This window comes from Candidatus Palauibacter sp. (genome assembly GCF_965213655.1).
In the GTDB taxonomy this organism is placed as follows: Bacteria; Gemmatimonadota; Gemmatimonadetes; order Palauibacterales; family Palauibacteraceae; genus Palauibacter.
Window position 1 is genome coordinate 574,243 of sequence record NZ_CBDBZT010000003.1, and the last position, 114,539, is coordinate 688,781.

Sequence of the window (114,539 nt, forward strand, 5' to 3'; positions counted from 1 at the left end):
AAGGGATAGGATCGCATCATGCGCTCGATCTCAAGTCGGCAGCGGTCCCGGATCCTGCAACTGGAGGAGGCTGCGCGGCCGCTCGAACCCGATGCGGGTGAGCGCGACCGCCTCATGGCCGAGGTACACGCCTACGCCCAGGGGTTCCTCGACGGGCTTCCCGAACGGCTGGCCTACCAGCACGACAAGTCGTCCGTCGCGAGGATCCGGGAACTCGAGATCGGGAGCGGAACGCGGTCGATCGATCAACTCGTCGACCGGATCGACGAGTCCGTTGTCGGGGCGGGACTCGTGCCGTCGCACGGCGGACACCTCGGGTACATCCCCGGCGGCGGGATCTACGCCTCTTCGCTCGCGGACTATCTCGCGGCGGTCACGAACGAATACGCCGGTGTGCGCTTCGCGGGCCCCGGCGCCGTCGAGATGGAGGATGCGGTCCTCGACTGGATGGCGGCACTCGTCGGCTTTCCGGAAGGCTCCGACGGCAATCTCGCCTCGGGCGGCTCGGTCGCCAGCCTGATCGCGGTGGTTACGGCTCGGGAGGCCACGGGACTTCGCGCCCGGGACTACGAGCGAGCCGTCGTCTACTCCACCGCCCATGTCCACCAGTGCCTGCACAAGGCGCTTCGCGTCGCCGGTCTGGGCGAGACCGTACGGCGGGATGTCCCGCTGGACGATGGCTTCCGGATGTGTCCGGACTCGCTCGCGGCACTCATCGCCACGGATCGGGCGCAGGGCCTCCGGCCCTGGCTCGTCCTCGCCTCGGCAGGCACCGCGGACACCGGCGCGGTCGATCCGCTCTCCCGCATCGCCGACGTGTGCGAACGTGAGGACCTGTGGTACCACGTCGACGGCGCGTACGGGGGCTTCTTCGCCCTCGTCGAGGGGTGTCAACCGGTGCTCGCCGGCATGGAACGCGCCGATTCTCTGGTCCTCGATCCCCACAAGGGTCTGTTCCTTCCGTACGGGACGGGCGCCGTTCTCGTCCGGCACGGCGAAGCGCTGCAGGATTCCCACACCTACTACGCCAGCTACCTGCAGGACACGGTCGTATCGGAGTGGGGAGGCCGCTCACCCGCCGCCGTCTCACCGGAGTTGACCAAACACTTCCGCGGGCTTCGCGTCTGGCTGCCGCTACTCTTGCACGGTGAAGAGCCTTTCCGGGCCTGCCTCGAAGAGAAGCTCGAACTCGCGCGGTATTTCCGCCGTGAAGTCGAGGCGCTGGGGTTCGAGACCGGGCCGGAGCCGGACCTCTCCGTCGTGACGTACCGATGGGTGCCGGAGACAGGCGACGCGAACGCGTTCAACCGCGCGCTTGTGGAGGAAACACACCGGGACGGCCGCGTCTTCCTCTCCTCGACGACCGTCGACGGGACGTTCCTGCTGCGGATGGCGGCGCTCGCCTTCCGGACGCACCTGCACACGATCGATCTGGCGCTGGACGTGCTCCGGGAGGCTGTGGAGAGGCTCGAAGCTGACCCCGCACGCTGGCGCGCCGCGGCACGCGGCGAAGCGCTCACCGCGGGACTTCCCGGGGGAAGCGGCGACTGATGGCGGGTTCCAGCCCCGCGCTCGCCCGCCAGGACGTTCGCTTCGAGCCGGACGAGCGTCCGCCGCTCCCGATCGCCGCCGGACTCGGCGTCCAGTACGCGCTCATCTGCCTCGCTCCCATCGTACTCACGCCGACCGTCATGATCACCATTGCCGGCGGGAGCGACGCCTACCTGTCGTGGGCAGTATTCGCGGCGCTCGTGATCAGCGGGCTCACGACGGCGATTCAGGCGCGCAGTGTGGGCCGGATCGGTGCGGGCTACATCCTCGTCATGGGGAGCACCAGCGCTTTCCTCGCCGTGAGCGTTTCCGCGCTCGAGCAGGGCGGGCCGGGGATGCTCGCGGTCCTGATCATCGCTTCCTCGCTGATCCAGTTCCTTCTCGCCTCCAGGATGGCGCTTCTGCGTCGCATCTTCACGCCCACCGTGGCGGGCACCGTGCTCATGCTGATCCCGGTGACGCTCGCTCCGATGATCCTGCGGAAGCTCGCCGAGGTGCCTGCCGGTGCACACGGGGCGGCGGCTCCGGTCGTCGCGGGCGTGACGTTGGCGGCCATGGTGCTGGTCCCGCTTCGGTTCTCCGGCGCGCTTCGGCTCTGGGCGCCGGCCCTCGGGATCGTCGCGGGGTGCCTGGTCGCCGGCCTCGGCTTCGGCATCTACGACATGTCCACGGTCGCGGCCGCTTCCTGGATCGGCCTGCCGGACCTGGCGTACCCCGGTCTGGATCTGAGCTTCCGACCGGAGTTCTGGGCCCTCCTGCCGTCCTTCGTCATGGTGACGCTGGTGGGCGCCATGGACACGCTCGGGGACGCCATCGCGATTCAGAGGGTCTCCTGGCGCAGGCCGCGCGCGATCGACTTTCGCTCCATTCAGGGTGCGATCTCCGCCGACGGTGTGGGCAATCTCCTCTCCGGCCTGGCGGGGACCGTTCCCAATACGACCTACGGCATGAGCATCGCCGTCGCCGAACTCACCGGCGTCGCCTCCCGCGCCATCGGGATCTGCGTCGGTTTCGTCTTCCTGGCGTTCGCCTTCCTTCCGAAATTCCTCGCTCTCATCATCGCGATCCCCGGCCCCGTCGTGGCGGCCTATTTCGTTGTTATCGTGGCGCTCATCTTCGTCTTCGGGATGAAGATCCTGCTCCAGGAGGGGCTGGACTACCGCAACGGTCTCATCGTCGGAGTCGCCTTCTGGATGGGCGTCGCCTTCCAGCTCGACTGGGTCTACCCGGAGGCCTTCCAGGGTGCCTGGGCGGAACTCCTCGGCAACGGTATGACCGTCGGCGGCTTCACCGTGATCCTGCTCACGATCTTCGGGGAGGTGACCGGAGGTGGTCGGGCGCGACTGAAGACCCGGTTGACGGACGAGACGTGGTCGGAGATCGACGCCTTCCTGGTGAAATTCGCCGCGCGCAAGGGTTGGGACGAGGATATGGAAACGCGTCTGCGCGCGGTGGGCGAGGAGACGTTGCAGATCCTCATGCGCGAGGCCGCGGAAGATGCGCCCGATGTCGAGCGAAACCTGCTGCTGATCGCGCGCAGCGACGGCCGCGCCGCGGACCTCGAGTTCATTGCGACGACGGACGAGAAGAACATCGAGGATCAGCTGGCGATGCTCAGCGAGGCGGCGGCGGGCGTCCCCGTCGAGGCGGAGACCCCGCTGCGGCTGTTGAGGCACTACGCCTCCTCAATCCGCCATCAGCAGTACCACGACATCGACATCCTCACGATCCGCGTGGAATCCGCCACCCAGGTGGCCAGGGACTTCTAGGACGGGACGATGATCGCCTTGGTGACGGCGAGCCGCTCGACATCGGCGAGTGCGCGCCCGGTTTCATCGAGGCCGTATTCTCCCCCGATCACGCGGGCGAAGGGGAGTCGGTGTCGAGCGAGCAGGTGGAGCGCGCGTGAGACGTGAGGCAGTTCGGTTCCCCAGCGCCCCTTAACGGTCGCGTGCTTGCGGTTGATGTCGACGTGCGGGTTGACGGAGACGGGGCCGACGTCCGTGTAGTGGCCCGCCACGACGTAGGTGCCTCCGTCGCGGAGGAGGGCGAACCCCTCGGGGATCGCCGTCGGGTTCCCACTCGCCTCGATGACGATGTCGGCGCCCCGGCCCTCGGTGAGGTCGGCCACGCTCGCTGACCGGTCAGGGCCCGACGTTCGGCTCAGCGGGAGCGTGATGTCGGCGCCCATCGCGGTGGCGAGGGCGAGGCGTTCGTCGGGGTCGCCGATGACCACGAGGGGGCCGCAGCCGCGGACCCGGGCGAAGGCGGCGGCCGCGAGGCCGACTGGGCCGGAGCCCTGCACGACAACCGTGTCGCCAGGCCGCAGGTCCGAGCGCTCGACGGCGCCGAAACCGGTGAAGAGCCCGCAGCCGCCTCCGATGACGTCCGCTGTCGCGAGTCCCTCGGGCAGCTTGAAGATCGAAGTGTCCGCCGTGAGCCTCATGGAGGTTGCCCAGCCTCCGAGCAGTCCTTCGCGCGCGCTGAAGGTGATGCCGTAGACGCGGCGGTGCGGGCACAGGTTCGGCTGCCGGGCCGCGGAACAGTAGAAGCAGCTGTGGCACGTCCCGACCACGTCGAAGAAGGTGACGGCGTCGCCCTCCCCCAGCGGCCGCCCGGCAGCATCGACACCGGGCCCGCGGGTCTCCCTCACGCGTCCCACGCTCACGTGCCCCGGGATGATGGGCCAGGGCACGCCCGCGAGGCGCCCGTGAAAGAGGTGGACGTCGATCCCGCACACTTCGCTCGCCTCGATCTCCAGCCACGTTTCGCCGGGTCCGAGTTCGGGGTCATCGAAGGACCGGACCTCCAGCGGCTGTCCCGGCCCCGTCATCACCGACGCGCGTTGTGACACTTCGCCTCCCGTCCGCCGCGTTGCAGTTCTCATGTCAGCGTCAGGCGCGTATCATACGGCCTCGCCCCCGGGGAGAGAGAATGTCCGGAGTTCACATGCGAAACCTCAAGCGAGTCCGTCCCGGCCGGCCGGTCCGTTCCCTCGCCGTCGCCGCGCTCCTGTGCGGATGCTCCGGCGCAGCGGAACGGCAGGTGTCGCTGGAACCGGGAGATGTCGAGTTCCAGCGACCGTCTCCGAGCGGTGAACCATCGCTGGCCCCTGGGGCCGATGGGCGCGCGATCCTGACCTGGATCGAGCCGGAGGAAGACGTGCCCGCACTGCGTGTGGCGATTCGCGACGAAGGGGGCTGGTCCGCGCCGCGTACGGTGTGGGCGTCGGAAGCGATGTTCGTGAACTGGGCCGATTTTCCCTCATCGGTCGAGATGCCCGACGGCACGCTCGCCGTCCACTGGCTGGAGAAGGTCGCCGACGCGCCCTACGCCTACCATGTCATGCTGGCGCTCTCTTCCGATGGCGGGATGACGTGGACGGAGCCGTTCCGCGCCCACGACGACGAGTCGCCCACCGAGCACGGCTTCGTGTCGATGGTGCCGTGGGGGGACGGCGCGGGGTTGACTTGGCTCGACGCCCGGGCCATGGCGGGCCATGCCGGCGGTGGCGAACACGTTGCCGGAGGCGGCGCGGCAGAGCGCGGGGCGATGTCCGTCCGTTTCCGCACGCTCGCGGCGGATGGTCATCTGGGCCCCGAGGTGCTGCTCGACGATCGGACGTGCGAGTGCTGCCAGACCGCGCTGGCCCGCGTCGGCGACGGGCTGGTCGCCGCCTACCGCGACCGGAGCGAAGCCGAAGTCCGCGACATCGCCGTGGTGAGAGGGGCGGGGGAGCGCTGGACGGACCCCGCGCCGGTGTCGACCGATGGCTGGGTCATCGCCGGCTGTCCCGTGAACGGGCCGCAGCTGAGCGGCGCCGAAGGGGCGCTCGTCTCGGCCTGGTACACGGGGGTCGACGGCACGCCGCAGGTGTACGTCGCGTTCTCCAGCGACGGGGGTGCGACCTTCGGCCCGCGCATTCGAATCGATGAGGGGCTGCCGCTGGGCCGCGTGGACATCGAGCGGCTGGACGACGGTTCGGCTGTGGTCGTGTGGCTGGAGGCTTCGGACAGGACGCCGCGGGTTCTCGCCCGCCGTGTCCTGCCGGATGGATCGCTCGCCACGCCGCTCCTGATCTCGGAGACGGCCGGCGAACGATCGAGCGGCTTCCCGCGCATGCTGCGCACGGGTGACCAGCTTCTCGTCGCGTGGACGATCCCGGGCGAGGGAGGCGGCGTGCGCGTCCGCGCCGTGCAACTCTCCGACTGAAGCCGGCGAGGGTCAGGGGACGAGAAGCACCTTCGCCGCGCCCGGTTCCGCCGCCCGTCTGAAGGCCTCCGCGGCGGCGGTCAGCGGCAACCGATCGTCGATGAGGTCGTCTACCTCGATGTCTCGCCGCTCCAGCATCGCCAAGGCGTCCTCGACTGGTCCGCAACGAGAGCCGAGAAGTCGAATTTCATCTACGACAATGGATGAGATGTCTAATGCCAACCCATTGTTGTGTGTGCTCTTGAGGATAAGGGTGCCTCGCGGCCTGACGGCTCTGCGGGCGGCCGCGAAACCGGTCGGGGCGCCGGTGCAGTCGACGACGAGGTCGTAGGCGGCCTCCTCCACGACGGCGACGGGGCGGGCGGTCAGGCCGGCGTCGTGGGCCCGGGCCAGGCTCCGCTCCGATCGCCCTGCGACCTCGAGTCCCGGTAACCGCGGCGCCAGCACGCGCGCCACAAGCTGCCCCAGTCGTCCAGCACCCACGACGAGCGCCCGGGATACCCGGCTCGATCCAATCTCATCTTCGATCTGCTCCAGGACGCGGCAGGCGGCGGCAACCGGCTCGGTGAAGACCGCAACCTCGTCTGGAAGCCGCTCGGGCACCCGATGCAGGTTTGCCACCGGCACTCGCAACCAACCGGCGAACGCGCCGTTGCGCTGGCGGATGCCGATCACCTCGCGGTGAGAGCAGTGTGTGGTCCTGCCATTGGCGCAGTTGACGCAGTTGGACTCGGCGGGGTGCGAGCTGCAAGTGACGTTGATCTCCGCGACGACCCGCGCGCCGACCCAATCCGGGGGCCCTTCCTCGACACGCCCGACGAACTCGTGCCCCGGAATGCCCGTGAAACCGCGATATCCGCGCATCAACTCCAGGTCCGTCCCGCAGATCCCCGCCATCAGGACCCGAACGACGGCCTCCCCGGGCTCAAGGCCGGGCCGCGGGAGGTCGTCGCGCACACGGACCGCGCCGCGATCGATCCAGGCGGCGATCACCCGCTGCGCCCCTCCAGAATCGTGCGGAACGAGCGAGTCTCGAGTTCCGCCGCGGTCAGACCCGAGCGCGCCGCCTCCTCCGTTGTCAGGGCTCCGCTCGCGAGTCCCCGAAGGAAGAAGTTGAGGAGGCCCTGGCCCGAGGCTTCATCGTCGAACACGGATCCCGTGAGGACGGCCCGTCCCGCGGCGGAGACGAAGCGGTCGAGCCGGCTCGCTGCCTCGTCGAGTCCCTCGAGGAAGAAGGAGAAGACGGCCGCATAGCGGGAGACGAGCTGCGCCGGGTGGAGGTCCCAGCTCTGGTAGTACCCCTGGCTCAGAGATCGCCGCACATCGACGTAGTGCCGCCGCCATGCGCCGTGCACCGTGGCCATGTTCTCGGCCTCCTCGGCGGCCGAAATCACGGCCCTTCCGCGGTGCGGCTCGACGGGCAGCACGTTCGTCGCGCCATCGGAAAGCCGGACGCCGGTGTCGGCCAGCGAGAGCTGGAGGATCTGTCGCGCCACTTCGCAGAGCGGGTGCCCCAGCGTCTGTTCCTCCGCGGCGACCGCCGCCGCGCCCGTGAGGTCGTACGCTCCCAGGTGGACGGTGCCGCACCGGCCTCCGGCGGCCGCGACAAGCTCGGGCACGACGATTCGGCCGTCGCCCCCCACGATCGATTGCGGCGTCTCGATCATGATGTCGATCGCGACCCCACCCTCCGGCAGGCCGAGCGTCGCCTCCAGCCGATCCAGGGCGCCGGCCAGCACGTCCACCTGCCCGGCCGTGACGATCTTGGGCAGCAGCACCGTGAACCCGTCCGGCAGCCCCCCTCCGGCCCGCGCCAGCGTCGTCAGGAAGAGATCGAGCGTCCGTAGCGCCCGCTCGCCCGTGACGTCGGAGAGGGATTTGATGCGGATGCCCAGCGCGGGCGGGAGGCTGCCGGCAGCGACCCCCGCCGCGACCTCCGCCGCCGCCGTCACCGCCGCCTCGTCTTCCTCGGCATCGGAGCGCACGCCGAAACCGTCCTCGAAGTCGATCAGGAAGCTCTCGACGGGCTCGCGAGCGAGCTTGGCGCGTACGCGCTCGTGCACGGCCCCTGCGGTCCCGGCGGGCAGTCGGTTCCCGAACGCCTCCCGGAGAGCGGCAGGTTCCCCTGCGTACCGCTCGAGGCAACTCCCCGCGATCCGTCCGAGTTTGGCCGCCGTATCTCGCCTGAAGAGGTGGGCCCCGCCCGCAACCGTGTGCACCGGCTGCCGCCCTTCCGGGACTTCGGCGGACCCGGCCCGGAGTCCGGCGAGCGTCGCTTCAAGATCCTCCAGGAACCGGAAGAGGTCGTCTTCCGAGAGGGAGGCGACGGGTAGTCTATCCATTGGCTCAACTTCCACGGCCCCGGGCGGGACAGCAACGATCCGGCCGCAGTCACCGAAAAACTGGCGACAACCCGGCTCGTCCCCTACGATTGCGAGCGGTTGTTTCACCACGCGACTCACGGGCTGGGGAACGTAGCGCCTGTCGGGCGGGGTAAGCCCGAGGAGAAACGGTGGAGCCAACAAACGTCGAGCACCCCGACTACTACCACAAAGTCGTGGATTGCCAGTGGGCCTGCCCGGCCCACACCAACGTCCCGGGTTACATCCGCCTCATCGCGCAGGAACGGTACGACGACGCCTACATGCTCAACTGGGAGTCGAACGTCTTCCCGGGCATCCTCGGCCGAACCTGCGACCGCCCCTGCGAGCCCGCCTGCCGGCGCGTAAGGGTCGAGGAGAAGCCGGTCGCGATCTGCCGCCTCAAGCGCGTCGCCGCCGACCTCCGTGGCGACATCACGCCCCGCTTCCCGGACATCCCGAAGGCGAAGAACGGGAAGCGCATCGCCTGCGTGGGCTCGGGACCCGCCTCGCTGACCGTCGCCCGCGATCTCATGCCGCTCGGTTACGAGGTCACGATCTTCGAGAAGAACGACCGGCCCGGCGGCCTCATGTGGACGAACATCCCGCAGTTCCGCCTGCCCCCCGAGGTGCTGTGGGAGGAGATCGACTACATCCTCGACATGGGCGTGGACATCCGCTACAACGCGCCCGTCGAAAGCATGAAGTGGCTCCTGGAGCAGGGATTCGATGCCGTCTTCGTCGGCTCCGGCGCCCCGCGCGGGAAGGAACTGCGCCTTCCGGGCCGGTACGATACGGACCACATCTACATCGGTATCGACTGGCTCGAATCCGTCGCCTTCGGGCACACGAACTCCATCGAGGAGAATGTGCTCGTCATCGGGGTGGGGAACACGGCGATGGACTGCTGCCGCACCTCGAAGCGGATCGGCGGAACGAACGTCAAGGTCATGGCCCGCAAGTCGAAGCCGTACTTCAAGGCTTCCCCCTGGGAGCTGGAGGACGCCGAGGAAGAGCGGGTGGATATCGTCGAGAACCACTCGCCCACCGAGTTCGTCGTCGAGGACGGCGTCCTCAGGGGGATGAACTTCGACATCGTGGAGTGGCACGAGAACGACCAGGGACGGCTCGTCTCAACCAAGCTCGACGAAGCGTTCTTCCCCGCCGAAGCGGTCATCCTCGCCATCGGGCAGGAGACGGCCTTCCCCTGGATCGAGGACGACGCGGGGATCGAGTTCAACAAGTGGCGCGAGGCCGTCGTCGACCGCACGACGTTCATGTCGACGCGCGAGGGGGTCTTCTTCGGCGGCGACGCCGCGTGGGGCCCGGAGAACATCATCTGGGCGGCCGAGCACGGGCACCAGGCGGCAATCTCCATCCACGCCTACTGCCACGGCGAGGACCTCGAGAAGCGCCCGCCCGAGCACATGAACCTCGTGAGCGCCAAGATGGGCCTCCACGAGTGGAGCTACTCGAACGACTACGAGTACGCGGCCCGCCGGAAGATGCGGCACGTCCGCCTCGAGGAACGCCTGAAGAGCATCGAGACGGAGGTCGAGGAGGGGTTCGACCTCGAGCAGACGCTGACCGAGGTCGAGCGCTGCCTGAACTGCGACATTCAGACGCACTTCACGGGGAGCCTGTGCATCGAATGCGACGCCTGCATCGACATCTGTCCCCTCAGCTGCCTCACGATCACGCACAACGGGGAAGAGGCAGAACTCCGCACGCGACTGACCGCTCCCGCCGAGAACCCGGACCAGGACATTTACGTCTCGGAGTCGCTGCCGCAGACGGCGCGAGTCATGGTGAAGGACGAGGACCTCTGCATTCACTGCGGGTTGTGCGCGGAGCGCTGTCCGACGGCGGCCTGGGACATGAGGACCTTCGATCTGCTCAAGCCGTACGCGGGCCAGGACGCGGACCATCCCTACTCCGGGATGGGCATCGAGGAGATGTCGCCGGGCGGCTTCGTTTCGGTGGCTCCCTGACGGGATGGCCGACATGAAGGCGGACCGCGTGAACGACTTCGCGCTCAAGATCGGCACCGTGAACGGCACGGGCTCCGCCAGCGCGAACGGCCTCATCATGCAGTCGATCTTCCGGATGGGGGTCCCGGTGTCGGGGAAGAACGTCTTCCCCTCGAACATCCAGGGCCTTCCCACCTGGTACGAGATCCGCGTGAACCGGTCGGGTCACGTCGCGCGCACGCCGGACTTCGACCTCATCGTGGCGATGAACCCGGAGACGTACGCCCAGGACATCGAGGAGCTCGTGCCGGGCGGCTGGCTGCTGTACGACTCGAGCTGGCCCATGGCGGATACGCTGCGGCGGGAGGAGGTGACGTTCCTCGGCGTCCCGCTGGCCGAGATGTGCGTGAAGAACTTCGATGGCGGCCGCACGCGCATCCTGATGAAGAACATCGCCTACACGGGCGCCCTCGCCGCCCTCCTCGACATCGACATGGACGTGATCCGCGAACTGCTTGAGGAGACCTTCGGCGAGAGGAAGCGCCACCTGCTGGATGCGAATTTCAAGGCGATCCGGCTCGGCTACGACTACGCGGTCGAAAACTTCGAGTGCCCCCTGCCGATCCGGCTCGAGGGAATGGACGCCACGCGCGACTCGATTCTGATCGACGGCAACACGGCGGCGGCGCTCGGCTGCGTGTACGCGGGCGCGACGGTCGCGGCCTGGTATCCGATCACACCCTCGACCTCGCTCGTCGATGCCTTCACGGCCTATTGCCGGCGTCTCCGTGTCGACGAGGAGACCGGACGGAGCAGGGCGGCGATCCTGCAGGCAGAGGACGAACTCGCGGCGGCGGGCATCACGATCGGCGCCGGTTGGGCCGGAGCCCGCGCCTTCACGGCGACGAGCGGGGCCGGGATCTCTCTCATGACGGAGTTCATCGGACTCGCCTACTACGCCGAGGTCCCGTGCGTCTTCTTCGACGTCGAGCGCGTGGGTCCGTCGACGGGGATGCCGACGCGCACGCAGCAGGGCGACATCCTCCTCTGCGCCTACGCCTCGCACGGCGACACGAAGCACCTCTGCCTCTACCCGAAGGACCCGGCGGAGTGCTTCGAGTTCAGCGTACAGGCATTCGATCTCGCGGAACGCTTCCAGACGCCCGTGTTCGTGCTCTCCGATCTCGACATCGGGATGAACGACTGGGTCGTGCCCCGCTTCCGGTGGGACGACGACTATCGGCCGGATCGCGGGAAGGTGCTCGACGCGGAGGCGCTGCAGGAGATCGAGACCTTCTACCGCTACCTGGATGTCGATGGCGACGGGATCCCTTATCGCACGATCCCCGGCGAGCATCCGAAGGGCGCCTACTTCACGCGCGGCTCGGGCCACACGAAGTACGGCAAGTACACGGAGGATCCGGACGAATACCAGGAGGTCATCGACCGCATCGCCGTGAAGATCGACAACGCGGCCGAGGCGGTGCCGGCCCCGGAGATCCGCTCGCGGCCGGATGCGCGCTACGGACTCATCACGCTCGGCGCCTGTGACGGCGCGGTGCGCGAGGCCATTGAGCGCATGGAGGCGGAGGAGGGGCTCCGGCTCGATTACATGCGGATCCGGGCGTTCCCCTTCGCACCCGAAGTCGGGCGCTTCATCGAGGCGCACGACCTCAACATCGTCATCGAGCAGAACCGGGATGCGCAGTTGAAGTCGCTGCTTACGCTGGAGACACCGGCCTCGAAGGAACGGCTCGCCTCGTTCCTCCGCTACGGAGGGCTGCCGCTGAGCGCGCGCCACGTTATCGCGGGCGTGAAGGATCGACTCGGGCTCGCGGCGGAGACCGCCGAAGGAGTGGGTGCATGACGTATATCGCCAAGCCGCGGGTCTTCCACCCGAGTCTGGAGAAGAACGAACTGGGGCTCACGCGCCGCGACTACGAGGGCGTGATGTCCACGCTGTGCGCGGGGTGCGGCCACGATTCCGTCACGGCGGCGCTCATCGAGGCGGCGTGGGAACTCGCGATTCCGACGCACCGGGCCGCAAAGATGAGCGGGATCGGGTGCTCGTCGAAGACGACCGCCTACTTCATGTCCGAATCGCACGGTTTCAACAGCGTGCACGGGCGGATGCCGTCAGTGGCGAGCGGAGCGAACGCCGCGAACCGCGACCTCGTCTACGTGGGCGTCTCAGGGGACGGGGACTCGCTCTCGATCGGGCTCGGGCAACTGTGCCACGCGGTGCGGCGCAATCTGAACCTGCTCTACATCATCGAGAACAACGGCGTCTACGGGCTGACGAAGGGCCAGTTCTCGGCCTCGGCCGACATGGGCTCGAAGTCGAAGCGGGGCGTGCCGAACGAGCAGCCTCCCATCGATCCCGCCCTGCTCGGACTCTCGATCGGCGCGACCTTCGTGGCGCGCGGTTTCTCCGGAGACAAGGACCAGCTCGTCCCCATCATCAAGGCGGGGATCCGACACCCGGGTCTGGCCCTCGTCGATGTCATCTCGCCGTGCGTGACCTTCAACGACCATGTGGGCTCGACGAAGAGCTACGCCTACACGCGCGAGCACTTCCGCGAGGCGGTCGAGGCCGCGTTCGTAACCCCGAAGGACTTCGTCCCCCAGGCGGATGAGATCACGGCCGACATTGGGTCCGTCGACGTGCGCGACGTCCGCATGCACGACGGGAGCGTGATCCTCTTCCGGCAGGTGGAGGGCGACTACGACGCGACCGACAGGGACGCCGTGTACGGCTATCTGCGCGAGCGGCAGAACGCGGGCGAGGTCCCGACGGGACTCCTCTACGTGGACCCGGCATCGTGGGACCTGCACGACGTGCTGGGGACGGTCGACCGGCCGTTGTGGGACCTTCCCTTCGAAGAGTTGTGCCCGGGCGCCGAGGCGCTGGACGCGCTGATGGAGAACTACCGATAGCGGCCCAGCGGCGGGCGGCCCGCCTCGAGGCGGTGCAGCCCGTGCTTCCCTCGCGGGATGTCGCCGCCGCGATTGGGTTCTACGTCGGCCGCCTCGGATTCAGGCTCTCCTTCGCCGATTCCACCACGAACCCGGGATACGCCGGCGTGCGCCGGGATGGGATCGAGGTGCACCTGCAGTGGCACGACCCGGAGGAGTGGGGGCGCGTCGAACGCCCGATGCTGCGCTTCGTCGTGCCCGAGGTCGAGGCACTGTTCGACGAATACCGCGACCAGGGCGTCTTTCACGAGCGCACGGCGCTGCGGCGGACCCCGTGGGGCACGCGCGAATTCGCCTTCTACGACCTCGACATGAACGGCCTCACCTTCTATCGCGGTCTCGCCGAAGGGGAAGCTCCGGACCCGCCCGCGGACGAAGATCGCCCCGAGTGACCGCGAAATGATCGACGTCATCCTTCGGCGCTTCGAGGAGCCGGACGAGGTGCGCGAACTCGAACTCGGCCGCTTCGAGGTCGTCCGCGTGGCCGGCCTTACGATCGGGCGGGCGACGTACCAGCCGGGCTGGAAATGGTCCGAGCACGTGCCATCGGAGGAGCCACTGTGCCCGGTCGAGCATGTGGGTCTCGTGCTCCGGGGCACGGCCACCGCGGCCTTCCCGGACGGCCGGGTGGTCGAGCTTCGGGCCGGCGACCTGTTCCATATCCCGCCCGAGCCGCACGACTCGTGGGTCGTCGGGGACGAACCCTACGTCTCCCTGCACTTCATGGGTGCCGACCGCTACGCCACCGACGGCTAGTCGTCCCGGGGCGTCCGGTCCCCCGGGTCACACACATACCGGGACAGGTGCGCGCCGATCAGGGCGCCGACGACCGGTCCCCACACGTAGGCGAGCGAGAAGGATCCGATCCCGAGGGCGACCGCAGGATTGAGCACCCCGTTCGATCCGTGGGCTGCCCAGGAGATGGATACGATAAGGGCCGCGCCGATGACGGCGCCGGTCAGCCGGGCGGGGATCCGGCCCATGAAGACGGCCGCGATCGTGAAGGCGAGGAGCGCGGCGCCCAGCATCTCGGCGACGCCCGTGCCGGCGGAAGCGTCCACGGGGAGCGGGACCGGATCGGGGAACAGGAGGCCTCCGAGGGCGAGCGCCAGTCCGGCCCCGGCAAACTGCGCCACGATGAACGATCCGACATCCTTCGCATTGAGCTTGCCGACGGACCAGATGGCCACCGTCACCGCAGGGTTGAGCAGGCAGCCCGAAACCGGCCCGAGCAGGTGGACCAGAACCCCCAGAGTGAGCGCCGCCATCGCCGGCGTCGGGATCGGAAAACCGACGTGGTTGACGGAAATCAGGGTCGAAAACGCCAGCGCGAACGTACCCACGAATTCGGCGACAACAGCCCTCGGTCTCATGCCTTCTCCTCGAACAGGGCCCTCTCGATGCGACGCAGGGTTCCGCCACGGGCTGCCGGCGAGCCGTCGCCGGAGCGGGCGGCGGCGGCAGGGCGTAAGATCACCGGCGCCAGCATACGACGATTCCGCGGCCTCGGGCCACCGTCTCATCGAGGAATTCACATGACCTGGACCGCCCCCGAACACTGGCTCCGCATCGAGACGATCGACGCTCACACCGAGGGCGAGCCGCTGCGCGTCATCGTGGCGGGTTTCCCGGAGCTTGCCGGAGAGACCGTTCTCGCACGGCGCCGCGTGGCCCGCTCGGACCACGACGAACTCCGCCGCGCGCTGATGTGGGAACCGCGAGGGCACGCGGACATGTACGGCTGTCTCGCGATGCCCCCCGTGCGCCCCGGCTCCGATTTCTCCGTTTTGTTCATGCACAACGAGGGCTATTCGACGATGTGCGGCCACGGCATCATCGGCGTGGCGAAGATCGCGGTCGAGGCCGGCTGGATCGACGGGCGGGGGAGGGAACGGCCCGTGACGATCGACACGCCCGCCGGGCTGGTACGTGCCACCGCAATCCTGGACGGCGAAAGGGTCCGGGAGGTCCGGTTCCTCAACGTGCCTTCATTCGCCGCCACTCTCGACCGGGGCGTGGAGGTCGAAGGCCTGGGAACGGTCTCCTACGATCTGGCGTTCGGAGGCGCCTTCTACGCCTACGTCGACGCGGACGCGCTGGGGCTGCCGCTCACGCCCGGTGGCGCCCCCGATCTGATCGATGCGGGGCGCCGCATCACGCACGCCGTATCATCGGTGGCCGCGGATGACATCGAACACCCCGACGACTCCGATCTCGGGTTTCTCTATGGCACCGTGTTCACGAGTGAGGCGGCAGACGCCGCACACCACTCGCGGCACGTCTGCATCTTCGCGGAGGGGGAACTCGACCGCAGTCCGACGGGGACCGCCGTGAGCGGGCGCCTCGCCATCCTTCACGCACGCGGGGAGATCTCCAGGGACACCGGGATCGTCGTCGAGAGCATCATCGGTGGCCGGTTCAGCGGCCGGATCGTTGACACCACGACGGTCGGGGGGCATCCGGCCATCGTGCCCGAGGTTGGGGGTCGGGCCTGGGTCACGGGCCGGCACGAGTTCCTCATCGATCCGGAAGACCCGTGGCGGGACGGCTTTCTCGTACGCTGAGGGGCCGGTTCCGCTGCTGAGCTGATTCGCGCCCCGGATCCGTCGGCCACAAGGAGGCGAAATGCCGCATATCGAGACGGTAGCGCCCGACGAAGCGAGGGGGCTCCTCGCCCGCGAGTACGAGAAGGCCGTCCGCCGCGCGGGGCGTGTGTTCAACGTGATCGGGATCCAGAGTCTGAACCCGCCCGTCATGCGGGCCTCGATCCAACTCTACGAAGCGCTGATGCTGGCGCCGGGACCGCTGGAGCGCGACGTGCGGGAAATGCTCGCGACGGTCACCTCGCGCGAACTCGAGTGCTTCTACTGAACGGAGGCGCACGGAGAGGATCTCCGTCAGGCCACCGGAGACGCCGAGCTGGCCCGCGCGATCCGGACCGACTACCGGACGGCGGGACTCGACGCGAAGACGCGCCGGCTGTTGGACTATGCGGTGGCGATCACGCGCGACCCGACCTCCACCGCCCGGCGGGACGTCGACGCGTTGCGGGAGGTCGGCTGGACGGACGCGCAGATCCTGACCGCGACGGAGGTCGTCGGCTTCTTCAACTACTACGTGCGCATGGTCGAGGCGCTCGGCGTGGAACCAGAACCCGAGATGGAGCGGGATCCGGCCGTGTGGCCGGACCCCTGACTCCGACCGTAGCCCCCTAGCCGCGGGATCGGCCCCGCGCCCGCGCGGCGCCTGTCGACCGCGTACTGCCGCCGGATCGGCGGATCGCGCCCCCGGATCTGGATCCGCCGCCCGAACGTCTGACGCTGCCGCTCGACCTTGACGAGCTGGAGGGCCGCACGGCCGGCCGCGGTGAACGCGGGATGGACTGGCGGGCCACGGGTTGCCTCGAAGACGCTGGACGTCGAAGGACCGGCCGGGACGGCCACGCCGTCGTGGGCCTTACCGTCGGCCGCACCGGTGCCGACCGCACGGTCGGCCGAGTCGTCGCGCCCCCCGTCCGGCGAACGGCAGGCCACTCCCGGGCCGTGCGCGGACGGACGACCTGGCGACCGCCGTCGTCATTTGTCCGTGGCGGCGCGCGCTGCACGCCGGAACCCGACCGTGGAGTGGGCCGCATGACGGGAGGTCTCGCGGATCCCGTGTCGTCTCGCCTGACAGGCCGCCGGACCGCCGGGCGAGCGCCGGTCCCGGACGCGGGCCGCGCCGCCCGCTGTACGCCCGCTCGCTGCACCCCGGGCCCCTCTGGCCGCAGGGTGCGGCCCTCCGCCGACCGCGTCGTGACTCGGATGGGCGCCGTACGTGTCGCTTGCGAGGGGTCGCTCCGGGTTCCGGCGGTCGCGTCGCGCGGTCGGGCCGACCGGCCATCGCGGCTCCGCAGCGCGACGCGTTCGACTTCCCGCGGCAGGCTCGTGCCGCGATCGATGAAGCCGTTCGCATCGACTGTCGTTCGCCCGTCACGCGAGACCGCGCGCCGCAAGCTCGCCAGCGTTTGCGCCGGCCGCCGCTGCGCCGTGCGCCCGAGCAGGCGGGAGTCCGTCAGCAGCACGCCGCGTTCGACCGCCTTCCGCCCGCGACCGAAGTCCGAGCCGCCCACCGAGTAGAAGTGCTGTCGCCGGTGTCCAAGGCGGCCGTGCGGCAGGAACGTCCAGTGCCGATACCGTCCGAAGCCGCCCCCGACGTGTCCGTAGACCCCGAAGTGGAAGCCCCAGCGGCTGCCGTAGTAGTTCCTGTAGTGGCGCCAGTAGTACCCCGAGGGAATCCAGCCCGCGTAGCTCGGACCCCAGTACCAGTAGACGTGCGCCACGGCGAAACGCTGGCCAGGGAACCAGACCCACCCCCAGGCGGGATCGAGATCCCAGTACCCATAATGGTAGGGCACCCAGCCCCACGGTTCGTACGAGACCCAGAACATCCCGCCGGGTGTGTGCCGCCAGCGCCCGTGCCGGTACGGCGCCCAGTCTGTCGACACGCGTGGACGCCAAGCGACCCCCGCACCCACTTGCACCCACGAGCCGTGCCCGCTGAGCGACGAGGCCGCGTAGTGAAGCTCCGGATCCACATGAGCCGTGTACTCGCCGCGCGCGTAGTCGCCGATACCCTGGCCCCACGCCTCCAGCCGATCGAGACCCGGGGCCGCAGCGAACCGGAGCCGGCTACCCTGCGCTCCCTCGACCAGGAGGCTCTCGCCGCGGCGCACTTCGGCGAGTTCCGTCTGTGTCGTGACGTCGGCCACGCCCTCGCGCACGACGACCTCGCTGCGCCCCCCGTCCTCGACGACGATCAGGAAGGAGCCCGCTCCCCTCGGTCGAATCGTCGCGTTCGGCGTGATGACGGAAGGCCACTCCGTCCCCGCCTGATCCGCGGCGACGACGAACTGCAGCGACCCGCGCACAAGTTCGAGGACGGAGGCTGGGTCACTCGTATCCCCCGATTTGGCGAGCGCGCGGAAGAGGAGCTCCGCCCGGTCCCCGATCCGAACAAGGTTTCCATCGGCGAGTACGATTTCGACACGCGATTCATCGGACGCGAAGATCCGGTCGCCAACGAGGACGGGCTCGTTCACCGCGACCTGGACGCGCTCCCGGGTATCCCCCTGAATGAGCGTCGCGGATCCGTCCAGCGCCCGCAGGTACCCGTAGCTGCCCTCCATCCCGCTCTGCGCGATCGCAGCGTCATAGTCGATCGGAGTCTCGGTCTCCTGCGCGGAGACCGGAGGCGCTGCGAGGGTGACGCCGCACGCCGCGCCGACCCACCATGCCCGTCGCCAACCCCGCAACCGCCAAGGGCTTCCAGAGTCTTCTGTCGCCTTTGCGAACCGCATCCCAAGCTCCCGCGTTCTCCGGTTCCCGCCCCGGCACGGCTGGGTCGCCGCCGGGGCTGTCGTCACAGGCTAGACGGTCCGCGGGCGAAGTCGGTCACTGGCGGTTTTCCGCGGACTGCTAGGGCAGGTCGTCGATCCACTCGGCGATGAAGATGTTCGTGTTGCCCTCGTGCGACCCGTGCCGGTTCGATCCGAACACAAGAAAATTGCCGTCCGGGCTGAACATGGGGAAGCTCTCGAACTCCTCACTGAACGTGACCTGTTCCAGCCCCGTCCCGTCCAGGTTCACCAGGAAGAGATCGAAATTGCGACTGCTCGGGTCGTTCAGGTTCGAGGAAAAAATCACCTTCTCGCCACTGGGGTGGAAGAAGGGGGCGAAGTTCGCGGCGTCGTTGTTCGTGAGACGCACCCGGTTCGAGCCGTCCGCGTCCATCACGTAGATGTCGAGCACGCCGGGCCGGACGAGACCGTCCGCCAGGAGCGCCTGGTAGTCCCCGAGTTCTTCCTCGCTCTCGGGGTATCGTGCCCGGTAGACAATCTTCGATCCGTCCGGGGAGAAGAAGGGCCCGCCATCGTATCCGGGCTCGTTCGTGAGCTGCCGGACGTCGGAGCCATCGGGATTCATCGAGTAGATGTCCAGGTCTCCGTCGCGCGTGGAGGTGAAGACGATGCGCGAGCCATCCGGAGCGATCGTCGCCTCCGCGTCGTAGCCGGGGCTCGAGAAGATGGGCTGGACGTCGGAACCGTCGGGGTTCGCCGTGTAGATGTCGAAGTCGTAGAGCGCCCAGACGTAGCCGCGGCGCATGTCCGGTGGCGGAGGACACTCGGGCGCCACGTGATGCGTGGAGCTGTAGACGATCCGCGAATTGTCCGGGAAGAAGTACGCGCAGGTAGTCCGGCCGAGCCCCGTCGAGACGAGTTGCGAATCTCCGCCCTCGACGCCGATCGTGAAGATCTGGTCGCACTCATATTCGCCCTCGTGCCGACGCTGAAAGATCAGCCGCTGTCCGTCCGAGGAGTAGTAGGCCTCGGCGTTCTCCCCCTCGAAGGTGAGTTGGGACAGGCTCGCGAAGCGCCGCTCTTCGGGGAGCGGGTCGCGGCCCACGGCACCGTCCGCCGCACCGTTCTCGCTGGGAGCGGCCCCGTTCTCTTCTCCGGCGTCGCCGGTGCAAGCCGCGGCGGCGAAGGCGGTCACGAGGGCCAACGCGACGCGGGTCGGTGCGGATGCGGAATATGCTGAATTCAAGAGAGCCTCGGTCTGCTGGCTGGTTGTCCGGCGATGCGCGCCGCCGCTAAACGCTTCAAGCCTCCGGTGGGGGCTGCGGGCCCACACGGTACAGTTCACGCGCTCGCGAGTCCAGTTCCCGGAGCGTCCCGTTTCACGGGTTCGCAAGCGATACGTTTCATGGAGTGAGAACGAACAGGAAAGTGGATGGAGAGGCGGAGCCCGGGCGAGTGACCACGGCTGCGAAGTCGGAACGGAGAGTGAAGGACTGGTCGGAGCGTTACGGCTCCGAACTTCAGTGCCATGTGGCCGCGATGCTGGGAAACGAAGAGGAAGCGCGCGATATAGTGCAGGACCTGTGGTTGACCGCACTCCGGGCGCGGCCCGACGCTGGAGAGGCCGCGAACATCCGTGCTTGGCTGTATCGGGTCGCGACCCGCCGGGCACTCGACCATATCTCGATACGGCGACGGCGCTCGGAGTTGCTCGCGGCCCACGCCAGTGAGCTGGAATCCGGTCCCCTTCGAGCGGTCGATGCGGCGTTGAGCCGGCTCTCCGAAGCCGCTGCGGCCCGCGTCCGGAAGAGTGTCGCGGAACTCCCCCGGCGGCAGCGGAACGCCGTCTGGCTCCGCTGGATCGAACAGTTGGACTATGCGACCATCGCCCGCCGAATGGGTTCTTCGCCCGAAGCCGCGCGAGCCAACGTCTACCAGGGGTTGAAGAAGCTGCGCCGCGACCTCGTCGACGTGTGGCGGGAAGAGGGGCCGATATGACGCGAAGCTGCACGGTCTATCGCGAAGAGGACATCATCGCCTGGATCATGGGCGACTCGGAGCCGGGTGTCGTCCAGGCCCTGGCCGAGCATATGGCGGTGTGCCGCGCCTGCCGGGAGCAGGCGGCGGAATATCGCGTCCTGCATCGCTGCGAGAATGACCTCCGAAACGGCCCGGTCATCCGCTGGCGCCGCTTCGATTCGCCCTTCGGCCCCATGCGGGTCGCCGCGAGCGCAGCGGGCCTGGTCGGGCTCTCGTGGCAGGACGAGAGTGACGAGGCGTTCGTCGCTGGCCTCGAGCGCCGGTACCCGTCGACACCCGTGGTGTGCGATACCGATCGACTCGCCCCCACGGAAGAGCAACTGACGGAGTACTTCGGCCGCCGCCGTCCCCGCTTCGACCTCTTCGTCGACCTCACGGACCTGGGTGACTTCCAGCGCGCCGTGCTCGACGCCGCCTCCGGACTCGATTTCGGCGAGACGGTGACGTACACGGAGATCGCCCGGCGAATCGGCCGCCCGAGGGCATCGCGGGCGGTGGGCAACGCGCTCGGCCGGAACCCGATACCGATCATCGTGCCGTGCCACCGCGTGATCCGGACCGACCGGACGCTGGGCGGATACACGGGCGGGCTCCGTTACAAGCGCGCGCTGCTCGACATCGAAGGGCGGACCGATCTTCTGCCCTCCGGTGAAAGCCAGATGGAGATGCCCCTCCGCTGACCGGAACGTCCCCCGCTACAACGGGTACGGCCGGACATCGTGTTCCAGCTGCCTCTCGCCGTGAGCACGAGGGGAACTTTGTCACGGGGGTCGTAGCCATGTCCGCTTCTTCGAGAGCCGTTGCCGTCGCTGGGGGTCTGTGCATGCTCGTCGCTTCCCGCGGTGGTCCCCGGCCGGCGGGCGACGACGCGTCCGGCCACACCACGGCGCAGATCGGGACTGTGCCGACACCCGCAGCCACGTTCGTGCGAGCCGAACCCGGGCTGCTGGAGGTCCGACGCATTCAGGGGCATCTGCTAGATGTCGAGCGAGCGCTGAGGAGCAGGGGGACGGAAGGCCTGAATGCCGCTCAGCTGGAGAGACGGAACACGGCCCTGAACTGGCTGCGCGAGTACCGGGAACGGGGGGAGTTCCCACACAACCATACGCATGGCGACGGTCGGGTACCGGTCTTTGTCGACGGACACGGGACGCCGTGCGCGGTGGCCTACCTACTACAAAGGTCCGGCCGGGAGAGTCTCGTCAGCGAGGTCGCGAGTACGGACAACAATGTGTACGCATGGGAGCTTGCGGACGATCCGCGTTTCTCCGAATGGCTCGATGAGACGGGTCTGACGCTTGCGGAAGCGGCCAGGATCCAGCCCAGCTACGGCGACTTTTCTCCGTGCTGCACGCTCGTCGGTTCCCCGTCTCGCGCCTGGCAATACGTCGCTCCGTTGACAGTGGGGTCGGTCCTCGTCAGTCACCTGGCGAAACCCGAGGCGTGGGCGAGACCGCTGCTGGGCGTGGTCAACGGGGGCTTTGCTGTGGCGCATGCGGGTTTTGCGTGGAATGCATGGGGCGAGCGGGAAGGGTCGGACGTCGAGGCCGAGGTCTCCGCTGCCGCCAATACCGCGTTGGCGCTTGCGTCCGCCATCACGGCGTGGAGCCTCCTGCGGCCGCACCCGGATGAGCCTGCCACGTCCGGGTCTGAGCCGGGAATGCCGAGCGCCATGAAGTCGCAGCGCCTGCGGATTCTCGCGCCTTCAGCGGCGTGGGTCGGCGGGCGCCTCGGTCTGCAGGTGCGTATCGTACACTGAGTCACGCGGCAGCCCCGCCGAGGGCATCGGACCGGGGCGTCAGCGCTAGTCGGACTCCTCGACGAGCTGGATCAGACGACGCAGGCCGAGGCCTTCGGGACCGCCCACACGGACCCTGAGCGTCCGACGTCCGCATCGACCAAGAGCCTCGATATCCCCCAGCGCCTGGGCCCGGATCAGCTGGCGGAAGGTGAACTCCGTCTCGGGGACGTGGACGTGCTCGCCGGCGTCGTCCACGAGTTGCAGGAGGACACCGTTGCCGGCGCCTCCCTTGTGCAGTTGGCCGGTCGAATGCAGGAAGCGCGGTCCATAGCCGAGCGTCGTCGTCGCGCCCGTGGCTCCGGCGAGGGCTGCGAGCAGCGTCCCGAGTAGCCCTTCTTCTTCCTCGCCGCCCGCGAGATACGCCTGGACGGCGATGTAGTCGCTCGGGGCCACCGCGGCCAAGAACCCCTCGACCCGCGCGCGGATTCCGTCCACATCCGGGGGCACGGGCGTGCGGGGCGGGGCGTGCCCGAACTGCGGCAACTCCCAGACGAGATCGATCTCGTCCGCCTCGGACGCCGTCGCGTCCACCGCCCGTTCGTCATCGGCCGAGCCCCCGTCCGACGCGCCCTCGCCCGCCATCACCTGCCGCGCGAGCCGCTTCGCCAGTTCCACGTCCGGCTGGTTGAAGGGGTGGATTCCGAGAGCGGCTCCGGCCATCGCCACGCCCACCTCCCACACGAAGAAGAGGGCGCCCAGTTCTTCGGGCCGTTCGAGCCGAATGCGCAGCGTCGGGTGGCCCGCCGCCTCTAGCGCGTCGAGCAGGGCCGGCGTCCCGTCGGCTTCTCCCCATTGCTCGGCTTCCCGCGCTGCGTCGCCGGCCAGGATCAGGCCGACAAACACTCGATCCTCCCCGTATTCGTCCGGCTCCCGCGGGGGCTCGCTGGCGACCGGAACGATGCCCTGGCCGTCCTTGCCGGTACTCTCGGCGATGAGTTGCTCGGCCCAGTCGGGAAAGGCTTCCCAATCGGGTCCGGCGAGGAAGGTGACCTTGTCGCGCCCGGCGAGTGCGAACTCGCCCAGAGCAGCCCCGAGCAGGAAGCCCGGGTTGTGCTGGGCCTCGTCCTTGCACGTATCCGCAGCCTCGACTGCCTCCGCGAGGAGAGCCGGGACCTGGGCGCCTGCGAGTGCCGCCGGCACCAGCCCGAAGGGGCTCAGGGCGGAGAAGCGCCCGCCTACATCGGAAGGCGCTTCGAACACCGCCCGGAAGCCGCGTTCACGGCCGAGTTCGGCGAGGGGAGATCCGGGGTCGGTGATCGCGATGAAGTGCGCGCCGGGGTCCTCCACCACCTCCGCGGTCCGCGACCAGAAATGACGGAAGAGCGAGAGCGTCTCGATGGTGGTGCCCGACTTGCTGGCGACGACGAAGATCGTGTTCGCGGGACGGAGCCACTCGAGGTCGCGGAGCGCCCCCGGGTGCGTCGTGTCGACGAGCGTGAGCGGCAGCCCCTCTCCCGGCATCGTGCGCGCGATCACCTCGGGCGCGAGGCTGGAGCCGCCCATCCCGAGCAGCACGAGGTCGGTGAACCAGAAGGGCACGCCCGCCCGCAACGCCTCGACCGGGTCGAGGTTCGCCGGAGACGTCTCCGGCAGGTCGAGCCAACCGAGCCGGTCGGCCAGTTCCGGCGCCTCCGGGTCCGCGCTCCACAGCGTCGGGTCCCGCCGCCACAGCCGGGCCACCGCGTCCTCGGCGCCCCATTCCCGGAGCCGGCGCTCCACATCCTCCGCGTGGGGGCCGGCAGAAAGATCGATCTCGATCATGCCTTTGTCACCAGACTAGAAGAGCCCGACCACGCTCCCGTCCTCGACGATCCGGATCCCCTCCGCCGCGGGCACACGCGGGAGTCCGGGCATCGTCATGACGGTGCCGGCCCTGGCCACGACGAAGCCCGCCCCCGCCGAGGGGCGCACGTCCTGGACCGTGATGCGGAAGCCGGTCGGCCGGCCGAGGCGCGTCGGGTCGTCGCTCAGGCTGTTGGGCGTCTTGGCGATGCACACCGGCGTGTCCCCGAGCCCCGCCGCCTCGAGTTGCCGGATGTCCTTCGCCGCGCGCGCCGTGTAGTCGACCCCGTCCGCTCCGTACACCTTGCGGGCGATGGCCTCGATCTTGTCCCGGATCGCGGCCCCCGCGTCGTACTTCGGCTCGAACGCGGCGGATCCCTCGTCGAGCGCCGCCAGCACCGCGCGGGCCAGATCCTCGCAGCCGGCGCCGCCCAGCGCGTGACCGTCGGAGCGGGCCCAGGGTACGCCCAGTTCCTCGCAGGCCTCCGCCACCGCCGCGATCTCCTCATCCGAGTCCGTCCCGAACACGTTGATCGCCACCACCGGCTCGATGCCGAAGCCCCGGATGTTCTCGACGTGCGCGCCGAGGTTCACGAGCCCGCCGCGCACGGCCTCGGGATCGGGCGTCGCGAGGGCCGTGCGGTCGCCCCCGCCGTGCAGTTTGAGGGCGCGGATCGTCGCCACGAGCACGGTGGCCTCCGGGTTCAGCCCCCCGATGCGGCACTTGATGTCGAAGAACTTCTCCGCGCCGAGATCCGACCCGAACCCCGCCTCCGTGATCACGACATCGCCGAAGGCCAGCCCGGCCCGCGTCGCCATGAGCGAGTTGCAGCCGTGGGCGATGTTCGCGAAGGGCCCGCCGTGCACGAAGGCCGGTGTCCCCTCGAGCGTCTGGACGAGGTTCGGTCCGATAGCCTCCCGCAGCAGCAGCGTCATGGCGCCCGCCACATTGAGTTCGCGCGCCCGTACCGGCTCGCTTCCGTAGTCGTAGCCCACGATGATGCTGCTCAGCCGCTCCTCCAGATCCTCCAGGCTGGCGGCGAGGCAGAAGATCGCCATCACCTCCGAGGCGGCCGTGATCATGAAGCCGTCCTCGCGCGGCACCCCGTTGATCCGTCCCCCGAGCCCGACGACGATATTTCGCAGCGCCCGGTCGTTCATGTCCACGGCGCGTCGCCAAGTGATCTGGCGCGGGTCGATCTCGAGCCGGTTCCCCTGCTGCAGGTGGTTGTCGAGCGCGGCCGAAAGGAGCGCGTGCGCCGAGGTGATCGCGTGCAGGTCCCCCGTGAAGTGGAGGTTGATGTCCGCCATCGGGATCACCTGCGAGTATCCTCCGCCCGCGGCGCCCCCTTTGACGCCGAACACCGGGCCCAGGCTCGGCTCGCGAATGCAGAGGACCGAGTTCGCTCCTAGGCGGCGCAGGCCATCGGCGAGCCCCACGGAAACGGTCGTCTTGCCCTCGCCCGCGGCCGTCGGCGTGATGCCCGTAACGAGGACGAGCCGGCCCGATCCGGGCTCCCGCTCGAAGACCGACTCGGGGCTGACCTTTGCCTTGTAGTGGCCGTAGGGCACGAGTTCATCGAGCCCCAGTCCGATCTTCTCCCCGATCTCCTTTATGGGCCTCGGCGTCGCGGCCTCGGCAATCTGTACGTCCGTGAGCATCCGTATCATCCCGATGAGGTTGCTGGGAGCCGCCCCCCTTGAGGGATCCGGGGGATGTGTGCGGCGTTTTTCCGAGCGGAGACTCTACCGCCCGCGCCGGCGGAGTGCGAGGCCGACCACGAGAACGGCCATGGTCCCGACGACGTTGTACCACAGCCACGCGATCTCCGTGAAACGCGACACGGCGAGCACCGTGAGCATCGAGAAGATGAGCCCGTAGAAGGCGCCCGCGGCCGTCGCCCGCTTCACGAGGAAGGCGAGGAGGAAGACGCCCAGAAGCGCGCCGTAGAAGATCGAGCCCACTTCATTGACGGCCTCCACCAGGGAACCCAGTTGGCCGGCGTAGAGCGCGAAGAGGACCGCGAAGCCGCCCCAGGCCAGGGTGGCGAGTCGCGACACGAGCAGATAGTGGGCGTCCGTCCCCTCCGGTTTCACGTGTCTCCGGTAGAAGTCGATCACCGTCGCGCTGGAGAGGGCCGTGAGTTCGGAGTCGAGCGAGGACATCGCGGCCGCGAAGATGACGGCGATGAGAAGACCCAGGATGCCCGCCGGAACATATGAGATCAGATACGAGGGGAAGACATAGTTCACATCATTGGACGAAGCCCCGCGCACCTCGGACACGAGCGACTTCGACGCTTCTCGCAGCCGCTCCAGTTCGTCGTCGTACGCGGCGATTCGGCCCTGCAGCACCGCCGGATCGTCGCCGGCCCGGCGAGTCTCCAACACCGCCAGGGTGCTCTCGCGGCGCAACTCGTGCGCTCGTTCGTGCTCGGCCTCCAGCGCCGCGAAGTCGTCCGCGCGGGGACTCTCCCGGACCAGGGCGGCCTCGGCCGAATTGAAGACGAGCGGGGGGCGCTCGAAGTGATAGAAGACGTAGAGAAGAACACCGATGGCGAGGATGAAGATCTGCATCGGGACTTTGACGAAGGCGTTGAAGATGAGGGAGAGACGGCTCTGGCGCAGCGAACTCGCCGTCAGGTAGCGCTGGACCTGGCTCTGGTCGGTGCCGAAATAGCCAAGTGCCAGAAAGAGCCCGCCGATGAGCCCGGACCACAGCGTGTAGCGGTTTGTCGGATCCCACGAGAGGTCGATACTCCGCCACATCTCGTGGATCCCGCCGATATACGCCACGTCACCGACGCCCACCCCCTCCGGCAGCGTCCCGAACAGCACGGCGATTGCGATCCCGATGCCCGCGAACATGACGATCATCTGCAGCACGTCCGTCCAAATGACGGCCGTAATGCCCCCCATGATCGTATACGCCACCGTGATCAGTCCCATGACGAGAATTGTCACGCGCTCGTCCCAGCCCATGATGACGGAAAGCACGATGGCGGGAGCGTAGAGGACGATCCCCGCCGCGAGTCCGCGGGACACGAGAAAGAGGAAGCTCGTCAGCGTCCGCGTGCGGGCGTCGAAGCGACGTTCCAGGTACTCGTAGGCGGTGAAGACCTTCGAACGATAGAAGAAGGGGACGAAGACGACGCAGAGGATGACCATGGCGATCGGCTGGCCGAGGTAGAACTGGACGAACTCCATGCCGTCGTCGAACGCCTGGCCGGTCGTGCCGATATAGGTGATCGCGCTCGCCTGCGTGGCCATGACGGAAAGGCCGATCGCGCCCCAGCCCATCCGGCGGTTGGCAAGAAAGAAACCCTCGACGCCGCGGTTCCGCCGGCTCTGATGCCAGGCGAAAACGACGACGGCCCCGAAATAGACCGTAAAGACGAGCCAGTCGAGGGCGCTCACGGCACCCCGAAGTCGAGCAGGCGCGTGGCGAAATAGAGGAGCAGGATGAGCCCGGCCGTATAGACGATCACCGACACATAGAGGGCGCGCCAGCTACGGAAGGGGCCGATCCGGCCCTCCCTCCCGTCCCTCTCGTCCCTCTCGTCGGGGCCTTCAGTCACGGGGCGGTGATCTCCCGCCAGCGGCTCCCGTCGAGGGAGAGGAGGTTTGCCCACAGGCGAAAGGCGCCGGGGACGCCGGCGCGCAGCTGCCGGAAGAAGGAGAGCGAGGTGTGGATGTAGAGACCGCGACCCACCGGGGCGGCGAGCAGACTGCCCCGGCGCGGCGGCTCTCCCGTGTCGGCCATCTCGAGCGGCGCCTGGTACCGTTCGTCCCATTCGTCGGGGAAGTAGAGGCCGCGCTCCTGGACCCAGCCCTCGAAGTCGCCCGGGCCGAGACGGTTGGGCTCCACCAGAACGGGCGCCCGGGGGTCGACGAGGGTGACCGGTGCGTCCTCCTCTGTGACGCGGGGCGCGGGGCGGCCGATCGTGATCGGGTACGGCGCGTACTCGCCCTGGTTGAACTCGTAGCGGTTGTACTGGACGACGACGGTGCCGCCGCGCCGCGCCCACTGGAGCAGTTCCGCGTTGGCCGCGACGAGGTCTTCGCGCACCTCGTAGGCCCGGATCCCGACCACGATTGTGTCGAACCGCTCGAGTCGCTCGGCGTCCCAGTCTCCCGGTTCGATGAGTTCAACGTCGAGCCCGAGCTGCCGGATGGCTTCGGGCCCGTCGTCGCCGGTACCCATCACGTATCCGATGCGTCTGTCCGCGACTCGCACGGGGAAACGCACGATCCGTACCGCGGCGGCGTCGGCCATGAGGTGCGGCTCGATGTGTGGATAGTCGATGATCGTCGCCCGCGTGGCGGGTACATCGGCTCCGGCGACCCGGATCCGGGGCCGTACGAAGAACTCTCCTTCCGCTTCTCCGGCCGGAGGCTCGACCGTGAAGCTGACTGTCTGAACGGCTCCCTCGCCGGCGAGCTCGAATGGCGCCCCCTCCGGTGCCGCACGCCAGCCGGGCGGGAGATCGAGAGCGATATCACCGGTCACCGCGTCCCGGGCGAAACTGGAGACCCGGAAGGCAATGTCCCGGGAGTCCGGACGGCCGCTGGGCCAGATCATGGCCGGGGCCGCCGCGGCCACGGATATGCGCGGAGCTACCTGCAGGGGACGCCAGCTCTCTCCCGTTACACCGTCCACGCTGCGGTAGCGCACCGGATCCTCGACCTCGATCTCGATTCGCTCGCCCGCCGCCGACACGAGCGCGGTCACGCGTCCGTGCAGGGGTGGAGGACGGAACGGGAGCGCGCGAAGGCTGGGCGCATCATCGGACCACTGGTACACATCGCCGTCACGGGGAAGTTCGAGGAACCAGGGGGAAGTGGGCGGCGCGTCCGCCGGCACGGTGACGGCAAAGCGCCAAAGCGCGAGTTGACCGGGCTCGATGCGCGCCCGGGCCGACGGGTCGAAGACGGTGTCCTCCTGACGGAAAAAGCGGGCGAACGACCCGAAATCGTCGGGCTCCGTCTCGACGTCCGGCCCGATCCCCTCCACCGGCCACCCCGGGGGAACCTCGAGGCTCGGAGGGTCGAGTTCCAGGGTGGCGCCGGCGCCGTTCCAGACGCGCGCCTCGACGAGTACGGTCTGTCCCGGGACGAGGACATCGTCCCTCGCCCGCAGTTCAACTCGCACCCCGGCCACCGCGAGGATGGCCCGCGTCAGCAGGCGCGCGCGGCGGTCGAGTTCGCGTCGTACCTCGTCTTCCCGCTCGGCGGGCGCGGCGGCGCGGAGCCGCTCCAACCGCCGCCACGCCTCGGCCAGGAAGGGCAGGGCGGTCTCCGGTGTCGTCGCATTGAGCGAGGCGCCGGCCTGTCCGACCGCCTCCCGGTACGAACGAACGTCCGCCTGTGCGCTCTCGCCGAGGTCGGCGATCAGAGTCGCCAGCGTCGTGTCGATCCCGGCCAGCAGCGGCTCCGTCGATGAGCCGCCGACCCGCGAGGACACCAGCGAGAGCCGAGTGACCCGCGGACCGGGCGGCAGGGCCGTGCCGAAGTCCTGCGAACGGTGTTGGCTGCGGCTGTCCATCGCGACCTGGTGGTGGGTGAGGCCGAGCAGCGGGTCGAGCGTGCCCGTCGCGATTTCGATCGCAGTGGCGCCCAGTTCGAAGAGGGGGCGGCGGTACAGTTTCAGCGGCGCCCAGGGTTCCGCTCCCGCCGCCACCTGCTCCGGGAAGCGTGTCGGGTCTCCTGCGGCGTCGAAGGCCTCGTGTGTGAGCAGCCCGGATACCTGATGGTGCCCGTGGCCGTCCCGCTCCGTTCCACTCCACATCGTGATCAGCACATGGGGGCGGAAGCGCCGGATCGTCCACACAAGATCGGAGAGGACGCGATCGCGCGGCCACTTCGTGAAGGTCTCCTCCGCGGTCTTGGAATAGCCGAAGTCGAACGCGCGGCCGAAGAACTGCTGCGCCCCGTCGATCGAGCGGGCGGCCAGGAGTTCGCCCGAGCGGATGATGCCGAGTCCCTCGCCGAGTTCCGTGCCGATGAGATTCTGTCCGCCCTCGCCTCGCGTGAACGAGAAGTAGGCTGCCTCCACGCCCCAGCCGCGCGCGAGCGTGGTCAGCAGCGCGGTATCCTCGTCATCCGGATGCGCCGCGACCACGAGCACTCGTTTGACTCCGTCGAGGTGCCGGAGGATGAGTCCCGCTTCGATCGCGCCGGGGACGCGCGATCCCTGCGCGTACGCGAGCGCCGGAAGCAGGCACGCCGCCACGACGGCAATCAGGGTGGACGTCATTCGAGGTTTCATGGACGGGAAGCTATGCGCGCGCGGTGGCCCCAGAAAGCGAGGCGTCCCCACCATGTGGCTCGGTCGCGGATCGACGCTCCTCCTCCCCCTCCTTTCGGGACAGGATCCCCTCATCTATGCGTGCCTCACAGTTGACTCGCCGTGCGCGGGAGGTGATAGTGGTGTATTCCACATTGCGAATACGCGCTGGCGGTATCCATCGTCCGACGCATATGTCTGCATGAGCATACGTCTGCAAGAGGAGGCACAATGAGTGACAACGTGATGACATTCATAGAGATGGAGCTGAAGAAGGATCCCGGGGTCTCGAATGCGACGCTTCTTGAGGGGGCGAAGCTGATAGACAAGACCATCGGAAAGCTCAGCGCGAGACAGTTCCACGCGAAGTATCCCCTACAGGTCAAGCGGCGCCTGGGTGCGGGGAGTGCGGCTCCGGCGCGTCCAAAGGCGAAGGCGGCTCCGGCGCGCGCCAGGGCGAAGGCGGCGCGATCGCGTGCCTCGTCGGCGGATGCGGGGGCGGCGGTGCTGCAATATGTGACACGCATGCTCGGGGAGAATCCCGGCGTGACGAATGCGGAGTTGTTCAAGGGCGCCTGTGAGATCGACGCTTCAGTCGCCGACCTGGCTCCCCGGCAGTTCCATGCAAAGTACCCGCTTCAGGTGAAAAGGCGCCTGGCTGTGGCCGCCGCGGAAGCCGAGGCACCCGCCACGCCGGCTGCGCCCGCTCGGGAGCCGGCCCCCGCGCCCGCCCCGGCGCCGGCCCCGGAGCCCGAGGCCCCTTCGATGGGGGCCGGGGACGCGGCGGCCGTCCGCGGGATGCTTCTCAACCTGGCGAGAGAGCTGGCCAACGCCGGGACACAGGCCGAGACGATCGAGGTCATGGCGCGGCTGGATGGGTACGTGGACGACATCATGCAGGCGGCTCGAAGCTGAACCGCGGCGACCGGCCGGCACGGCGCCGGCGGTCCCCCTCGTTGCAGTCCCCGGGAGCCCGGCGTTTCCGCGTCGGGCTCTCGTGCGTTCTCTGCGGGGCGGTCGCCGTCACGGCCGCGATGCCGGCGGAGGCTCAACTCGCACGCGACGCGCTTGTGCAGCCGGTGGGGGCCGCCCGGTCCGGCGAGGCCCTGATCGGCGTCGGCGTCTCTCATACCGCGAATGCCGACTTTCCGCTGGCGGGGCTCGCGGGAGATCTGACCGCTTTCCCCGAGCTTCATGCCGCATGGGCGATCGGACCGCGCGTCGTGCTCGAAGTGAAGGGCGCGGCCCGGAAGGCGCTCTCCATCGAGACGCGCGATTCGATCCCCGCCGTCGATCTCGACCGTTCTCTCGATGATGGTATGTCGCGTGATGTGGGCGACTTCGAACTCGCCGTGTCGTTCGCGCCCATCGGCGGAAGCACGGGGTTCTCGGCGGGAGGCCATCTGGGCGTGAGGCTCCCGAACTCCGACGAAACCCGGGGGATGGGGCTCAACACCACCGACGTCACGATCGCGGGGCTCTTCTCCTGGAACTCGGCTCGCTGGCATGCGACCGGGTGGTTCGGCGTGAGTATCCTGGAGGCTCCCATCGAACCATTCGAGCAGAACGATGCGTTCGCCTGGGCGGTGGAAACACTCTGGTACGCGTCTCCGAACTGGCGACTATCGGCCGGAACCCGCGGGCGAGCCAGCACGAGAAGAGTGTCCCCGCTCGGCACCGGCGACCTCGGAGAGCTCCGCGCGAGCGTGACATGGCGGCACGGGCCGCTCGCCATCGACGCCGGGATCGGGCACGGAACCACGGTGATGGGCGGAGACTGGAGTGTGCGCGCGGGCGTCGCCTGGACGCTTGCCGGGAATCGGTAGGCGGTTCATCGTCCGTCCCCAATCGGATCCGGGATCCACCACGCAGAGAGGAAACGTCATGAGCGAAGCGAAGCCCCGGCACTTCCGCTGGGAGGAGTTGCCGTGGGAGCGCGTAACCGAGCAGTTGGGCCGGCGCATGGTGACCGGAGACCGGGCCATGATCGCCCAGGTGCTGCTCGAGGAAGGCGCGGTCGTTCCCACACACTCGCACGAGAATGAACAGTTCACATACATCCTCGAGGGCGCGCTGCACTTCTGGCTGGGAGAGGACGGGAGCGAGGAAGTCGTCGTACGTGCGGGCGAGATCCTTCACATTCCGTCTCACGTCCCCCACAAGGCCATAGCGCTCGAGAAGACGCTGGATCTCGATATCTTCTGTCCTCCCCGAACGGACTGGCTCGACGGGACGGACTCCTACTTCCACAATCCGGACGACTGATGGATCTGGGTATCGCGGGCCGCGTCGCCCTGGTCGCCGCCTCCTCGCAGGGCCTCGGCCGGGCCGTGGCGGAGGAACTGGCGGGGGAGGGGACTCACCTCGTGATGTGCGCGCGGGGCGAGGCGGCGCTCGCGGAAGCGGTGGCCTCGGCGGACGCGCGGGGGTCTGGCGAAGTTGTCGGTATCGCCGCCGATCTGTCGGATCCCGCGGACGTGGCCGGCCTGGTCGACGCGGCGATGAGCCGCTTCGGACGCGTGGATATCCTCGTGAACAACGCGGGCGGGCCGCCGGCCGGGAAGTTCGAGGATCACGACCGGGCGGCGTGGCAGGCGGCCGTGCGCCTCAACCTCGAGAGCGCCCTCGATCTGACCCGCGCGGTGCTGCCCGGCATGAAGGAGCGCGGGTGGGGACGGATCCTGAACATCACCTCGGTCGCCGTGAAGGAACCGGTGGATGGTCTGATCCTCTCCAACAGCGTGCGGGCCGCCGTGACCGGTTTCGCGAAGACGCTCTCGAACGAGGTCGCCTCGTTCGGCGTCACCGTGAACAACGTGCTTCCCGGCTTCACGCGCACGGCGAGGCTGGTGGAGCTGGCCGCCGTTCGCGCCGACACCGCGGGGATCTCGATGGAAGAAGTGGAAGCAGGGTGGAACGCCGCGATTCCCGCGGGTCGGCTCGGTGAGCCGCGCGAATTCGCGGCGGTCGTGGCATTCCTCGCCTCCGAACGGGCCGGCTATGTGACGGGCGTGTCCGTCGCCGTCGACGGAGGGCGCACCAGGGCCCTGCAGTGATCCCCGGGGCCCGACGCTTGGCCGGGAGGCGGGGGGGCATCCCGACCGCCGCTGCGCTGGGCGCCGTCGGGGCGCTGTGCGGGGGGCTCTGGCTGTGGGTGGGCGCGGCGCCCCCGGGGATGCCGCCCGGTCAGGAGGCCCCGCGATGCATGCCCGGCGCTGAGCAGGGGGCCGCGGCGAACCCCGACCTGTACTGCATGGCCCTGTTCCCGACGCCCCGCGTGCCCGGCGCGGCCGGGACGGTCGAACTGCGCCGCCCGCCGGGTCCGTTCTCGATGGGCGTGACGCCGGATGGGCGGCTCCTGTACGACGCGGTGATCTCGACGGATCTGCCGCCGCCCTCCACGCTCGGTCCGTACGACCGCTACGTCGCCTGGGCGTCGACCCAGGTGCTGTCGCCCATCGAACGCCTCGGGGAGGTCCCGGCGCGCGGACGGGTGCCGGCCGGGCAGGTCGCCTTCAACAAGTTCCTCATCCTGATCACGGCGGAGGCCGGCCCGGACCCCGGGGCCGAGCCCGGAGCGGCGGAGGGAGTCGGCGCGGAGCCGGCGGGCCCCTACGTGCTGCGGGCCCAGTCGCCGTCCAGCCGCATGCAGCCCGCCGACTTCCTCGAGTTCGCGCTCGGGGCCTCCCGGATCGGCCCCGGCGGGATGGCGATGGACGATGCGTGGAGCGGCGTGCCGATGCCCGAGGGGGTCATGATGCTCCCGTCGCTCATGGAGCTTCGGCCGGAGGTGCAGCCCTGGCTGCCGGGCGACGGCTGGGAAGGCGAGATCGTCGACGCCCGCCCGCGCGAGTTGATCGAACTTGCCGATGGCGACTCGCTCACCCTCGATGCGGTCTACGTCCGCCGTCGGATCGGGAGCCGCGAACTGCTCGGCTACGGCTTCAACGGCCAGATCCCCGGCCCCCTCCTCTGGGTCCCCGAGGACGCCACCGTCACCATCGACTTTACGAACCGCATCGACTGGCCGACGGCGATCCACTGGCACGGCCTCCGTCTCGACAACCGTTTCGATGGCGTGCCGGGCGTGACGCAGGATCCCGTCGCCCCCGGCGAGAGCTTCCGCTACACGGTGCATTTCCCCGACCCCGGCCTCTACTGGTACCACCCGCACCACCGGGAGGATGTCCAGCAGGATCTGGGCCTGGCCGGCAACCTCATGGTCCGGTCGGACGACCCGGACTATTTCGGCCCCGTCCACCGGGAGGAGGTCGTTATGCTCGACGACCTGCTCCTGGGCGAGCACGGGATCGTCCCCTTCGGGCTCGAACGCGCCACGCATGCGCTCATGGGCCGTTTCGGCAACACGATGCTCGTGAACGGGGAGCCCGACTATGCGCTCGACGTGGAGCGCGGGTCCGTCGTCCGCTTCTACTTCACCAACGCCTCGAACACGCGCACGTTCAACCTTTCCTTCGGCGGCGCGCCGATGAAGCTGGTCGGCGCCGACGTGGGCAACTTCGAGCGCGAGACGTGGGTCGAGAGCGTGATCATCGCACCTGCCGAACGCTACATCGTGCACGTTTCCTTCCCGGAAGCGGGAAGCTACGCGCTCCTGAACCGGGTCCAGGGGATCGACCACATCGGCGGCAGCTTCTTCCCGGAACAGGACACGCTGGGCGTCATCCGCGTCGGCCCGGGCGATGCGACGCCCAACCTGAACGCGGCCTTCGAGGCGCTGCGCGAGAACAAGCGCGCCCTCGAGGAGATCGAACCCTACCGCTCCCACTTCGACCGGCCGGTGGACCTCACGCTGGAACTCGACATGACGACGCGCGGCCTCCCGCTCGTCGTCGAACGCCTCATGCAGGTGGATTCGGCGTACTTCCACCCGATCGAATGGTCGGGAACGATGCCGATGATGAACCTCATATCGACGCCGGAGAACGTGGCGTGGACGCTGCGCGAACCCTCCACGGGGCTGGAGAACGAGGCGATCCGGTGGACCTTCCGCGTCGGCGATGTGGTCAAACTGAGGATCCGGAGCCGCCGGGAGACGCTGCACCAGATGCAGCACCCGATCCACATCCACGGCCAGCGCTTCCTCGTCCTCGCCACCAACGGCGTCGCGCACGACAACCTTGCCTGGAAGGACACGGCGGTCGTCCCCGTGGGCGGTTCGCTCGACGTCCTGCTCGAACTGTCGAACCCCGGCCGCTGGATGCTGCACTGCCACATCGCCGAGCATCTGGAGGCGGGCATGAAGATGGTGTTCACGGTGGAGCCGTGACGCGGTACGTTTTTCGGGCCCCGAACGGCCCAACGCACAGGAGTTTCCCATGAGGAAGTTCACCCCGGCCCCCGTCGCGCTCGCGATCCTTCTCGCCCCGGCGCACCTGTCCGCACAGTCGGCCGCCGAACTCGACCCCGAGACTTCCGAGTTCGTGGCCATCCCCGGACCGACGGTCGCTCTCACCGGTGTCAAGGTCATCGATGGGACGGGTACCGGCGCGCGAGCCAACCAGACGGTCGTGATCGAGGGGAACCGGATCGCCGCGGTCGGACCGGCGGGCTCGGTGGACGTTCCGCCGGGCGCCGAGGTCCGCGACCTGACGGGGCACACCGTGATCCCGGGGATGATCGGGCTCCACAACCACATGTTCTTCATGGGGGCCGGGGGCCGGATGGCCCAGGGCAACATCTCCTCCCCGCGTCTCTATCTCGCGGCGGGGGTCACGACGATCCGCACGACAGGCAGCGTCTCTCCCTACGCGGACCTCAACGTCAAGTCGAACATCGACCAGGGGCTCGCGCCGGGTCCCCGCATGCACGTAACCGCGCCATACGTCACCGGACCCAACCCGGCGCTCGGCGACATGGCGCAGGTCAATTCACCGGAGGAGGCGCGCCGTTTCGTGCGCTACTGGGCCGGGGAGGGCGTCTCGTGGATCAAGGCGTACACGACGATCCGCCGCGCGGAACTCGCCGCGGTCATCGAGGAGGCGCACGCGCAGGGCCTTCGGGTCACGGGGCACATCTGCTCGATCACCTTCCAGGAAGCCGTCGATCTGGGGATGGACAACATCGAGCACGGCTTCGGGACGGCGACGGATTTCGATCCCCGCAAGCGGCCCGACGAGTGTCCGCCCAATTCCATGGTCGTGGTGGGAGAGCAGGGGGATCCGTCCGGGGATACCGCCCGGGCGCTGATCCTCTCCATGGTCGAGAACGACGTGGGGATGACCTCCACGATGGCGGTCATCGAGCCCATGACGAAGGGGCGGTCCGTCCTCGACGAGCGCACGCTGGAGGCGATGGCGCCAGAGGTGCGTGAGGACTACCTCGAGACGGTGGACGCGATCGAGGCAAACCCCGACTGGCCCATGACGGAGGAACACCTGCAGAAGCACATGGCGTTCGAGCGCGGCTTCGTCGAGGCCGGGGGCGTGCTCGCGGCCGGCGTGGACCCGACGGGGATCGGAGGCGCGATCGCCGGCTTCGGCGACCAGCGCAACTACGAGCTTCTCGTCGAGGCCGGGTTCGACGCACCCACCGTGGTCCGGATCGTGAGTGCAAACGGCGCCCGGATCATGGGCGTGGACGCCGAACTGGGGACGATCGAGGCCGGCAAGCTGGCGGATCTGGTCGTCCTGGAGGGCGACCTTGAATCGGACTCCGCGATCATCAGGAACGTGACGGTCGTGTTCAAGGACGGTGTGGGCTACGACTCGGAGAAGCTCATCGACTCCGTGAAGGGGATGGTGGGGATCCGGTGACGGAGAGGGACGCGTCGACAAGGGACCAGCCGAGAGGGGAATGAAGATGTCCATCCAGTATCGCCACTCCGGAAAGAGGCGTTTCGCGGCCCGGGCCGCCACCGCCGTGCTCGCCGCCTGCGTGGCCATGGTCGCCGGGCTCGGCGGAGCGCTTGCGGCGCAGGATTACGACCGGCTGTCCGAGCAGACTCGCGACTACGTCGCCGTGCGGGGACCGATCGTGGCGCTCGAACGCGTGCGCGTCATCGACGGCACCGGCGGCCCGGTCCTCGAGGACCAGACGGTGCTGCTGCGCGACGGGCGGATCGCCGCCGTGGGTCCCGCCGCCACGGTCGCCGTGCCGGAAGGCGCGGAGCGTCACGACCTGAGCGGCCACACCGTGATCCCCGGCATGGTCGGCATGCACGACCATCTCTTCTACACCTCGGTGGGAGGACGGCGCGTGCAGCTCGGCTACAGCGCGCCGCGGCTCTACCTCGGTTCCGGCGTCACGACGATCCGCACCACCGGGAGCTTCACCCCCTTCGCGGACGTCCACCTGAAGGACGCGATCGACCGCGGCGATTCGCCGGGACCGCGCATCCACATCACCGCGCCGTACATCACGGGCTCGACCGGCTCGGTCCACCAGGCCCGCATGACGTCCCCCGAACAGGCCCGGCGCTTCGTCGAGTACTGGGCGGAGGAGGGGGCCACGTGGCTGAAGGCGTACACCTCGATCGGGAGCGCCGAATTGGGGGCCGCGATCGAGGCGGCGCACCGGCTGGGCCTCCGCGTGACCGGACACCTGTGCTCGGTCAGCTTCCAGGAGGCCGTCGCGCTCGGCATCGACAACCTCGAGCACGGGATGCTCACGGCGTCCGATTTCGTGCCGGAAAAGGAGCCTGACCGCTGTCCCGGCAACATCATGCAGCGTGCCGGCGGCTCGGACCCCACGGGCCCCATCGCGCAGGAGACGATCGCGGCGATGGTGGAGGCCGGCGTGGGACTCACGGCCACGCTCGCGGTCTACGAGGCCTTCTTCCCCGACCGGGACGTTGTGGATGAGCGGACGCTGGAGCTGATGGCGCCGGACCTTCGGGAAGCGTACCTGGACGAGCGCGGGCGCATTCAGGAGATGGGTCCGGATCCCGAGAATTTCCGGAACGAAATGCGCTTCGAGAAGGCGTTCGTCGACGCGGGCGGGCTGCTCGCCGCGGGCGTCGACCCGACCGGTAACGGGGGAGCGCTGCCGGGTTTCGGGAACCAGAGGAACTTCGAGCTTCTCCTCGAGGCGGGACTCTCGCCGGTGCAGGCCGTCCAGGTCGTGAGCGCCAACGGCGCGAAGATCCTCGGCGTAGACGACGAACTCGGCACCGTCGAGGTCGGGAAACTGGCCGATCTCATCGTGTTGAACGGTGACCCGGGGAGCGACCCGAGCGCCATTCGCGCCGTCCGCTGGGTGTTCAAGGACGGCGTCGGATACGACTCCCGCGAGCTGATTCAGGCGACGCGCGGCCTCGTCGGGGTCCGCTGAGTCCCGCGTCGCGCCCATGACTCCCGGGTCGGGCCGATGACGGACGGGGGTCCGTACCGTCCCGTGCCGCTCACGACGTTCACGCGGCGCGAGGAGGGCGAGATGGTGCGCCGTGCGCGGGCCTTCCGCGACGACTTGCGGTGCCGCCGGACGGTCCGCGAATACTCCGAGGAACCCGTCCCCCAGAAGGTCATCGATGCCTGCATAGAAGCGGCGGGAACAGCTCCCAACGGCGCGAACCGCCAACCGTGGCACTTCGTCGTCGTGCGCGACGCCGAGGTGAAGCGCCGGATCCGGGCCGAGGCCGAGAAGGAGGAGCGGGACTTCTACGAGCACCGGGCGCCGGACGCGTGGCTGGAAGCCCTCGCCCACCTCGGGACGGACGAGCACAAACCGTTCCTGGAGATGGCCCCCGTTCTGATCGCGATCTTCGCGGAGAGCTACGAAATGCGCGGAGAGGAGAAACTGAAGAACTACTACGTGACGGAATCCGTCGGCATCGCCACGGGGATCCTCATCACGGCACTGCACCACGCGGGGCTTGCCACGCTGACGCATACGCCGAGCCCCATGGGCTTCCTGAACAAGGTCCTCGACCGCCCCTCCAACGAGCGACCCTTCCTCCTCCTCGTCGTGGGCTACCCCGCGGACGACGCACTCGTACCCGACATCACGAAGAAACCGCTGGACCGGATCATTTCCCGCCGCTAGCCACGGGCCGTTGGACCTCGGAGTCCGCGTTTCCGGACCGGGTGACGGACCCCGCGCGGGAGAGGAACTCACTCGCACGGCGACGGGCCGCGCCAAGCGGCGATTCATCGGCGGTGGCCGCCTCCTCGAACATCTCCCGGAGCGATGTTCCGATCTCCCCGACGCGGGCCAGGAGCCGGGCTTCGTCACGCTCTCCCTGGTGGATGGTGGCAAAGGCGACCGCTCCTCCCGCGTTGATCACGTAGTCGGGGGCGTAGAGGATTCCGCGCTCGTGCAGCCTCCGAGCGTCGGCTTCCGCGAGGAGCTGGTTGTTCGCGGAACCGGCGACGATCCGGCAGCGGAGGCGGGGGATCGTATCCGGATTCAGGGTCGCCCCCACCGCACACGGCGCGTACACGTCCACATCCAGGTCCCACATGTCATCGAGGGGCACGACGTGGCCCCCGAACCGTGCCTGGGCGCGCCGCGCGGCGGCCTCGCGGAGGTCCGCCAGGTGGAGGGTTGCCCCGGCCTCGGCCAGAAGCCCGGCGAGCGGGAAACCGACGCCGCCAAGCCCCTGGATGAGCACGGACCGGGCGGCGAGGTCCGCCTCGCCGAACTGGTGTTCGAGTGCGGCCCGCATCCCGGCAAGCACGCCGCGCGCCGTGTACGGTCCCGGATCGCCCGGCTTTCCGTCGATGAGGCCGACGGCGTACCCGGAGATCGCGCCGATCCGCGCCATGTCCTCGGGTGTCGTACCGAGGTCGACGCCGGTCTGGAAGGCGCCGCGGAGCGAGACGAGGCGCGCCTTTCCGCCGCCGTACCGCATGCCGACGCTCGCCCACTTCCAGGTCATGCCCTCGGCGAGGCGCATGGCGTCGATCAGGCCGTCCTGCGGCGTCGGATACGAAGCCATCCGGGTCCCTCCTGCAGCCGGACCCAGTCGCGTATCGTGCAGGGCGATGAAGATCCAGGCTCCGGTGACGGCGTCGAGCGCGGTGACGACCGATTCACCGTCCCACGCCTGAATGGCATCGAGGCAGTCGCGGGTCATGTATTCTCCCGTATTCGGTGGGGGCTCAACCGGGTGCGCGAGCGCGGTCAGACTATCGCGCGCCGCCCGCCCGGGCGACATTACGGAACCCGTGGGGCGCGATTGCGTATCGGTGTTCAGTAGGACGACAGCGACGACCGATCGGAGGGTGATGGGATGACGACACTGTTCTTCGGAGACATGCTCCCGCCGTCCAATGAAGACGAGAGTCGACGCGAACACGTCCTTGTCGGTACCGCTACCCCGCTCAAGCTCGATGTCCGTCCGATCAAGCACGATCTGACACCCCGAAACAGCGTCTGTATCGGGACCTTCCACGAGGATCGGGCGATTGGACGTTGCGCGATCCCCCGGCAAAGCGTGGACGATTTCCTCGAGATGGAGCTGTTCGACAAGCCGGTCGCGCTCGCGCTCAACGTCCGGAAGGGCGGGCCGGGCATGGAGGGCAGTCTGCTCGCTCTCGTACCGATGGATCGGGCGTCGCAGGGCGGCGGATCCGAGCGGGATGAACCGTGGAAGGCCAGCGTCCCCGGAGCGGCGTACGACGCGGCGATCAAGGCGGGTGGCGACGACTCCGGGTCCACGCAGTTGGTCGGCATCTTTCTCGGCGAGGTCGTCCGCTTCGAGGGCGACCGGCGGGAGCCGGCGTCGATGCTCCGGGAGGCCGCCGACATGCTGGCCTGCGTCATCCGGGGACAGGTGGACAGCGTCGGCGGACGCGTGATCGAAGATCTGACCGCGAGCCCCGGAGGCTGACCGGAAGTGTCCGATCGCCGACCGCGCTGCGGCTGGGCGGGGTCCGAAGCGGGGATGGTTGCGTATCACGACACGGAGTGGGGCGTACCCGTGTCCGATGACCGCCGCCACTTCGAGTTCCTCCTCCTCGATGGGTTCCAGGCCGGTCTCTCGTGGGCGGTCATCCTGCGCAAGCGGGCAGCTTTCCAAGCTGCGTTCCGTGACTTCGATCCTGTGGCAGTGTCGTCATTTACAGAAGATGATGTACATCGACTTCAAGGCGACGCTTCGATCGTTCGCCATCGCATGAAGATCGAAGCCGCGATCGGAAACGCGGCTCACCTGCTGGAGGTCCAGGAAGAGTTCGGCAGCTTCGACGCCTTCATCTGGTCGTTTACGGAGGGGCGTACGATCCGGAACCGCTGGTCTTCGATGGCCGAGGTGCCGGCGTTCACACAGGAATCCGAACGCATGTCGAACGAGTTGCGGCGACGAGGTTTCCGTTTCGTCGGGCCGACGATCTGCTACGCGTACATGCAGGCGGCGGGGATGGTCAACGACCACACGACCTCGTGCTTCCGGCACGAGGAGGTCAGGCAGTTGGCGCGCCGTTGAAGCAGAGGTCGGCTCCCGGCCGGCAGCGGCACGAAGTCCGCGGGGGCAGGGTTCGGGACTCGACTCCCAGCGCGGCCAGCGTCAGGTCGGCCAGCACGTCCGCGAACGCCGCGTCGTCGTGCGGGACGGGGACGCGGTGGAACTCGAGACCGAGCGCCGCGGCGTGTTCCGCGAGGTCGACATCCAGTTCCATCAGCGTCTCGGATTGTTCGTGCATGAAGCTGATGGGGTCGACGAGGACCTTCTCGACGCCCGGCAGATCCTCGAGCGCCGTTTCGATGTCGGGCGGAGTCCAGTCGATGCCTCGGTTCGTGTGGTTCTGATAGCCGAGCGTCCAGGTGTTCACGCCGAGCGTGCGCGCCTGGGTCGCGCACCACTCCTCGACGTATTCCACATAGCGGCTGCCCTCTTCGACGTAGCGAAGCGGCGTGCCGTGGGCGCTGAATACGAGGCGGATCTCCGGATCGGCCAGGCTCCATCCCGCCTCTGCGGAGGCGCGGCGGATCGCCTCGGCGCGAAGGCGCGCGTAGCCGGGATGGCGATGCCACCCGGTCACGCTGCGCACCTCCGGGCGCCAGCCCATTCGCTCGAGCGCCCCCTCGACCTCGGCCAGCGCCGCGACGGTGGTCGAAGGGCCGCAGAGCGGGTACACGGGCAGAGGAACAAGAACCGCGGCCTCCGTCTCCCGCAGACGGCGCAGCGCCTCTTCGATCGACGGTTCGGTGAACTGCATCCCGACGGTCACGGGCATCGGGTGGCCGCGGGCCTTCAGCGCCCGCTCGAGCGCCGTCGCCTGTGCCCTCGCCTGCACGTCGAGCGGTGAGCCCCCGATCCGTTCATAGACCTCGAGCAGGCCGGGTGTCCGTCGCCGCGCGAGTTCGCGGCTCCGTTCACGGGCCGCAGCCATGTCCATGTGCGGTTCCAGCCGCGCGTTGGCGAGGAAGATTCGCTCCAGAAAGCGGGTGACCGCGCTCGGGTCCGCTCCCTGCGGCTCACCGAAGTTCAGGAGGAGGACGGCGGGTTGGGGTTCGGAGTTCGCCATCGCTCGAAGGTATCGGCGCAGTCCCCGGCTTGCCCGCGCCGGGAGGGCTCGGGACCTTGCCGCTCCTTGCCGGACGCGGGAAGGGGGAGGGATGCGAGTCGGAATCATCGGGGGTGGAATCACCGGGCTGGCGCTCACGCACGCGCTGGCGCGGCGCGGCGTCGACTCGATTCTGTTCGAGACAGCCGATGAAGTCGGCGGGGTGATCCGCACGGCGCGCCACGACGGCCGGGTCGTCGAACTCGGTCCGCAGCGGACGCGCTTGGCGCCCCCGGTGCGGCGGCTCGTCGACGAACTGGAGCTTCGAGGGGAGATCCTGGAGGCGCGGTCCGGAGCGCGCCTGTTCATCTGGGCCCGCGGCCGTCTGCGGACCGTACCGCACCGGCCGCGCGGGCTCCTGACGGGCGATCTGCTCTCCCCGGCCGGGCGCGCCCGCGCCGCCCTCGAACCCTTCACCCGGGGGATTCGGCCGCGGGAGTCCGTAGCGAGATACTTCTGCCGCAAGGCCGGGCGCGAGGCATACGAGCGGCTCTTCGGCCCTCTGGTCTCCGCGACCTTCGGATCCGACCCGGAGACGATGCCGGCGGCGCACGTTCTTCCCATGATGCTCGGACCCCTGGGCGTGAAGCGCAGCCTCCTCGCCGCGGCGAGACGATGGCAGCCGGCCGGGTCGCCCCCCGCGTTCACCTTCCAGGCGGGAATGGCCACGCTGCCGCTCGCCATTGCGCGGCGACACGCAAGCCGGATTCGGGTCGCGGCACCGGTCAGGGAGCTTCGGCGCTCCGGCCGGCGCTTCGAGATCGGCCACGGGGGGCCGCGCCCGGATTCCGCGACCGTGGACCATGTGGCGATCACTACGCCGGCGTCCGCCGCGGCGGACCTTGTGAGGACGATCGAGCCGGGGGCCGCCGACCGTCTCGCCGGACTGCGGTATCATCGCGTCGCCGTCGTACCGCTGGAAGTAGAGCGCGCCCCGGATGGGTTCGGGTTCCAGGTCGCCCTGGGAGAGTCTTGGCGCACCCGCGGCGTGACGTGGAACGCCTCGTTGTTCGGGCGTGACGGCCTCTGTACGGCCTATCTGGGGGGCGGACTCGACCCCGACGTTTCCGCATGGGACGCGGGCCGACTCGAGCGGACCGCGGCCGATGAGTACGAAGCGATCCACGCGACCGCGGCGACTCCCATCCGTACGGCCCGGCCGCAGCTCCCGGCGTTCGATGGCTCGTGGGCGGCGATGGACGGACTCGAGCTTCCTCCCGGCATCACGCTCGCCGCCGGCTACACCGGACGTCTGGGAATATCGAGCCGCATCGTCGAAGCCGAGTCGGTGGCGGAGCGTCTAGCCGCGCGGGCATAGCGCCGTCCCGGCTGACGGCGTTCCCGCGGGAACGTCCCAGCGCTTCTCGCCCGGCGGACCCCAGCGCCGCACCTCGTCGACCACGGCGGCGATCACGCGCGGGTCGGAGTCGGGCTGGAGGCCGTGCCCGAGGTTGAAGACATGGCCGGGCCGGCCGCCGGCGCGGCGCAGCACGTCGCGCGTCCCCGCGCGCGCCGGTTCCTCGCCCGCGAGGATGCAGGCGGGGTCGAGGTTCCCCTGTATCGCGCGCTCCGGTCCGATGATGTCCCAGGCCTCGTCGAGCGGCGTGCGCCAGTCGACGCTGATCGCGTCGCCTCCTGCCTCCACGACGGCGCGCTGCGTGGCGCCATAGTGCACCGTGGGGATGCCCTTCTCGCGGAGTCGCTGCAGCAGGCGGCGGGAGTACGGGAGCACTCGCGCCCGGTAGGTGAGGGGATCGAGGATGCCGCACCATGAATCGAACACCTGGATCGCCGCGGCTCCCGCCTCATGCTGCGCGATCGCGAACTCCGCCAGGTGGTCGGCCCAGAACCCCGCCATCCGGTCCCAGAGTTCGGGGGACCGCAGCATGAAGGCCCGCAGTTGCGCGAGCCGGCTGTCTCGCGTGCCGCGGGCCAGGTACGAGCACAGGGTGAAGGGAGCGCCCACGAAGCCGATGATGGGGCGCTCCCTGTCCGCGGCCAGGATGCGGATCGCTTCCAGCACGAAGTCGAGTCGCTCCCGAGGCTCGAAGGGGCGCAGGCGGTCCACGTCCGCGAGGCCTTCCCAGGGGGGCAGGGGAACGGGCCCCACGCCGGCCCGCAGTTCGATCTCGATCCCGGCGGCCTCGAACGGCGTCGACAAATCCATGAACAGCACGAGCGCGTCCACATCGAAGTAATCGAGCGGGAGCCGTGTGACCTGCGCCGCCCCCTCCGGGTCGCGCACGAGTTCGAGGAAACCACGCTCCCGGCGGAGTTCGCGATAGGCGGGGAGCGAGCGTCCCGCCTGCCGCATGAACCACACCGGGGTTCGCTCCACGGGTTCGCGCGCGAGTGCGCGCAAAAGGAGATCGTTCATGGCCCGCGGATGTTATCCGGTCGCACGCCGGGCGCCAAACCGCCCGGTTGGAACCCGTGTACGACCTGTCGTAGCTTGGGGCCCACGACTTCGTATCTCTCACAGGGGAAGCGATCATGAACCGCCGTGACCTTCGCACGCTCCTTCTTGCCGCCGTCCTCGGGTTTCTGCACGTCCCGACCTTGGCCGCGCAGGAGGCGGCCTTCGATGTCCTGCTGCGTGGCGGACGGGTCCTGGACGGCACGGGGAATCCGTGGTTCAGCGCCGACGTGGGGATCCGTGACGGCCGCATCGCCCGGGTCGGGGATCTGGCCGGCGCCACCGCCGGCCGCGTGATCGAACTCGACGGCCGGTACGTCGTCCCCGGATTCATCGACCTTCATTCGCACGCCGACCAGGGACTCGACGCGGCGGGAGACGCCGGCAGCGAGGGGGCGCGCCGCCGGGCCGCCCCGAACCTCGTGAGCCAGGGCGTGACGACGGTCGTCGTGAACCAGGACGGCCGCTCTCCGTGGCCGATCGCCGATCAGCGCGCCAGGCTCGAGTCCCGCGGCCACGGGCCCAACGCGGCGCTCATGGTGGGGCACAACACGATCCGGGCGATGGCGCTCGGCGACGATGTCATGCGCCCCTCGACGCCTGCCGAGGTCGAGCGCATGACGGAACTCGTGGAGCAGGGGATGGCCGAGGGGGCCTACGGCCTCAGCGCCGGTCTCGAGTACTTCCCGGGGATCTGGAGCGAGACCTCCGAACTCTTCCCCCTCGTCGAAGCCGCGGGTCGGGGCGGCGGCCTCTACATCGTTCACGAACGCAGTTCCGGCACGACCCCGATGTGGTTCTGGCCGAGCCAGGACGACCCGGGACCGCCGACGATGATCACGACGATCCTCGAGGACATCGAGGTCGCGGAGCGCACGGGCGTGACCACCGTCGCCACCCACATCAAGGCTCGCGGCGCCGATTTCTGGGGAGCGGGCCGGGTGCTCGTAGACCTGATCGAACGGGCTCGGGCACGCGGCGTTCCGATCTGGGCGGACCAGTACCCGTACAACACGACAGGCAGCGACGGGAGCACGGTGCTCCTCCCGCGCTGGATCTTCCCCGGGGGCGGGCCCGGCGGCGGCGGACCCGGTGGACCGCGCGCGGACGTCGACTATGCGGCGGCGCTCGGGGAGGCGCTCGCCGATCCCGACCGCGGCGAGCAGGTACGCCTCGATATCGCACACGAGATCGGTCGTCGCGGCGGGCCCGAGAACCTCGTCGTCATGGACCACCCCGATGAGAGTCTGGTCGGCAAGACGGTCGCCGATCTCGCGGCCGAATGGAACGCGTTTCCCGTCGAAGTGGCGATCCGCCTGCAGCTCGAAGGGGATCGAATGCGGGCGGGCGGCGCCCGTGTACGCGGCTTCTCCCTCTCCGAGATCGACGTCGAGGAGTTCTCGGCCCATCCCTGGCTGGTGACGGCGTCCGACGCCGGGATCGCGCTCCCGGACGACGGACCCGTGCATGCCCGCTTCTACGGCACGTTCCCGCGAAAGATCAAACGCTATGCGATGGACCTCGGCATCCTGTCGGTCGAGAGCGCGGTCCGATCGATGACGACGCTGCCGGCGCAGCTGCTCGGCCTCCGCGACCGCGGGCTCATACGGGAGGGGCTGATCGCGGATATCGCGGTACTGGACCTCGACGAACTCCAGGACAACGCGACCTTCTTCGAGCCGCACCAGTATCCGTCGGGCGTCGATTTCGTGCTCGTCGGCGGCACCTTCGTGGTCGATGACGGCGGGCTGACGTGGGCGCTCCCGGGCGTGGTCCTGACACCGGGCGGCGGTGAGACCTCGAACGCCGACGGGACGACGGGATGCTGACCGGGCGGGGCGCCATCGCCCTCGTCGCGCTGATCGGGCTCGGTTGCGGAGCGGCGGACGAGGCGGCGGATCGCGGAGCGGCGGCCAGCTACACGGACGCCGTGCCCTCGGGTGCGAAAGCGGCGCCCGAGGACGTCTTCCGCACCTTGGAGGGCGGCGAGGCGAGCCTCCGCGACCTGCGGGGCAACGTGGTCGTCGCGAACCTGTGGGGCACCTGGTGCCTCCCGTGCCGCGACGAGTTGCCGGAACTCGTGGAGTTGGCCCGCATCTACGACGACCGGCCCGTCGTCATCCTCGGACTCGCCGTCGATTCGGGCGACATCGATGAGATCCGTGACTTCCTTGAGGACTTCGGCGTCGAGTACCCGAACTGGATGATGGGGATGGATGACGCCGTCGCCACCTTCGGAGCCGTGGGCTTCCCGACCACGGTGATGGTGGACGCGGAGGGCTGGATCCGGAAGGAACTCCTCGGTCCCCAGACCGCCGCAGCGCTGACCGAGGAGATCGAAGCCCTCCTCCGTTAGCCGTCCGTGCTAGGCGAGTTGCTGGCCCTCGTAGAGCCGGGCGTAGAGTTCGCAGCGATCGATCAGCGCATCGTGCGGGCCGCTGTCGACGAGGCGTCCCCGGTCCAGGACGAAGAGTCGGTCGGCACGGCGCACCGTGCGCAGGCGGTGGGCGATGATCACGGTCGTCCGCCCCGCGGAGGCGATCTGTAGCGCCTCCTCGACCAGCGCCTCGCTCTCGGCGTCCAGTCCGCTCGTCGCCTCGTCGAGGATGAGGATCTCGGGTTCCTTGAGGAGGACGCGGGCGATGGCGATCCGCTGACGCTGCCCCCCGGAGAGCCGGACCCCGCGCTCGCCGACCCGCGTGTCGTAGCCGTCCGGAAGCCGCTCGATGAACTCGCGCGCGTGCGCCGCCTCCGCCGCCGCCTCGATCGCCGGGCAGTTCGCGTCCGGTCGCCCGTACGCGATGTTCTCCCCGATCGTGCCGGCGAAGAGCGGGTGGTCCTGCGGCACGATCCCGATCCGCGATCTCAGGTCCGCGACGGCGCAGGCCCGGACGTCGGTCCCGCGTACGCGCAGGTACCCCTCGGTCACATCCCAGAAACGGGGGATCAGTGACGCGAAGGTCGTCTTCCCGGCGCCGCTCGGACCCACAAGTGCGACGACTTCCCCGGGCTCGATCGTCGCCTCGATCCTCTCCAGGGCCCACGGTTCGTCCTCGCCGTAGCGGAACGAGACCCCCTTGAACGAGATCGCCGGCGGTCCTTCTCCAGCGAGGGACCCCGGCGCCTCGGGATCCGCGATCTCGCTGTCGCGATCAAGGAGATCGAACACGCGGCGCGCGGCCCCCTGCGCCTCCTGGTAGCTGCCCCATAGCGACGCGAGCGCCATGATCGCCGCCGCGACCGAAAACGCGTAGAGGAGGAACGACACGAGTTGGCCGGCCGTGATCTGGGCCGCGAGCACGAGCCGCCCGCCCTGCCAGAGGACGGCGACGATTCCGCCGAAGGCGACGACGGTCAGGATCCCGAAGAGGAGCGCACGCACGACGGCCCGCGAAAGCGCCGCCTCGAGAGCCCTTGCGATTCCCGCCCGGTAGCGCCCGGACTCCCACTCCTCGCGCACGAACCCCTGCACGATTTCGATCTGGCCGAAGGCTTCGTCCGCAACCGCGTGTGCGGCGGCGAGGCGGTCCTGCACCTCGGTGCTCCGGCGCCGGAGGAGGCGGCCGAGCGCGAAGCCGGCCAGCACGACGACGGGGGCCACCGTCAGCGTCGTGAGCATCAGCTGCCAATGGAGGAGCGTGAGCAGGACCGCGGCCCCCACCAGAAAGAGCACCTGCCGCACGAGTTCGGCGATCTGGTGCCCCATGATCTGCTGGAGCGTCGAGCAGTCGGAGGCCAGCCTGGAAGTGAGTTCGCCGCTGGTTCGGCTTGCGTGGAACCCGGGGGAGAGCCCGACCAGTTTGGAAAAGAGTTCGTCGCGCAACTGCGTCACGACCCGCTCGCCCGTCGCCCCCAGCCAGTAGGTCTCGCCGAAGTTGAACACGCCCTGAAGCGCGAAGAGACCCAGCAGTCCAAGCGCGATCGCACCCAGGAGGGCGGGGTCGCCCTCGCCGAAGGCCGCGTCCATCAGGTAGCGGACGATGAGTGGGAAGGCGAGCCCGATCGCGGTGCTCAGGAGGAGACAGATCCCGGCCCCGGCGAGCGCCGGGCGGTGGGCCCGCAATCTCGGAGCGAGCCGCTGAAGGGCGAACATCGAGATGCGTGCTCCGGAGTCCGACATCGCGCCTGGCCTCTCCACCCGTCTATCTTCCGCTATCTTCCGCGCCCCGGTGACTCCGGGAGCGACCGAAGTTCGCACGGGTCACGAAACCGGCGCAAACGCGCACCGGAACCCCTCATGCCATCACCTCCTTTTCAGAGCGGAAGGCAGCGCCACGCGCGGATCATCGCGGCCTGGCTCCTCGTCGGCTGCGCTCTCGTCGCAGCGACGCTCGTCGTGGGAGGCGTGACCCGCCTGACCGGATCGGGGCTCTCGATGGTCGACTGGGAGCCGGTGAGCGGCGTCGTCCCTCCGATGAGCGCCGAGGGTTGGGAGCGGGAGTTCGCCGCCTACCGGGATTCCCCCGAGTACCGGCTCGTGAACCAGGGGATGTCGCTGGGCGAGTTCAAGCGGATTTTCTGGTTCGAGTACACGCACCGCCTCCTCGGGCGCGTGATCGGACTCGTCTTCATCATCCCCTTCGCGGTATTCCTTGCGCGACGGATGATTCCGCGGTCCCTCGTTCCCCGTCTTCTGCTTCTGCTCGCGCTGGGTGGGGCACAGGGGCTCCTCGGATGGTGGATGGTGCAGAGCGGGCTTGTGGATATTCCGCGCGTGAGCCCGTACCGCCTCACCGCGCACCTCGCGCTCGCGGTGCTCGTCTACGCCCTCACGCTGTGGACGGCGCTCTCCCTCTTGCGCCCCGGTACGGGTGACGGAGACGCGCCCGCGGAGTCGGGTGGCGGAATCGGTCGCTGGGCTGGCGCCGTACTCGGCCTCGCGTCGCTCACCCTTCTCTCGGGCGGTTTCGTGGCGGGCCTGGACGCGGGACTCGTCTACAACACCTTCCCGCGGATGGGCGACGGCTGGATCCCGCCCGATTTCTTCGGGGCGAACCCGTGGTGGCTCAGCCCCTTCGAGGATCGCGCGACCGTGCAATTCAACCACCGCGTGCTCGCCATGCTCCTGCTCGGGGGCGTGACGGCCCTCTGGTGGGTCTGCGCGCGACATGTCTCGGGAGCGGCGAGAACGTGGGCCCACGCGGGCTTCGCGGCGGTATGGGTGCAGGCGGCGCTGGGGGTCGCGACGCTGCTGCTCTTCGTCCCCATCCCCCTGGCGGTTCTCCACCAGGCGAACGCGCTCGTCCTCTTCACCGCGCTGTTGGGCTTGGCCTTCGAACTCCGCCGCCCGGGACTGGTCGGTGCCCGGCATGGCTGAGGGCGGCTAGACAGCCTCCAGGAGTGCAACGTGGCCGAGGCCGCCCGCGGCGCACACGCTGACGATCGCGCGCGTGCCGGCGGGGTGATCCGCGAGTTCGAGCACGGTCTGGGAGAGGATGCGCGCTCCGGTGGCGCCGAAGGGGTGCCCGAGGGCGACGCTCCCCCCGTTGGGGTTGACCCTGTCCCGCGGGAAGGCGCCGAGACCGTCCTTCACCGGCGAGCGGGCCGCGAGCCACTCCGGATCCTCCAGCGCCGCGATCGTACACAGCACCTGCGCGGCGAACGCCTCGTGGAACTCCCACAGTCCGATGTCCTCGAGCGTAAGCCCGTGGCGGTGGAGCAGCTCGGCGACCGCGATGGCCGGGGCGATGAGAAGGCCCTCGCGGTCCGGATCGATCCCGGCCTGCCGCCAGTCGAGAAGGCGCGCGCGGGGCAGGGAGTCGGGGAGCGCGGCAAGCCCGGCCTCGGATGCGACCCAGCAGGCCGCGGCCCCATCCGTGAGGGGCGTGGAGTTGCCCGCCGTGAGCGTCCCCCCCGAGCGGGAGAAGGCGGGGCGGAGGCCGGCGAGCTTCTCCAGCGAGGTGCCGTCTCGGGGGAGCGTGTCGCGGTCGACGCGGAAGGTGCCGGGGGTAACGAGGAGCGGCCGGAAGAAGGCCCCGCCGTCGCGCGTCGCGCCTTCATGGCTCGCGAGCGCGAAACGGTCCTGTGCCTCGCGCCCGATGTCCCACTCGCTGGCCATCTCCTCGGCGTGCTGCCCCATCGTCCTTCCGGTCGTGCGCTCCTTGATGGCCGGCGCCGAGATCCGGAGGTCGCGTGGGCGGATTCCGGCGAGCGTCCGTACCATGCGCGGTGGGCTGCCGGCCGTCCCCGCGCGCCGAATCGTTCGACTGAGTCCGGGCGAGAGCCCGATCTGCGTGTGGCTCATCGCCTCGACGCCGCCGCAGAGGACGAGATCCGCGCGCCCCGCGGCCACCTGACCCGCGCCGTGGGTCGCGGCCGCGATCGAGGTGGCGCACGCCTGGACGATACCCTGGGCCGGGACGCTCGCGTCGAGACCCGCGTCGAACCAGACTTCCCGACCCCAGTTGCTCACCGTGAGCGTGGGGATGACCGCGCCCCACAGGAAGAGATCGATCCGACCCGCGTTCTCGCGGCCCGGGCCCCCGTCGCCCGCCACCATCTGCTGGACGACGGGAGCGGACAGCGCGAGACCGTCGCAGCGCGAGAGTTCGCGGTCGATTTTCGCGAAGGGGCTGCGCAGGCCGGGAAGCACGAACGCGGATACGGGACTCATGCGTGGCATCCTATCGGCCGCCCATACAAGATGGAACAATCCATCTCCCGGTCCCGACTTGAGTGCCCGACGGGAGACAGGCCTTCGGCGGAAGAGGAGCGTTCATGGCGGTGCGGGTGAGGTTTGCGCCCAGTCCCACCGGTTTTCTGCATGTGGGCGGCGCGCGCACGGCGCTGTTCAACTGGCTGTTCGCGCGGCGCGAAGGGGGGACGTTTCTCCTGCGCGTGGAGGACACGGATCGGGCGCGTTCCCGTCCCGAGCACACGCAGGCCATCCTGGACGGGCTCGCCTGGCTGGGCCTGGATGTGGATGAAGGCCCCGTGTTTCAGGCGGATGGGGTCGAGCGTCACCGCCGGGACGCCTTGCGCCTGCTCGGTCAGGGCGCGGCCTACCGGTGTTTCTGCACTGCCGCCGAACTCGCGGCCCGACGCGAAGAGGCGAAGCGGGCTGGGGCGGGATACGGGTACGACGGTCGCTGCGGTCGGCTGGATGCTGCCGCTGCGGACGCGCGGGCCGCGGCCGGAGAGCCGTTCGCTCTCCGTGTTCGGGTGCCGGGGGAGGCGATCGGGTGGGAGGACATGATCCACGGGCCGATGTCGTTCCCCGCCGGCTCGATCGACGACTTCATCGTCCTCCGCTCCGACGGGACGCCCGTGTATAATCTCGCCGTGGTCTCGGACGACGCGGAGGCCGCGATCACTCATGTGATCCGCGGCGACGATCATCTCTCGAACACACCGAAGCAGATCCTCCTCTACCGGGCCTTCGGCCGACCGCTCCCCCGCTTCGGGCATGTGCCGTTGATCCTGGGACCGGACGGCAAGCGACTCTCGAAACGCCACGGCGCCCTGTCGGTCCTCGCCTATCGGGATGAAGGCTACCTGCCCGAGGGGATGGTGAACTTCCTCGCGCTCCTCGGCTGGTCTCCGGGGGACGACCACGAGGTGTTCGATGTCGGAGGCCTGATCGAGGCGTTCTCGATCGGTCGCGTGCTGAAGAAGAGCGCGGTGTTCGACCTGGAGAAGCTCGGCTGGTTGAACGGACGCCACATCGCCGACTCTCCGCCGGCCGGCCTCGCGGGCGCTGTCCTCGAGATCCTGGCCCGGGAGGCGGTGCAGGAAGGTCGAAGTCTGGCCGAGACCCACCCGGAACTCGAGACATCCCCGGAGCGGCTGGCGCGAATCATCGATCTGGTGAAGGGGCGTCCCCGCACGCTTCCCGCTCTCGCTCGGCAGGTCTCTCCCTTCTTTGCGGCCACCCTCAGCTACGACGACGACGCAGTGAAGCGTTTCTGGAAGCGGCCCCAGGAAACAGCACGCCACCTGCGGCGGCTGGCGGAGCGTCTCGCCGGGGAGGTCGCCTTCCGCGATGTGGAGACGCTGGAGATCGAGGTGCGGGGCCTCGCGGCGGAGCTCGAGGTTGGAGCGGGGCGCGTCATCAACCCCCTCCGCGTCGCCCTCATGGGTCAGGGCGTGCGCCCCGGGATCTTCGAGGTGCTCGAGGCGATGGGACGGGAGCGGGCTCTGGCCCGGATCCGCGCGGCGGCCGGTTTCCTCGACGCCCGGGTGCCGGCGGCGTGAACGCCACGTGGCCGGCGGAGCACGAGGCGCCGATGCGGCGGGCGCTCGAACTCGCGGCCCTCGGCGGCGAGAGCGGGGAAGTGCCCGTCGCCGCCGTGGTAACGGACCCCGAGGGGGAGATCGTCGCGGAAGCGCACAACCGGACGCGGGCGGATGCCGATCCGACGGGCCATGCGGAAGTCCTTGCGCTGCGCGCCGCCGCCGCCCGCCTCGGCGACTGGCGACTGGAGGAGCATACCCTCTACGCGACCCTCGAACCGTGCGCGATGTGTGCCGGCGCAGCGGTCCTGGCCCGCGTGCGCACCGTCGTGTTCGGGGCCGCGGACCCCAAGGCGGGGATGTGCGGATCGATCGAGAACCTGGTCTGCGACCCCCGGCTCAATCACCGCGCCGAACTTGTGCCGGGCGTACTCGCCGAGGAGTCCGCGCGCCTCCTCCGCGACTTCTTCCGGCAGCGGCGCTCCCGGTAGCTCGCGAATCTTCCGACACGACATCAGCGATCCGCGGCGAGACGACTGCCTCGCTAACGAGACCGATCGCTGCACGTGTTGCAGCGGCCAAAGAGAATCAGCTCGTGGCCGTCGACCTCGAAACTCTCGGGCGCCAGCGCTTCGACTTCATCCGGGCACGATTGCATGTCGAACGCCTGATCGCAGGAGCGGCACAGGAAATGGTGGTGATGCGGGCGCTCGGCCAGTTCGTACCGAAGCCCGCCGCCGGGAAGCGCGACCTCCGATAACCACCCCTCGTCCGTGAGGGTCTTCACGTTCCGATAGACGGTGGCCAGCCCGAGTGACGGCACGATCCGTTGGCCGTACTCGAGCACCTCGTCCGGCGTGAGGGGGCGCTCGACGCTCATGAACACGCGGCGGATCGCCCTGCGCTGACGGGTGTCCCGCTGCATCAGCGACCTGTCCGGACCGCATGGAGGGTCGGCGTCAGCCTCTTCGATCCGCGTGCTCCTCGTCGTCGCATTCGGCGCACGCGCCGGCCTGGCAGATACGGGCCCCCATCACAAGCGCGCCTGCGAGGGCCAGGCTGCCGGTAGCGGACGTCACAGTCTCGGGCAGCGGCTCGAGCCAACCCGCAAGGGAGGCCGACCAGAATGCGGCTCCCGCCGCGAAGGTGAGGATCACGGCCGCATTCCTGCCCGCGGGGCCCAGGACGAGCATCACCGCGCCGAGCAGGACGGTCCCGACCCAAACCGCTCGCTCGATCCCTTCGGAGAGCGCCAGCGCGGGCGCCACCGCGACGAAGAACGGTGTGAGCGCACAGTGCACGCCACACCAGGCCGCGGCGCACGCCAGCACGCGCGATCCGGAAGCCAGAGAGGTACTCGAAGGGACGGTGGCGAAAGAGTTTTTCACGGTATCGCGTCGTTGCCGGGAGCACACAGAGCAGAGCGTGAGAACCGAAGGTGTAATGATAATGGATTATCACTTGTGTGTCACGCTTCCGAGTCACGATGGTTGCCGGGTCACGTTCCCGCGGGAACGGGCCTTCCGACGAAGCGCAGGACGACGACGACGACACCGATTCCGAGGATGTGGGCGATCCAGGGCGACATCCCGTATGACGTCCCCACATGGCCGAACAGCATCGCGGCCACGGCGACTACGAGCGCGTACGGAAGCTGCGTCCGCACGTGGTCCATGTGATCGCACGCCGAAGCCATGGAACTCAGGACCGTCGTGTCGGAGATCGGCGAGCAGTGGTCGCCGAAGATGGATCCGGCGAGAACCGAACTGATCGAACTCACCAGGAGTACGCCGCCGTCCCCCGTCTCGAATCCGGCCGCGCCGCCCAGTGCGACGACGAGCGGCACCACGAGCGGGAGCAGAATGCTCATGGTGGCCCACGAGGTGCCGGTGCAGAAGCTGACGACCGCCGCCGTCGCGAAGGTCAGGACGGGCACCAACTCGGGCGCGAGGCTGCCCTCGAGGATCTGGGTCAGGTACTGCGCCGTCGCGAGCTGACTCGTCACCTCGCCGAGCGACCAGGCGAGGGTCAGGATCACGAAGCCCATCGTCATCGCACGAATACCGGCGAGCCAGCCGTCGAGCGCCTGGCTGAGCGAGAGGATCCTTTGCCCCGTTGCCAGCCCGATCGCAACGAGGCAGCCGGCGAGCGAGCCCCAGAGGATCGCCTTGAACGGGTCCGCCTCCCCGAACGTGTCCCACAGCGATGCGCCCCGACCCACCACACTTCGGCCGTCGAAGTACAACCCCAGAAGAACCGTCACGACCACCGTCAGGACGGGGATCGCCGCATTGTACCAGCGCAGCGGCACGCCCTCCGGCGCGTCGAGTCCCGTCTCCTCCGTGTTCACCATGAGCTGCGAGCCCGGCCGGAACACGCCGCCGCCGGTGCGCGCCCTCATCTCCGCGCCGTGCATGGGGCCGAAGTCCCGCTGCGTAACGATGACCGCCGCAACCATGAACAGGGCGAGGATGGGATAGAAGAGGTACGGGATGCTGCTCAGGAACACGGTGAACGGGCTCGCGGAGGCAAGGGCCCCCGCCAGCGCGGGGTCGGGGGTCTGCTCGGCGGCGATGCGGAGTCCGTCGCGGATCAGCGAGATCTCGAACCCGACCCATGTGGACACGAACGCGATCGTGACTACGGGCGCGGCGGTGGAGTCCACGAGATACGCGAGCTTCTCGCGCGACACCTTCAGCTTGTCCGTGATCGGCCGGAAGGTGTTTCCGACGATGAGGGTGTTCGCGTAGTCGTCGAAGAAGATGCCCACGCCCGCGAAGAAAGTCGCCAGTTGCGCGCGGCGCGGTGTCGTGGCGAGCGGGCGCACCGCCTCGACGATCCCGCGGGTGCCCCCGGAGCGCGAGATCACGCCCACCATGGCGCTCAGCAGGGCGGAGAACATGAGAATCGATGCGTTGTCCGGGTCCGCCAGCGAGGGAACGATGAAGGTGTCCACGGTCCGCCAGAGCCCCGCAACGGGGTTGAGTCCCGCGATGAAGCAGCCGCCCAGCCAGATGCCGAAGAAAAGCGAGACCACGACGTGCCGGAAGATCAGTGCGAGGGCGATAGCGATGATCGGCGGCAACAGGCTGATCCAGCCGGGGAACCGCGGAGGCTCCACGGTCTCGCTCGCTGTCCCTTGATCCGAGGTCACTTCCACGGTCAGCGGGAGGTCGCCCCGCGCGGCCCGCAGGCCGTTGACCGTTGTCTCGGACCGAAGAGGCAGGGGGCCCGCGGCCAGTTCCCGGCCCGAGGCCGAGGTCACCCGATAACGGGCGTTCTCCCCATCCTCCGTGTGCAGCGTGAGCGAAAAGGGAACGTCGGTCAGGACGACGGCGGGTCCCTCCACGGTGAGCGCGGGGGCGTCCTGCGCGAAGACTGTGCCGGGAAGAGACGCGGGCAGGACGAGCGCCGGCAGCAGAAGCCACTGTGCGGCGCGCCGGAAGATGTCGGGTCGCATGCGCATGCCCGAACCTACCGGGGCCGTCTCGCGAGGGGCAACGCGGGTCGGTGCGGGGGAGACGGGAGGCGGTGCGACGTTGATCGTGGCAGGTGCGCGATCTATACTCCCGCCCGACCGGGGCCGCCTCGGCAGCCCGCAGCGGGCTCTTGCCACGGGCTGCCAGCGCCGAGCCGCCCGTGACGGATCGAGCGAAGCCGAGACGAAACTGACGCACAACGTCCTCGACGAGGCCGCTGCCCGAGGGCTCCTTGCCGAGCTTTCCGCGCAGCTTGACCGGGCGATCGAGCCCGAGGCCCGCCTCATCCTCATCGGCATCCACCGCCGCGGCGATTCGATCGCCGCCGAGATCGGTCGTCACCTCGAGCCGATGCGCGGCTCCGTGCCCATCGGTTCGCTCGACATCACGCTTTATCGGGACGACTTCGAGCAGCTCGGTGCGCTCCCCACGGTCGGAACGACCCGCATTCCGGAGTCCATCGAAGACGCGCACATCGTGATCGTCGACGACGTGCTCCACACGGGACGAACGATCCGGGCCGCGCTGCAGGAGCTGTCCGATTTCGGCCGCGCCCGCCGGATCCAGCTCTGCGTCCTCGTGGATCGCGGGGGACGCCAGCTCCCGATCCAGGCCGACTACGTGGGCCGCGTGATCGAAGTCGGACCCAACGAGGACGTGGCAGTGCGCGTCGCGGACACGGACGGCGACTGGGGCGTCGACATCGTCGCCCTCCGTGCCGCCCCGGAGGCGGGAGCATGACGGCCCAGGGCCGCGAACTCGGGCTCGGAAAGGACCTCATCGGGCTCGAATCGCTTACGCGGGCCCAGATCGAGGCCATTCTCGATACCGCCGAGCCGTTCAAGGAGATCAGCGAGCGGAAGATCAAGAAGGTGCCGGTCCTCCGCGGACAGACCATCGTCAACCTCTTCCTCGAACCCTCGACCCGGACCCGCATCAGTTTCGAGTTCGCGGAGAAGCGGCTCTCGGCCGATACGGTGAACATCTCCACGGTCGGGTCGTCCGTGCAGAAGGGCGAGACGCTCGTTGACACGGCGCGCAATCTCGAGGCGATGCGCATTCACATGGTCGTCGTGCGCCACGGATCGTCCGGGGCGGCGAAGTTCCTCGCGGACCGGATCCCCTCCAATGTCATCAACGCCGGCGACGGGCGGCACGAGCACCCCACGCAGGCCCTTCTCGACCTCCTGACCATCCGGGACCGGTTCGGCGCCATCGCGGGCCGTCGCGTCTGCATCGCCGGCGACATCCTGCACTCGCGCGTCGCGCGCTCGAACATCTGGGGGCTCCTGAAGTGCGGGGCCGAGGTCGCCGTGTGCGGGCCGCACACGCTGATCCCGGCGGGGATCGAGGAGCTGGGCGTACAACGCCTGGCGTCGATCGAGGAAGCGATTGAGTGGTGTGACGTGCTCTACGTGCTGCGGCTTCAGTTGGAGCGGATGGAGGGCGGCTACGTCCCCTCGCTGCGCGAGTACAACCGCGTGTTCGGCGTCAGCTCCGAACGGCTGGCGCGCGCGGGCGACGACATGATCGTTCTCCACCCCGGGCCCATGAACCGCGGCGTCGAGATCGATTCCGACGTGGCGGACGGCCCCCGCTCCGTGATCCTGCCGCAGGTCACGAACGGGGTCGCCGTGCGCATGGCCGTCCTCTACCTGCTCGCCGGAGGACGGCCGGAGCTGGCGGAGGACGCCAAGGTGGAGGGACCGTGAGCGGATCGCTCCTTCTCACCGGGGGACGGGTGATCGATCCCTCCACGGGGACGGATGGGGTACGGGACGTTCTTGTGCGGGACGGTCGGATCGAAGCGGTCGCGCGGAACCTCACGGGGCCGGACGGCATCCCCCGACTCGAGGCGCGGGGACTCGTCGTCGCCCCGGGGCTGATCGACGTGCATGTGCACCTCAGGGAACCGGGAGCGGAACACAAGGAGACGGTCCGCACGGGCGCGCAGTCGGCGGCGGCGGGCGGCTTCACGACGATCTGGGCGATGCCGAACACGGATCCGCCGCTCGACGACCCCGCCGCGGTCGGATTCGTGCGGGAGGAGGCGCGGCGCTGGGCCCGGAAGGGCGAGGGCGGGGCCCGCGTGAGCCCGGTGGCCGCCGCCTCGCTCGGCCTCGCCGGCGAGCAGATGACCGAGATCGGCGGGCTTGTCGAGGCGGGCGCGGTCGCGGTCACCGACGACGGGCACCCGATCCACGATCCGGCGCTCATGCGGCGCCTGCTCGAGTACACCCAGTCGTTCGGGATCCCCGTGCTTCAGCACGCGGAGGACATGGCGCTCTCGGCGGGCGGGGTCATGAACGAAGGCGCCGTCGCCACCGCGCTCGGCCTGCGCGGGATCCCGAATGCCTCCGAGGCCACGGTCGTGGCGCGAGACATCTACCTCGCGGAACTCACCGGCGGGCACGTACACGTGCAGCACGTCTCGACCCGGGAGGCGGTCGAACTCATTCGTCTGGCGCGCGAGCGCGGGGTGCGGGTGAGCGGCGAGGCTTCACCGCACCACATGGCGCTGACGGAAGAGGCGGTGCGCGGGTACCGGACCGAGGCCAAGATGAATCCGCCCCTCCGCTCCGAGGCCGATCGCCTCGCGGTGCGCCAGGGGCTCATCGACGGCGTGCTCGAGTGCGTGGCGACGGACCACGCGCCGCACCACTACGAGGAGAAGGAACGGGAGTTCGACGACGCGCCCTTCGGAATCGTCGGCCTCGAGACCGCGATCGCCGTGTGCATCAGGGAACTTGTGACGCCGGGGGATATCACGCTCTTCGACCTCATCGAGCGCATGTCCACCGCGCCGGCCCGGCTGATGGGGATCGAGGGCGGGACCCTGCGGCCCGGCAGTCGCGCGGACCTCGTCCTGTTTGATCCGGAGGAAGCGTGGACGGTCGACCCGGCAAGCTTCCGCTCGAAAAGCCGGAACACGCCGTTCGCGGGCTGGGAAGTGACGGGCCGCGTGAAGCGTACGATCGTCGGCGGCGAGACCCGCTACCAGTCCTAGCGGGCCGTGGGGAAACGCTGCTAGGCAAGCCTCCCTACGTGTCTTGCCGCCCTGGCCTTCTGACGAGCCGCGGTGTTCGCCTTGATGATGTTGCGGCGGGTGGCTCGGTCCAGCGCGCGGTACAGCTCGGACAGCGCCGGCGTCGCCTCTTCCCGCGATTCCGTCGCGAGCAGATGCTTGGTCCGGGTCCGGATCTCGGACCGCACCTGGCGATTCCGGAGCCTCCTCGCCTGCGACTGGCGCAGCCGCTTCTTCTGACTCTCGTTATTCGGCATTCGATTCCTTCTTTTTCTTCTTCCCGGTGTGACGGGCGTGGCGGTCCGCAGGCGGACCCTCGCACGCGTCCGAAAATCAACGGAAGAACATACCAGACTCGCCGGATCCGTCCAACCCCGACATGCGGCTCGGACGCGTGTATCGGGGCTACGCGCTGCGGGGACGCCCATGCTACATTACGCGGAGAGTGGCCGGCGACCTCCGGTTCCCGTCGGCCCGAGTCCAGGGGAGGCTACTTGACGGCGGTTCCGAACCGACTTCCAAGCCAGCAGGCGGCGCGGCCGTTCGTCGTCGAGCTCGACCGCTTTCAGGGCCCCCTGGATCTGCTCCTGCACCTCATCCGGTCGCAGGACATCGACATCTTCGATATTCCGATCTCCACCATCACCAGGCAGTTCCAGGAAGCCCTCGGCGACGGCCTCGACCGCCTGGAACTCGATCGCGCCGGGGAGTTTCTGGAACTGGCCGCGACCCTGGTCCACATCAAGGCGCAGCTCCTGTTGCCGGGACGCAGCGACGCGGAATGGGAAGACGATCCACGGGCGGAACTCGTCCGGCGCCTGCTCGAGTACGAGTTGTTTCAGGAGATCGCCCGGACGCTGGGAGCCGCCGAACTCGAGCGGCGGCGTCACATGTCGAAGGGATTCCTGCCTCCGCGACCGCCGCGCGAGGCCGCGGACGAGGAGCTGGCGACGACACTCGAGGACTTCCTTGCCGTCCTCGGCGATATCCGGGCCCCGGATCCCGTGGCGACGCATATCGCCCCCATCCGAATCGTCCCGGTCGAGGACAAGATCGTCGTCATCCGACATCTGCTGGGCGAGAGCCGGCGGGTGCCATTCGATCGGCTGTTCGATTCGAGGCAGGAACGGCAGCATGTCGTCGCGGCGCTGCTCGCCTGTCTGGAGCTTGCCAGGCAGCAGTTCCTGCGGCTCGAGCAGGTGAAGCGGTTCGGAGCGATCTGGCTTTTCGGAAGCCGCGCGCGCGACCAGGGGGGAGATGAGACCGCGTGAGTCCCGAGCAGATCGTGGAGGCCGCGTTGTTCGCCAGTCAGACGCCGCTCACCGCCCGCGAGCTGGCCCGGGCCGACGACGCACTCGATGTCCGGCGCGTCCGTGAAGCGCTCGCCGCGTTGCGCGAGCACTACGACACCGACGGACGCGCCTTCCAGGTCTACCAGCTGGGGGACGGATTCCAGATCCTCACGCGGTCGGAATTCGCCCCATACCTCGAGCGCTTCGACTCGGTGCCCCGGCCCCCGACACTCTCCCGCGCCGCGCTCGAGACGCTCGCGATCATCGCGTACCGGCAGCCCATCGGGCGGATCGAGATCGAGGAGATCCGGGGGGTCGCGTCCACGTCGGTGCTGCGGACGCTCCAGGACTGGGAGCTGATCGAGATCGTGGGGAGGGGAGAGGGGCTCGGGCGGCCGCTCCTCTACGGGACGTCATCCCGTTTTCTGGATCACTTCGCCCTGCAGTCGCTGGACAATCTGCCGGCGCCGGAAGACCTGTCGGTCTCACTCGTGCGTGCCGAACCGGAGACGTCCGGCGAGCCGCCAGCGGAAGAATCTTCCGCGGACTGAGGGACGGGCGGCTTATGCGATTGCAGAAATACCTTTCCAGGGCAGGCGTGGCCTCGCGCCGCAGGAGCGAGGAACTCATCGCCAGCGGCCGCGTTCGCGTAAACGGCGAGGTCGTGACGAAGCCCGGGACCACCGTGGACCCGAAGTCCGGGCGAATCGAAGTGGACCGCCGCCCCATCCGTCTGAAGCCGACGCTCTGGCTGGCGCTCCACAAGCCGCCGGGGTACGCATGCACCCGGCACGATCCCGGCGGACGCCCGATCATCTACGATCTTCTCTCCTCCGATACCCGTCACCTGCCTCACGTCGGCCGGCTCGATTTCATGAGCGAGGGTCTCCTCCTCCTCTCCAACGACGGGGATGTCGTGCATCGGCTCCTCCACCCGCGGACCGGCATCGAGCGGGTCTATGAGGCTGCGCTCGTGGGGCCCGTGACGGCGGATCTTCCGGACCGCCTCCGGGCGGGCGTGGCGCTCGAAGACGGGCCCGCCCGGGCCCGCCGCGCTCGCTGGATCACGCCTCCCCATACTTCGTCTCCCACCGTAGAGATCGTCATCGCCGAGGGAAGAAACCGGGAGATCCGGCGCATGCTGGCCTCACTCGGCGTCAGGCTCCGGAGCCTGCGCAGGACGTCGTTCGGGCCGATCCGACTGGGTGCGCTCGCAGCGGGCGCGACCCGTGAATTGTCTGCAAAGGAACGGGCGGCGCTCACACGGGCGGCGGGCTCGGCTTGCTCCGGGGCGGTTCGGGAGTGAAGATCGGGCGGCTGGCAGACCGACCATCACTGCGACAGCGAGAGGACGCATGAACGGAGAAGCCGGGACGGCCCAACGGATCTCGGGGGAGGATCTCGAGACCCAGCAGGCCGCGATCCGGGAGGCTGGGAGCTTCGTGGCCGAGGTACGAAACGAACTGGCCAAGCGGATCGTCGGCCAGCACGCCCTCCTCGACCGCGTCCTCATGAGTCTCCTCACGGGCGGCCATATTCTGCTCGAGGGTGTGCCCGGGCTCGCGAAAACGCTCACGGTCAGCACCCTCGCCGAGACGATCCACACCACGTTCCGGCGCATCCAGTTCACGCCGGATCTGCTTCCCGCCGACGTCGTGGGAACGCTCGTGTGGGAGGAGAAAACGGGCACCTTCACGCCGAAGCGGGGCCCGATCTTCGCCAACATCGTCCTCGCCGACGAGATCAACCGCGCGCCCGCCAAGGTGCAGTCGGCCCTGCTGGAGGCGATGCAGGAACGCCAGGTCACGATCGGAGAGGAAACGCATCCGCTCCCCGTGCCGTTCCTCGTCATGGCCACTCAGAACCCCATCGAGCACGAGGGTACGTACCCGCTTCCCGAAGCGCAGGTGGACCGGTTCATGTTCAAGACCCGGGTCGGTTATCCAGCGCCCGAAGAGGAGAGGTCCATCATGCGGCTCATGGCGGGTGAAGATCCGCCGCCCGTCGAAGCCGTGGTGGAGCCCGATCGCATCCTCGCCGCGCGCGCCATGCTGCCGGGGATCTACGTGGACGAGCGGCTCGAGGATTACATCCTCCAGCTCGTACTGGCGACGCGGGAGCCCGCGGCCCACGGCTTGGCCCAACTCGTGGACTGGATCGAGTTCGGGGCCTCGCCGCGCGCCACGATATTCCTCGCGAGAGCGGCCCGCGCGCACGCGTTCATCGAGGGTCGCGCGTTCGTCGTCCCGGAGGACGTGAAGGCGATTTCCCGCGATGTTCTTCGGCATCGGCTCGTCCTCACCTTCCAGGCGCAGGCGGAACAGATCGATGCCGATCACGTCCTCGACCATCTTCTGGAGACCGTGCCGGTGCCGTGAGGCTGCCCGACTTCCTGTGGCGCCCGCGGCGGCCGGCGCCGACGTCCGACTCCGCCGCCGCGTCGAAAGAGGTCCGGCGGCTGGAGTTGACGAGCCGGCGGTTCATGGACAATCCGGCCCTGGGCCCGTACCCGTCGCTCTTCAGGGGACACGGCATCGAGTTCTCCGAGGTCCGCGAATACCAGCCCGGCGACCCCTTCCAGGCGATCGACTGGAAGGTGACCGCCCGCATGCGGCGGCCGTACGTGAAGCGCTTCGTGGAGGAACGGGAACTCGCCGTTCTCCTCGTCGTCGATGTCTCCGCCTCGAACGAGTTCGGTACCCGCAAGGCCCTGAAACGCGATCTGGTCGCGGAAGTGGCGAGCACCCTCGCCCTGGCGGCGATGCGTGCCGGGGACCCGGTGGGCATGCTCCTGTTCAGCGACCGGATCGAGCGCTACGTCCGGCCGGCGCGGGGCCGCAACCGAAACCTTCGCCTCCTGCATGAACTCGTGTCCGTCCGGCCGGAGGGGAAGGGCACGGACCTCGATCTGGCTCTTGCCACCGCGGCGCGCATGCTGACCGTGCGTTCCCTCGTGTTCGTGATATCGGATTTCGTGGGCGCCGGGGACCTCGCCCGACCGCTGCTGGGGCTCTCGGGCCGCCACGACGTGGTGGCGCTCGCGGTCGATGATCCCGCGGAAACGACGATCCCCGAATCGGGCTGGGTGGAGGTCGTGGACCCCGAAACGGGGGATCGCGCCGTGGTCGACCTCGGGGATGCGGCGGTTCGGGAACGGCTCGCGGAGCACTCGACCGCGGGAGCGCGGGCGCTGGAGCGGCTCTGCGCCCGCTGCCACGTCGATCTCATGCGGCTGCGCACCGACACGCCGTATGAGTCCGGGCTCTCCGGCTTCTTCGCGGCTCGCGGCCGGCGGAGGCTCCGGTGAGGGTATCCCGATGCGTGGTCCGGATCGCCCTCGCCCTGGGGTTGGCGCCTGCCCCGGGTTTGGCCGCCCAGTCCGCGGTCGACCTCGAGGCCACCGTGCTCCCCGAGTCCGTGCGGGTCGGAGAGGAGTTCACGGTCCGCCTCGTCGTGGGGCAGGAAAGATCCGGTGAGGTGCGCTTCCCCGCGCTCCTGGACGTGCCGGAGGCGATCGAGCAGACAGGGCCGGTCCAGATCCGGTCCGTGGAAGAGGGCCGGCGCTGGGAGGCGGAATACACCGTCCGGGCGTGGCGCGCGGACACGCTCTTCATCCCTCCGGTGGAGGTCGAACTCGCTGCAGCGGGCGGCGTGACCCGCCGGCTGCAGCCGCCCGCTGTCCCCGTCGTGAGCGTGCTTCCAGCCTCGGAAGATCCGCTCGAGCTGAGGGACGCCCGCCCCCTGCTGAGTCTGCGGACGCTGCCATGGTGGCTGCTCCTGCTCGCCGCAGCGCTCGCCGGACTCGCGTGGTGGACGTGGGGTCGCCGCCGCGCCGCCGCGGCCGCCGCCCAAGGCCCCCTTGGCCCCGGCGACCTGGCGCTGCGCGAATTCGAGCGGCTGCGCGAACACTGGGTCGGGCGGCAGGTGAGCGGCGACCGGTTTTACGACAGCTACGAAGAGACGCTGCGGCGCTACGCCCGGGTGACGCGGGGCTGGGCGCCCTCGCAGGAACTCCTCGGGCTTGGAGACTCCGACGTGGGACTCGTCGCCGCCCTGCGCCACTCGATCATGGCCCGTTTCGCACGGTTGCGGACGGAGCGGGAGGGCCCGCTGAGTGACATCGATGTCGGCGCGGCATTCGTGCGCGCGGACATGGCGGACTCGATTGCGGACGATGAACCCGGCGAACCCGGCGCCGGCGAGGAGGGCGCCGGCGGGGACGCTGCCGCCGAAATCGACCCGGGTGGAACGGGAGGCGCCACGTGAGCGAATTCGCGCTCCCCGGCTGGCCTTTCCTCCTTCTCCTTGCGCTTCTGCCCCTCGGGTGGGCCCTGATGCGCTCGGGCCGGGTCCGTCTCCCGTACCCGGACATCGCCCGTCTCACCGGATCCCGGGGGCGCGGCCGCGGACAGTTCTGGTGGTGGTTCCCGCCCGCCCTTCGCTCACTCGCCCTGGCCCTCGTCATCATCACGCTCGTCAACCCGGTGCGGGTATGGGAGCGCGTGGAGTCGGAGCGCGAGGGCGTGGCGATCATGCTGGCGGTCGACATCTCGAGTTCGATGCTGGCCGAAGATTTTCGGCCCGATAACCGCATCGAAGTCGCGAAGCGGGAGGTCATCCGCTTCGTGGAAGGTCGGGAATCGGACTGGATCGGCCTCGTCGCCTTCGCGGGGGAGGCCCTCACGATGGTCCCGGGGACGCTGGACCACGCGGTCGTGGAGAGCGCGGTAGAGCGGCTCGAGGCGGGACAACTTCGGGATGGGACGGCCATCGGCGTCGCGCTCGCCACCGCGGCGAACCGGCTCCGCGACCTGGAGCCCGAATCTCGCATCGTCGTCCTGCTCACCGATGGAGACAACAACAGCGGCGGCATCTCGCCGGAAGAGGCGACGGCCGCGGCGGCCTCCCTCGGCATCCGCGTGTACACGATCGGTGTCGGCCGTGACGGGGTCGCGCCGGTGCCTGTGGCTCGTACCGCCTTCGGGTACCAGTACGCCAACATCCGCGTGCATGTGAACGACGAACTCCTGGAGCGCATGGCGACCAGCACGGGGGGGCTCTATTTCCGCGCCACCGATCCCGAAGGGCTGACCCGGATCTACGAACGGATCAACGAACTCGAGACCACTCCGATCAAGGAAGTGCGGACGGAGGAGCGGGTCGGGATGCGGCGCGAACTTCTCATCGCGGCGCTCGCGCTCGTCATGCTCGAACTCCTCATGGCGGCCACGCGCGCCCGCCGGGTCTGGGCCTGACCATGGCCCCGCTCCCGCTCGCCCTCCTGATCGGAGCCCTGGCCGTGGCGCTCAGGCTGCTCGCCTCGCGACGGTCGAGCGCCGACCGCGACAAACTTGCCGAGACGTCGCTGCTCGAGCGCTACGTGCGGCTGCCCGCCCACGCGGTTCCACCCATTCGCGTGGCGCTGCTCGGGGCGGGCGTCGTCGCCATCGCGCTCGCCTCCGGCTCGGGCGGGACGGAGGCCCGGCGCCTCGATGAAGGAGGAGCCGAGACGATCCTCGTGCTCGACGCCTCGAACTCCATGCTGGCGGCGGACGTCGAGCCGAGCCGGCTGGAGGTGCAGCGCCAACTGGCCGGCCGCCTCGCGACGCGCACGGATGGCCGGATGGGCGTCGTTTACTTCGCAGGTCGCGCGTACGTCCTTTCGCCGCTGACCACGGACGTGAGCGCGATCGAGATGCTGGCGGAGGGCGTGCGACCCGCCGCCGTGGGGCTGGGCGGCTCGTCGCTCGCCTCCGGCCTCACGCAGGCGATCGACCTCCTCGCCGGCGGAGAAGACGGGGCGCAGAAGTCGATCGTCGTCTTCTCCGATGGCGAGGAAACCGCCGGCGCGCCCTTCGGGGAGGCGATCGGGCGCGCCCGGGACGCAGGGATCGTCATCCATTCGGTGGGGATCGGAACCGAAGTCGGCGGGCAGATCCCCCTGACGCGAGAGGCCTCGCTCGATCCGACGATGGCCGCGCGTCGTCGGGGCGGAGCTTCGGTACTCCAGGGACCGGATGGCGGCCCCGTCGTTACGCGTCTGAACGCCGCCTCGCTGAGGCAGATGTCTCTCGGTACCGGTGGTCGCTATGTTGACGGCGCGGACGGTATCGACGCGATCGAACGGGAACTGGGCCAGGGCGGCCGGGAGCCCCTGACGTCGACCGAGGATGCCGCCGTGGCGGCGCTGCTGCTGCTCGCCTTCGTCAGCCTCTGGGGAGAAGGGTTCCTGTTGCCACGTGGTTGAGTCGACACGGATGCGCACGATCTTCGGTCTAGCGGCCGCAGCGGCCTCGCTCGCGGCATTTGCCGCGGGCGCACCGCAGGCGGCTCCCACCCAGGCCTCCGGTCAGACCGGGGCCGGCGATCCGCAGGCGTCCGACTCCGAGGCCGTCACGCGCTACAGGGAGCGGGCCGCATCCTCCGACCGGCCGATCGACCACTACAACTTCGGGACGGCGCTCCTCCACGACGGGCAGGTCGGCGAGGCGCAGGCCCCGCTCGAACTCTCGATCGGGAGCGAGCGGGACGAGGTACGCGAGAGCGCGTTCTACAACCTCGGGCTGAGCACGGCTCTCGACGGCCGGTTCGCTCAGAGCGACCCCTCGGCCCGCCGGGGCGCCCTCCAGTCCGCGCGCGAGGCCTTCCGCGAGGTCCTCCGCCGTCGCGTCGATGACGAGGATGCGCGCTGGAACCTCGAACTCGTCGAACGCTGGCTCGAGGAGGAGGGAGAGAGCGGCGGTGACGAGCAGCAGGGCGGACAGGGGCAGTCGCCGCAGGGTGCGGGGGCCGGTGCGGCGGCTGCCGCGGGCTCCGGCGAGATGGAGATGTTGTCGCCGGAACAGGCCGCGGCGCTTCTCGAACAGGCCGGAGACGCGGAGGCGGCGATTCGCGACCGCGTGATGGGCCGCAACCGTTTCCAGGATCCGGTGGTGGAGCGGAACTGGTAGGAACGCCTGCGAGACGCGCCGCGTGACCGTAGCTTCGGTCGTCATGAACACCCCTTCGGCCGAAGCGGCCCGCCTGACCCAGTACTCGCACGGAGCCGGCTGAGCGTGCAAGCTCGGCCCGGAGGATCTGGGCCGCATCCTGCAGCACGTTCCGCACCTTCCGGATGACCGGCTCCTCGTGGGACTCGAGGGTCCGGACGACGCCGCGGTGTATCTGCTCGACGATGGGGCAGCCATCGTCGCGAGTCTCGATTTCTTCACCCCGCTCGTCGACGATCCGGCGGATTTCGGGGCCATCGCGGCCGCCAACGCGCTCGGAGATCTGTACGCGATGCGGGCCCGCCCGCTTTTCGCCCTCAACATCCTGGCCGTCCCCTCCGGGACGCTCTCCGACGAGACGGTGGGCGCGATCCTCCGCGGCGCCGCAGACGTGTGCCGCGAGGCCGGGATCGCCGTGGCCGGAGGACACTCGATCGACGACGCCGAGCCGAAGTTCGGGCTCGTGGCCATCGGGCTCGGCGACCCGGATCGCCTGTGGCGCAAGGGCGGGGCGCGACCGGGAGACGCCCTCGTGCTGGGGAAGGCGCTCGGAACGGGCGTCCTTACGACCGGGCTCAAGCAGGGCGTCACCGACCCCGACGACCTTCTCGTGGCTGTGGACTCCATGCGTCATCTGAACCGTGACGCGGCGGCTGTCCTGTCCGATTTCGAGGTGCACGCGGCAACCGACGTCACCGGCTTCGGACTTCTCGGCCACCTGCTCGAGATGTGCCGCGCCTCGGATGCGAACGCCCGTATCCGGGCTTCGGCCCCGAAACTCCTGCCCGGTGCACTCCGCCTTGCCGAAGAGGGGTGTGCACCGGGCGGAACAGCCCGAAATCGGGACGCATACGAGCCGCACGTGGAGTGGGATGAAGCCGTCCCGGAAACGCTGCGAACGCTCCTCCTCGATCCGCAGACGTCGGGCGGATTGCTGGCGGCCGTCCCCGCGGACGAGGCGTCGGCTGCCTTGTCCGCGCTGGTGTCGGCGGGCTACGCCGCTGCCGTGATCGGAGAGGTCACGGAGCGGGAAGGTGCCACCGTCGGGGTGGAAGTCGCACCGTGATCGCGCGGCGCGTACGTTGCGCACAGCGCCCGGGCCCGTAGCTCAGCTGGTTAGAGCAGGGGACTCATAATCCCAAGGTCGCAGGTTCGAATCCTGCCGGGCCCATATTCCCGACCCCCGACCTCATGACCCCACCACAGAGAAGGAGTTGCGCCATGCGGCCATCCCGGGCTCCGGTCTTCCGACGCTGGTCCACCGGCCTGTTCGCGATGCTCATGCTGCTCCTTGCCGCCGCGGCGGACGCAGCCGCTCAGGCCCAGGCGACGACGGGCGTGATTCGCGGTGTGGTCCGCGACCCGGTGGGGGCACCGGTGTCCGGCGCCTCCGTCGTCATCGAGCACCGCGCCACCGGGTTCACCACGACGGTCGAGACGAACTCGAGCGGGGCGTTCGTGCGGACGCTGCTTCCGCTTGGGATCTACGACGTGACCGCCCGGGCTCCGGGTCAGCTCGGCGACGAGCGCGCCGAGGGGCTCGTGCTCCGCGTGGGTGAAATCCTGGACCTCGCGCTCGAATTCCAGCCCGTGGCGGTGGCCGAGATCGCCGTCACCGCGGACCGGACACCGCTCGTCGATACCGAGGACCCAGCGGGCTCCCATCGCCTCGCGGAGGACGTAGTCGACAACCTCCCGAACAACGGGCGCAACTTCCTTGACTACACCCTCCTCACGCCCGGCGTGTCCGTATCCCAGGGTCCCGACGGGGAAGTGCTCAACATCGGCGGCCAGAGGGGGATCTTCAACAACGTCTCCGTCGACGGCGCGGACTTCAACAACCCCTTCTTCGGCGAACAGCGCGGCGGCCAGCGCCCCGCCTTCACCTTCAGTCAGGACGCGATCGAAGAGCTGGTCGTCGTGAACCAGGGGGCGTCCGCCGAGTTCGGGCGCTCGGCCGGCGGTTTCGTGAACGTCATCACGAAGTCGGGTACGAACGAGTTGGCGGGTTCCGCGCACTACTTCGGCCAGTGGGACGCCATATCGACCGCATACCCCGGCGAACGCGGGGGCGGCAAGCCCGAGTTCGGCCGGAGCCAGTTCGGATTCACCCTGGGCGGCCCCATCGTGAGGGACAAGGCGTTCTTCTTCATCGCCTACGATCAGCAGGAAGCGAACGAAACGAAGCAGTTCACGCGCAACGTCGTGAACCGCTCCGAGTTGGAGAAGCTGGAGGGCTTCCTCCAGAGGCAGTGGCCCGGTCTTTTCGACGACGAGTTCGGGCCCATCCGCCGCACCGACGACAACCGGGCGCTGATCGCGAAGCTCGACTTCAACCTCAGCGACCGCCACCAGGCGTCGTTCAAGTACAACTACACGTGGTCACAGCAGGTGAACGGGACGTTCGACGTGGATTCCTGGGGCCTGAGCGCCAACGGTCTCGAGGAGAACTTCTCCCACGCCGTCAACGCGAGCCTCAGGTCACAGCTCTCCAACACCGTCTCGAACGAGTTCCGCTTCCAGTACGCGCGCGAGGATCGGCCGCGGGGGTACGAAGGCCCCCTGATTCCGGGCGCCTCGGCACCGCCGCAGCCCGCCTTCGCCGCGGTCGGCGGCCGCCCCTTCCCGGACATCGCGATGGATTTCGCGGACGGCTTCCGCATCGGGCTGCCCTTCTTCCTCCCCATCGACCCCGGCTACGACAACCGCATCCAGCTGACCGACAACCTCTCCTTCCTGGCGGGGGACCACCTGCTCAAGATTGGCGCGGAGTACAATCGGACGGGGGTCGGCCAGCAGTTCATCGGCTTCGCGAACGGCCTCTACAAGTTCTCCTCCGTCGACGGCTTCATGAACTTCGTCACGCAGGGGAACCAGTACGTCACCTGCTCCGACGGTTCTGACAGCCCGGTCGGCGTCTGTCCGCCCGGGACGACGATAACGGGCCCTGTGCTGCTCTACCTGCAGGCGCTCACGCTGGGAAACACGCCGCAGGACCAGTTGGGGCGGCAGGATTTCACGATGGATGAACTCGCGCTCTTCATCCAGGACACCTGGCGCCCGCGCGACAACCTGACCCTGAACCTGGGTTTGCGCTGGGAAGGGTCATGGCACCCCGGGATGTTCATCGAGCCGGAGGAAACCTTCTACGGGCCATGGATCGGGACCTCGGGTTTCCCATCGGACGGGAGGATCCCGGACGACCTCGACAACTTCCAGCCGCGCTTCGGGCTCGCCTGGGATCCCCGCAACGATGGGCGCACCCTCGTGCGCCTGAACGCGGGCTCCTACTTCTCGCGCATCCCGATGCTGGTGTTCGCGCAGCACCGCACGACGAACGGCGCCTTCCAGGGGACGCAGTTCGCGGCCAGCGACACGACGTTCCTTCCGCCGCCGCCGCAGATCGGAGAGTTCCTGACACCGCCTCCACCCGGTACACCGCCGTTCCAGCCGGGTGTGAACATCGCGGACCGCAACCTGGAGCTGCCGAGGACCTGGTCTTTCAACGTCGCCGTCGAGCAGGCGCTGAGCCAAAACACGGCCGTGACCCTGTCGCTGCAGCACGCCCGCACGGACAACCTGTTCCGCTTTGTGGACCGCAACGCAGCGGAGCTCGGCGCGCCCTTCGCGGAGGGAGCGAACGGACTGGGGACCGTCACGGTCACGGAGAGCAGCGCGCGCTCCCGCTATAACGCCATCACCCTGGGACTGCACGGGGAGGACGCGTTGGGCGGGAGGATGAGTTTCGAGGCGAACTACACCATGGGGTTCGACAAGTCGGATGATGATAACGAGCGTGATCCCTTCAACTTCTTCTACGCGACCGCAACCGATTTCGAGCCGGAATACAACTGGTCGATCCGGGATCGGCGTCACCAGATGACCGGCTTCCTGCTCTTCGATCTGGGGCGCGGCGTCGTCCTCAACCACGTCTTCCGCTACCTCTCCGCGTCACCCGTATCGGAGAGCTGCGGCCCCACCGCCGCCAACCCTTTGGCCTCCCCGGCAGGCGAGCGCGCGGGCGCCCCGGCGGACCGCGTGTGCGCCGACGGTTCGGTTCTGAAGCGCAACACGCTGCGGCGGGAGAACGACTTCTTCACCTGGGACCTGAGAGTATCGAAGGCCTTCGACATCGGAGGTGGGCGGACGCTTGAACCGATCCTCGAGGTCTTCAACCTGACCGGTGCCGACAACTTCCTCGACACGGCGCAGACGGGGCTCCTGTTCAACTTCGACGGCACGATCCGCAGCGGTCTCGGCGACACGCGCCGCGCGCAACTCGGCCTCCGCGTCCGCTTCTAGAAGCTCCCTCCGATGCAAAGAGGGCCGGGGTCTCCCCCCGGCCCTTTGCACTTTCGCTGAAGCGGGTCCCTGCTCCGGCGACTCCGCCGGCTCAGTCGGGGTTGAGGATGTCGTCGATCCTGGCGAGGACGTCGCGCAGGTGCAGTTCCGTCGTGCGGTCGAGCCGCCGCCGGAGCACGCGTTCGATCGCGTCCTGGAGCCCGTGGAGTTCGCCCCGCACGAAGGCCCGGATGTCCGACTGCGACACGTCCACCGAGGTGAAGAAGTCGGAGAGGCCGCCGAAAAAGAACAGCGGAAGCGAGAGTTCCTGCGTCATCAGGTACTCGAGCCGCTCGAGGTGCCCCCGCTGGAGGTTGCGCCGGTAGACCCCGATCGGGGCGCCGGTGTCCAGCTCCACCCAGATCGAGGCGCGCAGGTCTTCGAACAGCTCTCCAAGGCTGTAGTGGTCGCCCCCGTTCCGGGCTTCCGCTTCAATGAGCCGCTGCATGCGGCCCGGGTCGAGGATCATGTTCACGACGCGAACCTGAATGCTCCGCATGCGGTCCACCGTCGACGGGTTCTCGATCTTCGAGAGGATGTCCTCGTCGACCATCCACGCCGGCGGATCGAAGGCCTGCCGCGCGAAGAAGTCCATGGCCCGCCGCTGCGTCGCCTCATCCACGAACTCGTAGACGGCGCCCTCCTGCCCGATGCGCTTCCGCGTCCGCGTGACCCCTCCGACCACGGTCCCTACGTGGCCCATATACCGGTTCCACTGGCCGATCACGTTGTTGTAGAGTTCCGCCAGCTCCTCGTAGTTCTCTCCCTCACGCCCGTCGCTGCTCCACTCGATGAGCTGCGGGAGGATCCGCTTCAGGTTCTCGATCCCGAGATCGCTCGCCTCCATGGCGTCGGAGCCGATGGCTTCCGTCTGCGCGCTGGGGTCGATGGGTGTCGAGCTGCCGAAGTAGTAGACCGGGTCGTCCTCGACCTCACGGATCCACGCGTCCAGCGTCGGGCGCTCCTCGTCCGCGTCCGCATCGAGGATGGGGCGGTAGGCCCAGTTGATGGCGAAGCGGTCGTACTCGCCGATCCGCAGGTCGACGCACGCCCCCTCGTCCTCCGGCTGCGCGACGTAGTTGAAGCGCGCGTAATCCATGATCGAGGGTGCGACCCCCTGGCGGCACACGAAGCCCGGGGCTCGCAGCGAGTCCACGGGGAAGGCGGAACTCGACTTCATGTTGTGCTGAAGTCCGATGGTGTGTCCGACCTCGTGAGCCGCGACGAAGCGGATCAGCCGGCCCATCACCTCATCGTCGAAGAGGGCGCGGCGGGCCGCGGGATTCACGGCGGCCGTCTGAATCAAGTACCAGTTGCGCAGCAGGTTCGCGACGTTGTGATACCACTGGATGTCGCTCTCGAGGATCTCCCCGGTCCTCGGATCGTGAACGTGGGGTCCCGAAGCGTTCTGCACCTGCGACGGCAACCAGCGGATCACGGAATAGCGCACGTCCTCCGGGCTGAACTCGGGGTCCTCCTCGAAGGAGGGCGGCATGCGCCCCTGGATCGCGTTGCTGAAGCCCGCGGCCTCGAAAGCCTCCTGCCAGTCCTCGATCCCCTGAATGAGGTACGGGCGCCATTTCTCCGGCGTGGCCGGGTCGAGGTAGTAGATGATGGGCTGCACCGGGTCGACGAGTTCGCCGCGCCGGAAGGCCGCCGTGTCGCTCGGCTCGAGGCGCCAGCGCGTCACATAGGTGCGCGTCACCACCTTCTGGTCGCTGCGGCCGTAGTCCACCTGGCTCACGTTGAAGAAGCCCACCCGCTCGTCGAAGATGCGGGGCTCCATCGGTTCGTCGGGGAGCAGGACCATCGACTGGTTCATCTCGATCGAGATCGAGTTCGTGCTCGCGTTCGAGGGGGGCGTCTGCGCGTTGTAGGTGAGGACGTGCCGCACCTCGACGTTGCGGGGGAAGCTCTTGACCCAGTCGACGTAGGTGCGGTTCGAATCCAGCGAGCGCACCCGGTATGCGTCGCGGCGGCCCTGGCTGAGCCCGAGCATCGGGGTGTCGGACTCGAACAGGGGTGTGGCGTCGATGACGACGCTCGTCGAGTCGTCGTTCAGCGCCTCGATGTCGAAGGCCCGCAGAATCGGCTCGAAGTTCGCGCCCCGCACGGCCTGCGCCACCGGAAGGGCCTCGTCCGCCACGTTCGTGTGGCGTGCGACGCGGAGGAAGATCCGCTCGTCGTCGGGCCCGTTCCTCTCCCAGCGGATGACTTGAGTATTCGCCTTCTGGCCGCCGTAGCCCATCCCCTCCGGAACCGAGGCCAGACGGCTCACGAGCAGGATCTCGCGTCCCAGCAACGCCTCGGGAATCTCGAACAGCCATTTGTCGTCCACCCGATGGACGTGGACCATCCCCGAGTCCGTGACCGCTTCCTCCGTCACGACCTCGGAATAGGGCTCCGGCCCGTCGTCGTCATCCCCACCGCCGGGGCGGGCGCCGGGGCCGTCTCCGCCCGCCGCGGACGGACCCGGGGCGGGACGGGCAAAGGGTCGAATGCAACCCGTGGCCACGATCAGGAGCGAGAGCGACAGGATGACGAAGAGAGGGCGTGTGCTGCGCACGATCTGGACCATGCTGTGGGCTTTCCGGTTCGGAGGTGGGCGTCGCGGGTATTGGCCGGGCCGTCGCCCGGGCGCCCAACGTAAGCGGGGGGTGAATGGCTGGCCAACCTCGGCAGGTGCGTCCGCCTGCACGCCGCATTGACGGATCCGCCTTGAAACGCGTAGCGTTCCGACAGTTACGCCTTGTCTCGTCGACGGTCCCCGCATCGAAACGTACGCGTGCGGAGGGCGCGACGGTTTATTGCCGAAGGAGGTACCCCGATGCGCATCCGCACCTTGGCTCCGTTCGCCCTGGCCCTCACCATCGCCTGCGGCGGGGGAGAGACGGAAGAAGCCGCGATGACGGACGATGCCGCGATGGACGACGCGATGACGGAGGACATGGCCGAGGCCATGCCCGACGCCGACGCGGCCATGGCGACGATCACGGACTACTGGCAGACCCACTACAACATGGGTCACGGCAGCATGGTTGCGAGCAAGTTCGCCGAGGATGGGCTCCTCTGGGGCAGCTCGGGGGCCATGCTCTACGGAAGGGAAGCGATCGGCGAGGGGCTCCAGTCGCGGATGGACGCGGGGAGTTCGGAGATCGCGATCCACCCCGGCGCGGCGATGGCGTTCGGCGACCAGGTCGTCGCGCGCGGACACTACGTGCTGACCGGTGGGGACGCGCGCAACTCCGGCTACTACATGGGCGTGGCCGAGAACATGGACGGAGAGTGGGCGCTGAAGGGTATGGTCGCCAATCTCGACACGCCCGATCAGACCATGTCGGCCGGTGCGATGATGGACATGCCGGAAGGCATGGGCGGTGATCTCATCCAGGCGAGCGGCGACTACTTCGTCACGCACTACAACATGGGGCACGCCTCCATGGTCGCGAACACCTTTACCGAGGACGCAGTCGCCATGCTGCCCGGCGAGCGGGCCCGCGAGGGCCGCGCAGCCGTCGAGGAGGGGCTGCAGGCGCTGTTCGACGCCGGCGTCACGTTCAGCGGCATGTCGGCCTGGTCCGCGCACGACCTCGATGAGGGGCATGCGGTGGGCATCGGCACCTACGGCACCGAAGGCCCGGACGGGGCCGGAGGGGGCCACTACGCGGCGCTCTATTCGCGCGGCGACGACGGGAGCCTGATGCTGCACTGGCTCCTGATGGGCGCCCACCAGGGGATGTAGCGAGCCTGGATCCGGTCGGGTCGTCTCCCCGGGCGACCCGACCGGCCTTCCCCCCCTTCCGCCCTTCTCTAGGGGGCCGGCACCGCCCAGTCGGGCAGGACGCCGGGCTCGATCCCGAACAGCAGCGGGCCCACGGCGCGGAAGATCAGCGTGATCACGACCGCGCCGATCAGGTTCAGGAATAGTCCCGCCCGCGCCATCTCCGAGATCCGCACGCGGTTGCTCCCGAACACCACGGCGTTGGGCGGCGTCGCCACCGGCATCATGAAGGCGCACGAGGCGGAGAGCGTCGCCGGGACCATCAGCAGGAGCGGGTGAACGCCCGTCGCGACGGCCACAGCCGCGAAGATGGGAAGCACCATCTCGGTCGTCGCCGTGTTCGAGGTGAGTTCGGTGAGGAACGTCATCGCGAGGCAGATGACGAGGATAAGGACGAGCGGGGGCACGGCCGACAGGCCGCTGAAGCCCTCGCCGATGAACCGCGCCAGTCCGGTGTTCTGGAAGCCGTGGGCGAGGGCGAAGCCTCCCCCGAACAGCAGGACGATGTTCCAGGGCAGCCGGCGGACGACGTCGGGCCCCATGACGGTGGCGGACTGCGCGCCGGGTGACTTCGTCGGAATCAGGAAGAGTATGGAGGCCATCGTGATGGCGATCGTCCCGTCGTCGATCAGTTCGCCATACGGCAGAAGCACGGACCAGCCCGGGATCGTGACCCGGCCGATCTCGATCGGCGCGCGGAACACCCATAGCAAAGCCGTTGTGGCGAACACCGCGAGAATCGCGCGTTCCTCGAAGCCGACGGAGCCGAGCTTCCGCACCTCGGATTCGACGACCTCCCGGTCCACGGAGACCTCTTCGGGCACGCGGAAGAAGACGCGCGTGATCAGTATCCACGCGAAGCCGAGCATCAGTGCCGCAATGGGCAGCGCCATCACGAACCAGACCCCGAACGAAATGGGCGGTGCGTCCGGAAACGTGATCGCGAAGATCCGCTGCAACGAAAGGTTCGGCGGCGTGCCGACCAGCGTCGCGATCCCGCCGGCGGAACAGGCGTAGGCGATCCCGAGCATGATCGCCACGGAGAAGGCGCGCGTCCTGTCGCGCCCGAACTGCTCTTCCATGCGCAGGATCACGGCGAGTCCCACCGGGACCATCATGATCGCGGTGGCCGTGTTCGAGATCCACATGGAGAGAAAGGCCGCGGCCAGCATGAACCCCAGCACGATTCGGGCCGGGCCGCCGCCCACCGCCCGGATGACCCAGAGGGCGATCCGCCGGTGCACGTCCCACTTCTCCATCGTGAGCGCGATCATGAAGCCGCCGAGGAAGAGGACGATCGTGCTGTTGAAGTAGATGGGCGCCGTCTCCCCGGTCCGTTCGATCCCGAGGAGCGGGAAGAGGAGGAGCGGGAGGAGCGCAGTGGCAAAGAGTGGAATCGCATCGGTGATCCACCATGTGGCCATGAGAAGGGCCACCGCCGCCATGCGGGTGACTTCGGGCCGTCCCGGCTCCAGGTCGAGCAGAAGCATCAGCAGGAAGAGGAGCGGTCCGAGCCACAGACCGATACGCTGCCCTCGCGAGCGCGTCACCGCACGCGGCTGCCCGGCGGAGTCGTGTTTATCGTGGTGTCTCGACTCGCGCTCCGAACGCGTATTCGCCATGCGCTGCCTCGCCGCTCCAGGCCCGGGTTTCGGCCCCGCCCGCGCGGGACCGGCGCGCGGCGCACGAGATGGCGCGCCGCGGCGGAGGAACCTACCATCCGCCGCGAGACGCCGCGTAGTTTCCTCGCGAGGGTCGCTGGGCTAGCTTTGCGTCCCTTTGCCACTTGGCAGCGACGATCCCCGGCTCGGCCGGGGTCGCTCGGGCCCCGCCGCGGGCCGCGATCAGAAGACCCACGAAGAACGGTGACAAGCTAGATGTTCGGTTCAGTACGATGGCGATTGATCTGGATCGCCGTTCTGGTAGCTGTTTGCGGTTTCGCCCTGGTGCCCGAGACCGTCGTGGACGAAGTGACGGGCGAGTCCGAGCGGGTCTGGCCGCTCAAGCTGGGACTGGATCTGCAGGGCGGCATGCACCTTGCGGTCGAGATCTACGATCCCGAGGGCACGCTGACCGGCCAGGATCTCAACGACGCGGTCGAACGAACGCTCACCACGATCCGGAACCGGATCGATGAGTTCGGCGTCCGCGAGCCGACGATCCAGCGCTCCGGAAACCGCATCATCATCGAACTCGCGGGGGTGGACGATCCCGAGCAGGCGAAGCGGATCGCCACGGAGACCGCGTTCATGGAGTTCAAGATCGTCACGGACGGTCAGGAATTCGTGGACGCCCTCGAGCGGATCGACCGCGCGATCGTGAACGAGGTCGGGATCGAGAACCTCCGGGTCACGACGCTGGAGACCGCGCCCGAAGTGGACCTCGGCGACATCCTCGGCGCGGCCACCGACTCCGCCGATACCGAGGGGCCGGCCGAGACGGAAGATCCGGCCGAAACAGGGGATCCGGCCGCCGACTCCCTGTCGGCGGAAGACGAAGAGACGGCCGCTGCCGATGCGGCGGACGAGGCGGCTGCGCGGCCGCTCTCGGCCCTCCTCGGACAGGGACGGATCCTCGGCGAGTATCTCGTGCCGCAGGAAGATCAGCCGACCGTGGCGGCATGGCTCGAACTCGAGAGCGTCCGGGACGCGCTCCCGCGGAGCGTCACGCTGCACTGGGGCGTGGAGCAGGTCGGGGCGGGCGCGGGATCCTACGTGCCGCTCTACGTGCTCGAGGAGGAGCCGCTCATCACGGGCGACATGCTTGAAGACGCCGGCCCGGCGAACCGCGATCCGACGTTCAACCAGCCGATCGTGCCCTTCGAGACGACGCGTCGCGGCTCGCGGGTCTTCGAGCGCGCCACGGCGCGCAACATCGGCCAGAACATGGCCATCGTTCTCGACTCCCGGGTTCAAAGCTACGCCGTCATCCGCAGTGTCCTGAGCCGGCGCGCCCAGATCGAGCTTACCCCCGGCGCGTCCTTCCAGGAGGCGCAGGAACTCGCGCTCGTCCTGCGGGCAGGCGCGTTGCCCATGCCCATCGAGGTCGTCGAGGAGCGCAACGTGAGCGCTTCGCTCGGCGAGGACTCGATCAGGCAGGGTCGCACCGCGTTCATCATCGGGATCGTCGGCGTGATCATCCTCATGATGCTCTACTACCGGGCGGCGGGCGTGCTCGCCGTCGGAGCCCTGCTCACGTACGTCATCTTCATGCTGGGTGGGCTGGCCGGCCTCGACGCCACGCTGACGCTGCCGGGCATCGCCGGCCTCATCCTCTCCATCGGGATGGCCGTGGATGCGAACGTCCTCATCTTCGAACGGGTGCGAGAGGAACTCGCGGCCGGGAAGACGCCACGCACGGCGGTGGACGCGGGATTCGGCAACGCGCTGTCGGCGATCGTGGACGCGAACCTCACGACGCTCATCACCGGGATCATCCTCTTCCAGTTCGGAACCGGCGCGGTGCGGGGCTTCGCCGTCACCCTCTGCATCGGGATCCTCGCCTCGTTCTTCTCCGCCATCTACGTCACGCGGACGCTCTTCACCATGTACCTGAACCGACGCGGCTCCCGGGAGTCCGTGAGCATATAGGGACGAACTCACCATGAGGGTCTTCCAGAACGCGAACTACAAGTTCCTCTCCATGCGCCGGCCGGCGTACTTCGCATCGGCCGCGATCATCACCATCGGCCTCCTGTCGATCATCTTCCGCGGGGGGCTGCGGACGGGCGTGGAGTTCACGGGCGGCGTGCTCCTCGAGGTCCAGTTCTCGGAGACGACCGACGTGGGTCAGATTCGCGACGCCCTGACGACCGGAGGCACGAGCGGCGTCCAGATTCAGCAGTTGAGGACGGTCGGGGCGGAGACCCACGACTTCCTGCTGCGCGTGCCGGTCGGGGAGGAAGAGGACCAGAACGCGATCCGGGACCAGATCCGGACGAGCCTCGAGACGCAGTACTCCGCGGGAAGCTTCGAGATCGTGCGCGGCGACACGCTGAGCGCCAAGGTGGGCGATGAGTTCCAGCGCACGGCGGTCATCGCCGTGCTGCTTTCCTTTCTCCTGACGCTGATCTACCTGGCCTTCCGCTTCGAGTGGCGGTTCGGCGTGGCCGCCGTCATCGCGACGGTGCACGACATGCTCATCACATTCGGGTTCATCTCGCTCATAGACATCGAGATCAACCTCGCTACCGTCGCCGCGATTCTCACGATCATCGGGTATTCGCTCAACGATACGATCGTCGTGTTCGACCGCGTGCGCGAAAATCTCAAGAAGAAGCGGAAGGAATCGTACGATACGACGCTCGACCGCAGCCTGAACGAAACGCTGCCGCGCACGGTACTCACGAGCGGCACGACACTGATGGCGCTGCTCTCGCTGGTCGTGATCGGGGGGGCCGTGATTCGGCCCTTCGCCGGCGTGCTCATGATCGGCGTTCTCGTCGGGACGTATTCCTCGATCTTCGTCGCGTCTCCCGTACTCGTCGAGATTCACGAACGGGCACGCAAGCGCGCCGCCATCGCCGCCCGCGGCTAGCGGGCCAGGGGTGACCGGTACGGGGGGCGGGACGACGCTCTTCGACTCGCACCTCCATCTGACGGCGGCCCGCTTCGTCCCCGACCTTGACGAGGTGGTGCAGCGAGCCCATGCGAACGGCGTACGCGGCATGGTCACAGTCGCCTCGGACCCGGAGGACGCGGGGGAAGCTGTGGCGCTCGCCGCCCGGACGCCCGGCATGTGGGCGACCGCCGGGCTGCACCCTCACGCGGCGGACCGGACATCGGCGTCACTCCTGGGCGAGGTCGAGCGCATCGCCGGGGCCCCCGAAGTCGTCGCGCTCGGGGAGACGGGTCTCGACTTCCACTACGACAATGCTGACCGGGCGGCACAGCTGCAGAACTTCGAGGCGCACCTCGGGATGGCGGCCCGGCTCGGTCTGCCGATCGTCGTGCACTCGCGCTCGGCGGAGGTCGAGACGGCGGAGCGGGTGAGGGAGTACGGCGACGGCGTCGCGGGAGTGCTGCACTGTTTCACCGGGGGCGAGGCACTCCTCGGTGCCGCTCTGGAGGCCGACTGGTACGTCTCGTTCTCGGGACTCATCACCTTCGTGCCCGAACTGGCCGACTGGGCCCGCGAGGTGCCGTCCGACCGGCTCCTCATCGAAACGGACGCCCCCTACCTGGCGCCCGTCCCCCGGCGCGGACGCCGAAACGAGCCCGCCTACCTCACGCACACGTGCGAGCGACTGGCGGAAGTGCGCGGCATCGCCTTCGATGAGGCCGCGGCGCTCACGACGGGGAACGCCCGCCGCTTCTACGGCCTGAAGGACGCGGCATGAACCGCCCGCAGGCCGGTGGCGTGCAGATCCTGCCCGATCATGTCGCGAACCAGATCGCGGCGGGCGAGGTCGTGGAGCGTCCCGCCTCGGTCGTGAAGGAGCTCGCCGAGAACGCGGTCGATGCGGGCGCCCGGCGGGTGGAGGTCTCGCTTCGTAACGGGGGGAAGACCGAGATCCGGGTCTCGGACGACGGGAGCGGGATGAACCGCGAGGACGCCGTGCTCGCCCTCGATCGCCACGCCACGAGCAAGATCCGGAGCGTGGACGATCTCCGGAGCGTGCGCTCCTTCGGCTTCCGTGGCGAGGCGCTGCCCTCCATCGCGGCCGTCAGCCGCTTCGAACTGCATACGGCGCTGAGTCCGGAAACCGGCGTCCGGGCGCGGGTCGACTTCGGGCGCATCCGGAGCGTCGACGACGTACCGCGCCGGCGCGGCACGACGGTGACGGTACGGGCGCTGTTCCACGACCTCCCGGCCCGGGCGAAGTTCCTCAGAAGTGCGGCCGCGGAGACGCGGGCCGCGGGCGAGGCGCTCGTACTGCTGGCGCTCGCGAACCCCACCGTCGGTTTCCGGCTCACGTCGAACCGCCGCGCCTCCATGGACCTCGCCCCCGCGCGGGACTGGCTCGAGCGGATCGGCCAGTTGTGGGCAGATCTCGCCCCCACGCTCATCCCCGTTGAGGACAAAGGCGGTCAGGTGCGGGTCCGGGGCTTCGTGCAGCGGCCCGATGCGGCGCGTGCGAGGGGCGGACGACGCTACACCTTCGTGAACGGCCGCCCCTTCCGGGATCCCGCTCTTCTGCGGCTCGTGGACAGCGCGTTTCGAACGACGGTCGTGGAGGGCCTGCGGCCGAGTCTCTTCCTGCGGATCGAGACGGCACCGGAGTCGGTGGACGTCAACGTCCATCCGGCCAAGGCGGAGGTCCGGTTCCGCGACAGGGGGAGCGTCGAGGCGGCGGTGCACGATGCGGTGCGCGCCGCGCTGGCCCGGCTCGATTCCGCGATGCCGGTGGGGCTCCCCGGTGAGGCGCCGGACCCGGAGCGAGGCCATGGAGTCCCCTCCCGCGAGGGCACGGCGAAACCCCGCCGCGAGCCGCCCGCGGAGATGCCGCAATTCGCGCTCTTCGTGTCTGGCCGGGATGACGCGGGTGGGTCCGCCGAGCCGGGGACCGAAGCCGCCGCGGGGGGGCAGGGGGGCGTGCCGGAGGCGCCTTTCGCCGGCCCGGAGCTCTGGCAGCTCCACGACCGCTACATCCTGGCGGCTACTCGCGAGGGACTCCTCATCGTCGACCAGCACTCGGCGCACGAACGGGTCCTCTACGAGGAGATCATGGCGCGCTTCGAAGCCGGGGGCGGCACCTCCCAGGCGCTCCTCTTTCCGGTCACCCTCCAGTTCTCCCCTCCAGAGGCCGAGGCCCTCGAGGATCTCGCAGGGCTGCTCGCCCGGCAGGGATTCGAGCTCGAACCGTTCGGCGAACGGACTTGGATTCTGACGGCCGCGCCGCAACCCCACGCCCGTTTCGACGCCGAACGCTGCCTGCGCGAGATGGTGCGGGAGCTCGCGGAGGGTTCTCCGCTCGTGAACGCGGCGCGCACCCAGCACGAGCGCCTTGCGATGAGCATGGCGTGCAAGGGCGCGATCAAGGCGGGGGAGCACATCTCTCCGGAAGAGGCGAGAGAGCTCTTCGACCGGCTGTTCGCGACCCCGCTGCCCGGACACGATGTCCACGGCCGTCCGACGATCGTCCGCTTGAGTGTCGACGAGCTCGACCGGCGGTTCGGCCGGGGGTAGTCGCCGCGACCGTGGGGAGCTCGTCCGTACCGGCCGTCGTGGGGCCCACCGCCTCGGGCAAGACAGCCGTCGCCATCGAGGTCGCACGCCGGCTCGGCGGCGAGATCATCTCCCTGGACAGCCGCCAGGCGTACCGCGGCTTCGTGGTGGGGACCGCGGCCCCCTCTGCCGATGAACTTGCCGCGGCCCCACACCACGGTGTCGGCTTTCTCGATCCGCGCGAGCGCTACGGCGCGGGCCGCTTCGCCCGCCTGACGACCGGCTGGCTCTCCGACATCCGGGCCAGGGGGCGCATCCCCATCCTCGCCGGCGGGACCGGACTGTTCCTGCGCGCGCTCACGCACCCAATGTTCGAGGAGCCCCCGCTCGACCCGGCGCGGCGCGCCGGATTGCACGCCCAGCTGGATGAGCTCGAGCGCGACGAACTGGTGCGCTGGGCGACCCGCCTCGATCCGGCCCTGGCCGCGCGCCGCCGCCCGCTGGACCGGCAGCGGGCGACGCGCACGGTGGAACTCGCCCTGCTGACGGGCGAACCGCTCACCGGCTGGATGGCCAGCGGCCCGACGGAGCGCCCGCCGCTGCGGACCGCGACCTGGGTGCTGGAGTGGCCCGCGCCGCTCCTCCGCGAACGAATCGCGGGCCGCGCCGACGCGCTGATCCGGGGAGGCGCCTGGCCGAAGGAGGTCCGCGGCCTCGTCGCCCGGGGCCTCGACGGCTCCCGCGCCTTCGACGCGCTGGGCTACACGGATGTCGCGGCGCTCGTCCGCGGCGAGGCCAGCGTCGACGACACGGTCGAGCGCGTGTCGAGGGCCACCTGGCGCTACGCGCGCCGGCAGCGGACATGGTTCAGACACCAACTCCCGGAGGACGCGGTCGTGCTCGATTCGCTGGACGGGTCGACGACGCCGGGGCAACTTGCGCGCCGCATCGTAAACGAGTGGCGCGAAACAGGGTGAGGACGGGACGATGAAGATCGGGATCACGTGCTATCCGACGTACGGAGGCTCCGGGGCCATCGCCACCGAGCTGGGGCTCGGCCTCGCCCGCAAGGGGCACGAGGTGCACTTCATCTCCTATGCACAGCCGTTCCGCCTCATCAACTTCATCGATGGCGTCTACTTCCACGAAGTCGAGGTTAACCGCTACCCGCTGTTCGAGTACCCTCCCTATTCGCTCGCGCTCGCCGTCACGATGCACGAGGTGGCACGGCGTGAGGAACTCGACCTCCTCCATGTGCACTACGCGATCCCGCACGCCACGGCCGGGTGGATCGCGCGCGACATGCTCCGGGACGGAGGACGCGACGTGAAGCTCGTCACAACGCTGCACGGCACGGACATCACGCTCGTGGGCCAGGATCCATCGTACTGGTCGATCACACGTTTCTCGATCGAGAAGTCCGACCAGATCACCGCCGTCTCCGACTGGTTGCGCGAGCGGACCCACCGCGACTTCGACTGTGAGCGCTGCGCGATCGAGGTCATCCCGAACTTCGTCGACCCGAGGATCTACGACCGCGAGCGGTACCGAGGCCGGCACCTGCTCGCGCGGGCCGGAGAGAAGGTCGTGATGCACATCTCCAATTTCCGGGCCGTGAAGCGGATTCCGGACCTCATGCATGTCTTCGCCCGGGTCCAGCGCGAGATTCCGGCTCGCCTTATCCTCGTGGGGGACGGTCCGGAGCGGCAGCACGCCGCGGAGATCGCCGCGGAGCTGGGTATCGCGGAGCGTGTCGTCTTCCTCGGCAAGATCGATTCCGTCGCCGAACTCCTCGCCAGCGCCGACCTCTTTCTGCTCCCGAGCGAGCAGGAGTCCTTCGGTCTCGTGGCGCTGGAAGCGCAAGCGTCCGGCGTGCCCGTGGTGGGATCCTCCGGGACGGGACTCGAAGAGGTCGTCGAGCACGGGGTCACCGGCTACCTGCACCCGGTCGGAGCGGTCGAAGCCATGGCGACATCGGCGATCTCGCTGCTGAGCGACGAGGCGCGCTGGGAGGCGTTCTCGGGCGCGTCGCGGGACAGGGCCGTCGAGCGCTTCACCATCGATCATATCGTCCCCCGCTATGAGTCGCTCTACCGCCGAGTCCTCGCCGACGGGGATGACTCGGAGGGGCCGACGGCGTGAACCCGTTCGAAGCTTTCATCCTCGGCCTCGTCCAGGGCCTCACCGAGTTCCTGCCGGTATCGAGTTCCGGGCATCTCGTTCTCGGCCAGGCGCTGTTCGGGATCGAACTCCCCGGCGTCGTGTTCGAGGTCACCGTGCATGTCGCGACGCTGTGCGCGGTGTGCTGGGTCTACCGGGGGCGTGTGGCGGTGCTCATCCGGGGCGTGTGCACGGCGGATCGTGCGAGCATCGGGGACGTCGGACTCCTGGCCGTGGCCACGCTCCCGGCCGCTGTGGTCGGAGTGGGCCTGCGCGGTGCTCTGGAACCCGCATTCGAGCAGCCCGTGCTCGCAGCGGGCATGCTGCTCGTCACGGGCGTCGTCGTCTGGTCGATCCGGCACCTGTCTCGCCGGGGGACGCGCGCGCGGCCGAGCGCCGGCGGGGCGCTGGCGATCGGTCTGGCTCAGGCCTGCGCCATCCTGCCCGGCATTTCGCGCTCGGGGAGCACCGTCGCCGCGGCGACCGCGGCCGGCGTCGAGCCCCGCCGCGCGGCCGAGTTCTCCTTCCTCCTCTCGATCCCCGCGATTGGAGGGGCTGCGGTGTTGCAGGCACCGGGGCTCGCGGAGGCCGGACTCGCGGTCGGAATTCTGCCTCTCGCGGTCGCGTTCGCAGCCTCGGCCCTGTCAGCGGTCTTCGCCATTCGTATCTTTCTGCGGATGCTGGAAAGGCGCGTGTTCCACCGCTTCGCCTGGTATTGCTGGCTTGTCGGCGGGGGGTATCTGGCCGCGGCCGCGGTCTGGCCGGCGCTTCGCGGATGACCTTTGGATGGCTGTTGAATGACTGACGTCGGAGCCACCATGCTCGCAGAACAGGCAGAACGCTGGGCCGGGGAGCCCGTCGCGACGCTGCGCGAGCACTGGGACCGGGAGTCGGTCTACGCATTCGATCGCATCCCTTCGACCAATGACCTCGCGCGCGAACTAGCGGAGGGCGGGGCGCCTTCCGGCACGATCGTGCTCTGCCGCCAGCAGACGGCCGGGCGCGGGAGGGCGGGCCGAAGCTGGAGTTCTCCGGCCGGAGCCGGCCTCTACCTCAGCATGGTGTTCCGGCCGCGTGCGGCCACGGTTCCGCCGCTCGTGACGGTCGTCGCGGGCGTCGATCTGGCGCGCGAACTGAACCGGCGCTTTCCGGGCGCGGGGGTTGCCGTGAAATGGCCCAACGACCTCATGGCGCGGGAGCGGAAGCTGGGCGGCATCCTCGCCGAGATGACCCGGGATGGCGAGAAAGGCGTTTTCCTCGTCGTCGGCGTCGGCCTCAACGTCGAGGCCGGCCGGCTTCCGGACGACGTGAAAGGAGCGGTGGCCTTCGCCGACTGCGTGGGTCCGACGCGCCTGGTCGACGTCGCGGACGCGGTCGTCGCCGGACTCGAGCGACGTCTCCCGAGGGTTCCCACCTCACTGGACGCGGGGGCGCTCGACGAACTCGACCGACTTGACTGGCTCAGGAACCGCTGGGTGGAGCACCGGCTCTCGGACCGTGAACCGGCCATCGGCCTCGCCGCCGGGATCGCCCCGGATGGCGCCCTCCTGCTGCGTCCGCGCGCGGGCGCCCTGCGCCGCGTCGTCGCGGGATCCATCGCCCTCGGCGGAGGCTGATCCCATGCTCCTCACGGTCGATATCGGGAATACCGAATCCGTTCTCGGATGGTTCGAGGATCTCACGCCCGTACACACGTGGCGGATCGCGACGGACCGTCGCCGAACGGCGGACGAGATCACACTGCAGCTCCGCGGGCTCCTCGGGGCGCAGGAGTTGCCGGCGCCGGAGCGGATCGTCGTCGCTTCCGTCGTCCCCGCGCTGCACCGAATCTGGCTAGCCGTGGGCGGGACCCTCGACGCCCCGCTGCGCTTCCTCAACGGCGGCTCTCCCATCCCCGTCCGGCTCGACGTCGACCATCCCCTCGAAGTCGGCGCCGACCGCATCGCGAACACGCTCGCCGCGGCGGAACTCTACCGTCGTGACACCGTCGTGGTGGATCTCGGGACGGCGACGACCTTCGATTGCATCACGGCCGAGGGCGACTTCGTCGGCGGGGTCATCGCGCCAGGCCCCACGGCCGGCACGGACCAGCTCGCGCGCGCCACGGCGCAACTTCCCCAGATCCATGTGGAGAAACCGGCGCGGGTCATCGGCCGCAACACGCAGGATTGTCTGCTGAGCGGCGGGTTCTACTCGGTCGTGGAGGGGATCGACGGCATCGTGGGACGGATCGTCGAGGAATGGGGGCGCGATCCGCTCATCGTTGCGACGGGCGGACTCGCCCGGGTCGTGGGCTCGCACTGCCGCAGCGTGGACCGTATCGAACCGGCGCTGACGATCACCGGCCTGGCGATCGCGGACCGATACCTGTTCGGCGGACCCTCCGACCCGGCCGGCTAGCTACCGGAGCCGCGGAAGAAAGCGGCGCCTCCGCAGCACTTCTCCTTCACCTTGTTCGCGAAATCCGGATTGATCATCCGCACGATCAGATAGAAGATCGCGATGAAGAACGCGACCTTGACCGCCATCCACACGAGGGGCAGGAGGACGGAAAACAGGATCCCCGTCACCCACAGACCCACCGCGCCGGCGGCTACCAGCACTGCAGCAGCACGAAACATGTCGACCTCCCTTTCTGGCCGCCCCTACGATAGGCGTGCGGGGCCGGTTTCATAACCCCCGGCGACCGGATAGCCCCCTTGATCGGAACGGACTCCCCGCATATCTTCGGCCTCGCCTTGGCACTCATTGCACGAGAGTGCTAACAGCCGCGGGGATCTCTCGCGGTTTTCAGCCGAAGGATCACCCAATACCGAAGGTCCAAGGAGGGACAGGCAAGATGGCAACCGCCTCGAACACGAAGCTGAACATCTCCCCCATGGCCGACCGCATCGTGGTCGCGCCGCTCGAGGAGACCGAGGAGATGCGCGGTGGGCTGTACATTCCGGACACCGCGAAGGAGAAGCCCCAGCAGGGCACGGTCGTCGCCGTGGGCCCCGGCCGCATGAACGACGACGGCGAGCGCATCCCGATGGAAGTCAACAACGGAGATCGTGTGCTCTACGGGAAATACGCCGGGACCGAAGTTTCCCTGGATGGTGACGACTACCTCATCGTGAAGGAAAGCGACGTTCTGGCCGTCCTCTAGCCGCCACCGCGGTAGACGGCGGGTCAAACCCGTTGACTGATGCGCCCGGATAGCCGGGCGAAGGAGATGAAATGGCGAAGGATCTTGAATTCGATACCGCGGCACGGCAGCGCCTGAAGGCGGGCGTCGACAAGCTCGCGCGCGCGGTCAAGGTCACGCTCGGCCCCAAGGGGCGGAACGTGGTCCTCGAGAAGAAGTTCGGCAGCCCGACGATCACGAAGGACGGCGTCACGGTTGCCAAGGAAGTCGAGCTGGATGATCCGGTCGAGGATCTCGGCGCGAAGATGGTGAAGGAAGTCGCGACGAAGACGTCCGACGCGGCCGGAGACGGCACGACGACGGCGACGGTCCTCGCGCAGTCGATCTTCACCGAGGGCCTGAAGAGCGTGACGGCGGGTGCGAACCCGATGGCGCTCAAGCGGGGCATCGACAAGTCCGTCGAGGCGATCGTCGCGAACCTGCATTCGCTCTCGGTCGAGACCTCCGGCAAGAAGGAAATCGCCCAGGTCGCGGCCATCTCGGCCAACAGCGACCAGGAGATCGGCGACCTGATCGCCGACGCGATGGAGAAGGTCGGCAAGGACGGCGTCATCACGGTCGAAGAGGCGCGTGGCCTCGAGACCGAGCTGGAGACCGTGGACGGGATGCAGTTCGACCGCGGCTATCTCTCGCCGTACTTCGTCACGGATCCGGACAAGATGGAGGTCGTCCTCGACGAGCCGATCATCCTGATCCACGACAAGAAGGTCTCGGCCATGAAGGACCTGCTTCCGGTCCTCGAGAAGGTGGCCCAGATGGGCAAGCCCCTCCTGATCGTGGCGGAGGACGTCGAGGGCGAGGCGCTCGCCACACTCGTCGTCAACAAGCTGCGCGGGACGCTCAAGGTCGCGGCCGTCAAGGCGCCCGGCTTCGGCGACCGCCGCAAGCAGATGCTGCAGGATGTCGCGATCCTCACCGGTGGCCAGGTGATCTCCGAGGAACTCGGCTTCAAGCTCGAGAACACGGTGGTCGGCGACCTGGGCCAGGCGAAGCGGATCGTCATCGACAAGGACAACACGACGATCGTCGACGGTGCCGGCGACGGGGATCGGATCCAGGGCCGCATCAGCGAGATCAAGGTCGCGATCGACAAGTCGACGTCCGACTACGACCGTGAGAAGCTGCAGGAGCGGCTGGCGAAGCTGGCGGGCGGCGTGGCGGTCATCAACGTGGGTGCCGCTACCGAGACCGAGATGAAGGAGAAGAAGGCTCGCGTCGAGGACGCGCTGCACGCGACCCGCGCGGCCGTGGAGGAGGGCATCGTTCCCGGCGGCGGCGTGGCGCTTCTGCGGAGCCAGATGGCGCTCGACGGCCTCGAGGGTGCCGATTCGGACGAGAGCATCGGGATCCAGATCGTGCGGCGCGCGGTGGAAGAGCCGATCCGAACGATCGCCTCGAACGCCGGGGCCGAGGGCTCGATCATCGTCGAGAAGGTCCGCGAAGCGGACGGCCGGAACACCGGCTACAACGCGGCCAGCGGCGATTACGAAGACATGGTGAAGGCCGGCGTCATCGACCCGACCAAGGTCACGCGTACCGCGCTGCAGAACGCAGCCTCGATCGCGGGTCTGCTGCTCACGACCGAGGCGGTCGTGGTGGAGCGGCCCGATTCGGAGGATCCCGCGGCGGCGGCCGGCGGCGGCATGCCCGGCGGCGGCATGGGCGGCATGTACTAGCCGTTCGTCTCGGGGGGCGGTTCGCCGTCCCCGTCGCACCGAGTGTACGAGAAGGACGGAAGGCCCGGCTTCGGCCGGGCCTTCGCGCATCCGGCTCCCGCGGTTAGGATGTCCCGCGATGTCCTTGCTCAAACTTCATTTGGGGTCTTCGGTGGCTCCCGGAGGTGCGGCGCGGACGGCGCTCTGCGTCGCTGTCCTGGCTCAAGTGGCGTGCTCGGACGCAACGGGTCCGGACGGAGAGCTCTGTCCCGCCGTGGCGGGGCGGGGCGCCACCCGCGTCACGCTGGCGCTCGCGCCCGGGGAGATGTGCGTCCTCCCGGCGGGAGGGACCCAGGTGGTGGAGATCGGGGCGGGTGACGCCTCGGCGCGCTACCTGATGGTCGTGCAGAGCGCCCTGCAGACGCCGGGGGCGACGACTCGCCTCCGGCTTGCGGCGCAGGCGGAGGGGGCGGCGGCCGCCCGGGTCCCGCCGGTCGCCACCCCTGCGCGCACGGCACCGGCTGATGATTTCGGCTTCGAGGACGGCGGAATCGACCTTGAGGAGGCGTCGCGGGCCGAACTCGCCTTCCGGGCGAATGCCCGCCGCGCCGTGCTGGAGGCGCGACCCCTGCGCCAGGTCCGCGCCAGCCCGACAGGTCCCGGACCGGTGCGTGCGAGTGCGACCTCCTCCGCTGTAATGCCCCCTTCCGTAGGTGACACGGTGATGTTCAGCAATGCCGTGCATCCGGATCTCGAGGTGGATTGCGATGGGATCCACGACGTAACTGCGGTCGTCCGCGCGGTGGGCCCGAACTTCGCGGTCGTGGAGGATCTGGATGGGGCCGGCGTCGTGCTCGATGGCGGTTACGAGAGTGTCCTCGGAGCGCTCGAAAGGGGGGTCTTCCCCGTCCTCTCGGCTTACTTCGGTGAACCCGCGGACCTGGATCGAAACGGCGTCGTATGGATCCTGTTCACACCTGTCGTGAACCGGACCACGCCCCGGGACAGCGATACCCGGATCTCCGGGTTCTTCAATCCGGCGGATCTGGCCGATCCCGAGAGTTGCCCCGCGTCCAACGGCGGGGAGATCCTTTACCTCCTCGCACCCGATCCCGATGGGCGGTTCTCCAAGCCAGTACCCGAAGAATTCGCCACGACCGGGGCGATCGGCGTGGCGGCGCACGAACTGGCTCACCTCATTTCGGCCGAGCGCCGCACAGTGCTTTCCCAGGGCTCGTTCGCGAGCCTCGAGGTGACCTGGCTGAGCGAGGCGCTGGCTCATTCGGCGGAGACGTTCATCGGGATGTCCGGTGCATTCCTGGGCCCGGGGGCCAACTACGGCTTCGAGGAACTCTTCGCCAATTCCGGCAATTTCGAGACCTTCCACCTCCCGAACTTCCGGCGCGCCGCGTTCTACCTGCACGGCCCGCATCGGACCCCCGCATTGGGGGATGCCGACTTGCGCGACCCCGGAGGCATTTCCTCGCTCGCCATGCGAGGGTTCGGCTGGCTCTTTCTGCGCTGGCTCGCGGATCAGTACGCGACGGGCGGCGGCGGACTGCTCGGCGGCGTCGCGGAGGAGGCCATTTTCCACGACCTGGCGGGAGGGGGGAACGGGCGTGCGCGGGGCATCGAAAATGTCGAGCGGGTCGCGTCGGCGCACGGTGGGCCGGCCACATGGGACGACCTCCTGGCTTCCTGGACCCTTGCCCCGATCGCGGACGATCAGCCCGGCGCGCCCCCCTCGACGCAGGTGACGACACTGCAAATTCGCGACGTGTTCGCGGGTCTGCACCGGGAGCTGCAGGGAAAGCGCCCCTTCGCGACGGCCTTTCCGCTCCGCGCGACGGAGATCGCGCTCGCCGCCGGGACGGATGCCCGGATCGATTTCGAACTCGGCGCCTCGACAGGCTACTACTTCACTCTCGAGAGCGCGGGGCCGCACCCGCAGATGCGTGTGGAGCTGACGACCCAGGCCGGTCTCGCCGTCCCCTCTTCCCAGGAAATCCGCATCGTTGCTCTCCGGATTCGCTGACCCGGTGTGGTGTCTGCCGGTTCACACGCGCCTACGGGCACGGAGCGCGAACGGCGGGTATCTTGGCGTCGGAGCGGCCGGCCGACCCGACGAACCGGCGGCCCGCGGACGGCGCCACGGAGATCAACTTTGAGACACCCATGCTGAAACTACGAGACAGGTGGCCACGCCTCGGGCTGGCGTTCTCCGGTCTCACGCTGGCCGCGTGCGGCGGCGGGACGACGGATCCGCCGCCTCCTCCTCCCCCTCCCCCGCTCGCCTCGGGGTGCGGAGGGGTGGCCACGCCGTCCGTGTCCGCCACGCTGGACCTGACTCCCGGCCAGCATGTCACGCTGGATGCCGCCGCGGACGTGCGCGCCTTTCGGCTGGCCGGAGGAGATTCGCCGCGCGACTACCAGGTGATCGTGCAGAGTGCGTCGCAAGCGCCCGGGCAGAGCGTGGACGGCTGCATGCGCATCCGCGCCGAGCGCGCCTCGGGGAACGTGACCCCGTCCCGCGCGCCCCGTCTCACGCCCACCGGCGGAGAATTGAACCGCAACCTTCAGCGCCGGGTGTCATGGTTCGAGCGTGAACGCCTCCTCCGGGAGCGGGATCTCCGGGAACTCGCGGCGGTGGGTGCCCAGCCCGTGAGGCCCGGGGCTCGGGGCCTCCACCCTCCGAGTCTCGCCGATGCGCGGCGGCCGCCGGATCTCGGAGACACACTCTCCTTCAGGATCGGCGTGGGCGCGAATCTGGTCGTAAACTGCCGCAACCCGACGACCGTCACCGGCGAGGTCAGGTACGCGGGAGAGCACTTCACCATCGTGGAAGACCTCCAGTTCCACGATCAGCCGGATAGCGACCGATTCTCGACGGAGGATTTCGAGGCCATCGGCCGGCAACTCGACGAAGTCGTATATCCGGTGGACGTCGCCTACTTCGGCGAACCTGCGGACATCGACGACAACGGGACCGTCTTCGCCCTTATTACGGCCGAGGTGAACAAGCTCACGCCCGCAGGAGAGCAGAGCGTCGTCGCCGGCTTCTTCCTCGCGCGGGACCTCACGACGAGATCGAGCTGCGCGGCCTCGAACGAGGGGGAGATCTTCTATCTCGTGGGTCCGGATCCGGACGAGGACTTCGGCGCGGACATCAGCCTCAACTTCGCGCACGGGCTCGCGCGGTCGACAGTAGCGCACGAATTCGCGCACCTGCTCAACACGCAGCAGCGCGTCACGCTCGGGGGCGGCAACATCTTTGGGGATCGAGAGGTCGCGTGGCTCGATGAGGGGATGGCCCACCTCGCCGAGGAGGTCGCCGGTTTGCGGGCCGCGGGCCTGGGGACGAGGGCGAACCTCGACTTGGACATGATCACGGCGAGCGAGGAACAACTTGCCATCTACAACCATTTTCACGTCGTGAATCAGATTCGCCTCGGCCGTTTTCTGCGGGGCGGCTGTCCGACGCCGGATCCCAATGGTCCGGCGGCCACGCGAGTGCTCGGGGACGCGGCCGGCGAAGATCCCGGCGGGGTGGAGTCCCTGGCCTTCCGCGGCTTCGCGTACGGGTTCGCACGCTGGCTCGGCGACCAGTTCGGTGCGCCCGGGAGCGGGGGAGCGCTTCCCGGAAGCAGGGAGGAAGAGCTGTTCCGGTACCTGACTTCGGGCGGGCCCGCGCACTTCAAGGGCATCACCAACGTGGAACGGACACTTCAGACCGTGGCCGGCGTGAACATGGAATGGGAGGAGGTTCTCTCCCTGTACCTGACTTCGCTCATTGCGGATGACCGGGTGCCGGCAGCGGCGGATCCCCGGACTCAGTGGTCGACCTGGAATCTCCCGGGGCTGTACAGGCAACTCAGCGAATCCAATCTCGGGGACAACTGTCCGTTCACGCGCGTTTTCCCGCTCACGCCATCGCGGATGAACTTGCATGTATCGACGAACAGCTCGACCGAGTTCACGATGAACTCCTCCACGGGGCGCTATTTCTCTCTCGTGAGTTCCGGCGCGGCGCCCGGCTTGATCCTCGAGGTCATGGACCGGGCCGGGGCGGACCTTCCGCCGCGCGCGAGGGCGCAGGTTACGATCCTCCGGACGCGTTGACGGATGTTTGGCGATCGGGCCACGCGACCCTAGCTTCCGCGTCCACTGACAGCTTCCATCCAAATCGTGCATCGACGGGTAGGCCGATGAACGACTCCCAGATCTCAATCAAGCTCCCCGATGGTTCCTCTAGGGAGCTGCCTCGTGGTTCCAGCGCCGCCGATCTTGCTGCAGCCATAGGCCCCGGACTGGCCCGAGCGGCGGTCGCCGCCCGTGTGAACGGTGCGCTCACCGACCTCTCGGCCCCGCTCCTGGACGGGGCCGAGGTCGCGATCGTGACGCGCAGCGACGAGGATCCCGACGCGCTCTACGTCCTTAGGCACTCTGCGGCGCACGCACTCGCCACGGCCGTGCGGGAGCTGTATCCGGGGGCGGGCATCGGCTTCGGGCCCCCGATCGACGACGGCTTTTATTACGACTTCGAGGTCCCGGCGCCCTTCACGCCCGAGGATCTGGAGAAGATCGAGCGCACGATGGCGGAGGTCGCGGGGGCCGATGATCCGTTCGAGCGTCGCGAGGTCTCGCGTGACGAAGCCCTGGAACTGTTCGCCGATGATGCGCTCAAGCTGGAGCGGCTGGACGAAATCCCGGCGGACGAGGCGATCTCCGTCTATCGCAACGGGCCGTTCCTCGACCTTTGCCGGGGGCCGCACGCTCCTCGCACCGGTGAGATCCGACACTTCCGGGTTCTGAACGCCGCGGGAGCCTATTGGCGCGGCGATGAACGCCGCCAGATGCTGCAGCGCATCTACGGGACGGCCTTCTATTCGCGAGACGCGCTCGAGGCCTACAGCACGCGGATCGATGAGGCCCGGAAGCGGGACCACCGGAAGCTGGGCAGGGAACTGGATCTGTTCTCGATCCAGGACGAGATCGGTCCCGGGCTCGTGTGCTGGCACCCGAAGGGCGCGCGCGTGCAACTGGAACTCCGGCGCTGGATCGAGGACCTGCAGTACTCTCGCGGCTACGAATTCGTGTACACGCCTCATGTCTCCAGTGAGGCGCTCTTCCGGCGCTCCGGACACCTGCCCAACTACGCGGAGAACATGTACCCCCGCATGGAGAGCGAGGACGGGGAAGCCTTTCGCGTGAAGCCGATGAACTGTCCCGGCCACATCACGATCTACGCGGCGAATCCCCGCAGCTACCGGGACCTTCCCGTGCGCCTGTCCGAGGTCGCCAACGTGTACCGCCACGAACGGTCGGGGACGCTGCACGGCCTGCTGCGCGTGCGGATGCTCACGATGGACGACGGGCACGTCTTCTGCACCTCCGACCAGATCGAAGACGAGATCTTCATCTGTCTGGAACTCGTGGACACGGTGATGACGACGCTGGGCCTCGACTATCGGTTCGACCTCTCGACCCGTCCGCACGGGGAGAAGCGAATCGGCAATGACGAGGTCTGGGACATGGCGGAGGACGCCCTGCGCGAGGCGCTGGAGCGCGGTGGCCTCGACTACGAGCTGGACGAGGGCGGGGGCGCCTTCTACGGCCCGAAGATCGACATAAAGTACAAGGACGCGATCGGGCGCGAATGGCAGGGGGCGACCATCCAGCTCGACTTCAACCTGCCCGAGCGCTTCGAACTCGAGTACATGGGCCCGGACAACAGGCCCCACCGGCCCGTGATGATCCACCGCGCCATCTTCGGCACGCTGGAGCGCTTCACGGGCGTGCTCATCGAGCACTTCGCGGGGGCCTTCCCGCCCTGGCTCGCGCCCGTACAGGTGCGGGTCCTGCCCATCACCGACGGGCACGCGCCCGCGGCCGGCGGCATCCGCGATCGCCTCGCCGCCGAAGGACTGCGAGTGGAACTCGACGACCGCTCCGACACCCTCGGCTACCGCATCCGCGACGGTGAACTGCAGAAGATTCCGTACCTCCTCGTCGTCGGAGACCGTGAGATCGAGGCCGGCACCGTGGCCGTCCGCGCCCGCGGCGCGAAACGCAAGCAGGAGGTCGTCCCGCTGGATGATTTCGCCTCGCGGGTCCGCCACCGCGTCGAGACCCGGTCTCTCGAAACCTGACGTCAAGAGACGCCCGGGCCGCTCTCTCGTTGACAGGAGGGCCTCCCGGGGGCACTTTTCCGGCGTTGGAAAAACAGACAAGCGGGGCCGCGTTGCCCCCACCCTACCGGCGCACGGAATCGTGCTGCTGCCGGGTCTCGGTCGCACTCCCCGCGTGGGACGTGCCTTCGTGCCCGGTCGGCAAACGCCGATGCGGGCTTTCTTATGAGGTGCAGTGAACGGAGATCCCAGAGTCAACGACAAGATCCGGATCAGCCCGATCCGGCTCATCGACGAGGAGGGCACCCAGCTCGGCATCGTCGCGACGGACGAAGCTCGCGCCCTCGCGACCGAACGCGGACTCGACCTGGTCGAGGTGGCGCCCGGCGCGCGACCGCCGGTCTGCCGGCTCATGGACTTCGGAAAGTACAAGTACGCGCAGGCGAGGAAGGCGCGGGAGGCGAAGAAGAAACAGCACATCATCCACGTCAAGGAAGTGAAGCTGCGGCCGAAGATCGAGGCGCACGACATCGACTTCAAGATGCGGCACGCGCGCAGGTTCCTCGGGGATGGTGACAAGGTGAAGTTCACGCTGATGTTCCGGGGACGCGAGGTCACGCACCCGGAGCGGGGGCGGCGGATCCTTGAAATGGTGAAGGACGAGTTGGAGGACATCGCGGTTGTGGAGTCGGACATCGCCCATGAGGGTCGCACGATGACCATGCTGATGGGACCGCACCGCACGTAGTCCACTCCAGAACGACGACTCCGTCCCGGACGGTCACGGACGGAGCTGAACCGGAGCATACGCAACATGCCGAAAATGAAGACGAACCGGTCCGCGGCCAAGCGGTTTCGAAAGACCGGCAGCGGGAAGTACCGCCGCCGGCGTGCCTACCACAGCCACATCCTGACGAAGAAGAGCCCCAAGCGTAAGCGGCGGCTGCGTCAGGGGACCCTTGTGGCGAAGGCGGACGAGAAGCGGGTGAAGCGACTCCTGGGCGAATAGCCGCCCATTCCCCCACAGTGCCCCCGGACAGTCCCGGTATCAGGAATCAGGAGGTGCGGTCATGCCACGCGCGACGAGCAGCGTTGCACGTAACCGTCGAAAAAAGAAGATCCTCAAGGAAGCCCGCGGCCAGTTCGGCGCGCGGTCGAAGCTATATCGGACCGCGAAGAACTCGGTCGAGCGCGGCTGGGCCTATGCATATGTCGACCGGCGCAAGAAGAAGCGCGACTTTCGCCGACTGTGGATCGCCCGCATCAACGCGGCGGCTCGGCAGAACGGAATGTCCTATTCGCGCTTCGTCAGCGGACTGAAGGGTGCTGGCGTCGACCTGAACCGCAAGGTGCTCGCGGACCTCGCCATTCGGGATCCGGCCGCTTTTACCAAGCTTGTCGAGGTGGCCAAAGCGCACGGCCCATGACCCCGGCCGGAGCGTCTCTCCTCGATCGGCTCTCCGCCATCGAGGAGAAGGGGCTCGCCGCGATCGGGGAAGCGGGGGATTCCGCTGCGCTCGAGTCGGCCCGCGTCGACTATCTGGGCCGGAACGGTCAGCTGGCCGAGGTCATGTCCCTGATCGGCACGGTCGAGGCCGCGGCCCGGCGTGACGTCGGACAGCGCGCCAATGCCGTGAAGACGGTGCTGCGTGGAGCCCTCGAGGAGCGGGCCGAGGCGCTGGCGGCAGCCGCCTCCGATCCGCGCGCCCGCATCGATCTCACCCTCCCCGCGCGCGGGCGCTGGGTCGGCGGCGTGCATCCCGTGACCCGCGTCATCGACGAGATCTGCGACATCTTCGCGGAACTCGGCTTCACGCGCGTGCTCGGCCCCGAGATCGAGTCCACATGGTACAACTTCACCGCGCTCAACATTCCGCTCGACCACCCCGCCGCGGATATGATGGACACCTTCTATTTGGAGAAGGACATCGTGTTGCGGACGCACACGTCGCCCGTGCAGGCGCGCGTGATGGAGGCATTCCAGCCGCCCGTCCGGGTCGTCGTGCCGGGGCTCGCGTACCGGCGTGATTCTTTCGATCCCTCGCACGCTCCCGCGTTCGAGCAGATCGAAGGGCTCGCGGTCGACGAAGGCGTGGATTTCGTCGAGTTCCGCGCCGCGATCGAACACTTCGTGCACCATTTCTTCGGTCCGGGGACGAAGAGCCGCTTCCGGCCATCGTTCTACCCCTTCACTGAGCCCTCCGCGGAGGTCGACGTGTCGTGCACGGTGTGCGTCGGGAGCGGCTGCTCCACGTGCAAGCGCACCGGCTGGATCACGATCATGGGAAGCGGGATGGTGGATCCCGCCGTCTTCGAGGCCGTGGGGTACGACCCCGAGCGTTACACGGGCTATGCATTCGGGATGGGACCGGCTCGCATTGCCATGGTGCGGCACGGCATCCCCGACATGCGGCTCCTCTACGAGGGGGAGATGAGCTTTCTGCAGCAGTTCGCATGAACATCTCGTTCAACTGGATCGACGAACTCGTCGGACTGCGCGGGGAACTCCGGGACCCGCGCGTTCTGGCCGAGCGCCTGACCATGACGGCCGCCGCGGTGGAGAAGATCGAAACGGTGGGCGCGGGGCTGGCGGGGATCGTCGTTTCGCGCGTGCTGGAAGCCCGCCCGCACCCGAACGCGGACCGGCTGACCCTGTGCAAGGTGGATCGGGGCGCCGGCGAGGTGCTCGATGTCGTGTGCGGCGCTCCCGTGATCGCGACCGGGGGGCTCTATCCGCATGTGGCGCCCGGCGGCGAACTGCCCGCCGGCTTCCGCATCGAGAGCCGCAAGATTCGCGGCGAACTGAGTCACGGCATGCTGTGTTCGGAGGCCGAACTCGAGCTGGGGCGCGACAAGGGGGGCATCATGCGCCTCGCCGACGGGCTCGAGCCGGGGACGCCGCTCGCCGAGGCGCTGGGGTTGCCCGACACGCGCCTCACGCTGGACCTGAACCCGAACCGGGTCGACCTCGCCTGCCACATGGGGGTCGCCCGCGAGTTGGGCGGGCCTCCGGCGCCGCGCGACTTCGGAGGTGCAAGTTGGTCGCCCGAATGGCGGGACGGCGAGTCCGAGGCGAGCGGAGCCGGGGTCACGGTGCGCATCGAGGACCTCGACCGCTGTTCGCGCTACATGGCCGCCGTCATCCGGGGGATCAGGGTCGGACCGTCGCCGGCGTGGCTCGCGGGCCGACTCCTCGCCGTGGGCGCACGTCCGATCAGCAACGTCGTCGACGCGACGAACTACGTCCTCCTCGAGTACAACCAGCCGCTGCACGCCTTCGACCTCGCGCGGCTGTCCGGTGCGGAGATCCGCGTGCGCGCAGCCGTGGCGGGCGAGCCGCTGACGACGCTGGACGGCCAGGAACACAAGCTCACCCCCGAACAGACGGTGATCGCGGACCGCGATCGCGCGATCGCCTTCGCGGGTGTCATGGGAGGGCTCGACACGGAGGTTACGGGGGACACCGTCGATGTGCTCATCGAGTGCGCTTCGTTCAACCCGGCCGGCGTGCGCAAGACCAGGACCCCGGCCGGACTGTCCACCGACGCGTCCTACCGCTTCGAGCGGGGGATCGATGTCCATGCCCAGGAGCGGGCGCTCACGCGGTGCGTGGAACTCATCCTCGCCACGGCGGGGGGCGAGGCGGACCTCATCGGCCTTCGCGCGGGTCCGCCGCCGGCCCGGATGCCGCCGGTCGAACTCCGAGTCGGCCGCGTGAACCAGGTACTCGGCTTCGGCCTCGACGCGGCGGGCGTGCTCGCGGCACTCGAGCCGATCGGCTTCGAGGCCCTGCCCGCCGCGAGCGGTAACGGCGACGCGGACGCTGCGACCGATCCGCTGCTTGTCTCCGTGCCCGGATGGCGCACCGATGTCCTGCGGGAGATCGATCTCGTGGAGGAAGTCGCGCGCCGGGTCGGGTACGATGCGGGGGCTGGCCAGGACCGCAGGTTCCGGCCCAGCGGGGTGCCTGCGGACCCGAGGGTCGAGAAGGCGGCCAGAGTGCGGAAGATGCTCACGGGACGAGGATTGCTCGAAGCTCGCAGCCTGAGTTTCATGCCGGAGGATTTCCGTGGGAACCGCGCCATCGTCTCGGTGCCGAACCCGCTGTCGGCCGAAGAGAGTTGCCTTCGCTCCGCGATGGTCCCCGTGCTGCTCCGGCGGCTCGAACACAATCTTGCGCGCGGCAATCGCAATGTCCGCCTGTTCGAACTCGGTACCGTGTTCGGGTACGCGGCCGGCGCGGGCACGGAAGAGGACGCGGACGGGACCGGTCGTTTCGAGGAGTCCGGAAGAGTGGGGGCGGTCATCACCGGGACCCGGCGCCCGGATCACTGGTCGGGACCGGCGCTGGATTTCGACCTGTGGGATCTCAAGGAGATGGCCGAGTCGTTCGCGCGCCGACTCTGCGGCGCCGGCCTGGAGCCGCTCGAGGGAGCCCCGGTTGGGGGCGCTCCGGATAGGGGAGCGTCGTCTCTTGCGGGGCCATGGCTATCGGGTGGCGGGTTCCGCGCCGTGAAGGACGGCCGCGTGGTCGGCGTCGCGGGAGCCGTGAACGTGGCGTCGATTGACGCCCCTCCGTGGGCCGCGCCCGCGTTCGGATTGGAGTTCGACCTCGCCGCCGTCGAGGGGCGGACCGCACCTGCTTATCGGAGAACGTCACCGTTCCCGGCCGTGCGCCGAGACCTCTCGATGACAGTGCCCCGAGGCGTCCCCGCCGCGGACATCGAACAGGCGGTGCGGGAAGTGACGTCCGACCTCCTGCGCGATGCGCGCCTCTTCGATGTCTACTCTGGAGATGAGATCGAGGGAGGTCACCTCGGACTGGCATGGACGTTTCGCTTCCGGGCTCCCGACCGTACGCTCACGGATCGGGATGTCGAGTCGGAGATGTCCACGCTATCCAAGGCCTTGGAGAAACGGTTCGGTGCCAGAATCCGGAGGTCCTGACCGGCAAGGGGAAGTTGAGGCACTGCTCGACCGCCTCTCTCGGGCGGCAAGCAGGATCGAGACCCAATGGGATGAACTCCGGGTCGCGGGCCCGGGCGAACCGGCTCCCGCCGAGATCGAGGAGCGGCTCAAGTCGGTGACGGAGGAAAACCGGCGCCTGCGCGAGACACTGGCCGAGGCCAGGGAAAAGGCCCGGCGCCTGCGCAATCGACTGGCTCATGTGGAGGATGAGGTATGAACTCAGGTGATGACTCGCCTCCGATCGTGGTGACGATATTCGGCGATCGATACCGGATCCGGACGGATCGGGGTGAAGCGTACACACGGGCCTGCGCAGAGTACGTGGACGATGCGATCCAGCGCGCGCACGTGGCGGGTGTGGCCGAGCCCCAGCGCGCCGCGATCCTTGCCGCGCTCGAGATCACGGACGAACTCCTCCAGGCCCGCCGCGAGGTCGAGCAACTCACGGACGCCGTCGAGTCGAGAGTCACGGAAGTGACCGAACGGCTCGAGTCCATCGCGGGCGACCCCTCCGCGTAGATTCGGTCTTTGCCTTCGCCCGGGCCGGGATCGCGCCGTCCGCTTGCGGCGTGCAGAGTCCCGAGCAACGTTTCCTGACGGTAGTTAGAGAGACAAGCAGGCAATCGGTGTTGTGCTGTCCGTAAGGCGGCCCCGCAGAAGCGAGGCCCCAGCTTCAGATAGATAATCGAACGGAGCGCATCGCTTCCGTTCGATCTGAGCGGCATGCACCGGTGGACGAGTCCGCCGGTTTTTTTTCTTAATAGATGGTTCGAGGATTGGAGTCTGGCCGTGCTGGAATCCATCACCGTGCCGACAATCCTGTTGGCGATCGCGGGTCTCGTGGCGGGGGGCGTCGCGGGGATTCTGATCGAGCGACGGGGCCTGCGCCGGGTGCGCAGCCGCCTTGAGAGCGACGGGCGCGATATCATCGAGTCCGCCCGGCAGGAGGCCGGCAGCCTCCGCAAAGCGGCGGAACTTGCGGGGCGCGAGGAGGCGCAGCGTCTCCGGGAGGAATCGACCAGAGAGGCGGAGCGCCGGCGTACGGAGTTGGAGCGCCTGGAGCAGCGGGCCCTCGAGCGCAGCGAGACGCTGGAACGCAAGCTCGAGACGATCGACCAGCGGCAGGATCGGATGGACCGGCGTCGCGAGCAGATCGAGGTCGAGCGCGGCGAACTCGACACGCGGGCGAAGGAACTCGTCGACCGCGAGCGAGAACTCGGAAAGCGTCTCGAGAAAATCGCGGGTATCAGCCGGGAAGACGCCCGCAGCGAGTTGATGGGCCAGATTCGCGACCAGGCGCGAGCGGACGCGGCACAGCACGTCCGGGAGGTGCGCGAGCGCGCCCGAACCGAGGCGGAACGCGAAGCGCGCAAGATCATCTCCCAGGCGATCGAGAAACTCTCCGTCGACCATTCCTCCGAAGCGGCCGTCTCGGTCGTCACCCTTCCCAGCGACGACATGAAGGGTCGCATCATCGGGCGCGAGGGCCGGAACATCCGGTCCTTCGAGGCGGCCACGGGCGTCGACGTGGTTGTGGACGATACGCCCGAGGCCGTCATCCTCTCCTGCTTCGATCCGGTCCGACGTGAAGTCGCGCGGCTGGCCATGGACCACCTCGTCGGTGACGGCCGGATCCACCCCGGACGCATCGAGGAGGTTGTGGAGAAGGCGCGGGAGGATGTGCAGCGGACGATGCGGCAGGCGGCGGATGAGGTCCTGTATGAACTCGGCATCCACGACCTGCACCCGAAACTCCGGGAAGTGCTCGGTGTCCTTCGCTTTCGGACCAGTTACGGGCAGAACCAGTTGCAGCACGCGCACGAGGTCGCGCTCATCGGAGCCACGATGGCGGCCGAACTGTCACTCGACACGCAGCTGGTGAAGCGGATGGGCCTGCTGCACGACATCGGCAAGGGGCTCACGCACGAGAAGGAGGGAAGCCACGTCGAGATCGGCTACGACCTGTGCAAGCAGTGCGGGGAGAAGGACGGCGTGCTGAACGCGATTCGGGCACACCACGACGAGGAGCCCGCCCGCTATCCGGAGACCTTCCTGGTCACCGCGGCGGACGCGATTTCCGGCGCCCGTCCCGGCGCCCGGCGAGAGTCGTTTGAGCACTACGTGAAGCGATTGGAGAAATTGGAGGAGATCGCGAGTTCCTGGGACGGTGTCGAGAAGGTCTACGCGATTCAGGCGGGACGGGAGATCCGGATCATGGTGACCCCCGACAAGATCTCCGACGAGGAAATGGCGAAGCTGTCGGAACGTACGGCCCGCCGCATCGAGAACGAGTTGCAGTATCCGGGGCAGATCAAGGTGGTCGTCGTGCGCGAGTCACGAACCGTGGACTTCGCACGCTAGACACACTTCTCACGCTGAACGACGGAGAGGAATGGATGACGGCGCAGCTCATCGATGGGAAGCGGATCGCGGCCGAGATCCGGGCGGAAGTGGCGAAACGGACGCGAGCCCTTGCGGAGCGGGGGATCCGACCCGGCCTCGGAGTCGTCCTCGTCGGCGATGATCCCGCGTCGCATGTCTATGTGCGGATGAAGACGAAGGCCTGCGAAGAGGCCGGCATTCTTGCCCGCGACATCACGCCGCCCGCCGACATCGGCCGCGAGGCACTCCTCGGCATCGTCGATGAACTGAACGCGGATCCGGCCATCCACGGCATTCTCGTGCAGCTCCCCCTGCCTCGGCACCTGGATGAGCGCGAGGTCACGGAGAGGATCGATCCGGCCAAGGACGTCGACGGATTCCACCCGGTGAACCAGGGCCGCATGTCTCAGGGGGACGCGAACGCGTTCCGCCCGGCCACGCCCGCCGGCGTCCAGGAACTCATCCGGCGGACGGGCGTGGAAACCTCCGGGGCTCACGTCGTCATCGTCGGCCGCTCGAACATCGTCGGCATGCCGATGTCCCAGATCATGCTCCAGAAGGAGCCCGGCGCGAACGCCACGGTGACTGTGGCCCACAGCCGCACGGCCGACCTCGGCGCCGTGACGCGCCAGGGGGAGATCCTCATCGTCGCCGTCGGAGTCCCCGGCATCGTCCGCGGCGACATGGTGCGGGAGGGAGCCGTCGTGATCGACGTGGGGGTGAACCGCGTCGAGGATTCGACCAGGGAGCGCGGCTACCGGCTCGTCGGCGATGTGGCCTTCGACGAGGCCGTGGAGCGCGCGAGCTGGATCACGCCGGTTCCCGGCGGCGTTGGGCCCATGACGATTGCCATGCTGCTCAGCAATACCGTGACGTCTGCGGAGCGGACCGCAAGCCTCGCCACGGCGGGGACGGTGGCGGCGGCGGGTTGAATGTGACGTCGCAAGCCTCGCTGTTCGGCCCGGCCGAGGTGCGCGATGGCCGGTCCCCGGAAGGCGCGGTCACCGTGTCCGAGTTGAACGAGGCGACGCGCGGCACGCTGGAGAAGCGCTTCGGGGACCTCTGGGTCTGCGGCGAAGTGACGAACTGGACCCGCTCTTCGGTCGGGCACCGCTACTTCTCCCTCCGGGACCAGGCGCGCGACGCGAGTGTTGCCTGCGTGTTCTTCCGGGGGGACGCCTGGCGCCTGCCGGCGGACCCCGAAGACGGCATGGAGGTCTTCGTCCACGGGCGTCCCACCCTCTATGCCCGGCAGGGTCGGTTCCAGCTGCGCGTGCGCGCCATCGAAGCGGCGGGCGAGGGTCTGTGGAGGATCGCCTTCGAGCGGCTCCGCCGGCAGTTGGCGGCCGAGGGCATGCTGGACCCGGAGCGCAAGCGCGCGTTGCCCGCGTTTCCCCGGCGCGTGGGTGTCGTCACGTCGAGCAAGGGGGCGGCGTTGCACGACATCATCACCGTGCTCCGCCGGCGGGCTCCGTGGGTCGAGATCGTGGTGCGCCACTGCCGCGTGCAGGGTGAGGGCGCTGCCGACGAAGTACGAGCTGCGCTCCAGCGCCTCGTGGAGTGGAGCGCTGGTGGTCTGGAGCGGGAACTGGACGCGATCATTCTGAGCCGGGGCGGCGGGTCGATGGAGGACCTGTGGTGCTTCAACGAGGAGACGGCGGTCCGTGCGGTGGCGGCGACCCCGGTTCCCGTGATCTGCGCCATCGGGCACGAGGTCGACGTGACCCTGTGCGAGTTGGTGGCGGACCTCCGGGCGCCGACGCCGTCCGCCGCCGCGGAACTCGCGGTGCCGGACGTCCGGAGCGTCCGCGCCTCGCTCGACGCGACGGGGCAGGGTCTGGCTCGAGGGTTGCGCCGGCTCATCACGCGCGGGAGCGATCGCGTGGAAGCGCTAGCGCACCGCCTGCCTGCTTCCGCCGGATACGTGCGCGATGTCGCGGAACTACGTCTCGACACCTTGGCGGCCCGGCTCCCGGCCGGCTTGGAGCGCGCGCTCTCCCGCTCGCGTGCGCAGCTTGCGGGCCTCGCCGCCGCGCTCGATGCCCTGAGTCCGCTCGAGACTGTGGCCCGCGGTTACGCCGTGGCCACCGATCTTCAGGATCGTCGACTCACGCGCATCGACCATTTCAGGCCGAGCCAGCGCTTCCGCCTGCGCGTGCAGGGGGGACGGGTCGCGGCGACGACGGACACCGTGGAGCCTGACACGGCAGGGCCTGACGCCCCGGAGTCCGAACCATGAGCGAGTCTTCGACGAAGTTCGAGTTCGAAAAGGCGATCCGGGAACTGGAACAGATCGTCACACGCCTCGACCGGGAGGGCATCGGACTGGACGAGGCGATCGCCCTTTTCGAGCAGGGGATCGAGCGTCTCGGCGAAGCTCGGCATTGGCTCGAGAGGGCGAGCGGCAGGGTCGAGGAACTCATCGCGTCGTCGACGGGGAAGCTGAAGACGGCGCCTTTGGTGGGTGTGGAAGCGGCGGGCGAGGAGTCGGCGGATGAGCCGGAAGGCGGATCGTGACGGGGGAACTGCACGAATTGCGTGCCGCGATCGATGCGGAACTGAGGGGCTGGGTATCCGAGACACTTCAGGGGACGGGCCCGATCGCGGAACCCATACGGTACGCAGTTCTCGCGCAGGGGAAGAGGATCCGGCCTCTCCTGTTCGTCGGCGCCTGGGAAGCTGCTGGGGGCCACACCGGCCCGGTCGGGCGAGCCGGCGCCGGAAACGGGTCGGCTGCGCTCCATCGCGTGGCCCTGGGGCCCGAACTCGTCCACACGTATTCCCTGATCCACGATGATCTGCCGTGCATGGATGACGACGACCTTCGCCGCGGGCGTCCGACGGTGCATATCCGGTATGGAGAGCGGGCTGCGGTTCTGGCGGGGGCGGCGCTGCTTCCGCTCGCGATCCGCGCCGTGGCCGAGGGAGCGGCGGGCCTGAAGTTGTCTGACCCCGCGGCGAGCCGGCTTATCGGAACCCTCACGGCGGCGGCCGGCAGCGACGGCATGGTCGGAGGCCAGCTCCTCGATCTTCTCGCCGAGAAGGAGCGTGTGAGCTTCGACAAGCTTGCGCGAATCCACCTCGGAAAGACCGCGCGTCTTATCGCCGCATGCTGCACGATGGGCGGCATTGCGGCCCGCGCGCCGGCCGCGATCGTCGATCGGCTGACCCGCTTCGGGATCGCCATCGGACTCGCATTCCAGACGGTGGACGATATCCTCGATGTGACGGGATCTTCGAGCCGCATGGGGAAGATCGGCGGCCGGGACGCAGCCCTCGGAAAGGCGACGGTACCATCGGTCCTCGGTCTGGACGGAGCGAGAGCACGCGCCGAAGAGTTCGGCCGCGAGGCGCTGGGAGAGATCGCCCCGCTCGACGGTGCGGACCGGTTGCGAGAGATCGGACGACTCGTCCTCGAGCGCGACCGTTGAGCGGCCCATGAGATTCCTCATCATCGGTAACGCCGACCACCCGGAACTGGAGCCTCTGCTCCGCCGCGTCGAGCGGACGGCGGACGAACTCGGCGTGTCTCTCGTCTTCGAGCCATCGCTCGCGGCGGAAGCGGGACGCGATGCCGTCCCCCCGGAAGAGATTGACGGGGATGTCGCCCTCGTGCTGTCCCTGGGAGGGGACGGGACGCTGTTGCGGGCGGCCCGGTTGGCGGCACCGCGCGGCATCCCGGTGCTGGGCTGCAACCTGGGTCGGCTCGGATTCCTCACGATGGTCTCGGAGGAGGAGCTCGAAGCGGCGATGTCGATGGTGGCGAGCGGAGACTACGCGCTCGAGAAGCGGATCGCCCTCCGCGTCCGGGTGATTCCGAACGGATCCAACGGTCCGGACGAACGGAGCTTCTACGCCGTCAACGACGCGGTGATCCACAAGAGCGGCTTCGCCCGCCTGATCGGCCTGCGCGTTCTGGCTGACAACGACGAGGTGGGACACTACAGCGCGGATGGCATCATCTTCGCCACGGCTACGGGCTCGACGGCGTACAGCCTGTCTGCGGGTGGGCCGATCGTCTCGCCGACGATGGAGGGGATCGTCGCGACGCCCATTTCGCCGCACACGCTGGCGGTGCGCCCGGTTGTGTTTTCGGGAGACACCAGGATCTCCGTCGAACTCCTCTCCGGGGACCACGACCTGCAACTCACCGTGGACGGACAGCCCGGTTGTCTCCTCTCGGTGGGCGACCGGGTGGAAGTCGCTCGCTCCCGCCACCCCGTAGGTCTCGTCCGCCTGTCCGACTATTCCTTCTTCACCGTCCTCAGGCGGAAGCTGCGGTGGGGCGATGTCCGCGACCATCCGGCGCCCCCATCCGGGGGGAACGGGGACGGCTAGACCATGCTCAGAGAGCTTCGCGTCCGGAACTTTGCCGTCGTCGAGGAAGCCACGCTCGAATTCGGCCCGGGCCTGAGCGTGCTCAGCGGCGAGACGGGGGCCGGGAAGTCCATCCTCGTCGAGGCGCTTGCACTTCTCGTCGGGGGCCGGCCGTCCGCGGACATGATCCGGGCGGGATCCGGGGCCGCGCGCGTCGAGGGCCGCTTCGAGATCGAGGGCCTCGCTGGGTTGGGGTCGCTGTGCGAGGAGGCCGGCATCGAGCAGGAGGACGGCTGGCTCATCCTCTGTCGCGAGTTGCGTCGCGAGGGCCGCCATCGGGCCTGGATCAACGGCTCACCGTCCACTACGGGACGGCTGCGCGAGTTCGGGGTCCGACTCCTCGATCTCCACGGACAGCACGATCATCAGCGGCTCCTGGATCGCGCCTGGCAGCGGCGGCTCCTGGACGCTTATGGCCGGCACGGGCCGCTGGCGGCGCGGACGGCGGCCGCCCACGAAGAGTTGCGCATCGTCGAGGCACATCTGGAGGACACGCGGCGCGCGGCGCGCGAAGGGCGCGAACGGGCGGACTACCTGCGCTTCAAGCGGGACGAAATCGCGGGCGCCGGACTCGAACCGAACGAGGATGAGGCGCTCGAGGCGGAAGCTCGCCGCCTCTCGCATTCCGAAGAATTGATTGAACTCTCGGGCTCGCTCCACCATCGGTTGTACGAAGCCGAGGGGTCGCTCGTCGACCAGTTGGGCGAGTTTGCGACCCGCCTCGACGCCCTGGTCGCTATCGACCGTGAGGCGGGTCCCTTCCGCGATCTGCTCGAGGCCGCGCTCCGCAACGTGGAGGAACTGGGACGAAGCCTCGCGCCCTACCGGGATTCGATCGAGCACGACCCGCAGCGGCTCGACGAGATCCGCGTCCGGCAGGATCTCCTCTACCGGCTCAAGCGCAAGTACGGCGACACGCTGGACGACGTGATTCGCGCGGGCGAAGAGGCGCGACGCGAGCTGGAGGCGGTACGAGGCGCCGATGACGAGATCGAACGACTCGAAGCGGGACGCGAAGCCATGTCAACGAAGCTGGCCGCGCTGGCGTCCAAGCTCTCGAAACGGCGCCGCGCGTCGGCCCGCGCGCTCGCCGAGGCGGTGACCGCCGCACTCCCGGAACTCGGTCTCCTCGGGGGCCGGCTCGAGGTCTCGCTGGACGCGTACGAAGAGATCCGTGCCGTCGGCGCTGAACAGGTCGAGTTTCTCGTCTCCCTGAACCCGGGCTTCCCCCCGGCGCCGCTGCGCCGCGTCGCCTCGGGAGGAGAAATGAGCCGCCTCATGCTCGCGCTGGAGACCGCCCTCATCGAGGTCGACGATCTGCCGGTGCTCGTGTTCGACGAGATCGATGCGGGGATCGGGGGCGAGGTCGCACACCGCGTCGCGGCCCGGCTAGTGCGGCTCTCCGTCGCGCACCAGGTCCTCGTCGTCACGCATCTCGCACAGATCGCGGCGCGCGCCGACGCCCACTACTCGGTCGGAAAGGTCACGGAAGCCGAAGGAGTGCGGACCTCGGTCCGGGTGCTCACGGGAGGGGAACGCGTCCACGAAGTCGCCCGCATGCTGGGAGGCGACCCCGCCAGCCGCGCCTCACGAGCCCATGCCGAGGAGTTGCTCGCCGGCCAGCTATGACGCCGGATCGGCGCGATTGGCAGACTGCGATCAGAAGACGCTGATCGGGAAGCGGAGTTCGGCCCCGTAACGGAAGGACGCCGGGGTCAGGCCCCCGGAGCCCGAAATGGCCCGCCGCAACGAGATGCCGAACTGGTAGGCGCCGCGCACGGGTCTCGCCCCTTCAGCCAGCTGCTCGACGCCCCCGGCCTCGGAGATGTCGAGGAGCAACCCGACGCCCAGCCGGTGACGGGTCTGCGCTCCCTCTGCCGCCAGTATGTTCGGATCCAGTCCATCCACCATCCCCGCGAACTCGTAGGCGGGTGCCGGCAGGCGGAAGTAGTCGTACTCGATCCCCACGCTGAGAGCGGAGTTGAAGCGAAGGGAGGGCCGGACCAGAATCGCGAGGTAGTCACCGAGGTCTCGTCTCATCAGCGTCGTGAGTTCCTCTCCGACGTAGGGGCGGTCCGGTGGGGCGAAGCGGACCACCTCTTCGTCGGGGCGCTGGATCCCGTAACGGGCGGAGGCGCGGATCATGAAGCTGCGCCCGAACGCGATGTCCTGATACAGCGCCAGCTCGATGTCGGTCTGGCCGTCCCCGATCGGTATGTCCGCCGAGTTCGTCGGATTTCCGAAGAGCGTCAGGTTGCGGTTCTTGATACGGAGCCGGGCGAGTCCACCCACGGTCGTGCGCAGCCGGATGCCGCGTTCCGGATCCGGTGCGGGCTCGGCTTCCGCGTCCACGTCATCCCTGCGTCCCGGGATCGGCGTTCGGCGCGTGATGCCGTCGATGAGGTTGACCCGTACGAAGAGCTCGACCTCTCCGAGACTCAGTTCATTCCTCGTGTCCGTCGGCAGCCGATCGGCGAAGCCCTGACTCAGGAACAGAGTGTCGAAGTCATCCTCGGTCGCGAACTCGGGCAGGGCGAGTTCGGGCAGCGTCAGCCCGAGCGCTTCGAACGCCTCAGCGAAACTCGTGAAGCGATTCGCCATCTGCGTCCCCGCGGCGCTGGAAGCGGTAGGAATCAGGGCACCGTCCGCGGCCCGCCGTCCCAGGGCGTTGACGAAATCCTGCGCGGCGCTCCGAAGCGCGATGGCCCCCTGGAGGGTCGATCCCGTGAGCGAGCCGCCGGCGATGAGCGAACCGAGATCGCCGAGCGCCGATCGTGCGTCCACGAGGAAGGGCGCACCGGACTCGAAGGCCGCTGCGTTACCGGTCACGGTCGCCGTGGAATCGAAGGCGAAGCCCACCGTCATGTCCGTGAGCGTGAAGGGGGCCCGCGCTCCGACGCTCACCCAGTCGAGGACGCCCAACTCGATCCCGAGGCCGAGTCGGCGTATCTGCGCCCGCATCGCCGAGAAGTCGAGCCCGCCGAACGAGAAGTCGTCCTCCATCACGGGATCGAAGCCAAGTGCGGCGGCATCACTGTTCAGATCCTGAATGAGAGCGAAGGGGGGCGGGTACATGCGGCGGGCGAGCGGACCGTCGAAGTGCGCGGCAAGCGGCTCGCGCTCCCCGTCGGCGATGCCGGCGCTCGAGTCGAGGGCGAACTGCTCTGACCAGTTCAGCAGGGTGGGGGTGACCGTGAGCCACAGTTTCCCCTGGCTGGGCAGTCGCGCGTCGGTGAACTGCCCGGCCAGATGTGCGGGAGCCAGGGCGGTGACGACGAGGGCGAAGAAGACCGGCAGGGCAGGTCGGGTCTGCGGGAGCATCGCGCGAGTATAGCAGCCCATGAGGCGATAGAGAACCTTCCGCGCGGCGCGTTCATCGGCTGCCGGGAACCGATCGCGCATACGCGGTTTACCAGACTTTCCCCCGTGCGGCCGCACGATTAGGCTGTGCGCACTCCGGCGCCGTGGCCGAGTGGTTAGGCAGGGGCCTGCAAAGCCCCCTACTCCGGTTCGAATCCGGACGGCGCCTCTCTCTTCAACTTTCCGGAGGAAACGGGAGGACATTGGGTTGGCTCTCAAGCTGAAAGCGGACCAGGTCCTCCTGCTCCTCCTCGTTTTCGTTCCCATCACGCTCGTCCTCGAGTACGTCGTCCACGCGTCGGCGACCACGCTCTTTCTTACCTCCGCGGTCGCGATCGTTCCCCTCGCCGGGATCATGGGGAAGTCCACAGAGATGCTTGCGGAGCATGTGGGGGCCGGTCTCGGCGGGCTTCTGAACGCGACGTTCGGAAACGCCGCGGAACTGATCATCGCGATCTTCGCCCTCCGAGCGGGTCTGCACGACTTGGTGAAGGCGTCGCTCACGGGGTCGATCATCGGGAACATTCTCCTGATCTTCGGACTGAGCGCGCTTCTCGGCGGCTTGAAGTTCCGCAAGCAGGTGTTCAACCGGACGGCGGCCAAGCTCGGGTCCACACTCCTTCTCCTGAGCGCGGTCGGACTCGTCATCCCGTCGCTGCTTCACTGGCTCCGCGACGGGGCAGGTGCCGAGGCGGCAGCGGCGACGGGGGCCGGAGCCGCATCGGGATCGCTGAGCCTCGAGATCTCCGTCATCCTCGTCGTCTGCTACGTCCTTTCGCTCGTCTTCGCGCTGCGTACGCATGCGGAGCTCTACCAGGGGACGACGCACGCCGCCGCGGGTGCGCACGCGGCCGCCGGGTGGTCGAAGCGCAAGTCGTTCGCCGTCCTCGTCGGGGCGGCGGCGCTCGTGGGCTGGATGAGCGAGATCCTCGTCGGCGGGGCGGAGGAGGCGGCCCACGCTCTGGGGATGACCGAGGTCTTCGTGGGCGTCATCGTCGTCGCCCTCGTCGGCAACGCGGCGGAGCACTCCACTGCCGTGCTCGTCGCTCTCCGAAACAAGATGGACCTGTCGATCCAGATCGCGGTGGGATCGTCCCTCCAGATCGCCCTCTTCATCGCCCCGCTTCTCGTCTTCCTCTCCTACGCGATCGGGCCGGAGCCGATCGACCTCGTCTTCTCGCCGCTCGAGGTCGTGGCGGTCGCGGTCTCGGTCCTCGTGGTGGGACAGATCGCCGATGACGGTGAGACGCACTGGATGGAGGGCGTGCTCCTCCTCGCCGTATACCTCGTGCTCGGGTTCGCGTTCTTCAACCTTCCCGGCTAGCAGCCACGGCCTGCTGGCGGCGGCAACGGCCCTGCCTGAAAGCAACGATTCTCCAACCCGGCGCGTCTCAGTGTCCGGACCGCGCGGAACATTCGACGGTGCTGCGGGGTCCGGTTTCCTGGGAGAGAGTGGAGTCGGGGCGCCGGATCACCCTCCTGTGGCAGGGATGACGTACGGATGAAGTTCGTTGTACCGAAGTGGTCGCGCGCGCCCCGGCCTCACTCCATGACGGGGACGAGTTCCAGACGGTCGCCGAAGCGTCGAAAATCCCTTTCGTTCAGCGTGAGGAGCCTCCGCTCCCCATAGGCCAGCATGGTCGCCGCGATATTGGCGTCATGGACCTGTTTCCCGGCGACCGGCACCTCCCGGCAGAGGTCCGTCAGCAGGCTCGTGACTCGCGGCCCGTCCTCCAGCACCTCGAAGCGTCGCGACATCCGCTCCGCGTCCCGCAGGGCGTCCGCCATGGGGAGCGGGGTCGACCAGGTTTGAGGACGCGTCACCACAACCAGATATTCGCGCAGTACCTGGCGGCTGATCCGGAGCCGTTCGGCGCCGCCGGCGATTCTCGTCATGGCGGACCTGGCGACTTGGAACTGGGGCGCCGTGGGGGCCCGAGCCGCTACGAGAACGTTCGTGTCTATGAACAAGTGGAGCCCCTATCGGCCTTCATCCCCGTACAGTGCCTCACGGCTGACGCGGAAGCCCTCGGGCCACGACCCGAAGTCGTGAGGCGTGAAGATTTCGTCGATGGATACGGGGTGGAGGGGGGCCGCATCGGTCTCCACATTGATCCCGTCTCGGTCCGCTGACGCCGGATTACGCACGAACGTCAGGGTCTCTCCTTCCAGGTCCACCATTTTCGTCCTCCATCCTGCGGCGACCCATGCCAGGGCATGGCTGTGACCGCCGCTTCGGCCGGGGTTCGACCACCACGGACGGTGTATGCGTGCGGAAGGCGGAAGCTCGAAGCCCAGCATCCTCTCAAGCTCGAAGAACGTTGCGCGCCACTCCGATCCGGCTCGGACTCTCAGGTGGGCGTAGAGCGGCGCGTACTTGCCCCGTGCCGCTGCCTCCCGAAGAAGGATGTTACGAGTTTCGCTCATCTCGCTGTCATCTCCTCAGCCGATAATCAAGTACTTACTTAATTTAGGCGGAACGATGACGGGAGGCAAAGACTCTTCCGGCAAACCGGCGGTGGCTTGTCGGGCAGGCCGTTTCTCCGCAGTCTGAGCCCGGAGGGCGGCCCGGCCCGAATCGGGAATCGGCCCATCTCAGCCACAGGAGTTGCGCGTGTCTGCGGAGCACGGAACAGAGATCGACGAACGGAGTGAGGAGAGGTCGCGAGGCGGTATCCGTCGGCGGGGGTTTCTAAAGGCCGCCGCTGCGGCGACCGCGGCGGGGGCGCTCGATCCCCGCACGCTCGTGGCCGCTCCGGCGCGGATCCCTCCCTCCCTCGGGGCGGCGGGGCTGCGGGAGCCGCAGCAGGCTGCTCAAGAGGACGTCATCCCGCTCGGCAACGGAGAGCCGCCGGCCCTTCAGTTCCAGGCGTATCCGGGCGGGACGGGCGCGCTGCTGGAGAAGTACTGGCGCGCGGGAATGAACCCGTTCGAGAA

Annotated in this window: 101 protein-coding genes and 2 tRNA genes (1 of these 103 running past the window's edge); 77 read left to right on the plus strand and 26 right to left on the minus strand. The window is 68.7% G+C overall.

What is annotated here, in order from left to right:
• Positions 1-18 precede the first annotated feature (18 nt).
• Together ACOOGH_RS04700 and ACOOGH_RS04705 are read left to right on the plus strand one after the other, a co-directional pair.
• Complete coding sequence (locus ACOOGH_RS04700) at positions 19-1,551, plus strand: pyridoxal phosphate-dependent decarboxylase family protein (protein WP_420447819.1); 1,533 nt, start codon at positions 19-21, stop codon at positions 1,549-1,551.
• Positions 1,551-3,320 (plus strand): uracil-xanthine permease family protein, encoded by a 1,770-nt coding sequence (locus tag ACOOGH_RS04705; RefSeq protein ID WP_420447820.1) that lies wholly within the window; start codon positions 1,551-1,553, stop codon positions 3,318-3,320. Before ACOOGH_RS04700 ends, ACOOGH_RS04705 begins: the two co-directional genes overlap by 1 nt.
• Here ACOOGH_RS04705 and ACOOGH_RS04710 read toward each other — a convergent pair.
• Entirely contained in the window at positions 3,317-4,405 is a 1,089-nt protein-coding gene (locus tag ACOOGH_RS04710) for a zinc-binding dehydrogenase (protein ID WP_420447821.1), read from the minus strand. The two genes, ACOOGH_RS04705 and ACOOGH_RS04710, sit on opposite strands and share 4 nt — an antisense overlap.
• Positions 4,406-4,500: 95 nt before the next feature.
• On the opposite strand from ACOOGH_RS04710, the gene ACOOGH_RS04715 reads away from it, so the two are divergent.
• The gene (locus ACOOGH_RS04715; protein WP_420447822.1) at positions 4,501-5,763 is read left to right on the plus strand and encodes a sialidase family protein; all 1,263 of its coding nucleotides are present in this window, start codon (positions 4,501-4,503) and stop codon (positions 5,761-5,763) included.
• Positions 5,764-5,775: 12 nt separating this feature from the next.
• Here the strand turns inward: ACOOGH_RS04715 and ACOOGH_RS04720 are convergent, their stop codons facing one another.
• Together ACOOGH_RS04720 and ACOOGH_RS04725 are read right to left on the minus strand one after the other, a co-directional pair.
• Entirely contained in the window at positions 5,776-6,756 is a 981-nt protein-coding gene (locus ACOOGH_RS04720) for an alcohol dehydrogenase catalytic domain-containing protein (protein WP_420447823.1), read from the minus strand.
• Positions 6,753-8,105, minus strand: coding sequence for a DUF6986 family protein (locus tag ACOOGH_RS04725; RefSeq protein WP_420447824.1), 1,353 nt, complete (start codon positions 8,103-8,105; stop codon positions 6,753-6,755). Before ACOOGH_RS04725 ends, ACOOGH_RS04720 begins: the two co-directional genes overlap by 4 nt.
• Positions 8,106-8,275: 170 nt before the next feature.
• On the opposite strand from ACOOGH_RS04725, the gene ACOOGH_RS04730 reads away from it, so the two are divergent.
• From ACOOGH_RS04730 to ACOOGH_RS04750, 5 genes are read left to right on the plus strand one after another with little or no spacing between them, the layout of a single operon-like run.
• Positions 8,276-10,114 (plus strand): FAD-dependent oxidoreductase, encoded by a 1,839-nt coding sequence (locus ACOOGH_RS04730; RefSeq protein WP_420447825.1) that lies wholly within the window; start codon positions 8,276-8,278, stop codon positions 10,112-10,114.
• A gap of 13 nt (positions 10,115-10,127) precedes the next feature.
• The gene (locus ACOOGH_RS04735) at positions 10,128-11,960 is read left to right on the plus strand and encodes a 2-oxoacid:acceptor oxidoreductase subunit alpha (RefSeq protein WP_420447826.1); all 1,833 of its coding nucleotides are present in this window, start codon (positions 10,128-10,130) and stop codon (positions 11,958-11,960) included.
• The gene (locus ACOOGH_RS04740) at positions 11,957-13,030 is read left to right on the plus strand and encodes a 2-oxoacid:ferredoxin oxidoreductase subunit beta (RefSeq protein WP_420447827.1); all 1,074 of its coding nucleotides are present in this window, start codon (positions 11,957-11,959) and stop codon (positions 13,028-13,030) included. Before ACOOGH_RS04735 ends, ACOOGH_RS04740 begins: the two co-directional genes overlap by 4 nt.
• Positions 13,031-13,071: 41 nt before the next feature.
• Complete coding sequence (locus tag ACOOGH_RS04745) at positions 13,072-13,461, plus strand: VOC family protein (protein WP_420447828.1); 390 nt, start codon at positions 13,072-13,074, stop codon at positions 13,459-13,461.
• 7 nt (positions 13,462-13,468) lie between these two features.
• On the plus strand, positions 13,469-13,825 hold the full coding sequence (locus tag ACOOGH_RS04750; RefSeq protein ID WP_420447829.1) for a cupin domain-containing protein: 357 nt from the start codon (positions 13,469-13,471) through the stop codon (positions 13,823-13,825).
• Here the strand turns inward: ACOOGH_RS04750 and ACOOGH_RS04755 are convergent.
• The gene (locus tag ACOOGH_RS04755; RefSeq protein WP_420447830.1) at positions 13,822-14,442 is read right to left on the minus strand and encodes an aquaporin; all 621 of its coding nucleotides are present in this window, start codon (positions 14,440-14,442) and stop codon (positions 13,822-13,824) included. The genes ACOOGH_RS04750 and ACOOGH_RS04755 overlap by 4 nt on opposite strands.
• 162 nt (positions 14,443-14,604) lie before the next feature.
• On the opposite strand from ACOOGH_RS04755, the gene ACOOGH_RS04760 reads away from it, so the two are divergent.
• The 3 genes from ACOOGH_RS04760 to ACOOGH_RS04770 all read left to right on the plus strand — a co-directional run bounded on the left by ACOOGH_RS04760 (position 14,605) and on the right by ACOOGH_RS04770 (position 16,264).
• Complete coding sequence (locus ACOOGH_RS04760; protein WP_420447831.1) at positions 14,605-15,633, plus strand: proline racemase family protein; 1,029 nt, start codon at positions 14,605-14,607, stop codon at positions 15,631-15,633.
• A gap of 61 nt (positions 15,634-15,694) precedes the next feature.
• Complete coding sequence (locus ACOOGH_RS04765; RefSeq protein WP_420447832.1) at positions 15,695-15,940, plus strand: hypothetical protein; 246 nt, start codon at positions 15,695-15,697, stop codon at positions 15,938-15,940.
• Between the two features lie 111 nt (positions 15,941-16,051).
• On the plus strand, positions 16,052-16,264 hold the full coding sequence (locus ACOOGH_RS04770) for a hypothetical protein (RefSeq protein ID WP_420447833.1): 213 nt from the start codon (positions 16,052-16,054) through the stop codon (positions 16,262-16,264).
• Positions 16,265-16,280: 16 nt separating this feature from the next.
• Here ACOOGH_RS04770 and ACOOGH_RS04775 read toward each other — a convergent pair whose 3' ends face one another.
• Together ACOOGH_RS04775 and ACOOGH_RS04780 are read right to left on the minus strand one after the other, a co-directional pair.
• A complete protein-coding gene (locus tag ACOOGH_RS04775) occupies positions 16,281-18,362 on the minus strand; it encodes a DUF6600 domain-containing protein (RefSeq protein WP_420447834.1) in 2,082 nt (693 codons plus the stop codon).
• Positions 18,363-18,525: 163 nt separating this feature from the next.
• Entirely contained in the window at positions 18,526-19,653 is a 1,128-nt protein-coding gene (locus ACOOGH_RS04780; protein ID WP_420447835.1) for a TolB family protein, read from the minus strand.
• Between the two features lie 209 nt (positions 19,654-19,862).
• Between ACOOGH_RS04780 and ACOOGH_RS04785 the strand changes: the two genes are divergently transcribed.
• The 3 genes from ACOOGH_RS04785 to ACOOGH_RS04795 all read left to right on the plus strand — a co-directional run bounded on the left by ACOOGH_RS04785 (position 19,863) and on the right by ACOOGH_RS04795 (position 22,206).
• A complete protein-coding gene (locus ACOOGH_RS04785) occupies positions 19,863-20,405 on the plus strand; it encodes an RNA polymerase sigma factor (protein ID WP_420447836.1) in 543 nt (180 codons plus the stop codon).
• Positions 20,402-21,127, plus strand: a complete 726-nt coding sequence (locus ACOOGH_RS04790; RefSeq protein ID WP_420447837.1) for a methylated-DNA--[protein]-cysteine S-methyltransferase — start codon at positions 20,402-20,404, stop codon at positions 21,125-21,127. Before ACOOGH_RS04785 ends, ACOOGH_RS04790 begins: the two co-directional genes overlap by 4 nt.
• Before the next feature lie 143 nt (positions 21,128-21,270).
• Entirely contained in the window at positions 21,271-22,206 is a 936-nt protein-coding gene (locus ACOOGH_RS04795; protein ID WP_420447838.1) for a hypothetical protein, read from the plus strand.
• Positions 22,207-22,251: 45 nt separating this feature from the next.
• Here the strand turns inward: ACOOGH_RS04795 and ACOOGH_RS04800 are convergent, their stop codons facing one another.
• From ACOOGH_RS04800 to ACOOGH_RS04820, 5 genes are all read right to left on the minus strand, one after another.
• On the minus strand, positions 22,252-24,009 hold the full coding sequence (locus ACOOGH_RS04800) for a hypothetical protein (RefSeq protein WP_420447839.1): 1,758 nt from the start codon (positions 24,007-24,009) through the stop codon (positions 22,252-22,254).
• A gap of 15 nt (positions 24,010-24,024) precedes the next feature.
• Entirely contained in the window at positions 24,025-25,692 is a 1,668-nt protein-coding gene (locus ACOOGH_RS04805; RefSeq protein WP_420447840.1) for a formate--tetrahydrofolate ligase, read from the minus strand.
• 84 nt (positions 25,693-25,776) lie between these two features.
• A complete protein-coding gene (locus ACOOGH_RS04810; RefSeq protein WP_420447841.1) occupies positions 25,777-27,447 on the minus strand; it encodes a sodium:solute symporter in 1,671 nt (556 codons plus the stop codon).
• Positions 27,444-27,608, minus strand: coding sequence for a hypothetical protein (locus tag ACOOGH_RS04815; protein WP_420447842.1), 165 nt, complete (start codon positions 27,606-27,608; stop codon positions 27,444-27,446). The genes ACOOGH_RS04810 and ACOOGH_RS04815 overlap by 4 nt, the downstream gene beginning before the upstream one ends.
• Positions 27,605-30,286, minus strand: coding sequence for a PIG-L family deacetylase (locus ACOOGH_RS04820; protein ID WP_420447843.1), 2,682 nt, complete (start codon positions 30,284-30,286; stop codon positions 27,605-27,607). Before ACOOGH_RS04820 ends, ACOOGH_RS04815 begins: the two co-directional genes overlap by 4 nt.
• A 273-nt stretch (positions 30,287-30,559) precedes the next feature.
• On the opposite strand from ACOOGH_RS04820, the gene ACOOGH_RS04825 reads away from it, so the two are divergent.
• From ACOOGH_RS04825 to ACOOGH_RS04860, 8 genes are read left to right on the plus strand one after another with little or no spacing between them, the layout of a single operon-like run.
• Positions 30,560-31,231: a hypothetical protein gene (locus tag ACOOGH_RS04825; RefSeq protein ID WP_420447844.1), complete on the plus strand. Its 672-nt coding sequence runs from the start codon at positions 30,560-30,562 to the stop codon at positions 31,229-31,231.
• 41 nt (positions 31,232-31,272) lie between these two features.
• Positions 31,273-32,142: a hypothetical protein gene (locus ACOOGH_RS04830; protein ID WP_420447845.1), complete on the plus strand. Its 870-nt coding sequence runs from the start codon at positions 31,273-31,275 to the stop codon at positions 32,140-32,142.
• A 58-nt stretch (positions 32,143-32,200) separates the two neighbouring features.
• The gene (locus ACOOGH_RS04835) at positions 32,201-32,581 is read left to right on the plus strand and encodes a cupin domain-containing protein (protein WP_420447846.1); all 381 of its coding nucleotides are present in this window, start codon (positions 32,201-32,203) and stop codon (positions 32,579-32,581) included.
• Positions 32,581-33,372 (plus strand): SDR family oxidoreductase, encoded by a 792-nt coding sequence (locus ACOOGH_RS04840; RefSeq protein ID WP_420447847.1) that lies wholly within the window; start codon positions 32,581-32,583, stop codon positions 33,370-33,372. Before ACOOGH_RS04835 ends, ACOOGH_RS04840 begins: the two co-directional genes overlap by 1 nt.
• Positions 33,373-33,389: 17 nt before the next feature.
• The gene (locus ACOOGH_RS04845) at positions 33,390-35,606 is read left to right on the plus strand and encodes a multicopper oxidase family protein (protein ID WP_420447848.1); all 2,217 of its coding nucleotides are present in this window, start codon (positions 33,390-33,392) and stop codon (positions 35,604-35,606) included.
• Positions 35,607-35,655: 49 nt separating this feature from the next.
• Complete coding sequence (locus ACOOGH_RS04850) at positions 35,656-37,092, plus strand: amidohydrolase family protein (protein ID WP_420447849.1); 1,437 nt, start codon at positions 35,656-35,658, stop codon at positions 37,090-37,092.
• Positions 37,093-37,132: 40 nt separating this feature from the next.
• Positions 37,133-38,608: an amidohydrolase family protein gene (locus tag ACOOGH_RS04855; RefSeq protein WP_420447850.1), complete on the plus strand. Its 1,476-nt coding sequence runs from the start codon at positions 37,133-37,135 to the stop codon at positions 38,606-38,608.
• A gap of 36 nt (positions 38,609-38,644) precedes the next feature.
• Positions 38,645-39,319: a nitroreductase family protein gene (locus ACOOGH_RS04860; RefSeq protein ID WP_420447851.1), complete on the plus strand. Its 675-nt coding sequence runs from the start codon at positions 38,645-38,647 to the stop codon at positions 39,317-39,319.
• On the opposite strand, the gene ACOOGH_RS04865 is transcribed toward ACOOGH_RS04860, so the two are convergent.
• Positions 39,303-40,352, minus strand: coding sequence for a Glu/Leu/Phe/Val dehydrogenase dimerization domain-containing protein (locus ACOOGH_RS04865; RefSeq protein ID WP_420447852.1), 1,050 nt, complete (start codon positions 40,350-40,352; stop codon positions 39,303-39,305). The genes ACOOGH_RS04860 and ACOOGH_RS04865 overlap by 17 nt on opposite strands.
• Positions 40,353-40,508: 156 nt before the next feature.
• On the opposite strand from ACOOGH_RS04865, the gene ACOOGH_RS04870 reads away from it, so the two are divergent.
• Together ACOOGH_RS04870 and ACOOGH_RS04875 are read left to right on the plus strand one after the other, a co-directional pair.
• Entirely contained in the window at positions 40,509-41,108 is a 600-nt protein-coding gene (locus tag ACOOGH_RS04870) for a hypothetical protein (protein ID WP_420447853.1), read from the plus strand.
• 6 nt (positions 41,109-41,114) lie between these two features.
• Positions 41,115-41,702 (plus strand): DNA-3-methyladenine glycosylase I, encoded by a 588-nt coding sequence (locus ACOOGH_RS04875; protein WP_420447854.1) that lies wholly within the window; start codon positions 41,115-41,117, stop codon positions 41,700-41,702.
• On the opposite strand, the gene hemH is transcribed toward ACOOGH_RS04875, so the two are convergent.
• Positions 41,680-42,744, minus strand: a complete 1,065-nt coding sequence (hemH, locus tag ACOOGH_RS04880; RefSeq protein ID WP_420447855.1) for a ferrochelatase — start codon at positions 42,742-42,744, stop codon at positions 41,680-41,682. The genes ACOOGH_RS04875 and hemH overlap by 23 nt on opposite strands.
• Positions 42,745-42,835: 91 nt before the next feature.
• Between hemH and hemG the strand changes: the two genes are divergently transcribed.
• Positions 42,836-44,101 carry a protoporphyrinogen oxidase gene (gene hemG / locus ACOOGH_RS04885; RefSeq protein ID WP_420447856.1) on the plus strand — a complete coding sequence of 422 codons (1,266 nt, stop codon included), beginning with the start codon at positions 42,836-42,838 and terminating at the stop codon, positions 44,099-44,101.
• On the opposite strand, the gene hemE is transcribed toward hemG, so the two are convergent.
• Complete coding sequence (gene hemE / locus ACOOGH_RS04890; RefSeq protein WP_420447857.1) at positions 44,084-45,160, minus strand: uroporphyrinogen decarboxylase; 1,077 nt, start codon at positions 45,158-45,160, stop codon at positions 44,084-44,086. The two genes, hemG and hemE, sit on opposite strands and share 18 nt — an antisense overlap.
• A gap of 116 nt (positions 45,161-45,276) precedes the next feature.
• Here hemE and ACOOGH_RS04895 point away from each other — a divergent pair, with 116 nt between their 5' ends.
• Positions 45,277-47,028 carry an N-acyl-D-amino-acid deacylase family protein gene (locus tag ACOOGH_RS04895; protein ID WP_420447858.1) on the plus strand — a complete coding sequence of 584 codons (1,752 nt, stop codon included), beginning with the start codon at positions 45,277-45,279 and terminating at the stop codon, positions 47,026-47,028.
• On the plus strand, positions 47,022-47,555 hold the full coding sequence (locus tag ACOOGH_RS04900; protein WP_420447859.1) for a TlpA family protein disulfide reductase: 534 nt from the start codon (positions 47,022-47,024) through the stop codon (positions 47,553-47,555). Before ACOOGH_RS04895 ends, ACOOGH_RS04900 begins: the two co-directional genes overlap by 7 nt.
• Before the next feature lie 9 nt (positions 47,556-47,564).
• Here the strand turns inward: ACOOGH_RS04900 and ACOOGH_RS04905 are convergent, their stop codons facing one another.
• Positions 47,565-49,319, minus strand: coding sequence for an ABC transporter ATP-binding protein (locus ACOOGH_RS04905; RefSeq protein WP_420447860.1), 1,755 nt, complete (start codon positions 49,317-49,319; stop codon positions 47,565-47,567).
• 117 nt (positions 49,320-49,436) lie between these two features.
• Here ACOOGH_RS04905 and ACOOGH_RS04910 point away from each other — a divergent pair, with 117 nt between their 5' ends.
• Positions 49,437-50,516, plus strand: a complete 1,080-nt coding sequence (locus tag ACOOGH_RS04910; protein ID WP_420447861.1) for a COX15/CtaA family protein — start codon at positions 49,437-49,439, stop codon at positions 50,514-50,516.
• 6 nt (positions 50,517-50,522) lie between these two features.
• Here ACOOGH_RS04910 and ACOOGH_RS04915 read toward each other — a convergent pair whose 3' ends face one another.
• A complete protein-coding gene (locus ACOOGH_RS04915) occupies positions 50,523-51,812 on the minus strand; it encodes a thiolase family protein (RefSeq protein WP_420447862.1) in 1,290 nt (429 codons plus the stop codon).
• A 104-nt stretch (positions 51,813-51,916) separates the two neighbouring features.
• Between ACOOGH_RS04915 and gltX the strand changes: the two genes are divergently transcribed.
• Both gltX and tadA read left to right on the plus strand, forming a co-directional pair.
• Positions 51,917-53,392 carry a glutamate--tRNA ligase gene (gene gltX, locus ACOOGH_RS04920; protein ID WP_420447863.1) on the plus strand — a complete coding sequence of 492 codons (1,476 nt, stop codon included), beginning with the start codon at positions 51,917-51,919 and terminating at the stop codon, positions 53,390-53,392.
• On the plus strand, positions 53,389-53,862 hold the full coding sequence (gene tadA / locus ACOOGH_RS04925; protein ID WP_420447864.1) for a tRNA adenosine(34) deaminase TadA: 474 nt from the start codon (positions 53,389-53,391) through the stop codon (positions 53,860-53,862). The genes gltX and tadA overlap by 4 nt, the downstream gene beginning before the upstream one ends.
• A 53-nt stretch (positions 53,863-53,915) precedes the next feature.
• Here the strand turns inward: tadA and ACOOGH_RS04930 are convergent, their stop codons facing one another.
• From ACOOGH_RS04930 to ACOOGH_RS04940, 3 genes are all read right to left on the minus strand, one after another.
• Complete coding sequence (locus tag ACOOGH_RS04930; protein ID WP_420447865.1) at positions 53,916-54,296, minus strand: Fur family transcriptional regulator; 381 nt, start codon at positions 54,294-54,296, stop codon at positions 53,916-53,918.
• Between the two features lie 34 nt (positions 54,297-54,330).
• Positions 54,331-54,702: a hypothetical protein gene (locus ACOOGH_RS04935; protein WP_420447866.1), complete on the minus strand. Its 372-nt coding sequence runs from the start codon at positions 54,700-54,702 to the stop codon at positions 54,331-54,333.
• A 167-nt stretch (positions 54,703-54,869) separates the two neighbouring features.
• Entirely contained in the window at positions 54,870-56,837 is a 1,968-nt protein-coding gene (locus ACOOGH_RS04940; protein WP_420447867.1) for a Na+/H+ antiporter NhaC family protein, read from the minus strand.
• Here ACOOGH_RS04940 and pyrR point away from each other — a divergent pair.
• The 3 genes from pyrR to ACOOGH_RS04955 are packed head-to-tail and all read left to right on the plus strand — an operon-like array spanning position 56,830 to position 59,857.
• The gene (gene pyrR / locus ACOOGH_RS04945; protein ID WP_420447868.1) at positions 56,830-57,591 is read left to right on the plus strand and encodes a bifunctional pyr operon transcriptional regulator/uracil phosphoribosyltransferase PyrR; all 762 of its coding nucleotides are present in this window, start codon (positions 56,830-56,832) and stop codon (positions 57,589-57,591) included. The genes ACOOGH_RS04940 and pyrR overlap by 8 nt on opposite strands.
• Positions 57,588-58,562: an aspartate carbamoyltransferase catalytic subunit gene (locus ACOOGH_RS04950; protein ID WP_420447869.1), complete on the plus strand. Its 975-nt coding sequence runs from the start codon at positions 57,588-57,590 to the stop codon at positions 58,560-58,562. Before pyrR ends, ACOOGH_RS04950 begins: the two co-directional genes overlap by 4 nt.
• Entirely contained in the window at positions 58,559-59,857 is a 1,299-nt protein-coding gene (locus ACOOGH_RS04955) for a dihydroorotase (protein ID WP_420447870.1), read from the plus strand. Before ACOOGH_RS04950 ends, ACOOGH_RS04955 begins: the two co-directional genes overlap by 4 nt.
• A gap of 20 nt (positions 59,858-59,877) precedes the next feature.
• Here ACOOGH_RS04955 and rpsT read toward each other — a convergent pair whose 3' ends face one another.
• Positions 59,878-60,132, minus strand: a complete 255-nt coding sequence (rpsT, locus tag ACOOGH_RS04960) for a 30S ribosomal protein S20 (RefSeq protein ID WP_420447871.1) — start codon at positions 60,130-60,132, stop codon at positions 59,878-59,880.
• 237 nt (positions 60,133-60,369) lie between these two features.
• Here rpsT and ACOOGH_RS04965 point away from each other — a divergent pair, with 237 nt between their 5' ends.
• The 12 genes from ACOOGH_RS04965 (at position 60,370) to ACOOGH_RS05020 (ending at position 72,458) form a co-directional block, all read left to right on the plus strand.
• Entirely contained in the window at positions 60,370-61,146 is a 777-nt protein-coding gene (locus ACOOGH_RS04965) for a segregation and condensation protein A (protein WP_420447872.1), read from the plus strand.
• Positions 61,143-61,718, plus strand: coding sequence for an SMC-Scp complex subunit ScpB (gene scpB, locus ACOOGH_RS04970; protein WP_420447873.1), 576 nt, complete (start codon positions 61,143-61,145; stop codon positions 61,716-61,718). The genes ACOOGH_RS04965 and scpB overlap by 4 nt, the downstream gene beginning before the upstream one ends.
• Before the next feature lie 14 nt (positions 61,719-61,732).
• On the plus strand, positions 61,733-62,473 hold the full coding sequence (locus ACOOGH_RS04975; RefSeq protein WP_420447874.1) for a pseudouridine synthase: 741 nt from the start codon (positions 61,733-61,735) through the stop codon (positions 62,471-62,473).
• A 49-nt stretch (positions 62,474-62,522) separates the two neighbouring features.
• A complete protein-coding gene (locus ACOOGH_RS04980; protein ID WP_420447875.1) occupies positions 62,523-63,545 on the plus strand; it encodes an AAA family ATPase in 1,023 nt (340 codons plus the stop codon).
• Entirely contained in the window at positions 63,542-64,474 is a 933-nt protein-coding gene (locus ACOOGH_RS04985; protein WP_420447876.1) for a DUF58 domain-containing protein, read from the plus strand. The genes ACOOGH_RS04980 and ACOOGH_RS04985 overlap by 4 nt, the downstream gene beginning before the upstream one ends.
• Complete coding sequence (locus tag ACOOGH_RS04990; RefSeq protein ID WP_420447877.1) at positions 64,471-65,433, plus strand: hypothetical protein; 963 nt, start codon at positions 64,471-64,473, stop codon at positions 65,431-65,433. The genes ACOOGH_RS04985 and ACOOGH_RS04990 overlap by 4 nt, the downstream gene beginning before the upstream one ends.
• Positions 65,430-66,422, plus strand: coding sequence for a VWA domain-containing protein (locus ACOOGH_RS04995; protein ID WP_420447878.1), 993 nt, complete (start codon positions 65,430-65,432; stop codon positions 66,420-66,422). Before ACOOGH_RS04990 ends, ACOOGH_RS04995 begins: the two co-directional genes overlap by 4 nt.
• A gap of 2 nt (positions 66,423-66,424) precedes the next feature.
• Complete coding sequence (locus ACOOGH_RS05000) at positions 66,425-67,414, plus strand: vWA domain-containing protein (protein ID WP_420447879.1); 990 nt, start codon at positions 66,425-66,427, stop codon at positions 67,412-67,414.
• Positions 67,415-67,424: 10 nt separating this feature from the next.
• Positions 67,425-68,117, plus strand: a complete 693-nt coding sequence (locus ACOOGH_RS05005) for a hypothetical protein (protein ID WP_420447880.1) — start codon at positions 67,425-67,427, stop codon at positions 68,115-68,117.
• 43 nt (positions 68,118-68,160) lie between these two features.
• The gene (selD, locus tag ACOOGH_RS05010) at positions 68,161-69,222 is read left to right on the plus strand and encodes a selenide, water dikinase SelD (protein ID WP_420450060.1); all 1,062 of its coding nucleotides are present in this window, start codon (positions 68,161-68,163) and stop codon (positions 69,220-69,222) included.
• 31 nt (positions 69,223-69,253) lie between these two features.
• Positions 69,254-69,327 (plus strand) — tRNA-Ile (locus ACOOGH_RS05015).
• 50 nt (positions 69,328-69,377) lie between these two features.
• Positions 69,378-72,458, plus strand: coding sequence for a TonB-dependent receptor (locus tag ACOOGH_RS05020; RefSeq protein ID WP_420447881.1), 3,081 nt, complete (start codon positions 69,378-69,380; stop codon positions 72,456-72,458).
• Positions 72,459-72,549: 91 nt separating this feature from the next.
• On the opposite strand, the gene ACOOGH_RS05025 is transcribed toward ACOOGH_RS05020, so the two are convergent.
• Positions 72,550-75,075: a zinc-dependent metalloprotease gene (locus tag ACOOGH_RS05025; RefSeq protein ID WP_420447882.1), complete on the minus strand. Its 2,526-nt coding sequence runs from the start codon at positions 75,073-75,075 to the stop codon at positions 72,550-72,552.
• A gap of 249 nt (positions 75,076-75,324) precedes the next feature.
• Here ACOOGH_RS05025 and ACOOGH_RS05030 point away from each other — a divergent pair, with 249 nt between their 5' ends.
• Positions 75,325-76,239, plus strand: a complete 915-nt coding sequence (locus ACOOGH_RS05030) for a hypothetical protein (protein WP_420447883.1) — start codon at positions 75,325-75,327, stop codon at positions 76,237-76,239.
• A 68-nt stretch (positions 76,240-76,307) separates the two neighbouring features.
• Here ACOOGH_RS05030 and ACOOGH_RS05035 read toward each other — a convergent pair whose 3' ends face one another.
• On the minus strand, positions 76,308-77,900 hold the full coding sequence (locus tag ACOOGH_RS05035; RefSeq protein WP_420447884.1) for an SLC13 family permease: 1,593 nt from the start codon (positions 77,898-77,900) through the stop codon (positions 76,308-76,310).
• A gap of 279 nt (positions 77,901-78,179) precedes the next feature.
• Here ACOOGH_RS05035 and secD point away from each other — a divergent pair, with 279 nt between their 5' ends.
• Genes secD through ACOOGH_RS05080 form a run of 9 tightly spaced genes read left to right on the plus strand, consistent with a single transcriptional unit; the run spans position 78,180 to position 87,945 of the window.
• On the plus strand, positions 78,180-79,868 hold the full coding sequence (secD, locus tag ACOOGH_RS05040) for a protein translocase subunit SecD (RefSeq protein ID WP_420447885.1): 1,689 nt from the start codon (positions 78,180-78,182) through the stop codon (positions 79,866-79,868).
• Positions 79,869-79,881: 13 nt separating this feature from the next.
• Positions 79,882-80,814: a protein translocase subunit SecF gene (secF, locus tag ACOOGH_RS05045; RefSeq protein ID WP_420447886.1), complete on the plus strand. Its 933-nt coding sequence runs from the start codon at positions 79,882-79,884 to the stop codon at positions 80,812-80,814.
• A 10-nt stretch (positions 80,815-80,824) separates the two neighbouring features.
• Positions 80,825-81,616, plus strand: coding sequence for a TatD family hydrolase (locus tag ACOOGH_RS05050; RefSeq protein ID WP_420447887.1), 792 nt, complete (start codon positions 80,825-80,827; stop codon positions 81,614-81,616).
• Entirely contained in the window at positions 81,613-83,406 is a 1,794-nt protein-coding gene (gene mutL / locus ACOOGH_RS05055; protein ID WP_420447888.1) for a DNA mismatch repair endonuclease MutL, read from the plus strand. The genes ACOOGH_RS05050 and mutL overlap by 4 nt, the downstream gene beginning before the upstream one ends.
• Positions 83,407-83,417: 11 nt before the next feature.
• Positions 83,418-84,362, plus strand: a complete 945-nt coding sequence (miaA, locus tag ACOOGH_RS05060; protein WP_420447889.1) for a tRNA (adenosine(37)-N6)-dimethylallyltransferase MiaA — start codon at positions 83,418-83,420, stop codon at positions 84,360-84,362.
• A 10-nt stretch (positions 84,363-84,372) separates the two neighbouring features.
• A complete protein-coding gene (gene bshA, locus ACOOGH_RS05065; protein ID WP_420447890.1) occupies positions 84,373-85,527 on the plus strand; it encodes an N-acetyl-alpha-D-glucosaminyl L-malate synthase BshA in 1,155 nt (384 codons plus the stop codon).
• Positions 85,524-86,324: an undecaprenyl-diphosphate phosphatase gene (locus tag ACOOGH_RS05070; protein WP_420447891.1), complete on the plus strand. Its 801-nt coding sequence runs from the start codon at positions 85,524-85,526 to the stop codon at positions 86,322-86,324. Before bshA ends, ACOOGH_RS05070 begins: the two co-directional genes overlap by 4 nt.
• Before the next feature lie 18 nt (positions 86,325-86,342).
• Entirely contained in the window at positions 86,343-87,161 is an 819-nt protein-coding gene (locus tag ACOOGH_RS05075) for a biotin--[acetyl-CoA-carboxylase] ligase (RefSeq protein ID WP_420447892.1), read from the plus strand.
• Between the two features lie 4 nt (positions 87,162-87,165).
• Positions 87,166-87,945 carry a type III pantothenate kinase gene (locus ACOOGH_RS05080; protein WP_420447893.1) on the plus strand — a complete coding sequence of 260 codons (780 nt, stop codon included), beginning with the start codon at positions 87,166-87,168 and terminating at the stop codon, positions 87,943-87,945.
• On the opposite strand, the gene ACOOGH_RS05085 is transcribed toward ACOOGH_RS05080, so the two are convergent.
• Positions 87,942-88,166, minus strand: a complete 225-nt coding sequence (locus ACOOGH_RS05085) for a hypothetical protein (RefSeq protein WP_420447894.1) — start codon at positions 88,164-88,166, stop codon at positions 87,942-87,944. The genes ACOOGH_RS05080 and ACOOGH_RS05085 overlap by 4 nt on opposite strands.
• Before the next feature lie 218 nt (positions 88,167-88,384).
• On the opposite strand from ACOOGH_RS05085, the gene groES reads away from it, so the two are divergent.
• The 19 genes from groES to recN all read left to right on the plus strand — a co-directional run bounded on the left by groES (position 88,385) and on the right by recN (position 109,871).
• The gene (groES, locus tag ACOOGH_RS05090; protein ID WP_420447895.1) at positions 88,385-88,693 is read left to right on the plus strand and encodes a co-chaperone GroES; all 309 of its coding nucleotides are present in this window, start codon (positions 88,385-88,387) and stop codon (positions 88,691-88,693) included.
• A gap of 71 nt (positions 88,694-88,764) precedes the next feature.
• Positions 88,765-90,408, plus strand: coding sequence for a chaperonin GroEL (groL, locus tag ACOOGH_RS05095; protein ID WP_420447896.1), 1,644 nt, complete (start codon positions 88,765-88,767; stop codon positions 90,406-90,408).
• Positions 90,409-90,661: 253 nt separating this feature from the next.
• Entirely contained in the window at positions 90,662-92,422 is a 1,761-nt protein-coding gene (locus ACOOGH_RS05100) for a hypothetical protein (RefSeq protein ID WP_420447897.1), read from the plus strand.
• A gap of 140 nt (positions 92,423-92,562) precedes the next feature.
• Positions 92,563-94,506: a hypothetical protein gene (locus ACOOGH_RS05105; protein WP_420447898.1), complete on the plus strand. Its 1,944-nt coding sequence runs from the start codon at positions 92,563-92,565 to the stop codon at positions 94,504-94,506.
• An 86-nt stretch (positions 94,507-94,592) separates the two neighbouring features.
• Entirely contained in the window at positions 94,593-96,536 is a 1,944-nt protein-coding gene (gene thrS, locus ACOOGH_RS05110; protein ID WP_420447899.1) for a threonine--tRNA ligase, read from the plus strand.
• 214 nt (positions 96,537-96,750) lie between these two features.
• Positions 96,751-97,263 carry a translation initiation factor IF-3 gene (gene infC / locus ACOOGH_RS05115; protein ID WP_420447900.1) on the plus strand — a complete coding sequence of 171 codons (513 nt, stop codon included), beginning with the start codon at positions 96,751-96,753 and terminating at the stop codon, positions 97,261-97,263.
• Between the two features lie 66 nt (positions 97,264-97,329).
• Entirely contained in the window at positions 97,330-97,524 is a 195-nt protein-coding gene (gene rpmI / locus ACOOGH_RS05120) for a 50S ribosomal protein L35 (protein ID WP_419937369.1), read from the plus strand.
• A 61-nt stretch (positions 97,525-97,585) separates the two neighbouring features.
• A complete protein-coding gene (rplT, locus tag ACOOGH_RS05125; RefSeq protein ID WP_420441172.1) occupies positions 97,586-97,942 on the plus strand; it encodes a 50S ribosomal protein L20 in 357 nt (118 codons plus the stop codon).
• Complete coding sequence (gene pheS, locus ACOOGH_RS05130) at positions 97,939-98,973, plus strand: phenylalanine--tRNA ligase subunit alpha (RefSeq protein ID WP_420447901.1); 1,035 nt, start codon at positions 97,939-97,941, stop codon at positions 98,971-98,973. The genes rplT and pheS overlap by 4 nt, the downstream gene beginning before the upstream one ends.
• On the plus strand, positions 98,970-101,462 hold the full coding sequence (gene pheT, locus ACOOGH_RS05135) for a phenylalanine--tRNA ligase subunit beta (RefSeq protein WP_420447902.1): 2,493 nt from the start codon (positions 98,970-98,972) through the stop codon (positions 101,460-101,462). The genes pheS and pheT overlap by 4 nt, the downstream gene beginning before the upstream one ends.
• On the plus strand, positions 101,440-101,700 hold the full coding sequence (locus ACOOGH_RS05140) for a hypothetical protein (protein ID WP_420447903.1): 261 nt from the start codon (positions 101,440-101,442) through the stop codon (positions 101,698-101,700). The genes pheT and ACOOGH_RS05140 overlap by 23 nt, the downstream gene beginning before the upstream one ends.
• Complete coding sequence (locus tag ACOOGH_RS05145) at positions 101,697-102,002, plus strand: cell division protein ZapA (protein WP_420447904.1); 306 nt, start codon at positions 101,697-101,699, stop codon at positions 102,000-102,002. Before ACOOGH_RS05140 ends, ACOOGH_RS05145 begins: the two co-directional genes overlap by 4 nt.
• Before the next feature lie 204 nt (positions 102,003-102,206).
• The gene (rny, locus tag ACOOGH_RS05150) at positions 102,207-103,844 is read left to right on the plus strand and encodes a ribonuclease Y (RefSeq protein ID WP_420447905.1); all 1,638 of its coding nucleotides are present in this window, start codon (positions 102,207-102,209) and stop codon (positions 103,842-103,844) included.
• 35 nt (positions 103,845-103,879) lie between these two features.
• Complete coding sequence (locus tag ACOOGH_RS05155) at positions 103,880-104,797, plus strand: bifunctional 5,10-methylenetetrahydrofolate dehydrogenase/5,10-methenyltetrahydrofolate cyclohydrolase (protein ID WP_420447906.1); 918 nt, start codon at positions 103,880-103,882, stop codon at positions 104,795-104,797.
• A gap of 2 nt (positions 104,798-104,799) precedes the next feature.
• Positions 104,800-106,104, plus strand: coding sequence for an exodeoxyribonuclease VII large subunit (xseA, locus tag ACOOGH_RS05160; RefSeq protein WP_420447907.1), 1,305 nt, complete (start codon positions 104,800-104,802; stop codon positions 106,102-106,104).
• On the plus strand, positions 106,101-106,382 hold the full coding sequence (xseB, locus tag ACOOGH_RS05165) for an exodeoxyribonuclease VII small subunit (protein ID WP_420447908.1): 282 nt from the start codon (positions 106,101-106,103) through the stop codon (positions 106,380-106,382). Before xseA ends, xseB begins: the two co-directional genes overlap by 4 nt.
• Positions 106,379-107,296, plus strand: coding sequence for a polyprenyl synthetase family protein (locus ACOOGH_RS05170; protein ID WP_420447909.1), 918 nt, complete (start codon positions 106,379-106,381; stop codon positions 107,294-107,296). The genes xseB and ACOOGH_RS05170 overlap by 4 nt, the downstream gene beginning before the upstream one ends.
• Positions 107,297-107,303: 7 nt before the next feature.
• Positions 107,304-108,203: an NAD(+)/NADH kinase gene (locus ACOOGH_RS05175; protein ID WP_420447910.1), complete on the plus strand. Its 900-nt coding sequence runs from the start codon at positions 107,304-107,306 to the stop codon at positions 108,201-108,203.
• Between the two features lie 3 nt (positions 108,204-108,206).
• Positions 108,207-109,871 carry a DNA repair protein RecN gene (gene recN / locus ACOOGH_RS05180; RefSeq protein WP_420447911.1) on the plus strand — a complete coding sequence of 555 codons (1,665 nt, stop codon included), beginning with the start codon at positions 108,207-108,209 and terminating at the stop codon, positions 109,869-109,871.
• A gap of 30 nt (positions 109,872-109,901) precedes the next feature.
• On the opposite strand, the gene ACOOGH_RS05185 is transcribed toward recN, so the two are convergent.
• Entirely contained in the window at positions 109,902-111,644 is a 1,743-nt protein-coding gene (locus tag ACOOGH_RS05185) for a hypothetical protein (protein ID WP_420447912.1), read from the minus strand.
• Between the two features lie 56 nt (positions 111,645-111,700).
• Here ACOOGH_RS05185 and ACOOGH_RS05190 point away from each other — a divergent pair.
• Both ACOOGH_RS05190 and cax read left to right on the plus strand, forming a co-directional pair.
• A tRNA-Cys gene (locus ACOOGH_RS05190) sits at positions 111,701-111,771 on the plus strand.
• Between the two features lie 39 nt (positions 111,772-111,810).
• On the plus strand, positions 111,811-112,926 hold the full coding sequence (gene cax, locus ACOOGH_RS05195; RefSeq protein ID WP_420447913.1) for a calcium/proton exchanger: 1,116 nt from the start codon (positions 111,811-111,813) through the stop codon (positions 112,924-112,926).
• 218 nt (positions 112,927-113,144) lie between these two features.
• Here the strand turns inward: cax and ACOOGH_RS05200 are convergent, their stop codons facing one another.
• Positions 113,145-113,573 carry a type II toxin-antitoxin system VapC family toxin gene (locus tag ACOOGH_RS05200; protein ID WP_420447914.1) on the minus strand — a complete coding sequence of 143 codons (429 nt, stop codon included), beginning with the start codon at positions 113,571-113,573 and terminating at the stop codon, positions 113,145-113,147.
• Positions 113,574-113,582: 9 nt separating this feature from the next.
• Positions 113,583-114,029 carry a DUF7662 domain-containing protein gene (locus ACOOGH_RS05205; protein WP_420447915.1) on the minus strand — a complete coding sequence of 149 codons (447 nt, stop codon included), beginning with the start codon at positions 114,027-114,029 and terminating at the stop codon, positions 113,583-113,585.
• A gap of 187 nt (positions 114,030-114,216) precedes the next feature.
• Here ACOOGH_RS05205 and ACOOGH_RS05210 point away from each other — a divergent pair, with 187 nt between their 5' ends.
• Positions 114,217-114,539 carry the 5' end (the start) of an amidase gene (locus ACOOGH_RS05210; protein ID WP_420447916.1) on the plus strand. Its footprint extends 1,354 nt past the window's final position, so only the first 323 of its 1,677 coding nucleotides appear in the window; the start codon lies at positions 114,217-114,219; its stop codon lies off the right edge, out of view.

Excerpts from the sequence above, each read along its gene's own strand:
- rny (WP_420447905.1), top strand. The coding sequence starts at position 102,207 with ATGCACCGGTGGACGAGTCCGCCGGTTTTTTTTCTTAATAGATGGTTC.
- ACOOGH_RS05020 (WP_420447881.1), top strand. The coding sequence starts at position 69,378 with ATGCGGCCATCCCGGGCTCCGGTCTTCCGACGCTGGTCCACCGGCCTG.
- ACOOGH_RS04910 (WP_420447861.1), top strand. The coding sequence starts at position 49,437 with ATGCCATCACCTCCTTTTCAGAGCGGAAGGCAGCGCCACGCGCGGATC.
- ACOOGH_RS04895 (WP_420447858.1), top strand. The coding sequence starts at position 45,277 with ATGAACCGCCGTGACCTTCGCACGCTCCTTCTTGCCGCCGTCCTCGGG.
- ACOOGH_RS05185 (WP_420447912.1), bottom strand. The coding sequence starts at position 111,644 with ATGCGCGATCGGTTCCCGGCAGCCGATGAACGCGCCGCGCGGAAGGTT.
- hemH (WP_420447855.1), bottom strand. The coding sequence starts at position 42,744 with ATGGCGAACTCCGAACCCCAACCCGCCGTCCTCCTCCTGAACTTCGGT.
- ACOOGH_RS04740 (WP_420447827.1), top strand. The coding sequence starts at position 11,957 with ATGACGTATATCGCCAAGCCGCGGGTCTTCCACCCGAGTCTGGAGAAG.
- ACOOGH_RS04940 (WP_420447867.1), bottom strand. The coding sequence starts at position 56,837 with ATGCGCATGCGACCCGACATCTTCCGGCGCGCCGCACAGTGGCTTCTG.
- gltX (WP_420447863.1), top strand. The coding sequence starts at position 51,917 with ATGGCGGTGCGGGTGAGGTTTGCGCCCAGTCCCACCGGTTTTCTGCAT.
- ACOOGH_RS04805 (WP_420447840.1), bottom strand. The coding sequence starts at position 25,692 with ATGCTCACGGACGTACAGATTGCCGAGGCCGCGACGCCGAGGCCCATA.
- rpsT (WP_420447871.1), bottom strand. The coding sequence starts at position 60,132 with ATGCCGAATAACGAGAGTCAGAAGAAGCGGCTGCGCCAGTCGCAGGCG.
- hemE (WP_420447857.1), bottom strand. The coding sequence starts at position 45,160 with ATGAACGATCTCCTTTTGCGCGCACTCGCGCGCGAACCCGTGGAGCGA.
- rplT (WP_420441172.1), top strand. The coding sequence starts at position 97,586 with ATGCCACGCGCGACGAGCAGCGTTGCACGTAACCGTCGAAAAAAGAAG.
- ACOOGH_RS04855 (WP_420447850.1), top strand. The coding sequence starts at position 37,133 with ATGAAGATGTCCATCCAGTATCGCCACTCCGGAAAGAGGCGTTTCGCG.
- ACOOGH_RS05025 (WP_420447882.1), bottom strand. The coding sequence starts at position 75,075 with ATGGTCCAGATCGTGCGCAGCACACGCCCTCTCTTCGTCATCCTGTCG.
- ACOOGH_RS05000 (WP_420447879.1), top strand. The coding sequence starts at position 66,425 with ATGGCCCCGCTCCCGCTCGCCCTCCTGATCGGAGCCCTGGCCGTGGCG.
- hemG (WP_420447856.1), top strand. The coding sequence starts at position 42,836 with ATGCGAGTCGGAATCATCGGGGGTGGAATCACCGGGCTGGCGCTCACG.
- ACOOGH_RS04915 (WP_420447862.1), bottom strand. The coding sequence starts at position 51,812 with ATGAGTCCCGTATCCGCGTTCGTGCTTCCCGGCCTGCGCAGCCCCTTC.
- ACOOGH_RS04930 (WP_420447865.1), bottom strand. The coding sequence starts at position 54,296 with ATGCAGCGGGACACCCGTCAGCGCAGGGCGATCCGCCGCGTGTTCATG.
- ACOOGH_RS04795 (WP_420447838.1), top strand. The coding sequence starts at position 21,271 with ATGCTCGTCGCTTCCCGCGGTGGTCCCCGGCCGGCGGGCGACGACGCG.
- ACOOGH_RS04725 (WP_420447824.1), bottom strand. The coding sequence starts at position 8,105 with ATGGATAGACTACCCGTCGCCTCCCTCTCGGAAGACGACCTCTTCCGG.
- ACOOGH_RS05080 (WP_420447893.1), top strand. The coding sequence starts at position 87,166 with ATGCTCCTCACGGTCGATATCGGGAATACCGAATCCGTTCTCGGATGG.
- ACOOGH_RS04835 (WP_420447846.1), top strand. The coding sequence starts at position 32,201 with ATGAGCGAAGCGAAGCCCCGGCACTTCCGCTGGGAGGAGTTGCCGTGG.
- ACOOGH_RS04905 (WP_420447860.1), bottom strand. The coding sequence starts at position 49,319 with ATGTCGGACTCCGGAGCACGCATCTCGATGTTCGCCCTTCAGCGGCTC.
- ACOOGH_RS04865 (WP_420447852.1), bottom strand. The coding sequence starts at position 40,352 with ATGACCCGCGACTGCCTCGATGCCATTCAGGCGTGGGACGGTGAATCG.
- secF (WP_420447886.1), top strand. The coding sequence starts at position 79,882 with ATGAGGGTCTTCCAGAACGCGAACTACAAGTTCCTCTCCATGCGCCGG.
- ACOOGH_RS04820 (WP_420447843.1), bottom strand. The coding sequence starts at position 30,286 with ATGACGTCCACCCTGATTGCCGTCGTGGCGGCGTGCCTGCTTCCGGCG.
- ACOOGH_RS04980 (WP_420447875.1), top strand. The coding sequence starts at position 62,523 with ATGAACGGAGAAGCCGGGACGGCCCAACGGATCTCGGGGGAGGATCTC.
- ACOOGH_RS04860 (WP_420447851.1), top strand. The coding sequence starts at position 38,645 with ATGACGGACGGGGGTCCGTACCGTCCCGTGCCGCTCACGACGTTCACG.
- thrS (WP_420447899.1), top strand. The coding sequence starts at position 94,593 with ATGAACGACTCCCAGATCTCAATCAAGCTCCCCGATGGTTCCTCTAGG.
- groES (WP_420447895.1), top strand. The coding sequence starts at position 88,385 with ATGGCAACCGCCTCGAACACGAAGCTGAACATCTCCCCCATGGCCGAC.
- rpmI (WP_419937369.1), top strand. The coding sequence starts at position 97,330 with ATGCCGAAAATGAAGACGAACCGGTCCGCGGCCAAGCGGTTTCGAAAG.
- ACOOGH_RS04850 (WP_420447849.1), top strand. The coding sequence starts at position 35,656 with ATGAGGAAGTTCACCCCGGCCCCCGTCGCGCTCGCGATCCTTCTCGCC.
- ACOOGH_RS05105 (WP_420447898.1), top strand. The coding sequence starts at position 92,563 with ATGCTGAAACTACGAGACAGGTGGCCACGCCTCGGGCTGGCGTTCTCC.
- ACOOGH_RS04900 (WP_420447859.1), top strand. The coding sequence starts at position 47,022 with ATGCTGACCGGGCGGGGCGCCATCGCCCTCGTCGCGCTGATCGGGCTC.
- ACOOGH_RS05075 (WP_420447892.1), top strand. The coding sequence starts at position 86,343 with ATGACTGACGTCGGAGCCACCATGCTCGCAGAACAGGCAGAACGCTGG.
- pheT (WP_420447902.1), top strand. The coding sequence starts at position 98,970 with ATGAACATCTCGTTCAACTGGATCGACGAACTCGTCGGACTGCGCGGG.
- ACOOGH_RS04790 (WP_420447837.1), top strand. The coding sequence starts at position 20,402 with ATGACGCGAAGCTGCACGGTCTATCGCGAAGAGGACATCATCGCCTGG.
- ACOOGH_RS05175 (WP_420447910.1), top strand. The coding sequence starts at position 107,304 with ATGAGATTCCTCATCATCGGTAACGCCGACCACCCGGAACTGGAGCCT.
- xseB (WP_420447908.1), top strand. The coding sequence starts at position 106,101 with ATGAGCGAGTCTTCGACGAAGTTCGAGTTCGAAAAGGCGATCCGGGAA.
- ACOOGH_RS04735 (WP_420447826.1), top strand. The coding sequence starts at position 10,128 with ATGAAGGCGGACCGCGTGAACGACTTCGCGCTCAAGATCGGCACCGTG.
- ACOOGH_RS04870 (WP_420447853.1), top strand. The coding sequence starts at position 40,509 with ATGACGACACTGTTCTTCGGAGACATGCTCCCGCCGTCCAATGAAGAC.
- pheS (WP_420447901.1), top strand. The coding sequence starts at position 97,939 with ATGACCCCGGCCGGAGCGTCTCTCCTCGATCGGCTCTCCGCCATCGAG.
- ACOOGH_RS05035 (WP_420447884.1), bottom strand. The coding sequence starts at position 77,900 with ATGGCGAATACGCGTTCGGAGCGCGAGTCGAGACACCACGATAAACAC.
- ACOOGH_RS05085 (WP_420447894.1), bottom strand. The coding sequence starts at position 88,166 with ATGTTTCGTGCTGCTGCAGTGCTGGTAGCCGCCGGCGCGGTGGGTCTG.
- ACOOGH_RS04755 (WP_420447830.1), bottom strand. The coding sequence starts at position 14,442 with ATGAGACCGAGGGCTGTTGTCGCCGAATTCGTGGGTACGTTCGCGCTG.
- ACOOGH_RS05145 (WP_420447904.1), top strand. The coding sequence starts at position 101,697 with ATGAACTCAGGTGATGACTCGCCTCCGATCGTGGTGACGATATTCGGC.
- ACOOGH_RS05030 (WP_420447883.1), top strand. The coding sequence starts at position 75,325 with ATGCGCATCCGCACCTTGGCTCCGTTCGCCCTGGCCCTCACCATCGCC.
- pyrR (WP_420447868.1), top strand. The coding sequence starts at position 56,830 with ATGCGCATGCCCGAACCTACCGGGGCCGTCTCGCGAGGGGCAACGCGG.
- ACOOGH_RS04705 (WP_420447820.1), top strand. The coding sequence starts at position 1,551 with ATGGCGGGTTCCAGCCCCGCGCTCGCCCGCCAGGACGTTCGCTTCGAG.
- ACOOGH_RS04975 (WP_420447874.1), top strand. The coding sequence starts at position 61,733 with ATGCGATTGCAGAAATACCTTTCCAGGGCAGGCGTGGCCTCGCGCCGC.
- recN (WP_420447911.1), top strand. The coding sequence starts at position 108,207 with ATGCTCAGAGAGCTTCGCGTCCGGAACTTTGCCGTCGTCGAGGAAGCC.
- ACOOGH_RS04950 (WP_420447869.1), top strand. The coding sequence starts at position 57,588 with ATGACGGCCCAGGGCCGCGAACTCGGGCTCGGAAAGGACCTCATCGGG.
- groL (WP_420447896.1), top strand. The coding sequence starts at position 88,765 with ATGGCGAAGGATCTTGAATTCGATACCGCGGCACGGCAGCGCCTGAAG.
- bshA (WP_420447890.1), top strand. The coding sequence starts at position 84,373 with ATGAAGATCGGGATCACGTGCTATCCGACGTACGGAGGCTCCGGGGCC.
- ACOOGH_RS04715 (WP_420447822.1), top strand. The coding sequence starts at position 4,501 with ATGCGAAACCTCAAGCGAGTCCGTCCCGGCCGGCCGGTCCGTTCCCTC.
- mutL (WP_420447888.1), top strand. The coding sequence starts at position 81,613 with ATGAACCGCCCGCAGGCCGGTGGCGTGCAGATCCTGCCCGATCATGTC.
- ACOOGH_RS04800 (WP_420447839.1), bottom strand. The coding sequence starts at position 24,009 with ATGATCGAGATCGATCTTTCTGCCGGCCCCCACGCGGAGGATGTGGAG.
- ACOOGH_RS04840 (WP_420447847.1), top strand. The coding sequence starts at position 32,581 with ATGGATCTGGGTATCGCGGGCCGCGTCGCCCTGGTCGCCGCCTCCTCG.
- ACOOGH_RS05005 (WP_420447880.1), top strand. The coding sequence starts at position 67,425 with ATGCGCACGATCTTCGGTCTAGCGGCCGCAGCGGCCTCGCTCGCGGCA.
- ACOOGH_RS05155 (WP_420447906.1), top strand. The coding sequence starts at position 103,880 with ATGACGGCGCAGCTCATCGATGGGAAGCGGATCGCGGCCGAGATCCGG.
- ACOOGH_RS04750 (WP_420447829.1), top strand. The coding sequence starts at position 13,469 with ATGATCGACGTCATCCTTCGGCGCTTCGAGGAGCCGGACGAGGTGCGC.
- ACOOGH_RS04700 (WP_420447819.1), top strand. The coding sequence starts at position 19 with ATGCGCTCGATCTCAAGTCGGCAGCGGTCCCGGATCCTGCAACTGGAG.
- ACOOGH_RS04765 (WP_420447832.1), top strand. The coding sequence starts at position 15,695 with ATGCCGCATATCGAGACGGTAGCGCCCGACGAAGCGAGGGGGCTCCTC.
- ACOOGH_RS04760 (WP_420447831.1), top strand. The coding sequence starts at position 14,605 with ATGACCTGGACCGCCCCCGAACACTGGCTCCGCATCGAGACGATCGAC.
- ACOOGH_RS05205 (WP_420447915.1), bottom strand. The coding sequence starts at position 114,029 with ATGAGCGAAACTCGTAACATCCTTCTTCGGGAGGCAGCGGCACGGGGC.